At 53.6% G+C, this 115343-nt stretch carries 100 protein-coding genes and 2 riboswitches (1 of these 102 only partly in view); of the genes, 74 read left to right on the top strand and 26 right to left on the bottom strand.

The window, feature by feature from the left end:
* Nucleotides 1-585 carry the 5' portion of a haloalkane dehalogenase gene (locus tag C7820_RS11060; protein WP_116230983.1) on the bottom strand. 297 nt of this gene lie to the left of the window's left edge, so only the first 585 of its 882 coding nucleotides appear in the window; its start codon is at nucleotides 583-585; the stop codon falls past the left edge of the window.
* A gap of 243 nt (nucleotides 586-828) precedes the next feature.
* The gene (locus C7820_RS11055) at nucleotides 829-1878 is read right to left on the bottom strand and encodes a permease (RefSeq protein WP_116230982.1); all 1050 of its coding nucleotides are present in this window, start codon (nucleotides 1876-1878) and stop codon (nucleotides 829-831) included.
* A 169-nt stretch (nucleotides 1879-2047) separates the two neighbouring features.
* Here C7820_RS11055 and C7820_RS33425 point away from each other — a divergent pair, with 169 nt between their 5' ends.
* The 11 genes from C7820_RS33425 to C7820_RS11005 all read left to right on the top strand — a co-directional run bounded on the left by C7820_RS33425 (nucleotide 2048) and on the right by C7820_RS11005 (nucleotide 17240).
* Nucleotides 2048-2281 carry a hypothetical protein gene (locus C7820_RS33425; protein ID WP_179231835.1) on the top strand — a complete coding sequence of 78 codons (234 nt, stop codon included), beginning with the start codon at nucleotides 2048-2050 and terminating at the stop codon, nucleotides 2279-2281.
* Nucleotides 2172-3905 carry a histidine kinase gene (locus C7820_RS11050; RefSeq protein WP_116230981.1) on the top strand — a complete coding sequence of 578 codons (1734 nt, stop codon included), beginning with the start codon at nucleotides 2172-2174 and terminating at the stop codon, nucleotides 3903-3905. Before C7820_RS33425 ends, C7820_RS11050 begins: the two co-directional genes overlap by 110 nt.
* Nucleotides 3906-3919: 14 nt before the next feature.
* On the top strand, nucleotides 3920-5254 hold the full coding sequence (locus C7820_RS11045; RefSeq protein ID WP_116230980.1) for a response regulator transcription factor: 1335 nt from the start codon (nucleotides 3920-3922) through the stop codon (nucleotides 5252-5254).
* A 119-nt stretch (nucleotides 5255-5373) separates the two neighbouring features.
* Nucleotides 5374-7104 (top strand): extracellular solute-binding protein, encoded by a 1731-nt coding sequence (locus C7820_RS11040; RefSeq protein ID WP_116230979.1) that lies wholly within the window; start codon nucleotides 5374-5376, stop codon nucleotides 7102-7104.
* Nucleotides 7105-7214: 110 nt separating this feature from the next.
* Nucleotides 7215-8105, top strand: a complete 891-nt coding sequence (locus C7820_RS11035) for an ABC transporter permease (RefSeq protein WP_116230978.1) — start codon at nucleotides 7215-7217, stop codon at nucleotides 8103-8105.
* Between the two features lie 15 nt (nucleotides 8106-8120).
* Nucleotides 8121-9008: a carbohydrate ABC transporter permease gene (locus C7820_RS11030; RefSeq protein WP_076167318.1), complete on the top strand. Its 888-nt coding sequence runs from the start codon at nucleotides 8121-8123 to the stop codon at nucleotides 9006-9008.
* Between the two features lie 18 nt (nucleotides 9009-9026).
* Complete coding sequence (locus C7820_RS11025; protein WP_116230977.1) at nucleotides 9027-10304, top strand: Gfo/Idh/MocA family protein; 1278 nt, start codon at nucleotides 9027-9029, stop codon at nucleotides 10302-10304.
* Between the two features lie 35 nt (nucleotides 10305-10339).
* Complete coding sequence (locus tag C7820_RS11020) at nucleotides 10340-12088, top strand: glycoside hydrolase family 35 protein (RefSeq protein WP_116230976.1); 1749 nt, start codon at nucleotides 10340-10342, stop codon at nucleotides 12086-12088.
* A 281-nt stretch (nucleotides 12089-12369) separates the two neighbouring features.
* The gene (locus tag C7820_RS11015) at nucleotides 12370-13119 is read left to right on the top strand and encodes a SurA N-terminal domain-containing protein (protein WP_116231726.1); all 750 of its coding nucleotides are present in this window, start codon (nucleotides 12370-12372) and stop codon (nucleotides 13117-13119) included.
* 84 nt (nucleotides 13120-13203) lie between these two features.
* The gene (locus tag C7820_RS11010) at nucleotides 13204-16386 is read left to right on the top strand and encodes an Ig-like domain-containing protein (protein ID WP_116230975.1); all 3183 of its coding nucleotides are present in this window, start codon (nucleotides 13204-13206) and stop codon (nucleotides 16384-16386) included.
* Between the two features lie 35 nt (nucleotides 16387-16421).
* A complete protein-coding gene (locus C7820_RS11005) occupies nucleotides 16422-17240 on the top strand; it encodes an endonuclease/exonuclease/phosphatase family protein (protein WP_116230974.1) in 819 nt (272 codons plus the stop codon).
* A gap of 154 nt (nucleotides 17241-17394) precedes the next feature.
* Here C7820_RS11005 and C7820_RS11000 read toward each other — a convergent pair whose 3' ends face one another.
* The 3 genes from C7820_RS11000 to C7820_RS10990 are packed head-to-tail and all read right to left on the bottom strand — an operon-like array spanning nucleotide 17395 to nucleotide 20354.
* The gene (locus C7820_RS11000) at nucleotides 17395-18219 is read right to left on the bottom strand and encodes a carbohydrate ABC transporter permease (RefSeq protein WP_116230973.1); all 825 of its coding nucleotides are present in this window, start codon (nucleotides 18217-18219) and stop codon (nucleotides 17395-17397) included.
* 14 nt (nucleotides 18220-18233) lie between these two features.
* Nucleotides 18234-19196, bottom strand: coding sequence for a carbohydrate ABC transporter permease (locus tag C7820_RS10995; protein ID WP_397334124.1), 963 nt, complete (start codon nucleotides 19194-19196; stop codon nucleotides 18234-18236).
* 36 nt (nucleotides 19197-19232) lie between these two features.
* Nucleotides 19233-20354, bottom strand: a complete 1122-nt coding sequence (locus tag C7820_RS10990) for an ABC transporter substrate-binding protein (protein ID WP_251674973.1) — start codon at nucleotides 20352-20354, stop codon at nucleotides 19233-19235.
* Nucleotides 20355-20661: 307 nt separating this feature from the next.
* Here C7820_RS10990 and C7820_RS10985 point away from each other — a divergent pair, with 307 nt between their 5' ends.
* Nucleotides 20662-21594, top strand: coding sequence for a L,D-transpeptidase family protein (locus C7820_RS10985; RefSeq protein WP_397334158.1), 933 nt, complete (start codon nucleotides 20662-20664; stop codon nucleotides 21592-21594).
* Nucleotides 21595-21751: 157 nt separating this feature from the next.
* Nucleotides 21752-22291: a GrpB family protein gene (locus C7820_RS10980; RefSeq protein WP_116230970.1), complete on the top strand. Its 540-nt coding sequence runs from the start codon at nucleotides 21752-21754 to the stop codon at nucleotides 22289-22291.
* A 9-nt stretch (nucleotides 22292-22300) separates the two neighbouring features.
* Here the strand turns inward: C7820_RS10980 and C7820_RS10975 are convergent, their stop codons facing one another.
* From C7820_RS10975 to C7820_RS10965, 3 genes are all read right to left on the bottom strand, one after another.
* Nucleotides 22301-22921, bottom strand: a complete 621-nt coding sequence (locus tag C7820_RS10975) for a TetR/AcrR family transcriptional regulator (protein ID WP_116230969.1) — start codon at nucleotides 22919-22921, stop codon at nucleotides 22301-22303.
* A gap of 14 nt (nucleotides 22922-22935) precedes the next feature.
* A complete protein-coding gene (locus C7820_RS10970; RefSeq protein WP_116230968.1) occupies nucleotides 22936-23406 on the bottom strand; it encodes a hypothetical protein in 471 nt (156 codons plus the stop codon).
* Between the two features lie 158 nt (nucleotides 23407-23564).
* Nucleotides 23565-24977 carry an MFS transporter gene (locus C7820_RS10965; RefSeq protein ID WP_181908998.1) on the bottom strand — a complete coding sequence of 471 codons (1413 nt, stop codon included), beginning with the start codon at nucleotides 24975-24977 and terminating at the stop codon, nucleotides 23565-23567.
* Between the two features lie 158 nt (nucleotides 24978-25135).
* Here C7820_RS10965 and C7820_RS10960 point away from each other — a divergent pair, with 158 nt between their 5' ends.
* From C7820_RS10960 to C7820_RS10935, 6 genes are all read left to right on the top strand, one after another.
* Nucleotides 25136-25966 carry a helix-turn-helix transcriptional regulator gene (locus C7820_RS10960; protein ID WP_076167287.1) on the top strand — a complete coding sequence of 277 codons (831 nt, stop codon included), beginning with the start codon at nucleotides 25136-25138 and terminating at the stop codon, nucleotides 25964-25966.
* 269 nt (nucleotides 25967-26235) lie between these two features.
* A complete protein-coding gene (locus C7820_RS10955; RefSeq protein WP_258875205.1) occupies nucleotides 26236-27099 on the top strand; it encodes a glycosyltransferase family 4 protein in 864 nt (287 codons plus the stop codon).
* 15 nt (nucleotides 27100-27114) lie between these two features.
* Nucleotides 27115-27687, top strand: coding sequence for a class I SAM-dependent methyltransferase (locus C7820_RS10950; protein ID WP_116230965.1), 573 nt, complete (start codon nucleotides 27115-27117; stop codon nucleotides 27685-27687).
* A gap of 48 nt (nucleotides 27688-27735) precedes the next feature.
* Nucleotides 27736-28851: a methyltransferase domain-containing protein gene (locus tag C7820_RS10945; RefSeq protein WP_116230964.1), complete on the top strand. Its 1116-nt coding sequence runs from the start codon at nucleotides 27736-27738 to the stop codon at nucleotides 28849-28851.
* A gap of 43 nt (nucleotides 28852-28894) precedes the next feature.
* Nucleotides 28895-29593, top strand: a complete 699-nt coding sequence (locus tag C7820_RS10940) for a galactosyltransferase-related protein (RefSeq protein WP_116230963.1) — start codon at nucleotides 28895-28897, stop codon at nucleotides 29591-29593.
* 64 nt (nucleotides 29594-29657) lie between these two features.
* Nucleotides 29658-30407, top strand: a complete 750-nt coding sequence (locus C7820_RS10935; protein ID WP_116230962.1) for a glycosyltransferase — start codon at nucleotides 29658-29660, stop codon at nucleotides 30405-30407.
* A 149-nt stretch (nucleotides 30408-30556) separates the two neighbouring features.
* On the opposite strand, the gene C7820_RS10930 is transcribed toward C7820_RS10935, so the two are convergent.
* Nucleotides 30557-32959: a glycosyltransferase gene (locus C7820_RS10930; protein WP_116230961.1), complete on the bottom strand. Its 2403-nt coding sequence runs from the start codon at nucleotides 32957-32959 to the stop codon at nucleotides 30557-30559.
* 434 nt (nucleotides 32960-33393) lie between these two features.
* Between C7820_RS10930 and C7820_RS33420 the strand changes: the two genes are divergently transcribed.
* Both C7820_RS33420 and C7820_RS10920 read left to right on the top strand, forming a co-directional pair.
* Nucleotides 33394-33930, top strand: a complete 537-nt coding sequence (locus C7820_RS33420) for a hypothetical protein (RefSeq protein ID WP_181908997.1) — start codon at nucleotides 33394-33396, stop codon at nucleotides 33928-33930.
* Between the two features lie 27 nt (nucleotides 33931-33957).
* A complete protein-coding gene (locus C7820_RS10920) occupies nucleotides 33958-34161 on the top strand; it encodes a hypothetical protein (protein ID WP_116230959.1) in 204 nt (67 codons plus the stop codon).
* Here the strand turns inward: C7820_RS10920 and C7820_RS10915 are convergent, their stop codons facing one another.
* Nucleotides 34162-35469, bottom strand: a complete 1308-nt coding sequence (locus tag C7820_RS10915) for a glycosyltransferase family 2 protein (RefSeq protein WP_181908996.1) — start codon at nucleotides 35467-35469, stop codon at nucleotides 34162-34164.
* 134 nt (nucleotides 35470-35603) lie between these two features.
* Here C7820_RS10915 and C7820_RS10910 point away from each other — a divergent pair, with 134 nt between their 5' ends.
* Both C7820_RS10910 and C7820_RS10905 read left to right on the top strand, forming a co-directional pair.
* The gene (locus C7820_RS10910) at nucleotides 35604-36062 is read left to right on the top strand and encodes a MarR family winged helix-turn-helix transcriptional regulator (RefSeq protein ID WP_116230957.1); all 459 of its coding nucleotides are present in this window, start codon (nucleotides 35604-35606) and stop codon (nucleotides 36060-36062) included.
* 78 nt (nucleotides 36063-36140) lie between these two features.
* On the top strand, nucleotides 36141-36635 hold the full coding sequence (locus C7820_RS10905) for a VOC family protein (RefSeq protein WP_220376646.1): 495 nt from the start codon (nucleotides 36141-36143) through the stop codon (nucleotides 36633-36635).
* Nucleotides 36636-36706: 71 nt separating this feature from the next.
* On the opposite strand, the gene queF is transcribed toward C7820_RS10905, so the two are convergent.
* The 5 genes from queF to C7820_RS10880 form a co-directional block, all read right to left on the bottom strand.
* Nucleotides 36707-37204, bottom strand: a complete 498-nt coding sequence (gene queF, locus C7820_RS10900; protein ID WP_076167270.1) for a preQ(1) synthase — start codon at nucleotides 37202-37204, stop codon at nucleotides 36707-36709.
* Nucleotides 37205-37304: 100 nt separating this feature from the next.
* Nucleotides 37305-38030, bottom strand: a complete 726-nt coding sequence (queE, locus tag C7820_RS10895) for a 7-carboxy-7-deazaguanine synthase QueE (RefSeq protein WP_116230956.1) — start codon at nucleotides 38028-38030, stop codon at nucleotides 37305-37307.
* On the bottom strand, nucleotides 38027-38512 hold the full coding sequence (gene queD / locus C7820_RS10890; protein ID WP_116230955.1) for a 6-carboxytetrahydropterin synthase QueD: 486 nt from the start codon (nucleotides 38510-38512) through the stop codon (nucleotides 38027-38029). The genes queE and queD overlap by 4 nt, the downstream gene beginning before the upstream one ends.
* Nucleotides 38509-39177 (bottom strand): 7-cyano-7-deazaguanine synthase QueC, encoded by a 669-nt coding sequence (gene queC, locus C7820_RS10885; RefSeq protein ID WP_076167263.1) that lies wholly within the window; start codon nucleotides 39175-39177, stop codon nucleotides 38509-38511. Before queC ends, queD begins: the two co-directional genes overlap by 4 nt.
* A 128-nt stretch (nucleotides 39178-39305) precedes the next feature.
* A riboswitch (PreQ1 riboswitch) is annotated at nucleotides 39306-39349 on the bottom strand.
* 51 nt (nucleotides 39350-39400) lie between these two features.
* The gene (locus C7820_RS10880; RefSeq protein ID WP_116230954.1) at nucleotides 39401-40336 is read right to left on the bottom strand and encodes an AraC family transcriptional regulator; all 936 of its coding nucleotides are present in this window, start codon (nucleotides 40334-40336) and stop codon (nucleotides 39401-39403) included.
* 126 nt (nucleotides 40337-40462) lie between these two features.
* Here C7820_RS10880 and C7820_RS10875 point away from each other — a divergent pair, with 126 nt between their 5' ends.
* From C7820_RS10875 to C7820_RS10830, 10 genes are all read left to right on the top strand, one after another.
* On the top strand, nucleotides 40463-41200 hold the full coding sequence (locus C7820_RS10875; protein WP_181908995.1) for a sugar phosphate isomerase/epimerase family protein: 738 nt from the start codon (nucleotides 40463-40465) through the stop codon (nucleotides 41198-41200).
* Between the two features lie 43 nt (nucleotides 41201-41243).
* Nucleotides 41244-42365: a Gfo/Idh/MocA family protein gene (locus C7820_RS10870; protein WP_076167255.1), complete on the top strand. Its 1122-nt coding sequence runs from the start codon at nucleotides 41244-41246 to the stop codon at nucleotides 42363-42365.
* Nucleotides 42366-42825: 460 nt separating this feature from the next.
* Nucleotides 42826-43521: a 4'-phosphopantetheinyl transferase family protein gene (locus tag C7820_RS10865; RefSeq protein ID WP_181908994.1), complete on the top strand. Its 696-nt coding sequence runs from the start codon at nucleotides 42826-42828 to the stop codon at nucleotides 43519-43521.
* Nucleotides 43522-43629: 108 nt separating this feature from the next.
* Nucleotides 43630-43716: riboswitch (cyclic di-GMP riboswitch) on the top strand.
* Between the two features lie 176 nt (nucleotides 43717-43892).
* On the top strand, nucleotides 43893-45665 hold the full coding sequence (locus C7820_RS10860) for a methyl-accepting chemotaxis protein (RefSeq protein ID WP_116230951.1): 1773 nt from the start codon (nucleotides 43893-43895) through the stop codon (nucleotides 45663-45665).
* A gap of 20 nt (nucleotides 45666-45685) precedes the next feature.
* Entirely contained in the window at nucleotides 45686-49393 is a 3708-nt protein-coding gene (locus C7820_RS10855; RefSeq protein ID WP_116231723.1) for a non-ribosomal peptide synthetase family protein, read from the top strand.
* A gap of 837 nt (nucleotides 49394-50230) precedes the next feature.
* Nucleotides 50231-50743 (top strand): MerR family transcriptional regulator, encoded by a 513-nt coding sequence (locus C7820_RS10850; protein WP_116230950.1) that lies wholly within the window; start codon nucleotides 50231-50233, stop codon nucleotides 50741-50743.
* Between the two features lie 2 nt (nucleotides 50744-50745).
* A complete protein-coding gene (locus C7820_RS10845) occupies nucleotides 50746-51186 on the top strand; it encodes an SRPBCC family protein (RefSeq protein WP_116230949.1) in 441 nt (146 codons plus the stop codon).
* A gap of 211 nt (nucleotides 51187-51397) precedes the next feature.
* Nucleotides 51398-52120 carry a 5-oxoprolinase subunit PxpB gene (gene pxpB, locus C7820_RS10840; protein ID WP_116230948.1) on the top strand — a complete coding sequence of 241 codons (723 nt, stop codon included), beginning with the start codon at nucleotides 51398-51400 and terminating at the stop codon, nucleotides 52118-52120.
* Nucleotides 52117-53133: a 5-oxoprolinase subunit C family protein gene (locus C7820_RS10835; protein ID WP_116230947.1), complete on the top strand. Its 1017-nt coding sequence runs from the start codon at nucleotides 52117-52119 to the stop codon at nucleotides 53131-53133. Before pxpB ends, C7820_RS10835 begins: the two co-directional genes overlap by 4 nt.
* Nucleotides 53120-53881 carry a LamB/YcsF family protein gene (locus tag C7820_RS10830; RefSeq protein WP_116230946.1) on the top strand — a complete coding sequence of 254 codons (762 nt, stop codon included), beginning with the start codon at nucleotides 53120-53122 and terminating at the stop codon, nucleotides 53879-53881. The genes C7820_RS10835 and C7820_RS10830 overlap by 14 nt, the downstream gene beginning before the upstream one ends.
* A gap of 43 nt (nucleotides 53882-53924) precedes the next feature.
* Here C7820_RS10830 and C7820_RS10825 read toward each other — a convergent pair whose 3' ends face one another.
* Nucleotides 53925-54848, bottom strand: coding sequence for a TetR/AcrR family transcriptional regulator (locus tag C7820_RS10825; protein ID WP_181908993.1), 924 nt, complete (start codon nucleotides 54846-54848; stop codon nucleotides 53925-53927).
* A gap of 156 nt (nucleotides 54849-55004) precedes the next feature.
* Here C7820_RS10825 and C7820_RS10820 point away from each other — a divergent pair, with 156 nt between their 5' ends.
* The 5 genes from C7820_RS10820 to C7820_RS10800 all read left to right on the top strand — a co-directional run bounded on the left by C7820_RS10820 (nucleotide 55005) and on the right by C7820_RS10800 (nucleotide 58899).
* A complete protein-coding gene (locus tag C7820_RS10820; protein ID WP_116230944.1) occupies nucleotides 55005-55733 on the top strand; it encodes an MBL fold metallo-hydrolase in 729 nt (242 codons plus the stop codon).
* On the top strand, nucleotides 55733-56866 hold the full coding sequence (locus tag C7820_RS10815) for an AbrB family transcriptional regulator (RefSeq protein WP_116230943.1): 1134 nt from the start codon (nucleotides 55733-55735) through the stop codon (nucleotides 56864-56866). Before C7820_RS10820 ends, C7820_RS10815 begins: the two co-directional genes overlap by 1 nt.
* 202 nt (nucleotides 56867-57068) lie before the next feature.
* Nucleotides 57069-57773 (top strand): Crp/Fnr family transcriptional regulator, encoded by a 705-nt coding sequence (locus C7820_RS10810; protein ID WP_076167223.1) that lies wholly within the window; start codon nucleotides 57069-57071, stop codon nucleotides 57771-57773.
* Nucleotides 57774-57822: 49 nt separating this feature from the next.
* Nucleotides 57823-58416, top strand: a complete 594-nt coding sequence (locus C7820_RS10805) for a redoxin domain-containing protein (protein ID WP_116230942.1) — start codon at nucleotides 57823-57825, stop codon at nucleotides 58414-58416.
* 153 nt (nucleotides 58417-58569) lie between these two features.
* Nucleotides 58570-58899 (top strand): ArsR/SmtB family transcription factor, encoded by a 330-nt coding sequence (locus tag C7820_RS10800; RefSeq protein ID WP_076167219.1) that lies wholly within the window; start codon nucleotides 58570-58572, stop codon nucleotides 58897-58899.
* Between the two features lie 82 nt (nucleotides 58900-58981).
* On the opposite strand, the gene C7820_RS10795 is transcribed toward C7820_RS10800, so the two are convergent.
* Nucleotides 58982-59902, bottom strand: coding sequence for a LysR family transcriptional regulator (locus C7820_RS10795; protein ID WP_116230940.1), 921 nt, complete (start codon nucleotides 59900-59902; stop codon nucleotides 58982-58984).
* Between the two features lie 118 nt (nucleotides 59903-60020).
* On the opposite strand from C7820_RS10795, the gene C7820_RS10790 reads away from it, so the two are divergent.
* From C7820_RS10790 to C7820_RS10780, 3 genes are all read left to right on the top strand, one after another.
* Nucleotides 60021-60776, top strand: a complete 756-nt coding sequence (locus C7820_RS10790) for an SDR family NAD(P)-dependent oxidoreductase (RefSeq protein WP_181909069.1) — start codon at nucleotides 60021-60023, stop codon at nucleotides 60774-60776.
* A gap of 42 nt (nucleotides 60777-60818) precedes the next feature.
* Nucleotides 60819-61562: an SDR family NAD(P)-dependent oxidoreductase gene (locus tag C7820_RS10785; RefSeq protein WP_116230938.1), complete on the top strand. Its 744-nt coding sequence runs from the start codon at nucleotides 60819-60821 to the stop codon at nucleotides 61560-61562.
* Between the two features lie 374 nt (nucleotides 61563-61936).
* On the top strand, nucleotides 61937-62722 hold the full coding sequence (locus C7820_RS10780; protein WP_116230937.1) for an arylamine N-acetyltransferase family protein: 786 nt from the start codon (nucleotides 61937-61939) through the stop codon (nucleotides 62720-62722).
* 110 nt (nucleotides 62723-62832) lie between these two features.
* Here C7820_RS10780 and C7820_RS10775 read toward each other — a convergent pair whose 3' ends face one another.
* Nucleotides 62833-63627: an SDR family NAD(P)-dependent oxidoreductase gene (locus C7820_RS10775; protein WP_116230936.1), complete on the bottom strand. Its 795-nt coding sequence runs from the start codon at nucleotides 63625-63627 to the stop codon at nucleotides 62833-62835.
* A gap of 339 nt (nucleotides 63628-63966) precedes the next feature.
* On the opposite strand from C7820_RS10775, the gene C7820_RS10770 reads away from it, so the two are divergent.
* From C7820_RS10770 to C7820_RS10760, 3 genes are all read left to right on the top strand, one after another.
* A complete protein-coding gene (locus C7820_RS10770; protein ID WP_181908992.1) occupies nucleotides 63967-64881 on the top strand; it encodes a CPBP family intramembrane glutamic endopeptidase in 915 nt (304 codons plus the stop codon).
* A gap of 251 nt (nucleotides 64882-65132) precedes the next feature.
* Complete coding sequence (locus tag C7820_RS10765) at nucleotides 65133-66527, top strand: MATE family efflux transporter (RefSeq protein ID WP_116230935.1); 1395 nt, start codon at nucleotides 65133-65135, stop codon at nucleotides 66525-66527.
* 55 nt (nucleotides 66528-66582) lie between these two features.
* On the top strand, nucleotides 66583-67482 hold the full coding sequence (locus tag C7820_RS10760) for an NAD(P)/FAD-dependent oxidoreductase (protein WP_116230934.1): 900 nt from the start codon (nucleotides 66583-66585) through the stop codon (nucleotides 67480-67482).
* A 106-nt stretch (nucleotides 67483-67588) separates the two neighbouring features.
* Here C7820_RS10760 and C7820_RS10755 read toward each other — a convergent pair whose 3' ends face one another.
* Nucleotides 67589-68287, bottom strand: a complete 699-nt coding sequence (locus C7820_RS10755) for a hypothetical protein (RefSeq protein ID WP_116230933.1) — start codon at nucleotides 68285-68287, stop codon at nucleotides 67589-67591.
* A 247-nt stretch (nucleotides 68288-68534) separates the two neighbouring features.
* Here C7820_RS10755 and C7820_RS10750 point away from each other — a divergent pair, with 247 nt between their 5' ends.
* The 7 genes from C7820_RS10750 to cysI all read left to right on the top strand — a co-directional run bounded on the left by C7820_RS10750 (nucleotide 68535) and on the right by cysI (nucleotide 82597).
* Nucleotides 68535-71066 (top strand): GH39 family glycosyl hydrolase, encoded by a 2532-nt coding sequence (locus C7820_RS10750; RefSeq protein ID WP_116230932.1) that lies wholly within the window; start codon nucleotides 68535-68537, stop codon nucleotides 71064-71066.
* A 170-nt stretch (nucleotides 71067-71236) separates the two neighbouring features.
* Entirely contained in the window at nucleotides 71237-72532 is a 1296-nt protein-coding gene (locus tag C7820_RS10745; RefSeq protein ID WP_116230931.1) for an MFS transporter, read from the top strand.
* Entirely contained in the window at nucleotides 72529-74829 is a 2301-nt protein-coding gene (locus C7820_RS10740) for a beta-glucosidase family protein (RefSeq protein ID WP_116230930.1), read from the top strand. Before C7820_RS10745 ends, C7820_RS10740 begins: the two co-directional genes overlap by 4 nt.
* A gap of 26 nt (nucleotides 74830-74855) precedes the next feature.
* Complete coding sequence (locus C7820_RS10735; RefSeq protein ID WP_116230929.1) at nucleotides 74856-77126, top strand: glycoside hydrolase family 3 protein; 2271 nt, start codon at nucleotides 74856-74858, stop codon at nucleotides 77124-77126.
* Between the two features lie 456 nt (nucleotides 77127-77582).
* A complete protein-coding gene (locus C7820_RS10730; RefSeq protein ID WP_258875204.1) occupies nucleotides 77583-78737 on the top strand; it encodes a serine hydrolase domain-containing protein in 1155 nt (384 codons plus the stop codon).
* A 241-nt stretch (nucleotides 78738-78978) separates the two neighbouring features.
* Nucleotides 78979-80835: an assimilatory sulfite reductase (NADPH) flavoprotein subunit gene (locus C7820_RS10725; protein WP_116230928.1), complete on the top strand. Its 1857-nt coding sequence runs from the start codon at nucleotides 78979-78981 to the stop codon at nucleotides 80833-80835.
* 37 nt (nucleotides 80836-80872) lie between these two features.
* Nucleotides 80873-82597, top strand: a complete 1725-nt coding sequence (cysI, locus tag C7820_RS10720; RefSeq protein ID WP_116230927.1) for an assimilatory sulfite reductase (NADPH) hemoprotein subunit — start codon at nucleotides 80873-80875, stop codon at nucleotides 82595-82597.
* Between the two features lie 110 nt (nucleotides 82598-82707).
* On the opposite strand, the gene C7820_RS10715 is transcribed toward cysI, so the two are convergent.
* Both C7820_RS10715 and C7820_RS10710 read right to left on the bottom strand, forming a co-directional pair.
* Nucleotides 82708-83244 (bottom strand): phosphatase PAP2 family protein, encoded by a 537-nt coding sequence (locus tag C7820_RS10715; RefSeq protein WP_258875202.1) that lies wholly within the window; start codon nucleotides 83242-83244, stop codon nucleotides 82708-82710.
* Between the two features lie 72 nt (nucleotides 83245-83316).
* Nucleotides 83317-83934: a DedA family protein gene (locus C7820_RS10710; RefSeq protein WP_116230926.1), complete on the bottom strand. Its 618-nt coding sequence runs from the start codon at nucleotides 83932-83934 to the stop codon at nucleotides 83317-83319.
* 322 nt (nucleotides 83935-84256) lie between these two features.
* Here C7820_RS10710 and C7820_RS10705 point away from each other — a divergent pair, with 322 nt between their 5' ends.
* The 5 genes from C7820_RS10705 to C7820_RS10685 all read left to right on the top strand — a co-directional run bounded on the left by C7820_RS10705 (nucleotide 84257) and on the right by C7820_RS10685 (nucleotide 89612).
* On the top strand, nucleotides 84257-85258 hold the full coding sequence (locus C7820_RS10705) for a Gfo/Idh/MocA family protein (RefSeq protein ID WP_076167175.1): 1002 nt from the start codon (nucleotides 84257-84259) through the stop codon (nucleotides 85256-85258).
* Nucleotides 85259-85296: 38 nt separating this feature from the next.
* Nucleotides 85297-86244, top strand: coding sequence for a helix-turn-helix domain-containing protein (locus C7820_RS10700; RefSeq protein WP_116230925.1), 948 nt, complete (start codon nucleotides 85297-85299; stop codon nucleotides 86242-86244).
* A gap of 15 nt (nucleotides 86245-86259) precedes the next feature.
* Nucleotides 86260-87348, top strand: coding sequence for a Gfo/Idh/MocA family protein (locus tag C7820_RS10695; RefSeq protein ID WP_076167171.1), 1089 nt, complete (start codon nucleotides 86260-86262; stop codon nucleotides 87346-87348).
* 185 nt (nucleotides 87349-87533) lie between these two features.
* Nucleotides 87534-88073, top strand: a complete 540-nt coding sequence (locus C7820_RS10690) for a superoxide dismutase family protein (protein ID WP_116230924.1) — start codon at nucleotides 87534-87536, stop codon at nucleotides 88071-88073.
* 273 nt (nucleotides 88074-88346) lie between these two features.
* A complete protein-coding gene (locus C7820_RS10685) occupies nucleotides 88347-89612 on the top strand; it encodes an MDR family MFS transporter (protein WP_116230923.1) in 1266 nt (421 codons plus the stop codon).
* Nucleotides 89613-89676: 64 nt separating this feature from the next.
* On the opposite strand, the gene C7820_RS10680 is transcribed toward C7820_RS10685, so the two are convergent.
* On the bottom strand, nucleotides 89677-90654 hold the full coding sequence (locus C7820_RS10680; RefSeq protein ID WP_116230922.1) for a metallophosphoesterase family protein: 978 nt from the start codon (nucleotides 90652-90654) through the stop codon (nucleotides 89677-89679).
* Between the two features lie 15 nt (nucleotides 90655-90669).
* Nucleotides 90670-91521 (bottom strand): alkaline phosphatase family protein, encoded by an 852-nt coding sequence (locus tag C7820_RS10675; RefSeq protein ID WP_116230921.1) that lies wholly within the window; start codon nucleotides 91519-91521, stop codon nucleotides 90670-90672.
* 326 nt (nucleotides 91522-91847) lie between these two features.
* Here C7820_RS10675 and C7820_RS10670 point away from each other — a divergent pair, with 326 nt between their 5' ends.
* The 5 genes from C7820_RS10670 (at nucleotide 91848) to C7820_RS10650 (ending at nucleotide 98528) form a co-directional block, all read left to right on the top strand.
* A complete protein-coding gene (locus C7820_RS10670; protein WP_200631077.1) occupies nucleotides 91848-92717 on the top strand; it encodes an ABC transporter permease in 870 nt (289 codons plus the stop codon).
* A gap of 73 nt (nucleotides 92718-92790) precedes the next feature.
* Nucleotides 92791-93690 (top strand): carbohydrate ABC transporter permease, encoded by a 900-nt coding sequence (locus tag C7820_RS10665; protein WP_076167155.1) that lies wholly within the window; start codon nucleotides 92791-92793, stop codon nucleotides 93688-93690.
* Nucleotides 93691-93729: 39 nt separating this feature from the next.
* The gene (locus C7820_RS10660) at nucleotides 93730-95250 is read left to right on the top strand and encodes an ABC transporter substrate-binding protein (RefSeq protein ID WP_116230920.1); all 1521 of its coding nucleotides are present in this window, start codon (nucleotides 93730-93732) and stop codon (nucleotides 95248-95250) included.
* Nucleotides 95251-95361: 111 nt separating this feature from the next.
* Nucleotides 95362-97104 (top strand): sensor histidine kinase, encoded by a 1743-nt coding sequence (locus tag C7820_RS10655; RefSeq protein WP_116230919.1) that lies wholly within the window; start codon nucleotides 95362-95364, stop codon nucleotides 97102-97104.
* Nucleotides 97105-97106: 2 nt separating this feature from the next.
* Entirely contained in the window at nucleotides 97107-98528 is a 1422-nt protein-coding gene (locus C7820_RS10650) for a response regulator (RefSeq protein WP_258875201.1), read from the top strand.
* 30 nt (nucleotides 98529-98558) lie between these two features.
* On the opposite strand, the gene C7820_RS10645 is transcribed toward C7820_RS10650, so the two are convergent.
* Nucleotides 98559-99455 carry a LysR family transcriptional regulator gene (locus C7820_RS10645; RefSeq protein WP_116230917.1) on the bottom strand — a complete coding sequence of 299 codons (897 nt, stop codon included), beginning with the start codon at nucleotides 99453-99455 and terminating at the stop codon, nucleotides 98559-98561.
* Between the two features lie 104 nt (nucleotides 99456-99559).
* On the opposite strand from C7820_RS10645, the gene C7820_RS10640 reads away from it, so the two are divergent.
* The 5 genes from C7820_RS10640 (at nucleotide 99560) to C7820_RS10620 (ending at nucleotide 103985) form a co-directional block, all read left to right on the top strand.
* Nucleotides 99560-100480, top strand: coding sequence for a DMT family transporter (locus C7820_RS10640; RefSeq protein WP_116230916.1), 921 nt, complete (start codon nucleotides 99560-99562; stop codon nucleotides 100478-100480).
* A 259-nt stretch (nucleotides 100481-100739) separates the two neighbouring features.
* Nucleotides 100740-101156, top strand: a complete 417-nt coding sequence (locus C7820_RS10635; RefSeq protein ID WP_089546898.1) for a VOC family protein — start codon at nucleotides 100740-100742, stop codon at nucleotides 101154-101156.
* Nucleotides 101157-101389: 233 nt separating this feature from the next.
* Nucleotides 101390-102340 (top strand): glycoside hydrolase family 43 protein, encoded by a 951-nt coding sequence (locus tag C7820_RS10630; protein ID WP_116230915.1) that lies wholly within the window; start codon nucleotides 101390-101392, stop codon nucleotides 102338-102340.
* Nucleotides 102341-102438: 98 nt separating this feature from the next.
* A complete protein-coding gene (locus tag C7820_RS10625; RefSeq protein ID WP_076167139.1) occupies nucleotides 102439-103158 on the top strand; it encodes a YebC/PmpR family DNA-binding transcriptional regulator in 720 nt (239 codons plus the stop codon).
* A gap of 32 nt (nucleotides 103159-103190) precedes the next feature.
* The gene (locus C7820_RS10620; RefSeq protein ID WP_258875200.1) at nucleotides 103191-103985 is read left to right on the top strand and encodes a spermidine synthase; all 795 of its coding nucleotides are present in this window, start codon (nucleotides 103191-103193) and stop codon (nucleotides 103983-103985) included.
* Between the two features lie 107 nt (nucleotides 103986-104092).
* Here C7820_RS10620 and C7820_RS10615 read toward each other — a convergent pair whose 3' ends face one another.
* Together C7820_RS10615 and C7820_RS10610 are read right to left on the bottom strand one after the other, a co-directional pair.
* On the bottom strand, nucleotides 104093-104935 hold the full coding sequence (locus tag C7820_RS10615; RefSeq protein WP_116230914.1) for an aldo/keto reductase: 843 nt from the start codon (nucleotides 104933-104935) through the stop codon (nucleotides 104093-104095).
* A gap of 138 nt (nucleotides 104936-105073) precedes the next feature.
* A complete protein-coding gene (locus C7820_RS10610) occupies nucleotides 105074-106291 on the bottom strand; it encodes an MFS transporter (protein ID WP_116230913.1) in 1218 nt (405 codons plus the stop codon).
* Between the two features lie 178 nt (nucleotides 106292-106469).
* Here C7820_RS10610 and C7820_RS10605 point away from each other — a divergent pair, with 178 nt between their 5' ends.
* The 8 genes from C7820_RS10605 to yicI all read left to right on the top strand — a co-directional run bounded on the left by C7820_RS10605 (nucleotide 106470) and on the right by yicI (nucleotide 115313).
* Nucleotides 106470-106901 (top strand): winged helix-turn-helix transcriptional regulator, encoded by a 432-nt coding sequence (locus tag C7820_RS10605; protein WP_076167132.1) that lies wholly within the window; start codon nucleotides 106470-106472, stop codon nucleotides 106899-106901.
* 124 nt (nucleotides 106902-107025) lie between these two features.
* On the top strand, nucleotides 107026-107823 hold the full coding sequence (locus C7820_RS10600; RefSeq protein WP_116230912.1) for a helix-turn-helix transcriptional regulator: 798 nt from the start codon (nucleotides 107026-107028) through the stop codon (nucleotides 107821-107823).
* Between the two features lie 232 nt (nucleotides 107824-108055).
* The gene (locus tag C7820_RS10595; RefSeq protein ID WP_116231718.1) at nucleotides 108056-108451 is read left to right on the top strand and encodes a VOC family protein; all 396 of its coding nucleotides are present in this window, start codon (nucleotides 108056-108058) and stop codon (nucleotides 108449-108451) included.
* Nucleotides 108452-108772: 321 nt separating this feature from the next.
* Complete coding sequence (locus C7820_RS10590; RefSeq protein ID WP_116230911.1) at nucleotides 108773-109828, top strand: LacI family DNA-binding transcriptional regulator; 1056 nt, start codon at nucleotides 108773-108775, stop codon at nucleotides 109826-109828.
* Nucleotides 109829-109940: 112 nt separating this feature from the next.
* Nucleotides 109941-111164, top strand: a complete 1224-nt coding sequence (locus tag C7820_RS10585) for a sugar ABC transporter substrate-binding protein (protein ID WP_181908991.1) — start codon at nucleotides 109941-109943, stop codon at nucleotides 111162-111164.
* 24 nt (nucleotides 111165-111188) lie between these two features.
* A complete protein-coding gene (locus tag C7820_RS10580; RefSeq protein WP_116230909.1) occupies nucleotides 111189-112115 on the top strand; it encodes a carbohydrate ABC transporter permease in 927 nt (308 codons plus the stop codon).
* Nucleotides 112112-112951, top strand: a complete 840-nt coding sequence (locus tag C7820_RS10575) for a carbohydrate ABC transporter permease (protein WP_244169174.1) — start codon at nucleotides 112112-112114, stop codon at nucleotides 112949-112951. The genes C7820_RS10580 and C7820_RS10575 overlap by 4 nt, the downstream gene beginning before the upstream one ends.
* A 40-nt stretch (nucleotides 112952-112991) precedes the next feature.
* On the top strand, nucleotides 112992-115313 hold the full coding sequence (gene yicI, locus C7820_RS10570) for an alpha-xylosidase (protein ID WP_116230908.1): 2322 nt from the start codon (nucleotides 112992-112994) through the stop codon (nucleotides 115311-115313).
* Nucleotides 115314-115343: the final 30 nt, after the last annotated feature.

The raw sequence follows: 115343 nt of genomic DNA, 5'->3' as shown, positions 1-115343 counted from the left end.
TTCGACAAAGGGGCGGTGATACTGCTCCTGCTCATCCTTCGTTAACTGACGAATGACATTAACGGGAAGATTGACATTCAGGAATGAGTTTTGTTCCAGTATCATCTTTTCACCTTCTTCAGACCGCAGCGCTTGAAATATTTTACGCCCTTGTTCCGGCATTTCGCTCCAGCTGCTGGATTTGATAATCGCTTCCATATACACGATACCGTCCACAGCGCCAGGATGCCGCCGCGCCCAATCAAATCCCAAGGCAGAGCCCCAGTCGTGTACGACGAAGGTGATCTTCTCATGAATCCCAAGTTTGTTAAGAAGCTCGTCGAGGTATTCCCGGTGCTGAGCGAAGGTGTAGGCGTCCGGACCGCTAACCGGCAGTTTATCGGAATCTCCCATCCCGACTAAATCGGGGGCAATGCAGCGCCCGGTGTTTTGTGCGTAAGGAATAATGTTGCGCCATAGATAAGAGGAGGAAGGGTTACCATGCAGGAAAACGATCGGATCACCACTGCCGACCTCTACATAAGCCATCTCTAAATCATAAACCCGTTGACGCTTTTTTTCATAAGGAAATGCTCCGCTAACCATACGTATCTCACCCTTCTGCTCACACCGCTGCTGTTGGGCATCGAGTGTGTATTTTGAAGTTATTTAGTTGACTTGTAAACTTAGTCTACGAAAATGATAACGCAATTAAGTTGAGTAGTCAACTAAAAATCACCTACATTTTTCTTTGCCTCCCATTCATTGATCCAGCCCAAAGAAAAAAGCAATCCATCCACGAAATTCCTGTGGATGGATTGCTTTGATTACATATGCGTTTCACCGCAATTACAGCAGCCAAGCGCCTAGCAGGCCGCTGATCAGTCCGGTCACGATGACCGCGCCGAACACGAACAGCAGCACTTTCCGCGGGAACGACTTGGCCACGATCAGCATGGACGGCAGGCTGACTGCCGGGAGCGTCACGAGGAGCGCTGCGGCTGGGCCCGAACCGACGCCCAGGGACAGAAAGGACTGGATGATCGGAATTTCGGCAGCCGTCGGAATGACAAACAGCGTGCCGACGACGGCGAACAGGATAATAGCAGCGATCCCGCCACCTACCCATATCGGGAACAGGGTGGACTGGAAAGCACCCAGCAGCAGGACGGCAATCAGGTATGCCGGAACGACGCTCAGAATCATCAAGCCGAGGCTCTTGGCCCAGCGGACAAGGAAAGGTCCGCGGTCCGTTTCCTTGACGGCCGTTGCTTCCTCCAGCGGTTCCGGCACTTCGGAGGAACCGGCAAAGCGGTTCGCGAAGTAGCTCACGCCGAACGTCAGAGCCAGTCCCAGAACAATGCGCAGCAGTGTGAATTTCCAGGACAGCACGAAAGCCATAAAGATAAGCGTTGCCGGACTCAGCAGCGGGTTGCCAAGCCAGAAAGCGAGCGCAGCTCCGACGGACACGTTGCGCTTGCGCAGGCCGCTCGCAATCGGGGCGGCACAGCAGGTGCACATCATGCCGGGCAGGGAGGCGACCCCGCCGATCAGGGTGCTCTTAAACGTCGTTTTGCCAAGAAGCTTATACAGCCACTGGACGGGCAGCAGCACCTGGACCAGCGAACCAAGCAGAATGCCGAGAACGGCCGCTTTCCATACCGACTTGAAGTACGTCTCTGCATAGGAAACCGCCGAGTGCCAGGAAGGCGCCGATCCGCCCGCTCCTAGAATGGACGATCCGATGCTGTGCTCGGCTGCGGCTTTAAATGCTTTTTGATAGTACGGCCACCATTTGACATAAGACAAGCCGATGGCGGCGATAAGAATAAACAGAACCACGAGCCAAATCGTTTTTCTGTGATTCTGACGATGAATATTTGGACTAGCGGGTGACATGGCGATCTATCCTCCAAGCGTATTTAAAATGTGAGATGAAGCCATTCCTGCATATCAACCTAAGTTGCAAGCAATCCATTATATCATAAAACAGGACAAAACGGGGTAAAGGTCCGCAGGTTTGGCCGGACGGAGGACATTTATCATCCCGAAGGGGAACCGGAGAAGGATGTGGACTGTTTTTGCTGAATTATTGTTCAGGGGAAAAAGCGAGAATTTTATCGAAAAAAGTAAGTTTTTTGAGTATGCTGATGGCATGCTTATCGGCGACATTGGACTAACGGGGGTAGAGCATGAAGCTGCAATCTGCGGGAAAAGCATCACGGTGGTACGTGTATCAGAAAATCGTCATCGTTTTTATTTTATTTTTGCTTCCACTCATTTCGATGAATATCTGGCTTAACTATAAGGGGATGTCCATCACCAAGGATGCGATTTTGAACTCATCTTTGGCAGGTGCGTCCTTCTACAGCAAGCAGCTCGATAAAGAAATGTACTTTATCCGAAACCTGCAGCTTCAGCTGTTAAATGACAAAGATCTGCAGAAGCTCAGCTTCCGCGGCAGCATGCTGGAAAATTATGAAGAGGTGGAGCTGATCGATCAGGTCCGGGACCGGCTTGCGACACTGACCGTTTCCAGCGAATATGTAGTGAATGCGGGCGTGTACGTCGAAGCCATCGGCAAAACGATTTCCACGGATTCGGGTGTGACCAATACGCCCAATGAGGAGCTGAAGCTGATCTCGTCGCTCATGGCCGTTACGCCCAAACCATCGTTCTATAGGAGCGGAAGCCGGATTTTTTTCATCGAAACGGAAAATAACGGCGCGGTCTGGTCTTATATCGAGATTTCCAGACTCAAGCTGCTGGAGGCTTTGAGGGAGATCGCCAATTTGTATCCGCAATCCGAAGTGCTGCTCGGGGATAAAGAGGCGGGAACCGTTCTGACGACAGCGCAGGAGCAGGGGGAGTCCGCTGCGGTTTTGGGGCTTTTTGATGATGAAAGCCTGCATAATTCGAGTATGCCTGAGATGCGGAAGATGCACGGCGTGAACTATTTTATTACACCCAATGACGTCAGTTCACTGCATTTATCGCTCATCATGTATGTGAATCAAAATGAGATCACGCGCCCGTTGAGCCAATTTATTACGTGGTTCTACACCCTGTTTATCATCGCGATCATCGTGATGATCCTGTATTCTTTTTCCGTCAATCTCATGATCCACAGGCCCTTATCCAAACTGGTCAAGGCGTTTCATATGATTGAGACCGACAACTTGAACATTATGATTGAATCCAAAACGAAGGATGAGTTCCATTACGTCTTCAACAGCTTTAACAATATGGCACGCAAGCTCAAAAATTCGATCCAGGATAACTATGAGCAAAAGATAGCGCTGCAGCGCTCCCAGCTGAAGCAGCTTCAGTCCCAGATCAATCCGCATTTTCTGTACAACAGCTTTTTTAATATTTACATGATGTGCAAAGTAGGCGATTCGGACAGCGCTGCTGAGCTCTCCCAGCGTCTCGGCAGCTATTACCAGTACATTACGAGAAGCGGTGCGGACGAGGTGCCTTTCGATAAAGAGTACCGTCATGCGCTCGATTATTGCGATATTCAGTGCATCCGTTTTTCCAATCGGGTACATTTCGAATACGAGGAGCAGACGGAAGTCCCCGCTACAATCACAGTGCCGCGGCTGATCATTCAGCCGATCGTGGAAAATGTGTTTGAGCACGCCTTTGAAGACGGCATGATGGAGGGGAAGGTCTACATCCGGACGGAATACCGGGAAGGGAAACTGTGCGTGACGGTCGAAGATAACGGGAATTTGGCTACCGATGCCATGATCGAACAGTTGAACACCAAGCTCGCCAGGGATTCAAAATCGATCGAGAACACGGGTTTGATCAACGTCAATAATCGCCTCAAGCTCAAGTACGGGCCGGAGAGCGGCTTAACGGCGTCAAGAAGCATGCATGGCGGCTTAAAAATCAACCTGACCATTATACCAGAGACATAAAAGGAGGCAGCATCATGTACCGATTGTTGATCGTGGATGACGAGCCGGTTATCGTAAACGGGCTGATTCAGCTTTTTCAGGAAAATACGGAATTCGAACTCGATGTATGTAAAGCCTATTCAGCCGCGCAGGCGCTGAGCATCGCCAAGAAGATGAAGCTCGACATTTTGGTCAGCGATATCCGGATGCCCCAAAAAACCGGACTGCAGCTGGTCGACGAAATTGCCTATTATTGGCCGCACTGCAGAATCATTTTTCTGACCGGTTACAGCGAATTCGATTACGTGCAGGCTGCGCTGCGGAAGAGTGCGGACAATTACATATTAAAAACCGAGGGTATCGACCCGATTTTTCGGGCCGTTGGGGAAGCCTGCCATAAGCTTGACGAGGAGAACAGCCGCAGAATCCGGGAAGAAAAGGCCAGCATGCATTTTCAAATCGCCGCTCCCGTCTTGAAAAATGAACGCATCAGAAGGATGCTGAAGGGGGAGCCTGCTGCTTCGCTTCTAGCCGATCCCCGGTACGAGGAGCTGGATTTCCGGCTGAACGCGGAAGAACCGGCATTTGTAGTCATCGGCAGGATCGACAACCCGGAGGATTTGAAACCGCAGGAAGCGCTGGAATCCGTGCAAAGGGCGTTTCATAATAACCTGCCTGACTCGATCACCTGTGAGTCCTCCATATCGGATGAACATATCGTTGTGTGGCTGCTTCAGCCGCAGGCGGAACTGCTCGGCCGTTTCCTTCACCCTGATCCGGAGGCACCGGCTTGGAAAGGATTCATGGCGTATATGAAGGGGATCCTGGAACTGGTGCAAAATGAATGCGAAAGCCTGCTTGGCGCATCCGTGTCATTCGGCGTTTCCGGCGATTTGAGCAAGGGCTGGGAGACGATCCGCGACCAATACAGCGCGCTGCTCGGTGCACTGGAGTCCCGAGTCTCTTTTGGCCACAAGATGATCGTGATTGATATTGAGCAGGCCCATCAAGAATTTTCGCCGGAATCCGGGCAAATGAAGCAGGAAGACATGAAATCCTGGGTGATCAACCAGATTCAGAGCTTCATCCAGCACCATCTGTCCGGTGATGTGTCCCTGACCGCGATTGCGGAGCATGTCCATTTCAATCCGTCTTACTTGTCGCGTTACTACAAACAGATGACCGGACAAAATTTGCAGGATTACATCCAGTCGAAAAAACTGGAATGCGCGCTTCATCTGATGCAGCACACCAATCTGAAGTTAATCGAAATCGCCGCCCGGGTCGGCTTCGATTCGCATTCCTATTTTACGACCTTTTTCAAGAAAAAGATGGGGGTTTCTCCCCAGGAATACCGGAACTCCAAATAAGTAAAAAAAGTGAAAGCAAAGTAAAAAACTCAAAATTGATAGCGCTTTCCTTCGGAATCTATAATGATGACGTGAAGCGATAACAAGATGACAGCATACAAAGGGGGAAGGCCATCAATATGAAATTACACAAGCCATGGAAATTGCTTTTGCTCGCCACGATTTCTCTTTCGTTATTCACGGCATGCTCGAGCCAGGGGAAAGATTCGTCGGCAAATTCTGCCGCAGAAACGGCATCCAAGGAAGAAACCAAGAGCACAGACGCACCGCCCGAGCCGCTTGGCAAATACCCTGAAACGGTAACCGTAACGGAGGTGCTCGGTTATAACCCGCCAGAGGACCCGCGGACACCGAAAGGCATTACGCCTGACCAAAATGCTTACCTCAAAGATCTGAAAGACATGTTAAACATCGAGGTCAAGTACAAGTGGACCGTTCCATCCAGCCAATTCGAGCAAAAATTCTCGCTCGCGATGGCTTCGGCCGACCTGCCGGACATTATGGAGCTGGACCAGAAAAACTTCGAAAAGTTGAAGAAGCAGGGCATGCTTGCTGATTTGACCGCAGCTTACAACGATTACGCTTCGCCGGAATTGAAGAAATACATGGAGTCCGACGGCGGCTTTGCGATGAAGACGTTCTCCGAAGACGGCAAGCTGCTCGGTATCCCTGCATTCGAGGACCCGTTCCTGTCGACGCAGCTGCTATGGCTTCGTAAAGACTGGCTCGACAACCTGAAACTGCAGCCGCCTGCGACGATGGATGACCTGGATAAGGTTGCGAAGGCATTTGTTGAGAACGACCCGGACCAAAACGGGCAAAACGATACGTACGGCGTATCGCTGCAAAAAAATCTGTTCTTCTGGGCTTATGATTTGCGAGGCTTCTTTAACGGCTTCGGGGCGTATCCGTCGATTGGGGACAATCAATCCGCCTGGATCAAGGACAGCAGCGGCAAGCTGATTCCCGGCTTGATTCAACCGGAAGTGAAGAATGCGCTTGGCAAGCTGCAATCCTGGTACAAAGACGGCATTTTGGACAAAGAGTTCGCTTTGAAGGACGAAAACAAGGCTGTCGAAGACATTACGGCAGGCAAAGTCGGCATCGTCTACGGGGAATGGTGGTATCCGAACTATCCGCTGAACCTGAACGTGGACAAGGATCCGAAGGCAGAGTGGATCGCCATTCAAATTCCGGGTCTGGACGGTCCGGGCAAATCGCTGGTGCCTAAAATCCGGAGCGGAAAAGTGTATGCCGTCAACAAGAAAATGAAAAATCCGGAAGCTGCCATCAAAATGATCAACTTCTACATCGAAAAAGGCAAAAAGAAATACATGGAACAAAACAAAGCGGAAAACGGATACGTCTATAACTGGTTTAATCCGCGGATCTATAACCCGGCCCAGATCGATACGATCTACACGGAAGTCAACAAGGCACTCGATGCGAAGCAGACCGAAATTACGCTGGATGACGAGAACTACAAAAATGTGGCCGATGTGTTCAAAGCAGCTCAGGATTACCTTGCAGGCAACACGGCTAACGCTTCCAAAGGCGTGAACTGGGGCCAATACTTCAGCCGCGCGGCGAAAGACGGCGGTTGGGGGATGACACGGAAGATCAAGGAAAGCGGAGCTTTCGTGAACAACGAGTTCTTCGGATTGCCGACGGAAACGCAGGTCGAGAAGGGCGCCCAGCTCGATAAGCTGATGCAGGAAGCGTTTACGAAGATCATTTTGGGCGGATCCCTAGACGATTTCGACAAGTTCGTTCAGAGCTGGAAGTCCCTTGGCGGCGATCAAATTACCAAAGAGGTTAACGACTGGTACAGTCAGCAGGCTGCGAAATAATTCGATTCGCGATTGCCGCTAGCAATCCTGAAATGAAGTGAAACGGGAGGAGGAGCCTGCTTTAGTCCTGGCGATTCCTCCTGTTTACGATTGAACGGGGAGGTCCATCTGTGAGAACGCTGAAAAAGGAATATATCCTTCATCTCATGCTGCTGCCCGGCGTTATCGTGACGCTGATTTATGCCTACGGCCCCATGGCCGGTCTCGTCATGGCTTTCCAGCAGTTTGAGCCGCTGTCCGGCTTTTTTCATTCGAAGTTCGTTGGTTTTGACAATTTCAAATATGTATTTGCCATGCCTGATTTCAAGCAGGTGCTGTGGAATACGATCGTGATCGCAGTTATTAAAATGGTGTTGTTCCTGTTAGTTCCGCTAATTCTGGCATTGCTGCTGAATGAAGTCACCAAGCGGTGGTTTTCCCGCTTTATCCAATCGGCCGTATTTCTGCCCTTTTTTCTGTCCTGGACCGTACTTGGCGGCGTTATTATCGAGCTGTTTTCCCTGAGTGGACCCGTTAACGGACTGCTGACGGGAATGGGGCTGAAGCCAATTATGTTCATGCTGGATAACGAGTGGTTTCGCGGAATTATAATCGGCTCAGATGTCTGGAAAGGGATGGGCTATAACATGATCGTCATGCTCGCCGCCATCACCGGAATCAATGCCACGCTGTACGAAGCGGCCGAGGTTGACGGTGCGGGAAGATGGAAGCAGATGATTCACATTACGCTGCCGGGCATGGCACCGATATTGATATTACTCGGAGTCCTCAGCCTTGGCGGGATTTTGAACGCCGGATTTGAACAAATTCTGATCATGTATAACCCGACCGTGTATGAGGGAGCGGATATCATCGATACGTTCGTATACCGGCTTGGTATGTTCAGTCAGCAATTCGGACCTGCCGCCGCCGTCGGACTGTTTAAATCCGCGATATCTTTGGTTTTGGTGTCGCTAACCTATTACGCGGCTTACAAATACAACAATTATCGCATTTTTTAAGCTGGAGGCAGAGAGATGCACAAACCAACTTTGAGCAGAAAAATGTTCGTCATTTTCAATTCGGCGCTGCTGACGGCGATTACGCTTCTTGGCATTATTCCGTTTATCCACCTTCTGTCCGTGTCCCTCAGTTCGAATACGGCGGCGATGGCCGGCGAGGTCAAACTGTGGCCGGTCGGCTTCAACTTTGACGCATACCGGTACCTTGGGCAAAAGGTAGAGTTTTTCCGTTCGTTTGGGGTTTCGATTGAGCGGGTAGCGCTCGGCACGGCGGTCAACATGTTCCTGTGCTTTATTTCGGCTTATCCGCTATCCAAGTCGGTCGACCAGTTCAAGTATCGGACGGTCTATGTCTGGTTCTTTGCGATTACGATGTTTTTCGGCGGAGGTCTCATTCCTACGTATATCATCGTGAAAAATACAGGTTTGATCGATTCCATCTGGGCGTTGATTTTGCCGGGCGCGCTGAATGTATGGAACATGGTGCTGATGCTGAATTTCTTCCGCACCATTCCGCGGGAGCTGGACGAGGCGGCCACGATCGACGGCGCGGGACACTGGAGAATTTTATGGCGGATCTATTTGCCGGTCTCTTTACCTTCCATTGCGACCATCGGCCTGTTTACGATCGTCGGCCACTGGAACTCCTGGTTCGACGGCATCTTATACTTGAATTCGCCGGAGAAATACCCGCTGCAGACCTATTTGTCCACGCTGATTATGTCGATCAATTCCCAAATGACGTCCGTCTCCATTGAACAAATCAAAGCGATGGAAAATTTGAGCGAGAAAACGCTGCAGACGGCGCAGATATTTATGGGGGCGCTGCCGATCATGGTCGTATATCCGTTCCTGCAAAAATACTTCGTCAAAGGGATGACGGTCGGAAGCGTCAAGGAATAACGAAAGGGGAAAGAAGACGTGAAAAAAGTAAAAGTCGCCTTGATCGGAGCGGGACTGCGCGGCATCAATTACCTGGAATATGCGCTGTCGCATCCGCATGAGCTTGAGGTAGTCGCCGTGGCGGAGCCGGTCAAGGAACGGAGGGAAAGCTTTCAGGCGAGGCACGGGCTGGAGGATTCGATGTGCTTTGAGCATTGGGACGATCTGTTCCAAGCTCCGAAGATGGCCGACGCGGTGCTGATCTGTACCCAGGATCAACAGCATTTCGAGCCGACCATGCAGGCGCTGCAGGCGGGCTATCACGTGCTGCTGGAAAAACCGATGTCACCCGATCCCGGGGAGTGCATCCGGATGGGGGAGATGGCTTCGCAAGCCGGACTTGTGTTTTCCATCTGTCATGTCCTTCGGTATACTCCGTTTTTCCAGACGCTGAAAAGCTTGCTGGCAGATGGTGCGATCGGGCGGTTGATGTCGATCCAGCATAATGAGAATGTAGGGTACTGGCATCAAGCGCACAGCTTTGTCAGAGGGAATTGGCGCCGCAAGGAGGACTCCAGCCCGATGATTCTGGCCAAGTCCTGCCATGACCTGGATATTCTGCTGTGGCTTGCCGGTGCGGACTGCGTCAAAGTATCTTCCTTCGGCACGCTCAGCCATTTTACGGCAGCCGAAGCGCCTGAAGGAGCTCCGCTCCGCTGCCTGGACGGCTGTCCGGTCGCGGATGAATGCCTTTATTATGCGCCCGATCAATATTTAACCGAAGATACGAACTGGCCGACTTCGGCCATCAGTGACGACATGAGCTACGAAGCCCGTTACAAAGCGCTGCAGGAAGGGCCATACGGCAGATGCGTATATCACTGCGATAACGACGTCGTCGACCATCAGGTCGTGAATCTCGAGTTTGAGGGCGGTATCACGGCTGCGTTTACGATGAGCGCATTTACAAGAGACGTAAGCCGCACGATCAAGCTGATGGGCACGACAGGGGAAATCCGCGGAGCGATGGAGAAAAACGAAATCGAAATCATTCACTTCGGCAGCGGCAAAGTCGAACGGATTACGTTCGGGGACATGGGCGGCCATGTGGGCCATGGCGGCGGCGATATGAAGCTGATGAGCGATTTCCTCAAGCTGGTACGGGTGGACGCCAAGGCTCAAGGCCTTACATCTGCAGACCATTCCGTCCAGAGCCATCTGATGGCGTTCGCCGCTGAAGAGTCCAGAATTGCGGGCGAGATCATCCGTTTGAAGGAGTTCGAACAGCGTTACGCCGTCCGCGAGCCATCAGTTTAATACGATACCTTCAACCTAATCCACAGGAGGAACTTATGTCTACGTTTCGATATTCGGGATCTGCTTTTTATATGAATGATGAGCCGGTTCAAATTTTGTCGGGAGCGATTCACTACTTCCGTGTCGTACCGGAGTATTGGGAGGACCGGCTCATCAAACTGAAAGCCTGCGGTTTGAACACCGTGGAAACGTATGTGCCGTGGAATTTGCATGAACCGCAGAAAGGGGAATTCCAGTTTGAGGGCATCGCTGATTTGGTGAAGTTTATCGAACTGGCTGGCAGCCTCGGACTTTATGTTATCGTTCGGCCATCACCGTACATCTGCGCGGAATGGGAATTCGGGGGGCTGCCTTCCTGGCTGCTGGCGGATTCGGATATGCGCCTGCGCTGTTACCATCAGCCGTTCCTCGACCATGTCGATGATTACTATGATGTGCTCCTTCCTAAGCTGAAGCCTCTGCTCTGTACCCAGGGAGGCCCGGTGATCGCGCTGCAAATCGAAAACGAATACGGGAGTTACGGCAACGACAAGCAGTACCTGAACTATTTGAAAAATGCGATGATCAGCCGGGGGATGGACGTGACTCTGTTTACTTCGGATGGTCCGGAAGACGCCATGCTCCAGGGCGGGATGGTGGAAGACGTCCTGGCAACGGTCAATTTCGGCTCCCGCGCCCGGGAATCCTTCGAGAAGCTGCGGGAGTATCAGCCGGATGCGCCGGTCATGTGCATGGAATTCTGGGACGGCTGGTTTGACCACTGGCGTGAGGAGCATCATACCCGTCCGGCGGAGGATGCCGCTTTTGTTCTGGATGAAATGCTCAGCCTGGGAGCCTCCGTTAACTTTTATATGTTCCATGGGGGCACAAACTTCGGCTTCTGGAGCGGAGCCAACGGCCATACGGAAGACAGCTATGAGCCAACGGTCACCAGCTACGATTATGATGCGCTGTTAAACGAAAACGGTGAGCCGACGGACAAATATTTTGCCGTTCGTGACATCATCGCAAAGTATAAGCCGCTTGCAGCGGACGGGCTGCCGGCCCCCATCGCCAAGAAAGCATACGGTAAAGTGGCAATGACGGAGCTTGCTCCCTTGGCCGGCAATCTGGACCGGATTTCGGCGGCGGTACGCTCTCCCTATCCCGAACCGATGGAGAAGCTCGGCCAGAATTACGGTTTTATTCAGTACAGTACGTTGATCCCGGGCCCCCGACCTAAGGAGGAGCTGTTCGTTCAGGATCTGCGCGACCGCGCTCTGGTCTATCTGAACGGGGAACTTGCCGGGACATTGGACCGCAGCGAGCCCGATACGAAAATCGAGTTCGCGGTTCCGCCGGGCGGCGTCCAGCTTACGCTGCTCGTGGAGAATATGGGCCGGATCAATTATGGCCCGTACATGAAAGACAGGAAGGGAATCACCGAGGGCGTGCGGCACGGAAGGCAGTTTTTATCGGAATGGACGACGTACCCGCTGCCGTTAAACGACTTGTCCGGTCTCGATTTTCACGAGCTGCAGCCGCAGCAAGGCCCTGCCTTTTATCGTGGGCAGCTGCAGGTTCACGAACGGGCAGACACCTTTCTGAGCTTGAACGGCTGGACCAAGGGCGTCGTGTTTATCAATGGCTTCAACCTTGGCCGGTATTGGAACATCGGGCCGCAAAAAACGCTGTATGTGCCGGGGCCGCTGCTGCGGGAGGGTGCCAACGAAATCGTCGTTTTCGAATTGTTCGGTACGGAGCTGCCGGAAATTGAATTTGGTGAGCAGCCTGATTTAGGATAGCCGCTTTATGGATCTACCAGTTCCTTGCAACTCTAAGCTTGATCATTGATCAGGCTTAGAGTTTTTTTGCGTTGAGCCGGCCTTAGTGTTGAATCCAAAGTTTAAGAGATCCCCTGATGATGTATCCACTACCGGATTCATGAGGTAAAGAAAGTGAAAGGTTTGTAAAGATCGAGAAATGGATGCGCTTTCTTTCGGGCTTTATAATGATATAACACGTCAAAGATTAAAGGCGATGTTGATTACAGCATGATCAAAAAATAGGCTGGCGAGGGATGCATATGGTTAAAATCATTCATCATTTTGGCAGTCCTAAATGGCTGGTGATTGCCGGATTGTTGGTCTTAGGTTCTGTGATCGTTATATTCACTGCAGGGTCCGGGTTTTCAAAGACGAAGCATCACGCTGAGGTGATCGCGACGGTTAACGGTGTACCCGTTCATATCAACGAATTCCGCAGAGCCATCACTGCAAATAAAGCTGGAGTCATCAGCTATTTTTATGAGAAATATGGCGCAGAGCCGTCGCCGGCGTTTTGGACCACGTCTTACGGAGGGCAAATTCCGCTGGAGATGATCAAACAAAGAGCGCTGGAAACGAGTGTGAACATCAAAATTCAGCAAATCATTGCGCAGGAGCAGGGAGTGCTGCGGGATATCGATGAGGACAGTTTTGTACAGTCCCTCGAGCGTGAAAACAAGAGAAGGCAAAAAGCGATCCGCGATCATCAGGTTGTTTTCGGACCCGCCTCCTACAGTGAGGATGCTTATTTTGAATACGTCATAACAAACGCAATTGTATCCGTCAAAAACCATCTGATGGAACACGATTGGAAGCCCGATGAACAGCAGCTGAAGCTGTATTACCAGTCTCGAGAAAGCGCGGAAACGAAGGATCAGTCATTTGACGCTGTCAAAGACCAAGTAGTCAAAGACTACATCGACTATAAATACGCGGGCTATGTCCGCGAACGCATCTCCGAAGCAAAGGTCGTCGTGAACCAGGGACCATACGATTCGTTTCAAATGTAACGATGTAACGCCTATGGGCTTTACATACATGATAAAACGAAAGGATGATGCTTTTTGAGGAAATGGGGAGGTAAAGTGTTCTGCATGACTTTGATTGTCTCCATGGTTTGTTCTTTCTTCACCGCTTTGCCGCAGGCCGCGATGGCATCCGGCACGACTTATTACGTAGACAGTACAGGAGGGGACGACGGGAATAACGGAACAAGCGAAGGTTCTGCCTGGAAGACATTGGACAAAGTCAATGCGACTACCTTTTCCCCGGGGGACAAGATTTTGTTTAAAGCCGGGGAAAGCTGGAATGGCAGGCTGTGGCCCAAAGGCTCGGGCGAACAGGGAAATCCTATCATCATTGATAAGTATGGGGAAGGCAGCAAGCCGTTAATCGCCGGCGTGACGTCAGAACTGGAAGCTGTTTTTTTGAAAAATCAGCAGTATTGGGAGATCAGCAACCTGGAAGTGACGAACAGCTCCCCACTGCCATTTGACAGAGACTGGGAAAACCCGCGCGGACAACGGCGAGGCGTCTACATCTTAAACGAAGAAGCGGGACTGCTGCACCATATTCATATCAAAAATTTAAACATTCATGATGTAGACGGTTCTTATACGACTCGATCCGGCGGAATTATTGTCGACTCGGTCGGGTCAACGACGCCAAGCGCTTTTGACGACGTCCTGATTGACGGTAATATGCTGACGGATGTGGATGCCTATGGCATTTACATCGGTTCCAACTGCATCCTGCGATACGGAATGGGCGATTTATGGCCATGGGTGCCGAAGCCTTACGGGCCTTGGACGCCTTCGACTCGTGTGAAAATATCCAACAACACCGTCCTCAGAGCCGCAACGGGAGGAATTGCCTGGAACGTAACCGATGGAGCGGTTGTCGAGCGAAATACGGTAGGGCAGGCTACATATCTGGCGACCAATGCTTCTATTTGGTGGGCTTATTCGGACAACAATTTGGTCCAATTCAACGAATCTTTTGCCAGCGTCAACGGCGCTGAAGACGGTCACGGCTTTGACGTGGACGCAGGAAACATCGGTTCGCTCGTCCAGTACAACTACAGCCATGATAACGCAGGGGGATTTATGCTGTTTGTCAACGATACGTATGACACGATCAATACGGTCGTAAGGTATAACATCAGCCAGAATGACCGAAAAAGCATTTTCCGGTACAGCGGATCGATCGATAACGTGTATAACTACAATAATACGGTTTACGTCGGCAAATCATCCGGCAACCCGGTCATGAGCGATTATTTCACCAAGGCTTCCGGCGCTCCGCGCAACATCAAAAATTATAACAATGTCTATTACAGCTTAGGGGATAAAGGCTGGGATTTGAGGGGGCAAACGTTCGATTATAACGCATATTACGGCGGGAACACGCTCGTTCAGGCCGATGCCCATGGGGTAACCGGCGATCCGAAATTTGCGAACCCCGGCAGCGGAGCGGAAGGGATGAATACCGTCGACGGCTATAAGCTGCTGGCCGATTCTCCTTTGATCGGTACAGGCATTCGCATCAATGATAACGGAGGCAGGGACTACTTCGGCAATCCGTTATACAATGAGGCTCCGGATATCGGCGCACACGAATACGAAGGCAGCGTGCCTCCAGCCGGTTCTATGCCCGATCCCATCGACGTCGTTCAGATCCGGCCGGTCAGCACGCCTGTCGATGACTTGGCCCCACAGGCTGCCGCAAGCACGACATTTCGTTCGTCGTCTTCACAGCCGATTGAACACATCAACGATAAGTTTTATGACACCGCATGGTCTACCGAGGTTTCGCCTTCTTTTCCGGGATATATCACGCTTGACTTTGGCGGTCAAACCATTTCTGCCAATCAATTGAAGCTCAATACGAGATTTGGGCAGGAATCAGGGATAACGGATTTCGATCTCGAATACGACAACGGTTCAGGATGGGTGCCTGTTCGAAGGGATATTCATCTGTCCTGGGATTTGAATAACGGCTCGAATGATATCAAATCCGTAGAGTTTCCGCTCACCCGGTTTTCTAAGATCCGCTTGAAGGTGCATGGAGGAAATGCGCTGTCCGGCAGGATCACGCTGAACGAACTAGAACTATATAACAATCCGGATTTATCCAAAGACATGGTCACCACGTCCTTCCCGACTGGAGCGGGTACGATCACAAACATTATCGACAACAATTTGAACTCGGCATGGGGAAGCGACGTTAACGTATCTTTTCCGGGCTATATCACGCTCGATTACGGACATGATCCGGTACCTGTCAACAAGGTCACGTTGGTTACCTTTTTCGGCATAGGTCAAGGGATTACCAAGTTTGACGTGGAGTATTACGACGGCAGCGGCTGGCTAACTGCATTGCCTGGTGCCTCGGTCGAATGGAAGCTTAACGACAGCACCAAAGAAAGCCAAACCGTCACGTTTCCGACCGTTCATGCTTATAAACTGCGGCTGAAAGTGAATGATGCGAACCGGGTATGGGGCAATATCGCGCTGAATGAGCTTATCGTTGAGCATACCCCTGAACATGTACCCGTCACCGGTATTTCGATCGACCGGCAGGAGATCGTTTTTAATGCGTCTTCCGATCGCAGTTTGGCACTGCAGGCTGCCGTTAGTCCCAGCAACGCGACCAATAAAAAAGTCATCTGGAGTACCGATGATGATCAGGTGGTTGAGGTAGACGCTGAAGGACGGGTGAAGGCAGTAGGGGAGGGGAAAGCTGTTATTACGGCAACGACGGAAGATGGAAGATATCAGGCCGCGAGCCAAATAACCGTCGATTGGACAGCCCCCGAAATCAGGCTGGGCTCTGTGACTACATCTGAACTAACGTCTGGTACGTTCCAACCGCGATTTGAAATATCGGATGCCTGGACAGGTGTCGATCACGCGAAAACGGAAGTCCTGCTGGATGGAAAAATTCTAACGGATTTAAGCGACACGCCAATGTACGAGCTGGCGTTAGGAGCACACACGTTCACCGTGAAAGCCAGCGATTTGGCGGGGAATACCAGCGCAAAGTCCGTTGATTTTGAAGTGAAAACAAGCAGCGCAGCTCTTGAGGAATTGGTTCAGCGTTTCGCAGAAGCCGGATGGATTGACAACCAAGGGATTGCGAATAGCATGCTGAAAAAGCTGCAGAATCAACATGTAAGCAGCTTTATCCATGAAGTCAACGCTCAAAAGGGAAAACATGTATCCACCGCCGCTGCGGAGTACCTGCTTCGCGATGCGGAATCGCTTCTTCATGAATAGAAGTCGTCATCTAACCTTTGAAGGGAGAGTTAATCATGAAAAAACACTTCATCACATCGATCGTCAGTCTGCTGATCGTATCCTTGTTTTCAACGAGCGCCATGGCGGCTGGTCACGGGAATGGCAAGGAAATTCGCACAACCGTGATGTCGTACAACATACATCATGGCGTCGGTTTGGATGAACAGCTTAGCCTGAAACGAATTGCGGATGTGATCCGGGATTCCGGCGCGGAGATCGTTGGCCTTCAGGAAGTGGACCGGTTTTTCGGAGAACGGAGCGACTTTCAGGACCAAGCCAAGGAAATAGCAGGCTTGCTCGGCTATCACTACGCGTATGGTGCCAATCTGGATTGGGAACCGGCGGAAGGCCAGACGAACAACCGTCAATATGGAACGGCTATTCTGAGCAAGTATCCGATCCTCCGCTCTGACAATGTGCTGCTCAGCAGCTTCGGCGATGAGCAGCGCGGCGTTCTGCATGCGGTGGTCAATTTGCGGGGAGTTCATGTGGATGTGTATAATACGCATCTGGGACTGGATGCCGCAAGCCGGAAGGCGCAGGTGCAGGAAATCGTTAACCTGGCTTCCGCGGTGAAGGGACCAAAGCTTCTCACGGGCGATTTTAATGCAGAACCTGACAGTCCGGAGTTTCAGGCTCTGTTAGCCAGCAAATTATTCGTCAACAGCTTTCAAGGCGTTGAAAATGCCTATACGTTTCCGGCCGACCAACCGTCCGAAACGATCGATTACATCGTAACGTCCCCTGAAGTTCAGCATTCGAATCCAAGAGTGATCGCTACGGAAGCTTCAGATCACCGGCCGATCGCTGTCGATGTCGTGTTCAAGCGATAATGGCCCCGTGATATGCTTGCTTATAAAAAGCGTGAAAACCCGCCCGAATGGGCGGGTTTTCCATTTTCCATTTGCCTAGGGTTCTTTTGGCAAAGTTCCGTAGTCTATCGGGACCGGCGTCAGACTTCCTTTTCCATAAGTACAGGCAAGCCTGTCAGCTTTTGATCGCCCCGGCTGCGATGTCGGAAATAAACTGCTTGCTGACGAACAGGAACAATATGATGAGCGGAATGACCGCGAGCAGCGTCCCCGCGATGACCATCGCATAATCGGTCACATAAATTCCGTTCAGGGAGGAAAGCGCCACCTGCAGCGTAAATTTACGCTCGTCGTTTAGAATGATCAGCGGCCAGAGGTAATCGTTCCAGGAACCGATGAAGGTGAATGCTCCCAGGAAAGACAGCGCCGGGCGAAGGATTGGAATCGCGACGTTCCAATAGAGCCGGAAGAAGCCGCAGCCGTCGATCCGGCCGGCATCCAGCAGTTCGGATGGAACGGATTCCTCCGCGTACTGGCGGATCCAGAAAATGCCGAAAGCGTTGGCCATGCCGGGAATGATCAGCGCCTTGAAGGAGCCTACCCACCCGAACTTCGCCATGATGACGAAGGAAGGAACGAGCGAGAGTTGCGACGGCGCCATCATCGTGGCGAGCAGCAGGACGAACAGCCACTTTTTGCCGGGAAATTTGAATTTCGCAAACGTAAAGCCTGCAAGGGAATCAAAGAACAGGACCAGCAAAGTACTGCAGCAGGCCACAAACAGCGTGTTGAGAAACGCTCCGAAGAAATCGATGTTCTGAAAAACCCGCGTCACATTGCTGATAAACTGCGTCCCGAACCAGAACTTGGGCGGGAAGCTGTAGATTTCCGCAGTCGTACGCGTGGCCATAACGGCCAGCCAGTAAAAAGGAAAGATGGAAACGATGAGTCCGACGATCAATCCGAAATACAGCAGGATAGAAGACTTCCTTTTAACCATGCGTATCACCCCGTTTATTCATCTTTGGCACCGCCGCCCTGAACTACCCGCCAGTTGAAGATCGAGAAGAGGGCAATCAATATGAACATGCCCCAGCCGACGGCCGAGCCGTAGCCGAAGTAATTGTTCACGAATGCCTCGCGGTACAGGTAGAGAACGATCGTCAGACCTCCGCCGCTGACGCCGCCGTCGTTGCCGACGAGCACCTGCGATTCGGTGAAGATCTGCATGCCTCCGATGGTTGAAGTAATGACGGTAAAAAGAATGATAGGCCGTAAATTCGGGATCGTGATGCGGAAGAATGACTGGACGCCGGTGGCTCCGTCAATTTTGGCGGCCTCATAGAGGACGGTAGGTATGCTCTGGAGTCCCGCCAAATAAATGATCGCATTGTAACCGACCCAGCGCCAAATGACCATGATGGATACGGCCAGCTGGATGCCCCAGGTTTTGTTCAGCCATTCCACGGGGGAAATCCCGAACAGGGACAGGAAATAATTCAAAAGTCCGTAGTTGTTGGAGAATACGGTACTGAACACAATCGCCACCGCAACGAGTGAAGTGACGTTCGGCAGAAAGTAACCGATCCGGAAGAAGGTACGGAACCGCACGAACGACGCATTCAGCAAAAACGCAATGATGAGCGCGAAGAACAGCATCGGAATGGTCGAATAAATCCAGATCAAAAGCGTGTTGCCGACCGCCTTCCAAAATTCCGGATCGGTGACCATGAACTGATAATTGTTCAGACCGTTAAAGGTCATCACACCGATGCCGTCCCACTTTTGGAAAGAAAGATACATCGAGAACAGGATCGGGAACAAGCCGAAGACGGCAAACAAAATATAGAAAGGGGAGATGGCCAGGTATTCTTTCCGGTGCTTCCATATTTCAGACCCCAATCCCCGCTTCCGCTCCGGCACCTGCATGGAGCTGCCGGGATCGAATTGAGTTCGCTTCTGTAATGGTTGACCCATAAGACTCTACCTCCATTGTCGGGATGGTATGACCGTTTAACGCAGCAGCTCCTTTTTCACTCGGGATAGTGCATCTTCCCATGCTTTATCCGGGTTTTTGCCTTGAAGGGCGACCGATGACAGCTCGCGGCTCACGATCCCGTTCAGGTTGGCATATTTCGTGCCGAAATAGGAGGGCTTTACGTTGCGTGCGGACTCCGTAAAAATTTCACCGGTAGCCTGGCCGCCGAAAAAGTCCTCTTTCTGCTTCATGACGTCCGAATCGAGTGCCTTGGCGGCGGATGGGAACAGGTTGAGTTCCTTGAAGCTGGTCACCTGGTTTTCGGGATTCAGGAGCCATTTCATCACCTCGAAGGATTCTTTCGGGTATTTGCTCGTTTTCATAATGGCGAGGAAGGAGCCGCCGTTGTTGCCGTCTCCGCCCGGAGCTCTTGCGACGCGCCACTTGCCCTTCGTATCCGGTGCTGCGTCCATCAGGATTTGCTTCGCCCATACCGCGCTCACGAAGGAAGCGATCTTGCCGTTGTTCATCGCGGCGTTCCACTCGGAGGAAAACGTGCTGGCATTGGCGAGCAGGCCCATTTGGGAGGCTTTGACTGCCAGGTCCCATGCCTTCTTCATGGAAGAGGAAGGATCCTCGCCGATGAAATTTTCATTTTTATCAAAATAAATTTTATCCGACTGCGCGTTGACCTGGGTGTAGACTTGGCCGATGTTGTCGAGCAGCTTCACCTTGCCGCCGAGCGCTTTCTGCAGCTTCTCGCCTGCGGCGAAATAGTCCTCCCAAGTGCCCATCATCTGATGAACCTCTTCCGGATCGGTCGGGAGACCCGCTTGCTCGAACAGGTCCGCACGGTAAAATAATGCGGTTGGGCCCGTGTCGATCGGCATGGCGATCATTTGGCCCTTCGGCGTAACCCCGAGCTGCCATTTCCAATCGAGGTAGTCTCCTTCGATATCCTTCGCTCCGAGATCGTACAGGTTGTAGAAACGGTCGGCGCTTGGGAACAGCTCGGTAACCCAGTCGTTAAAGGCGACGATATCCGGACCGCCACTGCCGGCAGCCAGCGTCGTTTTCAGCTTGGATTTGAAGTCGCCCCCGATTTTTTGGGCGTTGATGCGAATTCCCGGAAACTGCTTCTGGACCGCGTTGATCAAATTATCGTCCAGACTCCGGTTCCAGTACCAAAGAGTAAGCGTTTTCACTTTGTCATTAGATGAAGACCCGCTAGAACATCCGCTAACCATGAAAGCAACAAGCAATAAACACGTTAATAAGATTCGGTATTTTGCCATCGTTTTCGGCCTCCCATCGCGGCTATATGGTACTGCAGCAGCATCATCACTCCTTTAAATCCCTAAAATGTGTCCGTTCTACGAACATTATAAACGCTTACAAAACATTTTGGAACCGCTTGCTTGAAATAAGACGGTCGTAGGACATCGCCCCCGCGCCATATATTGAATATGGGTTTACCATCTGAAGGGAGGGAGTCCGCCACTGTCAGTCTGCAGCCTATATCGCCGTTATGCCGCGGCAGCACTCGTTCTAATTCTGTCCTTTTGCTGGATGTTTCCGGCCGGGGCCGAGGCAAAAATTGCCTCGCAAGACCTCATTATCGTCAATAAAAAGACGAATAAACTGGCATATTTTAGCAGCGGAAAGTTGGTTAAGGAGTTCAGGGTAGCGACGGGAAAGTCGCCTGAACTGACGCCTGAAGGAACGTTCGAAATCGTCAACAAGATCAAAAACCGTCCCTATTACAAGGAAAAGATCCCGGGAGGCGATCCCCGCAATCCGCTCGGTGACCGTTGGATCGGCCTCAATGTCAATGGGACGATGGGGACGACGTACGCCATCCACGGCAACAGCAATAAAAACTCGATCGGAAAGTACGTCAGTGCGGGATGCATCCGTATGTACAATGACGAGATTCACTGGCTGTTCGAGCAGGTGCCCCTGCATACGATGGCTATTATAACAACCTCCAGCCAAAGTTTTGAAACGATCGCCCAAAATCACGGATATGCAGTGGGCGTGCAGTCGTTTGACGGCAAGCTGGTAGTGAATGGAAGGGAAGCTCAGCTGAAGCAGGATTTGATCATGGTCGATTCCCGCATCTACATTCCGCTCCGCGCCTGCTTCGAGCTGCTGGGCGGGACGGTTGAATGGAACGCCAGTACCCAAACGGTGACGGTCTACTCGGGAAATCGCAAAATTACCCATAAGGCGCTCTCCGGCAAGGCTGTCGTGAACGGCAAAACGGTAAACATCACCGCCTCCCGGTTCCAGGGGAATTCGCTGATGCTTCCGCTTCGCAACATGTCGGAAATATCCGGTTACTCGGTCGTGTGGGACGGAGCCTCCAATACGGTGAGCCTAACAACGGGCAAATAAGCCGAGCCGCGCGCATGCGCGGCTTTTTTTGCGAGGTTAGCCTGGGAAAAACAGGGTTGGAACTGCCAGCTGGGGTGTGTATGATGGAAAGGCACGGAAGCGGCCGCGGTTTAGGTCCGGCCGTTGGAGGGCAAAACATGCGAAAGAGGTGTGCGTGATGGATAGCGTAATCGAAATTGTGGATTATTCGCCGGAATGGGCGGAAGGGTTCGCCCTGGAGAAAGAACGGCTGTCCGGAATAGCGGGCTTGGATGCGGTCGTGTTCGAGCATGTCGGCAGCACGGCCATTCCCGGCCAGCAGGCCAAGCCAGTGGTCGATATGTTCGTCGGCGTGAATCCGTTCCGTCCGGCTGCTTATTACAAAGACCTGCTGGATCCGGCCAGCTATTCTTATGTTAAGACCGGGATGCGCGGAAGGCATTTATTTGCCAAATCGACAGAGGGAATCTGGACGCACAATGTTCATCTGATGCCTTATGATGAACAGTTCCATACCCGCAATGAAATTCTGCTCCGCGATTACTTGCGCCGCCATCCGGAGCTCGTTGAGGAGTACGGAGCTATTAAAAAGCAGGCAGCCCGAAGCGCTGAATCGATGAATGCTTACACCCGGGCCAAAACGGCATTTATTCAATCGGTCGTCGATGCGGCCAGAGAGGAGAAGGGGCTTCCACTGGAAGACGTTTGGGAGGAATAAGCAGCCTGCTTACGCCCGGACGGCCCGATGAATGATATGGACAAGTTCGCTGCTGTAGGTCTCCAGGTCGACCCTGCCGATGACCGCCGGGTTCAGCATATATTCCCCGATCGCGCCTTGAATCATGTTGGACATGACGGAAAGGTGAAAGTCCCCGAAAACGCCCTGCTCCTGACCCTCACGCAGGATAGTCCCTAATGTCTGCAGCAGAGGGTCTTCCTCCTCCTCATCAAGCTTGTAATACGGGACGTTATCAGGCGTCCTTGCATTAAACACGATTTCGACCAAAGCCGTGTTGTGGGCGGGATGCGTTCCCTGATACGCCAAACTGGCAGTGATGAACGCGCTGAGCTTCTCCTGCGGGGTGCCTGCCTGCTTGACCCGGTCCAAAATATAAGACGTTGACTGCTCCACCAGCTTCATCAGCAGATGATTCATCAAATCCTGTTTGTCGGAAAAATGATACGAGATCAAGGCCGTGCTGATGCCCGCGCGTTTGGCGATTTGGGACAAACTCGCGCTGACGTAGCCGATTTCGTCCAGGGTGCGGATGGCAGCTTCCATGATCTGCTCCCTTCTCGCTTCGGCGATAAACGATGATTTTCCTTGCGTTTTGGTTTCTTCCTTCATGTAATCTCCTTCAGTCATTCTTTGTTCTTGTTATCCATTTTACTGAGCGAACCGAGCAATCCGAGCGCAATGACGATGGCGGGAATCATCAGGTTCTTGGGATTGGTAAACAAATGCTCCAGCAAGGGCAGCGCTTTTCCCTGAAACAAACCGATGACCGCGCGGCCGGCCGCAATGACCAGATTAGACATCAGCATGAGCGGGACAAGAGATAACCCACCCTTAAGCCAGTGCCAAGCGGATTTCCGGCCAAGCAGAAATAACAGGGCAGAAATCAGACACATCAATCCGATCAACAGCGTAAATGCAGGCCGTATCCATTCATACCATGGAACGTCTGCAGTATTCAACATTTCGTGACCTCTAAACCAAGTATACCAAAGAGCTGCGGCGCCGAGAAACAGGCTGACGAGCGGCATGATTCTTGCCAGCCAGTCCGGAAATACCTCCGTTTCCTGAGGGATTGGATCTGTCTGATCTTTCATTGTAAGACTCCTCCATTTCTAAAAGTTGATCATTTAATCAAAAAACTGATTGAATGATCAAATCCTATCACATCAAAATGGAGGAAGTCAATCCGCGTCGGCCCGCATGCCAAAAAAGCATGCCAACGGAATAAAATTCCTGGCACGCTTTTTGACGATTAGCGGTTTCGAGACGTATTGGTGAATGTGCCCCCGATATAGCGGAAAACGAGCACGCTTCCAGCCAGGCACAAAATGCCTGTCAGCAGCAAGGAACTCATGACGCCATGGGACAAATCGGGGGCAGCGGCCATGAGGACGCCGGGCAGCGCCACTCCCAGCGTAGCGCCGAGCTGACGAAAGGCATTCAGCGCGCCGGAAGCCGTTCCCGTCTTGCCCTGCGGCGCTGCACTCATCACCACGGAGACGAGCGGCGGCAGGATGAATGAGATGCCGCAGCCGATCAGCAGCAGCGAAATTCCAGTGGGAATATACCCTGTATCTACAGGAAGAAAAGCCTGGATCAGCATTCCGGTGCATGCCAGGAGAAATCCTGTACCGATGGTGCGTGCTGCTCCATACCTGCTGATCAGCCTGCTCATCAGCATGGGATTCACCGCCATGGGGAGCGTCAGTGCAAGAAATGCCAGGCCTGTCCCTATAGCTGAATAACGATGGAGCTGCTGGAAATACAGCGTCATGACAAACAGTACGCCGGAAAGGCCGAAATTAATAAGCAATCCGGCCGCTAATCCGGTCACGAGCACCCTGCTTTTGAACAAGGACAGGGGCAGCATCGGCGAATGGCTTCGCTTTTCGATCCAGACGAACAAGCCGATCAGCAGGGCGGCGGCGGCAAACAGAACAAGAATGACGGGTGATCCCCACCCGAGGTCTTCGCTTTCCATAAAAGCGCTCGTCAGTGCCGCCACGCCCAGCAGGCCGGCAAGCTGACCGGCCGGATCCATGCCGGACGGTGCGGGTTTCCGGGCCGAAAAGTTAACGTTCGCCCGCGTCCACAGCCAGCTGAGGATGCCAACGGGGATATTCAGCAGAAAAATGCTCTGCCACCCCAGGGTGTCGACCAGAATGCCGCCGATGATCGGACCGGCGGCAAGCGCCAAGCCCGAAACCGCCGCCCAGATGCCAAGCGCCTTGGTCCGGCGGGCGGGGTCCGTAAAGGTCTCCGCAATGATCGTCAGGGAAGACGGCAGCAGTGCCGCTCCGCCGACGCCGAGCAGCGCCCGGAAGCCGATCAGCCAGCCGATGGCTGGCGAAACGGCGCAGAGGACCGAAGCCAGCATAAACAGGACAATCCCGCCCAAGAAAACACGGGCTGCCCCCAATCGATCGGCCAGCGCACCCATGCCCAGCAGCATGCTGGCAAATACCATCGTATACGCGCCCGTTACCCAGCTCATTCCGCTGAGTCCGCCGCCCAGCGTATCCCGGATGGCCGGAAGTGCGACCGTGACGACCGTCGTGTCCAGAAGCACGATGAAGTAGCCGAGGGACAGCCCTGCAAGCAGCCAGGATGACCGTTTTCTTTGGTTGGCCGGCTTGGTTCCGGCCGTGATGGATGTTCCATTCATTCCATAAACCCCTCCAATGATCTTTTTCAAACCCATCGATGTGTTGTATAGTGTATATTCAGAAGATACGGGGATGAAGAGAGCGGTTTATCCTAGGAGTGGTACTCCTAGGTATCGGTCATCTTGCCCAATTCGGATAGAAAATGGAGGGTCTTTACATGGAGACAACGCATCAGCGTACGAGCCAGCTTGCCGAATTTTTGCAGACCCGGCGGGCCCGTCTGACTCCGGAACAGGCGGGTCTCCCCGGCGGAGGGAGACGAAGAACGCCCGGACTTCGGCGGGCGGAGGTGGCGCTGCTTGCTGGCGTGAGTGTCGATTGGTACACCTGGCTTGAACAGGGAAGGGACATCTCTGTGTCCACTCAGGTGCTCGAGAGCATCGCCAGGGCGCTGCAGCTGGACGAGAATGAGACGAAGCATCTGTTCCTGCTGGCCTCGAGACTTCTGCCGTTTCATTATCAGCAGCCGGAGATGGCGATCAGTCCGCTCCTGCAGACGTTCCTGGACGAACAGGGGGAACACCCGGCGTTTGTGGCCAATTCCCGCTGGGATATCGTCGGCTGGAACAGGGCGGCACGGCTCGTGTTCGGCGATTATGAGCAGATGACGGTCAGGGAGCGGAACTCGGTTTGGAGAATGTTCGTTTCTCCCTATACAAAGGAGCTTCTGGGCGAGGGCTGGGAGAAGAACGCCCGGCTCCGGCTCGCCCAGTTTCGTGCAGGATACGGACTCAATGTCGAGGATCCATGGTGGAGCGGGATGATTGAAGATTTGAACAAGGAAAGCGAGGAATTCAGGGCATGGTGGCCCCAGCATGATGTGCTGAACGTCAAGGAAGGCCGGAAAAAAATCTACCATCCGCGCGTGGGGCTGCTTGAATTCAGCCATATTACGTTCCAGGTGGAGGATTCTTATGATCTTCGTGCCACGGTGAACCTGCCTTACAATGACGAGACCATACAGAGAATGAAACAGCTGCTTCAATAAAGAGCAAAAGGCAGAAACCCACGTGGTTTCTGCCTTTTTTTGCTGAGTCGGTCCAATATTTCGCCACCTCCCGTAACTAGCGGCTCTGCGCTGGAATATGATCGTATAGGACGTAATTCAATTGCGGCGGCTGGCGGGCTGGATTCCAGCCAGAAGCCTGACAGGAGGCGAGGACGGTCGAAAAGCATCTGCTTATTTACGACGTCGACTGGTGGATCCTGGGCAAGACGGCCAAGATCATTCAACAGCATCATCCCTGCCTGGATATCATGTCCGCCAAACAACTGGAGGAGAGCATCGGGAGCAAGGGCAGCGAGGCGCTGAACCGGGAATATTCCCGCATCTCCGCCATGTGCCTGGGCCTGGCGGCATTTGCCATCTTTAAGCATATCCGGATCGATTCATCCGCTGCGGTCTCCTATTATTATTTCAGCAAAAATTACGACACGTTCCGTGAATGGGCTGACAAGCCGGAGCCCGATCCGGATTTTTTACGCCTGGTGATTCCCCGCATCGGCTCGATCGGGGCGATGAATCGGAAGCTGACCGAATGCCTCGCAGCGATGGCACCGGCAGCTTCCGTCCGTCATATCGGACACTTTGTCGACCATGCACTGTTCCATCCCGTTCCTGCGGATGGGGAGCCCTTGGAGCAGGAAGGCCGGCCGCTCGTCATCGGGTGGGCGGGAGATCCGGGAAAGGCATCCAAACGTTATGCGGCTCTGTACGAGCCGATTAAACGCCATTTTGCCGGCCGACCGGAGGTGCGCTTCGTTGAAACGGCCGGAGCGTATGCGCACGAGGAAATGCCGCGCTTCTATCGGGATATTGACCTGCTTCTGATCACGTCGGCGAATGAAGGGGGCGGAGCGACGGCGCTTGAGGCTTTTGCCAGCGGCAAACCGGTGCTGTCCACCAACGTCGGATACGTAAAGGAAGCAGCCCATCCCAGCGGACATCATTTCATTTTGGACCGTGACGATCCCGGGGCATTTATCCAGGCCATTGACGGCTGCCTGCAGGAAAGATCACGTTTGAGGGAAATCGGGCGTCTGTGCAGAACGGAAATCGAAGCGCATTGGACCATCGAAGCGGGCGTGAAACGCTGGCTGGACGTCTTGTTCGGAATTTAGGAGGTGATGACTCATATGGGCACATCAAACTGGCAGAACTTGTCTTATTGCGTGGAACTCATCCGGCAGGCGGCTCCGTCCAGCGTTCTTGACATCGGGGTCGGGTTCGGCCGGTGGGGCATGCTCTGCAGGGAATTTCTCGATGTCTGGCAGGGGCACGTCTTTCGTGAGCAGTGGCAGACAAGGATCGAGGGGGTCGAAGTTTTTCCGAAAAATGTGGACGACTATCATCCATACTTTTACAACCATATATATATTGGGGATGCCTATGAACTGATGATGAATCAGCAGCTTGGAGCCTATGATTTGATCATTATGGGCGATGTCCTTGAGCATTTCGAGAGGGAGCGAGGGACCGCGCTGCTAGAAGCCTGTCTGAAGCAATGCCGCAGCCTGCTCTTGAACGTTCCGATTGGGCCTGATTGGCCGCAGGGCGCCGAATACGGCAACGAATACGAAACCCATCGCAGCATTTGGACGGAGGAGGAGCTGGACCGTTATCCAACCGCCTCCAAGCACATGTTCAAGGATTATATTCAGCGTGACTTTGCCACTTATTTGTTCCATGGAGCACAGCCGCACGGTTAAAGGTCAGAGGCTTGGGTCAATATCAACACCGAATGGGGGAAGCGCCATATGACAGGGCATGGTGCCAGCAGAGATTACGTAGTTACTGAAATCCCTGTTGAGCTGCTGTTCACCGAATTGGATGTCCGGTCGGCCCGTACCGACCATCTGATCCAATCGTTTACGGACCGTTGGTACGAACACCATCTTCAGTATGCCGACATTTCCATCATGCGGCTCGTTCCGCATCGGGAGCTGTACCGTTACTTTGGCGAGGAGCCGGGGGCTGCGCCGGATGCTTACCTGGATTGGTATGAGCAGATTCATGCGACACGGGGGATAACCCCGTTAATGTCCGGAACCGAGCTCCTGAATCAAAGACGGATGGAATATGACAATATGCGCTCAGAGCTCCTCAGCGGACCGGACTTTTTTTTCGATTATCCGGTCAAAGCGAGATGGAATCCGTCCGGTTACTTTAATATTGTGGATGGACATCACCGGGCTTGTTTTCTGTACTGCCTCGGCTTTCGGAGAATTCCCGTCCGGATCCCGCTGCAGGATTACCCGGTCTGGCTTCATTCCGCAGCAGCGGCTGATGTCGAGCAAACGATGAAGGACCAGCAGCGAACGCTGATTTACACGCCGATATTGAATCCGCGATTTTACGGGATGCACAGCGAGCGGGACGAGACGTATCCAACGAGGCTTGACCACATTGCCCGGTTTTTGGGGCCGGAGAAGCTGAAAGGGCGGAGCGTCCTGGACATTGGCTGCAACATTGGTTACTATGCCCGGCATTTTGTCAGAGAAGGGGCGGACGTCACCGGGGTGGAACCGGATCCGGATCACCATACCCTCCTCCACAAGCTGAACACGATGGAGCGGACGGCATTTTCAGTCATAACGGAGCGTTTTGAAGAGTCTGAAGCCGTGCAGCAATATGATATCGGACTGCTGCTGACCGTTTTTTATCACATCATGAAAGATCCGGAAGCTTGCAGGCGGTTTCTTGCCCAGCTGGACCGGAGCGTCTGCGGTCTGCTCTTCTGGGAATCCGGGGATGCCATTGAATCGGAGAAGAAGATGCTGTTGGAGAATACCGGTTTTAAGCATTATGAAAAGCTGGCGGATACGTTCGGCACGGGGAAATACCGGGAACTTGGTGTTTTTCGAAAAGCATAGACCGGCAGCCGGTTAATCTATCGGAAGCGGAGGTGAAATGTGGATGCATGACGAATTGTCCGTTCTGATTCCATACCAGCCGGACGGCGGGCCGAGGGATGAGGCGCTGTCCTTTGTCCTTCGGTTTTACAAGTATATTCTGCCCTCGGCGGATATTTGCATCGGGGAGATTGGCGCAGACGAACCTTTCAGCAGATCCAGGGCGATCAACCGGGCAGCATCCCGGGCAAGCGGCAGCATCTTCATCATTGCCGACGGTGATATCGTCTACGACCCGCAGCTGGTGGCCGATTCGGTCCGCTGTATTGAACAGGGGCGGTGGGTCATTCCGTTCAGCCGGATCAACCGGCTGACGCAGCGCGTCTCCCGGTTGGTCATAGAGGGAGAAGCCATCTGGCCCCTGGATACCGAACCGGATACCAGGGAAGAACATGCCGCCTTTTTCGTCGGGGGATTAAATATTGTCGGCCGGAGCGCATTTGAACAGATCGGCGGTTACGATGAGCGTTTCATCGGCTGGGGCGGCGAGGACGAGGCTTTTGCTTATACGATGGATACACTGGTGGGCGAGCATATCCGTCTCGACGGACTGATGTACCATTTTTGGCATCCTTTCGTAGGTCCGAAAGGCAACCCCCATTATGAGCATAATTACAGGCTTTTTGAACGATACAGAGCTGCCCGGGGAGACAGGGAGTCGATGAACGATCTGATCCGGGAAAAGCGGGCGGGTAAGCCCTGATTGTAAGACGTTCCGCCGCAATACGGCCAGCATGGGATGAACAGGAAAGGAAGGAGCAGAATCTATGACATTATCGGTCATTGTCCCGATCCTGAACGAAGAGACCTTTGTCCCTTTGTATTTGGAGAGCGTGGCAGCCTTTGCCGATGAAATCATTATCGTGGATGGGGGAAGCACGGACGGAAGCCTGGAGCATATCGCCCGGCTCGAAACGAAGTATCCGATCCGGCTGTTTACGATGCCTCAGACAGGTCTTCCCTATACCGAGGACTGGAACGAATCGGAAGTGCGGAACTTTTTGATCGGTCAGGCCACCGGGGATTGGATTATGAACCTCGATATCGATGAAATCATGGACGACAGGTTCCGGGACGTGCTGCCTGAGCTGATGGCGAACACCGCCGTTGATGTCTATCAATTTCCGTTTGTGAATTTTTGGAGGGATACGAACACGATTCGGGTCAACAGTCCGGGAGATGAGCGCTGGTCCAATGACATCACACGGATGTGGCGGGCCGGCAAAGGTATCCGTTACCGGGACGAGAAGCATCACTGCACTTTGGAAGCGGCCGGCGGAGCCAGCATTTGGAACGTTCCGCGCGCCCGGGCCGACGTTAACGTATACCATTACCACTATGCGATTGGCAAGCGGATCAAATATAACGACAACCGCAGAGGAGATGTCAATCTGCTGAACAATGAAGGGGAACCGGACTGGAATTACAGCCATAAGGAGTACCAAATTGCCACGGTCCCTTTTCAAGGAAAGCATCCGGCCGTCATTCAGCGCTATTTGGGACAGTTGAATGGCTAACGGTTAGAGCATCCCACACCTTTGAAGCATGAAAAGAACTAAGCCCTCACGTCGGAACCGGGAAATGATCCGGGGGTCCGGGTGAGGGCTTTATCGTGACATTCCATGTACCGCAAAACGAATGGTTCAGCCTTTGAAGGCTAGGCTTATCATGCAAGCGACTGCTGAACGATTCGGGACACTTCAGGCTCTTCGTACAGCTGAACTTCCGGCAATTTGGCGGCCAGCGGCCCGAACTGACCCGCATGGTAGCATTCTCCATCCGCCGCATAACGTTCAGCATGAATCTCTTCGAACACCTGCTGCGACCCGCAATAAACGGCTAAATCGAAGCTGAATTGGCTGAACAAATCGATACGGTTGGTCAAATACAGCCGGGGGCCGGCCTTGCGGATGCCGACGACGGGATGCTGAAGATATGTCAGCGTGTAGACAATCACGGTGCAGTCGTCCCTTTGGGCCAACTGCTTCACCAGCTGCTGCCATCTTGCAGGTTCGTCGCTCCATGACAGTTCTCCAAGCACCAGCACACGTTTTTTCCCAGAATGGAGAGCATCGGCCGCTTCCCGGACTTCTTCCGGGGTTACGGACAGGTTAAAGGGGTTCAACGGACCTTTGGGCAGCTGCCACGCCTTATTCCACTTGGATTCGTAATATTGCTTGTTTCGATCCCACAGCGATTGGTATTCCTGGCTTTTTAACTTCTTGATCGTTGCACTGCCGTGATGGTACACAAAGGCGTCTTCAACGATCACCATCCGGTAGCCCGCTTGCTTGACCCGTTCACAGTAATCGTCGTCTTCAAACATTCCGATGCCGTAATGGCGGTCCAGCGGCCCGATCTCTTCAAATGCGCTGCGCCGGATGGCCACACAGAAAAATCCGAGCAGTCCGGTTTCGCGCGTGCGTCCGCGGTAATTTTCATAAAACTCCTTCAGCCAGCCGCGATCCGCCCCTTGTACGGGGTCACCGATAAAAAAGTCAAGCGCCTGATCATTCCCTACGTGGTTGGACATCGGTCCGGTCATGGCGATATCGCTGTGTTCCTGCATCGGCCGGATCAGCTTGGGAACCCAGGTCGAGTCGGGGACAATCGTATCGTTATTAAGGAGAATCAGATATTCGCCGGTGGCACAGCTTGCTCCCAATGAGTTCCCCTCGGCAAACCCCAGATTGATGGGTGAAAATACGGTCTGCACCGGTTTCTGCGCCAACGCCGCAAGCTGCGCACGGGTCTGATCGGTGGAGCCGTTGTCGACTACAATGATCTCCATGTTCGGATAGGCGTCTTTCCGAAGCAGGCTGTTCAGACACTGCCTTGTGAACGACCAGTTGTTATGGGTCACGATGACGATGCTGACCTTCGGAAAAATATGTTGTACAATGGCCCGATGCAGCATTTCGTATCGATGCCCCCACGTATTGCTCATGGCAAATTTACGCCGAAATCTCGCGGCTTCCGGCAGCTCCGATATGGTGCTGAGCGTCCGCTCCACCGCCGCCTCGAACGCTCCGGGGGAATCCGCGATTTCCACCATGTCCGAGGCGATTTCGGTCAGCTCGGGCAAAGGGGTGGAAACGACCGGCTTGCCCGCCGCCAAATATTCATAGAGCTTGACGGGGTTTGTCGCCTGGGTCAAATTGTTCCGGACGAACGGAATGATCGCGCAGTCAAACCGGTGAAGATAGCCTGGAAGCTCCTCATAGGGCTTCTCCCCGAGCAGCAGGACGTTCGGCAGCTGTTCCACCCCGGAGGTATCGCAGCCGAACGTATGGCCGATTAAGGCAAAGGTCCATTCCGGCCTGTTCCGGGCCATCGCTTCAATCAAGCCGATATCAAACCAATCCGAGATTGCGCCGTAATAGCCGATCACCGGGCCGGTAATACTGCTGAGTTCTGCGGGGGCGCTGCCCGCCCAGCCGGCAAAATGGCTGACATCGGCAGCGTTGCGCACCAGAATCGATGAGGGATTCAGCTCACGGACGCGCTGATGGAGCACTTGCGAGGAAGTGAGCACCACATTTGCTTTTTGGATCAGCAGGTCTTCCTGATGAATAACGTCGGCATGATTGGTCGAAAACCCGGCATGATCGTCCATGCAGTCATAAATGATGTTGTGCAGGTTCATCGCCGTGACAAGCGGAGTCCAAAACGGAAGGTCGACGATGGATACATATGAGGTGACCGCAAATTTGGCAAGGACATGCTCCAGTGACCATTTTAAATATTGGATATCTAAATCGTCCATTTGGTCCTGGTACAAGTTTAATCGTCTATGGGCACAGAGGGTCACCAGCCATATATTCCGGTCCACCTTTTTGAATTTGACATAGCGGCAGACTTCATCCCTGGCGGCACGCTCCTTCGAAATGGAGACGACGTCCGTCGTTATATAAAAAACGCGGTGACCCCGTGCGGCAAACTGCCGGGACAACTGCTGCGGGCGCTGCCAGCGGAAATCCCAGTCAATAACGGGAAACCGGATGATGTCATAGGGTACCGCCAAATCCTGGCCAGGCTTTGCTGTACGAAGATCCTGTAAAGGCTCCATTGCAGTAGGCACTGTGATTGGCAAGCGAGGGGGCGAATACGCCCCGAGGTGCTGCCCTGGAAAAGGCTCCATCGGCAGAGAATCGCGCGGTGAAGCAAGCGCGGTTATACGCGGGTCGAGGGCACGTTTTGGCTTGGCTGAATGATTGCTTTTTGGTTTATCGGCCGCGGAGGCAGACAATGGGCGGGATGCCTTCCTGGATCGGTTCCTCGGTTTGTTCAAGCGTTATTCTCCTCCCTAACGATTGTCTATGTACAAAATATGTACCGGGTCAACTTTACGTTTGGGTATATCACCATATGAGGTGATCATTTTTAGGAGAATTGCCCGGGTAAAGGCTTATCGCTGGGCATTTTGATCAACTTCCGCTTGGTCTGGTCCCTATCATTGACTACCTACATATTGTACCAATGACTATAAAGGAGGTAGGTCAAGTGAAATTGGTACTCATGAAAAAGCACAAGAAGGATTGCGGTATTCCAGCACATCACAAAAAGAAGCGGCATTTCCATAAGAAAAAGCCGGGTTCGCTTCTGAAGCTGATCCATGATATCAAGCACGGGCTGTTAAGATTGAAGCAGCAATTCCAGAGCTTAACGGGTACCGTGGCGGAGCTATCGGCCCGGGTAAGCACGCTGGAGCAGCAGGTCGCCACCCTGAACAGCCGCTTGGGTATCGGTCCAGGACCGGCACCAGGTCCGGGACCAGGTCCAGGCCCAGCGCCAGGCCCGGCACCAGGCCCCGGACCGGCGCCAGGTCCAGCTCCAGCTCCAGGACCAGCACCGGGTACTGGACCTACAGGCATCGTTGCTCTGCTGACGCCACGGATTAATTCGCGCGTCACGCTGGAAACACCGGTAGGAACCATATTCGGCACTTTGATCCTGATTGGTGAAGACTATGTCCAGGTTCTTGAGCCGGATGGAAGCAACGTATTGATCCCGTTCCGCAGCTTGTTGGCCGTTTCATAACCTTAGTGACTTCAGGAGGGAAGGCGTATGAATTTTGAGGAAGCACTTGCCGTTTTTGTCGGCAGACATGTCGAAGTGCAGCAGACCAACCAGTTTATCCAGGGCACTCTGGCATCTTCTTCCGGGGGGATTCTGGCCGTGGATACAGTCAGTAATAATTACATCCCGACGGCGCAGCGCGTAAATATATCCACGAACAGCGTGGCGCTGGTCCGTATCCTGCCTCTGTAATCATTCATAATTCGGTGCCGCCCCATTGTCTCCGGCGTTCATCCAGTTCAGCCATTCCGAGTAATGATCTGAAAAGCGGTGCGTAATACTGTGCAGGCGGATACGCCGGTGGTACAGCGCCCTATCGACATACAAAAATTCGGCGGACCCCGACATTCTGGCGAGGATTTCGATGTCTTCGTACAGACGGCCGCCGAACGGGGAATCCGTGTTCCAGCCGGACAACGATCTAAGCTTGGCTGTATTGAACATCCGCGGGGCAATGGGAATGCCGGCTTCGATTACACGGGCAGTAGAGAAAGGTTGAACGGCGGTACGTACACCCTGATAAATCAGCTGCTTATTTTTTCGTTCCTCCCATTGTACGTGATCGGCATATATAACGCCTGCCTGCCTGTGCAGGCTAGCCTTGCTGTATAACTGTTCCAGGCAGTCGGGGGACAGCCAGTCGTCGGCATCGAGCTCGAGCAGCCAGCTTCCTTTCGCCATGTACAATCCCGAATTCAGCGCATGGGCCTTTCCCGAATTGCGCTCCAGCCGGCAGGTCCGGATGCGGTGGTCCGGATACAGCATATCCAAGATATATGGCGTACGATCGTTCGACCCGTCATCGATGATTAAGAGTTCCCAATCGGGCAGCGTTTGTGCCATAACCGAACGGACAGCCCAAGGAATATAATCGGCATCATTATAAGTACATAACAGAATGGTTACCAGCGGCACTTTATGTGACGCGTCCGTCCTCGGCTCAACCTGGATCGGTGCGGCGAGCAGCGGACGCAGCAGCTCCCATTCCTCACGCTTTTTTTGCCAGGGTAACGGGGAGGAGACAGCCGGAACCACCGGACAATTGCGGGTAGAAGTCCAGGTGAAAGCGGTGTTGAGCTGGTATTGTTTGTCTAACAGGATGTAGGATTCGAAAGGCAGCAGCACTGTTTCCGTGAAACCCGGCGAAGGCGGTGCCATGACAGCGTCCGTTCGCCAGATCAGCGGGCCTCTTGGCGGCTGGAATCGTCCGCGTCCGCCCTCATCTGGGGTTGTGGGGCTGAAGATGCAGCCGGCCGACGCTTCGGGAAGATGGCAAAGCTCTGTACGCAGGAAGGCATCCATGCCCGGAAGCAGCCGCTCCCCCGCGTGCAGCGTCAGAAAGTAGGGCTCCTGGTAAGAGGCAAGCTCCTGGTTCATCCGGGAACCGAGGCTGCCATGTTCCAGCACGACGACATTCGAATCAGGGAGCTCCTGCCGTACGGAACAGGCGGTTGATTGTGCGTGGCGCAGGTGGAGGGAAGGCAGAATGAAGACGAGCATGGCGTGCTCCTTTCCCAAATCCGTCGTTAACATAGCGTATGTAACAATGGCCCAAGTGACACTGCGAAATTGACAAATCCAAGCGCGTGATTTAGAGTTGTAGTTAGAATTCTAACTAAATGGAGGATTTGGTCATGGTTAGTGGCGAGCAAGGAAATGGGAACGTTTGGGAATGGGACGCAGGCCCGCTGGGACGCCTGGTCAAGACGGCTTATATCGCGATGAGAAGGGAACTCGAAGGGCTGTTGAAGCCATACGGCATCACACACACGCAGTGGAGTGCCCTCGGAATTATCGACAATTATCCCGGTATTACACCGTCCGAAATGGAGCCAATCCTGATGATCGAGCGTCCCAGCGTAACGAGTCTGATCAACGGGCTGGTAAAGCGGGGGCTGGTCTACCGCCGCGACCATCCGGAAGACGCGCGCTCCAAGCAAATTTACCTGACGGAGCCCGGCAAGGAGCTTGCCGCCCGGACCCGGCATTTGACGCAGCGGATCGATCATGTGGTCAGACAGGAATTCACCACGGAGGAGTATGAATCCCTTAGGAGTCTGCTGATCAGAGTGGTACAGCGCATGGACCGCTAATAGAAGAGAGGAAGCGAGTCCTCTTTTTTTGTTCATATAGTTAGAATTCTAATCAAATTGCAAAAGGAGATGAATCAGTTGGGTAACATTCAAACTCATTCGTCGGCGCCTGATGTTCGCTGGCAAGGATTTCACCATACGGCATTGGTGACACCCGATCTTGACGCAACGATCGCATTTTACGTCCACACGCTTGGCATGGAGGCTGGTCCTGTTTTCTCTGCTGCCGGGAAAAGAGGACGTCACTGCTTCATTAAACCGGGGGATACCCGGTCTTGGGGAATTCATTTCTTTGAATACGAGGAGGCTGTCATCAGCCAGAGCTCCGAAGAGATCAAGCAGCTCGCGGCCGACCGAAATTCGTCCAGCTTGAACCGGTTTCTTCCAGGAGCGCTGCAGCATGTAGCCTTTAGCCTGCGTTCGGAGACCGACGGGATGAAGCTGCGGAAAAGGCTGCAAGAGCTCGGGGTTGTCATGACGGACATTTATGATCAGGGCCTCATTCGCAATTTCATCTTTCTTGATAATAACGGGATCCAGCTGGAGGCTGCCTGGCCGAAGGAGAAGGCGTAAAGAAAAGGCTTAGGTGTACGCAAAGCAGCCGCGGGGGATCCCGCGGCTGCTGCGTATGTCGGCTTATCGCCTTAACGATTGTCGATTTTCTCCGGATACAGATCGTGGTTGATCATGCGCTGCTCCGCCCACTGCTCATACTTGGTGCCCGGGCGTCCGTAATTGCAGTACGGATCGATGGAAATGCCGCCCCGCGGCGTGAATTTCCCCCATACCTCAATATAGCGCGGATCCATCAGCTTGATCAGATCGTTCATAATAATATTCATGCAGTCTTCATGGAAGTCTCCATGATTCCTGAAGCTGAACAGGTACAGCTTCAGCGACTTGCTCTCGACCATTTTCTGGTCGGGAATGTAGCTGATATGAAGCGTGGCGAAATCGGGTTGTCCCGTGATCGGGCACAGGCTGGTAAACTCGGGAAAATTAAATTTAACGAAATAATCGCGGTAGGCATGCTTGTTATCAAAGCTCTCGAGCAGCTCAGGGTCATATTGGAACACATACTTGGTCCCTTGGTTGCCGAGAAGCGTCAAATCCTTCATTTCGTGCGGCTGTCTTCCAGACATATCGTCATTCCTCCAGGATCGTTTCTAATTTGTTCAATAGGAAAATGTTCACAGCTGGCATCCGCCCGAATCTGCGAGCTTAAGGCTGCTGCAGATTTGGTTAAACGCCGCGCTTATTTCCCCACACCAGCGCGTGAAGCTGAGGCAGCACGCGGACCGCGTTCAGCTCGGGGGAAGCGACAACGGCGTCGATGAGCCGCTCATAACGGGCGAGCAGGTCGGCGGCATGGCCCGCGATATCCATCCGCTTCAGGTCGGGGTTGCCGACCTGAAGATACATCGGCGCCTGCGGGTACCGGGCATGGACTTTGGCGGCATAGGCCAGATCGGCATCGTCAAAGACGACGACTTTCAAGCTGTACGCATAAGCGGCCGGTCTGGCCGCAAGCCGGGTCACGATGCTGTCCAGCATCTCCCAGTCGGTCTCCATGCCGGAGCTCGGCGGCTTCGGCGACAGTGTGACTTCGTGAATGTCGTCAAGCCAGTCCTGCCAGCGGGAGCCCTGGGTTTCGACGGCTACCCGGATCCCGTGGCTTTCCAGCAGGCTCACAAGCGAGCCGAGCTGGGGCAGCAGAGCGGGATTGCCGCCGGACAGGGTGACGTGGGAGAAGCGCTCGCCACCGATCCGCTGAAGCTCCTCCCAGATGTCGCCGGCGCTCATTTGGCGGATGTCCGCCTTGGCACTGCCGTCCCATGTAAATGCGGAGTCGCACCAGGAGCAGCGGTAATCGCAGCCCGCCGTGCGCACGAACATCGTCTTCTGGCCGATGACCATGCCTTCGCCCTGAACCGTTGGGCCGAAAATTTCAAGCACGGGAATATTCATTCGTACATCCACTCCCGTCTCGCCTCGGCATAACTCGTCGGCGTTTCGTACAGACGGACGAATTCGGTCCGGCCGCCTTCGATTCGGTAATCCCCGCAGTTAAGCGCCTCTTCCATCCGCTCAAACAGCCAAACGACTATATTCTCGGCAGTCGTATTCATCGGAGGCAGCGTTTCGTTCAAATAGCGGTGGTCCAAGGAAGGTTCGATCCGCTCCTTCCAGATTTGCTTGATCAGGCCGAAATCGGCGGTAATGCCGACCTCGTCCGGAAAGGCGCTGATCCCAAAAACGGCTTTATACGTATGGCCGTGCAAGTTTTTGCATTTGCCTTCATAGGCATGCAGGTGGTGCGCGGCGTCGAAGGTAAACTCTTTGCTGACAAGCACCCTCTTATGATGATAGCGCAGGTCGGATGCCTGAATGTCTTCCCCCAGCTTTTGCAGCCGGTCCACGATGCGGAATTCGCCGGGAGTCTTGGTCATGGCTGCAGCGCCTCCGCCTTGGATTGAAGGTATTTATCAAGACCAGCCTTGCGCAGCCGGCAGGCAGGGCATTCGCCGCACCCGTCGCCGATGATGCCGTTATAGCAGGTCAACGTGCGTTCGCGCACAAACGGGAAGGCGCCAAGATCGTCGGCAAGCTTCCAGGTTTCCGCTTTGTCGAGCCACATCAGCGGCGTATGGATGACAAAGTCATAGTCCATGGCGAGGTTCAGCGTCACGTTCAGGGACTTGACGAAAGCATCCCGGCAGTCGGGGTAACCGCTGAAGTCTGTTTCGCATACACCGGTGACCAAATGTCTGGCGCCGGACTGCTTGCCCAGCACGGCAGCGAAGCTCAGGAACAGATGGTTCCGGCCGTCCACGAACGTGCTGGGAAGTTCGCCTTCCTCCTGCGTAATTTCAATGTCGCTTCGCGTCAGCGCGTTCGGGGCGAGCTGATTGAGCAGGCTCATGTCCAGCACGGTGTTCTTCACGCCAAGCTCCGCGGCGATCGACTGCGCACATTCGATTTCAAGCCGGTGGCGCTGACCGTAGTCGAACGTAACTGTTTCGACTTCCTTGAACTGCCGGAGCGCCCAGAACAGGCACGTCGTACTGTCTTGGCCGCCGCTGAACACGACGACCGCTTTTTCGTTTTTGAGCATAAAAAAACCTCTCCTTCATGATTTGGTCCGGAAGGGCAGGGCTGGAAAGCACCTGATCTCCGGCAGAAGAGAGAGGATTCTTGAACTGATCCGTAAAAAAACAAGCCCGGTCTTTATGGCCAAAGAGGGCAGTCTTAGTTTTTTATAGAGGGAGTTCGCGAACCTCTCCCGCACGGGACGCGCGGATTGTCTTCAATTAAGCGCAGGGTGCTGCGCCGGACTATTATATCATATCTTTGCGGATGAGGGAGTTTTGGATTTCAACATTTTCGCTGCTGACCTTTTTGCGGAACTGGCTCGGCGAAATGTTCTTGTACTGCTTGAACTGCTGGATAAAGTAGCTCGAGCTCGAAAATCCCGTCTCCTGGGCGATTTCCGTCATGGTCATCTCGGTGGTCAGGAGCAGCTTCTCCGCCTCGGTAATCCGAATGTAGTTCAAATAATTGGTAAACGTTTTGCCCATGATCGCTTTGAAGCGGCGCGAAAAATAGCTGTAGCTCAGGTTGCAGATCCGCGCGGCGGCCTGGGCGTTGATGTCAAAGCGGTAGTTGTCGTCGATGTACTCGAACACTTTCTGCAGCATCTGGATGTCCATCTCCTTTAGGGAGTGGGCAACATCCCAATGGAGGCCGAGGTTTTTCGATTCGCGCAAAAACCATAGGAAGAGCCTGCAGATCAGCGTCCGGACCGCGAGCTCGAAGCCGTAAGACCGGTTCGTGAATTCGTCATAAATTTCGCGCACCAGATCCGGGACGACCGTATCCTTGATTTCGGACTCGGCGAACATCCGCTGATTGTTCGATTCCGCCATCGTAAACGGCAGCACGTACTTCGATTCGAATACGGTTCTGGATGTCGAGTACAAAATTTCAGGATCGAATTTAATGACTATATAAGAGACCTGCTCCCCATCCAGCGCATAGATGGAGTGGGTTTCATGCGAGTGGATCACGATCAGATCGCCTTTGCTCAGGGTATGGGACTCTCCTCCCAGGAACACCTTGGCTTTTCCCGTGAGAAAATAAAGAATCTCGATATACATGTGCCAGTGGGCGTGAACGATCCAGCGGCTGCCGGCGCTTTGATGGATCATGCATTCGTACGGATAGTGGATCGTCCCGATGGATGGGCGGTTCGACTCAAAATAAGGCTCGGTCATTTTCGCACGCTCCCGTTATACAATGACAAATATTTAATATATTAGAATAGGTTCATTGTATAACTTATCGAGGGATTTTGGTATCGTTACTTTGTATCAACGGAAGGGGTGCAAAGGATGGAAAAGGTGGCATTGCAGTTATATTCAATCAAGGAACTGACAGGAACTGATTTTCTCGGGACGCTCCGGAAGGTTGCGGAGATCGGCTACGATGGCGTCGAATTCGCCGGTTATTTCAATACTTCCGCCTCGGATCTGAAGAAAGCGCTGGACGAGTATGGCCTGCAGGCGGCCGGCAGCCATATCGGCGTATCCGAGCTGACGGATCACCTGGATCGGACGATCGAGTATTCGCAGGAAATTAATAGCGCTTACATCATCTGTCCCGGTCTTCCGGAGGAAATGAGAAACAGCGCTGACAGCTACAAGCGTACTGCGGAGCTGTTCAACCGCATCGGCGAACGCTGCAAGCAGAGCGGTATCCGCTTCGGTTACCACAATCATGGCATCGAATTTGAGAAATTCGATGGCGAATACGGGCTGGACCTGCTGGTGAACAATACGGACCCTGATCATCTGTTCATCGAGCTGGATACATATTGGGCGGAGCACGCCGGACTGCGCTCGGTGGACTTTATCAACAAATACAAAGAGCGCTGCGCCATTCTGCACATCAAGGATATGAAGAGCCTGGAGGACAAGCGGAATACGGAAATCGGTTCCGGCATTATGGATTTCCGTGCCATTACGGCGGCAGGCAAGCAGTACGGCGTCAACTGGTTTACGGTCGAGCAGGAGGAATATGAAATTCCGCAGCTGGACAGCATCGGCCAGAGCCTGAAATATTTACGGGAAATTTTGTAATTCTGGTACAATCCCATTTTATATATGAAAAGGAGAATGAGTCATGGCGCAAAATACCGATAGAGTATTGAAGGTAGCAATCGTTGGTTGTGGAGGCATCGCCAACGGCAAGCACATCCCGAACCTGGTTAACCAGAAAAACGTAGAGCTGGTGGCTTTTTGCGACATCATCGAAGAGCGTGCCATCGAGTCCGCCCGCAAAATCGGCAAAGAGGATACGATCAAAATCTACACCGACTACAAAGAACTGCTGAAGGACGAGAGCATTGACGTCGTGCATGTATGCACACCGAACAAATCGCACTCCTTTATTACGATCGACGCCCTCGAAGCAGGCAAACACGTGATGTGTGAAAAGCCGATGGCCAAGACAGCCAAAGAGGCAAGAGCGATGGTCGAAACCGCCAAGCGGACCGGCAAGAAGCTTACGATCGGCTATGACAACCGCTATCGTCCGGATTCCCTGACCCTCAAGCAAATTTGCGAAAGAGGCGACCTCGGCGACATTTACTTTGCGAAAGCGCATGCGATCCGCAGACGCGCCGTGCCGACATGGGGCGTGTTCCTGAACGAGGATGAGCAGGGAGGCGGACCGCTGATCGATATCGGTACGCACGCGCTGGACCTGACGCTCTGGCTGATGAACAATTACAAAGTAAAGAGCGTCAAAGGCAACGTGTACTACAAGCTTGGCGACAAGGAAAGCCCTGCCAACGCTTTTGGTCCATGGAACCCGGAAGAATTTAATGTGGAAGACTCCGCGTTTGGCTTTATTACGATGGAGAACGGCGCAACCGTCATTCTGGAAGCGAGCTGGGCGCTCAACACGCTTGACGTGGGCGAAGCTCAGGCTTCCCTGTCCGGTACGGAAGGCGGCGCGGACATGAAGGACGGCTTGCGCATCAACGGTGAGGACCTTGGCGTGCTGTATACGAAGAAGCCGGAGCTGAAGACAGGCGGGGTCGCCTACTTCGCAGGCAATTCCGAGAGCCAAGCCGGCAGAGAATGCCGTCTCTGGATCGAGAGCATTCTGAACGATACCGAGCCGATGGTCAAACCGGAACAGGCGCTGGTCGTAACGGAAGTTCTGGAGGCCATTTACGAGTCGGCCCGTACCGGCAAAACGGTATATTTCGACGACCAGCTTGTCACGGCCGAAGGATAAGTTCAGCCCTGCCAAAGACAATACGCTACAATCAAGTACAACCGTCCGGCTGCTGCCGGGCGGTTTTTTTCGTTGAAAGGCTCGTTCGCAGGAGAGCTATTCCCACGCAGCTGCCCCGGATCAGCGGTGATGTACGGGTAAAGGCTGGATTCTTGGTTTCCGAGGATCGGGCTTTTTTTTGCATGAAGGGGATGCGAGGCTTGTCCCCAGAGACGTCGTGTGTAGACGTTTGTACCTAATTTGTTGATCAATTTGTGTACAAATGCTAGAAGCTATTAAAAAATAGGAAAAATTGGCCGAATAGTAATAATGAACGTTAGTTTTTCGTAGGAGGTTCATCCTAAACAAATCGATGAATTGGGGAATATGCACTAGATTTCGCGCCTTTCATTTTAGTAGCAAAAACTGCCGTAAGCGGACCTGGTGATTACGAATGGAGCTGCGTGCTCAGGAGGGCTTGATGATCAGACTGTATATGCTTGGGATCAAGAACGTTTCTGCGGCGCATTTCGATCATTTTATGAAACGGGTCTCTCCCGAACGAACCAGACAAGTACGACGAATCAGAAACAGGAGGGATGCTGTAAGAAGCCTGTTCGGCGAGGTCATAGTGCGCTGGGCGGTGAGCCAAGTAAAGCCTGCTGCCGCCTTTTCCAAGCGATGGACACGCAGCGAATTTGGCAAACCGGCCTTTGCAGACGAACCGGATATTCACTTTAATCTTTCCCATTCCGGAGATTGGGTGGTAGCCGCCCTCGGCCCGTCTGAACTTGGAGTGGATGTCGAGCAGGTGCTCCCAGTGAACCCGGGAATGGCTGAATCATGTTTTTCACCCGCTGAACTCGGACTGCTTCAACACTTGAGCGAAGAAGAGCGGCTGAACCGGTTTTATGACCTCTGGACGCTCAAAGAAAGCTATATCAAATGCATCGGCAGAGGATTAAGCCAGCCGCTGGACTCATTTACGATCACACTTCGTCCGGACGGAAACATTGAGTACAGCGGTCCCGACATTGAAGCACGCAATTATCAGTTTATGCTGATCCCGATGGAAGGACCATATAAGCTCGCGGTCTGTACGAAAGCAAAGGGGCCGATCGAAATTTACACGCCGGAAATGGATCAACTGTTGAATATGAAAATGTTTGCAGATTAATTTCTGAAATGAATGGAAATATCCATGAAAATTATGGTAGACTAGGTTTGCGAAATGAACAATTTATAGTTACTAATTATTCATTAGTTTCTATAAAAATGTGCATGTTAAATCCATAGGCAAAACTGCTGAAAAGCAGTGACGCAAAGCTATAGGGACTACTTCCGAAACGGGATATGTCAGCCAGTTGCAGATGAATTGGTGAGCTGTGGTTTGCATTCCCATAGGTTGCTATTTTTTTGCCCAGAATAAGCTGTTTTCGCCACGGGGAGGTGTGATTCGTACAAAACCAAGATCGTTTCTAGTATGGCCAGATGGATCGTTGCCAGCAAGATTACATAATAGAGATAGACCAAAGGAGAGAAACGAGAATGAGCAAGTCTCAGCAATTTTTCAAGAAGTGGCGGTTTAAAAATTTAAGTATTGTAAGCAGAAGTATGCTGCTGACCAGTCTTTATATTTTCATCACCGGGGCTGTCGTCATTGGCGCAAGCTTTTATATTCAGGGCACCGTCCTGACCCAGCAGCTGCAGTCGGATTCCGGTAAAACGATGGATGCCCTGGTGAAGAGCGTATCGGTACAAGACGTCGAGCAGGCCAAGAATGTAAAGGATCCCAACGCCGCTGTCCAGCAAAAGCTAACGGGTATCTTTGACGAGCTGTCCCGTACGCATCCGAATATTGCCCAAGGGTATATTTTCGGGCCGGAGCTCGAAGGAGGCAATCAAACCTCGATTATTTCGATGCCGTCGGCTGTGCTGGAAATGTTCGCCAAAGATAATTTGCATCTGGGCGACCTGTACGAGCAGCCTAAAATTCATGCCGATGCCGTCCGCGAAATGCTGAAAACGAAAAAACTGGTGTTTACCAAAGCATATACAGATAACTATGGTACATGGATCACGGTCCTGTATCCGTTCCAGGATGCAGGCGGCAACATCTTCGCCTACATGGGCATCGACGTGGATGCCAGCCTGGTCGCTACCGGTCAGAATGATTTGCTGCGCAACACGCTGTTCGCCCTGCTGTTTACGCTGGTGATCGTACTGGCGCTGCAGTATTACACGAACAGACGGACGTTTGCCCCGATCAAATCGCTTATGACGGCGCTGGACAAGCTCAGCAAAGGCGATTTTACCGTACAGCTGAAGGCTGGCGACGATGAGCTTGGGCAGGTTAACGCCAAATTCAACACGATGGTGAACCAAATCAACGAGCTGGTAGGGACGATTAAAAAAGTATCGGAGCAGTCGGCAGAGCAATCGAAGTTCCTGTTCTCGGCTGTGGAGAACAATAACAAAAACTCGTTGGCCATTACGAAAAATATTGAACAAATGTCCGAGCGGGTTGCACTGCAGAGCACATCCATCACGGAGAGCGTTGTTTCGCTGGAGGAAATTTCGTCAGGCGTCAACACGATTGCCGGCAATACGTCCGAGCTGTCAGACATTTCGATGCAGATGAAGGATCAGTCGGAAAAAGGAAACGAGAACGTTGAGCAGGTTATCGAGCAGATGAATTCAATCAACCACTCGGTTAAAAATTCCGTGGACATTATTGAGAAGCTGCAGGTCCGTTCCCAGGAAATCGGCCAAATTGTCCAGGTCATTACGGAGATTGCTTCCCAGACCAATCTGCTGTCCCTGAACGCAAGCATCGAAGCGGCGCGGGCCGGCGAGGAAGGCCGGGGATTTGCCGTGGTAGCCGATGAGGTCAAAAAATTGTCCGAAGAGTCCAGAAGATCCGCCACGCAAATTATCGAGCTGATCCGCTTCATTCAGGATGAGACCGCACTGGCCGTCGAGGCCATCAGCGAAGGCGAGCAGAACGTCGCCAAAGGGATTGAGGTCGTTAAGGAAACCGGCTCCCTGTTTAAAGGCATGATGATCGCAACCGACTCGGTTACGAGCCAAATTCAGGAGGTTTCTGCAGCGACGCAGCAGATGGTTGCCGAAACCGAGCAAATAACGGCTTCCATCAAACAGCTTGCGGAGCTGGCGGAGAAAAACTCGGCCGTATCCAGCGAGATCAAGACGAGTGCCCAGGAGCAGCAGGCTTCCTTTGACAGGATTTATGATTCCGCCAATCAGATGAACCAGGTGGCTGACCAATTGGAAACCTTAGTCGACAAATTGCGGGTGTAATCATGAAGGAGCTGAACATTTTGAACACAACATCGATAAGCGAGCGCAGCAAGGCATACTGGTCCCAGGAACTCGAGCTTCCTCTGCCCGGACTCAATCTCTACACGGATGAGCCGGTGCGGGAAATTCAGCCCGATTTGCTGCGGATCTCGGAAACGCTGGACTTGGGACCGGAAGAGGCTGCTGAACTGAGCCGGCTGGGCAACCCTCGTGCCTGGTGGCTGGCTGGTTACGCGGTGTTCCTGTACAGGATGAGTGCCGATCAGGATTTGCTGCTTGGCGTGGTGAGCCGGCAAGGAGAACTGCTGCCGCTTCGCGCAGCGATCAGCGGACAAGATACGTTCCGGCAGGTCTATGCGCGGATCGAAGCCAAGCTGGGAGAGCTGGACGCCGCGGATTTGAGTCTGCAGGAGCTTGAAGAAATGATGGGCCAGCCACTCGGCTATCAAGCGGTGTACGGCGAGGTTCATGAGAGCCGTCCGGCTTGGCTGGGCTGGAACGTTCAGGCGAAATCCGGTCGGTGGACGATGAGCATCGCCTATGCGCGCCAGCTGTTCCGGGAACAGACTGTGCGCAAGTTCAGCAGGCATTACGCTCAAATCGTTCGAGGTGCGCTGCGGAATGTGGATCTGGAAATCAGCCGCCTGCCTTTTCTGCTGGAGGAGGATCGGGCCGCTTATACTGCTTTGAATGATACGCAGATGGACCTTCCGGAACAGCCGACGATCGTCCGGATGATGGCTTCCACTATAGCGAAGTATCCGGACCGGATCGCCGTCACTCAAGATGGGCAGCAGTTAACCTACAAGCAGCTTGACCGGCAGTCCAACCGGATTGCGAACATGCTGCTTTCCAAAGGGCTGCAGAAGGGGCAGTTCGTGCCGATTTTCATGAAACGGAGCCTCGAAACGATTGTTTGCATGCTTGGCGTTATTAAGGCAGGCGGGGCTTACATTCCGCTGGATCCTTCCCATCCGGATGAAAGAAACGCCTATATTATTGCTGACACGCAAACCGGGATGATCCTGACACATGCTGAATATGTGGACCGTCTGGAAACGCTGCTTGCCGGTTTTGACAGGAAGCCGGAAATTCTCCCATTGGGAGAACAGGCGGACTCCTATCCGGAAGAAGCATCCCCGGTTGCCATTGAGCCGGATGATCTGGCCTATATCATTTATACGTCCGGTTCCACAGGCAAGCCGAAGGGAGCCCTGATCGCTCATCAAGGCGTCGTCAACTTGGCGGAGTCCACGCGCAGAGAGATGGATCTGACTGAGGAGGACGTGATTCTTCAGTACTCCACCTTCAGCTTTGACGCGTCGGTCTATGACATTTTCGGATCGCTGGCCTGCGGCAGCCGGCTGCATCTGCTCACCGATGAGGAGCGTTTCTCCATCGACGCCTTCACCGCGGCGGTGGTGGAGCAGCAGGCGACGCGCGTCGCCATTCTGCCGACCGTTTTCTTTAACCAGCTTGCAGCCCATTTGCCAGAAGAGGATGCGCCCAAATACGGGAACATCAAGAGCATCATCGTCGGCGGCGAGGCGTTGTCGGGAGAGGCCGTACGCATGCTTCAGAAAAAGCTGCAGGTTCCGATCGTCAATCTTTACGGTCCCACCGAGATTACGGCGGTGGCAACCTCCCATATCGTCGACTATCCGGTTCCGGACGATCTGACGACAGTATGTATCGGAACGCCGCTGAACAATTATGAATTGTACATTGTCAGCGAGCACGACGAGCTGTGCCCGATCGGAGTTACCGGCGAGCTCCTGATCAGCTCCGTCGGCGTGGGCAAGGGGTATTTGAACCAGCCCGAAAAAACGAAGGAAGCCTTCATCACCGATCCGATTACGCCGGAGTCGGGCAAGAAATTTTACCGTTCGGGCGATATGGTCCGCCTTCTTCCGAGCGGACTGGTGGAGTATCGGGGGAGAAAGGATGCCCAGGTAAAAATCCGGGGCTTCCGGATCGAGATCGGAGAGATCGAGGACAATCTGGCAAAGCATGAGTCCGTCAAGGATATCGCTGTCATTCCAAGAACCGAAGCGGATGGAACCAAAGTGCTCGCTGCCTTTTATACGTCAAATGACGGGCAGCCGGTTGCTTCCAAGGAACTCGCCCAATTTTTAGGCCAAAAGGTGCCCGGCTACATGGTTCCCAAATATATGTGCTTCGTGGATCAAATGCCGCTGTCACCGACAGGGAAAATCGACCGCAAAAAGCTGGCGGCCTTCGAGATCGTGCCGGAAGAGGACGATTCGCCGTATGAAGCCCCTGTCACGGCCATTCAAAAGGAAGTGGCCGCTGCATGGGAGAAAGCGCTTGGCCAGACGAGAATCGGCATCCACGACGATTTCTTTGAAATCGGCGGCTACTCTTTGAAAATATTGGAGATCCTGGTGCTGCTCAAGCCGAATTATCCGCAGCTGAAGATCAACGATTTCTTCGTGTACCCGACGATTGCCGCATTGGCCGGCCGGATCGAAGTGCTGGCCCATGAAGCGTCCACAGCCGAGGAGGCGTTCGGTGAGGACGTTCCGCTGCAGGATTTGGCGGAGTTTCCGCTCAGCTTTTACCCTCAGGATCCTGCCGAAGGGCGGGTATACACGCAGGAGAACATTTTGCTGACCGGCGCGACCGGCTACCTTGGCTCTCACCTGCTGTACGAGCTGCTTCGCCAATCGAAAGCTTCGATTTATTGTCTCGTTCGTCCATCCGGCGTGCAGGAGCCTTACGCCCGGCTGGAACAGACAATGGTCGGATACTTCGGGAATGAAGTCAAACATCTGATGGACAATCGGGTCATCGCCGTGCAGGGCGATCTGGAACAGGAGCATTTAGGATTGAGCGAGGAAGTTCGGGACATGCTGGCAGATCGCCTGGACTCCATCCTCCATTGCGGTGCGGAAGTCAAGCATTTTGGGGAAGCGGACTATTTTGCCAGGGTCAACGTGGACAGTACGAACCGTCTGCTGGCATTGGCCAAATCCAAACCGGGCGTTCGGTTCCATTTCATCTCAACGCTCGGCATCCCGGAAGATTTGGCGCTAAACGGCCAATGGGCTTCGATCACGGCCGGTTCCGGTTATGATGAAGCCTACGTCGAGAACGTCTATACCAACAGCAAGCTTGCTGCCGAGAAACTCGTCGTTCAAGCCGGCCGGGAAGGCCTTGCTGCTTCCGTATATCGCGTAGGCAATTTGTCCTGCCGGTCGGATAACGGCTTATTCCAGAATAACATCGACAACAATGCGTTTTACCGCATGCTTAAGGCGATGCTGCTGCTTAAAAAAGCGCCGGATGTTCGCTGGGAAGTCGATATGACGCCGATCAATTACGCGGGAGAAGCCATTACCGCCTTGGCGCTTCAGGACGCGACCATCGGACGGATGTTTCATATCTGCAACCCGGTCACGGTATCTTATCGAGACATGGTGCGATTCTTCCAGGCATACGGTTATACGATCGACTTGACCGATTGGAAGGAATACGAGCAGTGGCTTCTCGATCCGAAGCAGGCCAAGGACCAGGCGGGTCTGGAGCTGGCCATGGCGCAGCTGGAGGGGGACGGTGCGAAAAACTCCAATTACCGCTACGCATGCCCGCAGACACTCGAGTACCTCGAGGGGACCGGGGTCCAGTGTGCTCAGCCGGATGAGGCTTATTTCCGCAAGCTGATCGCTCATGCCGTTAAGGTGGAGTATTTTGAGCAGCCCGAATAGTCGGGAGAATTGTTATCATTGCGATAAACCCTTGGGGCTGTAATGCGGCCAGCGGATCGTCATGAACCTGGCAAGGAAAGAAAAAGGTTAGAACGTGTTAGAAATAAAGACAGAAACGGACGAAAGCGAATAATATAGCCGGAGCCGTATGAGGAGCTCGAGTTTTGCAAGGCAGGGTGGGCATGGTATTGTGCAATCTGTGACCGCAGGACATAGCAGACAAAAGCGAGATCTCGTATCCTATAGCGCGACAATCAATTCACCAGCAATGTTAACAGCAATAAACCAGCAATACACCAGCAATTCTCGAGCAATTCACCGAGCAATTCACCGAGCAATACACGAGTAATTCACCAGTAATTCATCAGCAAGAGCAAGCTTTAGAAATGAGGAAAAAGGTTGGGGAAGAACCGGACCAGCAATCGCATGGATAAAAGCAAAAGCATGACCAGGAGCAAGACCAAAAGTACGACCCAGGTCCGCGGAATAATAATAAGTAACAATAATAGAAAGACAATAGCTATACGACTGTGAAATTGAAATGAATGAATGGTACAAGAGCAATACAGAAAGACAGATAAGGAACAACCATCTGCGGGACTTAAGCAATACTAAAGGGATTTGCGGAACTTTGCGGGCTCTTTCGGCAAATGATATTTCCAGCCATATTAGCATTCCTAATCATACCACTCATCCTTTTCCATGTTTGCTGAATATTGAAATCGAACGACATGATGCCGTTCGATTTTTTTTTTTTTGCAATCCCTTGAACCTTACGCTGCGTAATGTTTTATATTAGAGCTACCGGTACAGTCTTCGCGAAGCAAGGGGATGATTATGAACACGCAGTGGAAGGTCGGGGAGCTGGCGGCCATGACGGGACTGACGATCCGAACGTTAAGGTACTACGATCAAATCGGTTTGTTTTCTCCGTCCGGGCATACCGAATCCGGTCACCGGATCTATAACGGGCATGATTTGGCCAAATTGCAGCAAATATTGTCTCTGAAAGAGCTGGGTTTGTCGCTGGATGAGGTCAAGGAAATCGTGGACGGGAACGAATTCAGCCCGCTCGACATTGTCCGGATTCAGATGGACCGCCTGAGAAGTACCATCCGGTTGCAGCAGCGGCTCCTGCAGGAGCTGGAAAACGTATCGGCTCTTCTGCAGCATGACCAAACGTTGACGGTCAATGAGTTTACCGCATTGCTTGAAGTGATGAAGAAGAGCAAGGAAAAGTTCTTTTTGGAAAAACGGACAAGCATGGAGCGCAGCCTCGACCGGCTCGGGGAGGCGCTTGGGGAAAACCAGCCGGATCCTATGAATAGGAACAATCCAGGGAGGCCATGACCATGAATAACGAACGATCTGTCATTCACGAAACATTTGTTATTGAACGCAATTATCAAGCAGCGCCGGCGAAGGTGTTTTCGGCCTGGTCCGATCCCGAACTGAAGTCAGCCTGGTTTCCGAAAGCCGACAGCTTCGAGTTTAAGGTAGGGGGGCGTGAAGTCAATGCCGGGGGGCCACCGGATGGGCCGGTGTTTACCTTTGATGCCGTCTACCAGGAGATCGCAGAGAACGAGCGGATCGTCTATACGTATACGTTGGATCAAGGCGACAGCCGCATGTCCATATCGGTCGTGTCGGTGCAGTTCCAGGCGTCGGGGCAAGGAACAAGATTGATTTATACCGAGCATGGTGCATTTCTCGACGGACTGGATACAGTTTCTATGCGCGAGCACGGGACCAAGATTATGCTGGATAAGCTGGGCGAAGTCGTCGCTGAGTAGCCCGGTCAAGGTGGTCATTGCAAGATGCAGTACTGCATTCAGATACAACGAAGTCGCCTCAGGGATCCTGAGGCGACTTTTTTGCATTGAAGGGTCGGTCTTCAGTCTTCAGTTAGAAGTCCCACCGTGCAGAAAAAATCGAATGCATACCGCATGGACTCTGCTATCATATAGATGATGAGGATTTATACATACAGAAGGAGGGGATTCCATGAACCGAAACGAAGCGCGCAGGGTCGTACCCTTAGGGGAATCGGCGGTTGTGGTGCACCTTGGCGGCACGGTCAGCGAAGATTTGCACCGTGAGGTTCAGGTGCTGACCCGGCGCATTGAGGCAAATCCCTTTCCAGGGTTTGTCGAATGTGTTCCGGCATTTACGAGCGTGACCGTATTATATGATCCGTTTGAGCTTGATTTACCGCTGCACGAGACCGGCCGGATGGATTATGTGCAGTCCCTTCTGGAAACTTATATGGCGGACATCCAGGGAACGCCCGATGTGGAGCCGGTGGTGATCGACATCCCGGTATGCTATGGAGGCGGGTTTGGCCCGGACTTAGAAGAAGTAGCCTCCATCAACAACTTAACCACCCAGGATGTGGTCCAGATCCATACAGCTCAAACCTATTTGGTCTATGCGGTGGGGTTTGCTCCCGGGTTCCCTTATTTGGGCGGGCTCGACGAACGGATCGCCGCGCCGCGTAAACCGTCGCCGCGGCTTGCCATTCCGGCCGGGTCGGTCGGAATCGCGGGGACGCAGACGGGAATCTACCCGGTGGAAACACCGGGCGGCTGGCAGATCATCGGCCGGACGCCGTTTCCCCTGTTTAGGCCGGATCAGGACCCGCCCGCGCTGCTGCGGGGAGGGGAATATATCCGGTTCCGTCAGATAGGCGCGGCGGAATACGAGCGGATCAAGGGGGCGCAAGCATGAGCATAACGGTCATAAAACCCGGTCTGATGGCGACGATCCAGGACTTGGGAAGATCCGGCTACGGCAAGTACGGGATCATCGTCTCCGGCCCCATGGACCGCTTCGCGCACCGGACGGCCAATTGGCTGGTGGGCAACGATGAGGGCGACGCCCTCATCGAGGTGACCTGGTCGGGGATGTCCGTCCGCATGGAACGGGAGATGTGGGTAGCCCTGACCGGAGGGGATTTTTCACCGCAGATTGACGGTGTGCCGGTTCCGATGTGGAGGCCCGTTTTTGTCCGAAAGGGCAGTACACTCACGTTTACCGGACCGAAGTCAGGCTGCCGGACGTATCTGGCTGTTGCAGGAGGCATCGATGTGCCTGAGGTTCTTGGCAGCCGCAGCACGTATATTCGTGCCGGGATCGGCGGCATGAAGGGAAGGGCGCTAAAGGCAGGGGACATCATTCCAGTAGGGACCGGCAAAGGCCGGTTGCGCCATCCATCCACAAAGGGAACACAGCCTTTTGATGCGGTGAGGTGGGCGGTTCCGGCCTCGGAAAGGCCCGCTTACAGCGAGCACCCTTACGTCCGGATCGTCAGCGGGCCGCAATTCGGCGATTTCGACGATGTGAGCCGGCGCGCGCTGCTTGATCATGATTTCCGGGTTACGCCCCAATCGGACCGGATGGGGTACCGGCTGGAAGGTCCGCGGCTGCAGCTTCACCGACCGCAGGAATACATATCGGAAGGGGTGACGATGGGGACCGTGCAGGTACCGTCCGATGGGCAGCCGATCATTCTGATGGCCGATCGCCAGACGCTCGGCGGCTATCCGAAGATCGCCCAGGTTGCCGGCGTGGACCTGCCGGTGGTTGCGCAGACACCGCCCGGTTCAACTCTCCGCTTTAGGGAGATCAGTCAGACGGAAGCGGAACAATTATGGATGGATCAGGGCATACGGTTAAGGCGGCTTGCCCGGATGATTGCCCTTAAATTAAAGGAGGACGGATGGCTTGATGGGTTGGATTGACTTGAACTGCGATATGGGGGAAGGATTCGGCGTATATCGGATCGGGGCCGACGAAGAGCTGATGGGGGAAATTACGTCCGCCAACATCGCCTGCGGGTACCACGCCGGCGATCCCTCCGTCATGCGGAAGACGGTGAAGCTGGCTTTAAGCCGCGGGGTCGCCATCGGCGCGCATCCCGGTTTGCCGGATCTGGCCGGCTTCGGGAGAAGAAACATGGATATTTCGCCGGAGGAAGCCATGGATTTGGTGACGTACCAAATCGGCGCACTGCAGGCGATTGCCAAACAGGAAGGCGGGCGTCTTCATCATGTCAAACCGCACGGCGCCCTGTACAACATGGCTGCGGTCTCCGCTCCCCTGGCGGATGCAATCGCCGAAGCTGTCTGCCGCACGGACGAGTCCCTGATTCTCTACGGCCTGGCAGGCAGCGAGCTGCTGGCTGCGGGGGCAAGGTACGGGCTCACAACAGCCAGCGAAGTATTCGCCGACCGGACGTATCAGCCCGACGGCACGCTGACGCCCCGCAGGCTGCCTCACGCGCTCATCACGGACACCGATCAGGCGGTTCGGCAGGTGATCCGCATGGTGAAGGAAGGCAGGGTAACTTCCGCGGACGGAGCGGAGGTGACCATTCAGGCCGACACGGTCTGTCTTCATGGCGACGGCGAGCATGCCACAGCCTTTGCCAGGGAGCTTCGGGCGCGCCTGGAAGCGGAAGGCATTGGAGTCAGGCCTGCAGGAGTATGACCCTGTTATCAATAAAACAAAAAAAGACAGTCCGTCAGGCCCTTTATGCCTGATCCGGACTGTCTTTTTGCGGTTCTGCCGCATGATTCAGCATGAGGCCCAGCTGCCTCACGTAAGGTCTCAGCTCGTCGACGGAATCCAGAAAGTTGGTATACACCCGGATCAAAGTCGCGTTCGGTTGATCCTGTTCCAGCTCCCGCCGAAGCAGGTCGATCACTTCCAGCAGCTCTTTCTGAATCCGCTCCGGCTGCGGCAGCTCTTGGACCTTTTGGGCAAAATACTGCAGAAACTCACCCAGGTTCGCCCGCCGGGTCGGAAGGTCCACCGGATTGATGTCATTAAAATAGGCGCTCGACACCTTGAGAATCGGGACCGGCTCCTTTTCGATCATGTCGCAGATAACCGCGTCCATCCGGTCTACGCAAAACCGGGCCAGTTCCGCCATCGGGCAGGCGATAATCGATTGTACAGCATGGGACAAATATTCCCGCGACATGCCGCGGTAGATCGCCACAATATCCCCAAGATAAGGGGAGATGGAATCGCCGTAAGCTTCGTAGAAGCAGTCGCGGTGCCACGTCAGAAACGCGGCGCGCTTTTTTTTCCATTCCACCTGGAAGTTTTCGTTAGCGGTGATCGGCAGCTCTTTGAACTCGCTCGTAAAAAAGTGGTTTTCCAGCATGTATTGAAGCTGAAACTCGATCTTGCGCCGCAAAATTTCCTTCGGCGGGTCCCCCGCCAGCCGCAGCGAGCGATCCAGCTCCCGGGCTTGCTCGAACATCGTCCGGTGCACGAAGGTGAAAACGCCGGTAAACAGGTCCTCTTTTGAAGGAAACACTTTATAAATGCTGCCCTTGGCCATGCCGCATGCTTCCGCAATGTCCTGCATGGAGGCGGCGAAATATCCTTTTTCTTTAAAAATACGCATTGCCGTATTGATGATCTGCTGCTTTTTGATTTGCTCCATCCTTACCACCCCTACACATTTTGACATGATGTCCGCTAAGGGTCAACAAAGGAATTGACACAAAAAACTCAAGAGTCATATAATGAACTAGCGAGTTTTATGCGGATATTTAAGTTGACAGGAGGTGAGCCAAAGCGAAATGCTTTGGCATGAAGTATGAAAATTTCAGATCAGATCGAAATGCTGGAACTGTCCCTTTCCATGGGCGATCGGGAGATGGTGATTCATCCTGTAGTCATCCGGGATAAGGATTCCTATGTATTGGTAGACACGGGGATGCCGGGCTCCTACGAAAAAATCGTGGAGCTCATGTCTCAGGCGGGGATTGACCCTGCCGCCCCTCATTCCATTATTGTTACCCACCAGGATATCGACCATGTGGGCAGCCTGCCTCAATTTAAGGGCGAGGGCGTGGAGGTATACGCACATGCGGAAGACCAGCCTTACATCGACGGACTCAAACCAATGATTAAATTTAGCGGGGACCGTAAAAAGGGACTGCTGGAGTCGCTGCCGGCCCAATTAGCTGAAGCCTTTGAGACGACCTTTTCCGGAAAGGTGACCAATGTGACCCGCCTTCTTGCCGATGGCGAGAAGCTGCCTTTCGGCGGGGGACTGACCGTCATTTATACACCCGGCCACACTCCAGGGCATATCAGCTTGTATCACGAGCCGAGCAAAACATTGATTACCGGTGACGCCATGGTCGTTAACAACGGCGAGCTGCAGGGACCGAATCCGCCGGTGACGCCGAATATGGACGAAGCGATGCAGTCGATCACCAAATTCAAAGCCTATCCGATCGAAAACGTCATCTGCTATCATGGCGGTCTGTACCAAGGGGATGCCGGGGCGCGAATCGCTGAACTGACTGAGAGCCTGTAATGACAGACACCGCAAGCTTGAACAACAGCCGTTTGAGGAACAACAAATGGCTGCGGTTTTTGGTGACCTGCGTGTTTGCCGTCATCGGTGGATGCATCTTCCAATGGATCCATATGCCGATACCATGGCTGCTCGGCTCCATGGTTTTTGTCATGATCGGCTCCAAGCTGTTTAAAGGCGTTTCTTTCTTTTGGCCGGGGCAGGTGCGAAATACGGGGATGATCATCATCGGTTATACGATGGGATTATCCTTCACCATGTCCACGCTGAAGCAGATCGGGCATCAGCTGCCGACGATGATCCTGTTTACGGCGCTGCTGCTGGTCGTTGCTGCGGCGATCGCCTTTATGATCGCTTTTCTGTCGGGAATCCCGTTTCCTACGGTGCTGATGGGCAGCATTCCCGGGGGGCTGAGCCAAATGATCACGCTGGCGGAAGAAGTGGAGGGAATCGATTTGACGGTCGTGACCTTCCTTCAGGTGTCGCGGCTGATCATGATTATTTTCTGTGTGCCCCTATTGATCTTCAGCCCGCTGTTCCATCCCACGGGATCGCATGCATCAGAAGCCGCATCTCCGGCGGCATCGGCTGATTGGTCCGCCTTGTTTCCGCATATTTGGCTTTTCGCGGTGGTATGCGTCGTATTTGCCTTGGTGGGCAAACGGATCAAATTTCCGACAGCCTTTCTGCTGGGGCCGATGATCGGCACCATCCTGCTCAATTTATGGGGATATGAGGGACATTCGCTCCCGCCGGTGGCCCTGAGCCTGTCGCAGCTGATGATGGGCGGGTATATCGGATTGCTGCTTAAACCGGAAAATTTGAAGCACAAAGTGAAAATCATTTTGCTCGCCATATTGAGCGGTGTCGTGCTGATCGCATGCTCCCTCGGGCTCAGCGTGCTGCTGACCAAGTTTCACGCGATTACGGAAGTTACGTCATTTCTCAGCCTTTCGCCAGGCGGTATGGATCAGATGGCGCTGATCGCCAAGGAAGTGAACGGGGACCTGTCGGTCGTCACCTGCTACCAGCTGTTCCGAACCCTGTTTATCTTTTTCGCCGTACCGCCGCTGCTCAGGCTGATCTTCAGATCGATGCTTAAAGGAAAAAAATTGGCCAACAGGCCGATGTGATCTATAAACACGCAACCTACATGTTTTATCTATTCAACCAGCCATCGCATTTCAGCTTTGGCTGTTTTTTTATATTTAGACCACCAGCCGACGCTGAGCCACGCTAACCCTGCGAATGCTGCTGAGTTATGCTTTTGCTGCTGACGAATATCTTCTATACTATAGTCATCACGGGTTGACCTATTTGGGAGGAACAAAGCGCATGAGCATATCACATGAATCGAGTGACAAGCCCGTCCAGGTATTTCCGTGTCTGACGGCGGTTTCGTCTGAAGAGTGGCGGGAGTCCGGGCCGTTTATCCGTCGATTTAGCGCTAAATCGCGAATATTCCACCGGGATGATGCAGCGGCATACGGTATGTTCCTTCTCAGTGGAACCGCGAGGATCACGGTGATCGGCGAAAATGGCTCCGAATCCGTCATCAACCTGCTGACGGCGGGAGAAATTTGCTCACTTTTGGTGCTGAGCGGTCTAAGCGGGCGCGAGTATCCCGGTGAACTGACTGCCGAGACCGAAGTAGAAGTACTGTTTGTGCGGAAAAGCAGCTTTATGCGTTGGGTACAGGAGTACGAGTCTATTCGCGCCACGGTGTTCGGCGGGCTGCTTGACGGCATGCTTCGCATGGTGGAACGGACGCAGCAGCGCCAGACCCTCCCGCTTGACAACCGCCTTGCCGGAGCGCTGCTGCGAATGACGGCCGGGGAAGCGCCGACGGTGCGGATCACCCATCAGGAGCTGGCCGAAGAGGTCGGGTCGGTTCGCGAAGTCGTGACAAGGGCTCTTGCCCGGTTTCAGCGAAAAGGGTGGATCGAGACCAGCCGGGGAACGGTCCGCATTTTGCAGCGAAAGCTGCTGGAAGAGGAGTTTGGTGACCTGGTCACAGAGGAATCCGGAGCTTCCTGCTAAAGTGGGTTCATGCATCTCATGCATAGAAGATCCATGAGGAGGAATATCCATGACCAACCTGCTGATAACCGGGGACAAAGCTCCGCTCTTCCAATCGATCGACCAGCACGGCGATCCGGTTTCGCTGGACCAATTCCGCGGCGGCAAGGTGCTGCTGTCGTTCTTTCGTAATGCGGCATGCGCTATGTGCAATTTACGCGTTCATCAAATGATCCAGAGGTACCCCGACTGGCGTCGCCAGGGGCTTCAAGTCATCGCATTTTTTGAATCGCCGGATGCGAACCTGCACAAGTATGTAGGCGCGCAGCAGGCGCCTTTCTCGCTCATTGCCGATCCGAATGCCGATATCTATAGCCTGTACGGAGTCGAATCGTCGGAATCCAAGACGGAAGCTACATTAGCGCTGCCGAATGTTCATGAACTGGCAGATGAAGCGGCGGCGGCCGGTTTTCCGCTTACGCCTGAAGATGGGGCCAATTTCCACCGCATTCCAGCAGAGTTTCTGATCGATGAAGAGGGGATCGTAAGGACCGCATATTACGGAAAGCTGATTACCGATCACCTTCCTTTCGAATGGGTGGACCGGTTCGCAGCGTCCTCCCCGGAGGAAGCACTTATGAAGCCGGAGAATCGGTCTCGCTAAACGCCGCTGAAATAAGGTGAGACAATCCCTTACCATTGTATAGATTGTTTGGAATCCAAACAGTCATAGCAGGAATTTCTTTGCTGTGGCTGTTTTTATTTTCGTTTTCTCTAAATATTTCTTTGTGGTAGTATTTGGTCAGGAGGCATGAAGATGAACACGACAACTTTGACTGCGCTTGCCGAGCCTAACCGGCTGCATATTATCGAGCTCATTCGCGACCGTGGCCCCCTGACCATTGGAGATATCGCGAATCGGCTTGAACTCAACCAGCCCCAGACATCCAAGCACGTCCGCGTTCTTCACGAGGCCGGCCTCGTTGAAGTGCAGCCTGCAGCCAACCGGCGAATCATTAAGCTGCGTACCGAACCATTTCAAGAGCTGGACCACTGGCTTGAGTCTTTCCGATCGATGTGGGATGACCGTTTGGACCGCCTGGATGAATACCTGCGGGATATCCAGGGGCGAGATTCATCGGAATGAGCGATATGAATCCCTCATATGAACTGCAAAAAAACATCGCGATGCCGTGATGTTTTTTCTTTTGCTTCAAGTTGAACCCCTTTTAAGACTGCATGGATGCCCCTAATTCTTCCAAGTCATGTTTTAACCACTCCATAAAACGGCGGGAGACCTGCGAATGGGTCTTTTCCTTGCGCTGGATGACGCCGAGGTAGACAGGGCCGTGATCCGGCAGATCGAAGTCAAGGATCGCGATATTGTCCTTGCGGAAGGCCGGCTCGTTCATGAACGAGAAGTTGAGCCCGATGGTCACGGCGCCGTGATTCATGCACGCCCTGAAGATCAGATCCCGGTTATTGGTGGTGAAGAGCACGTCTACCGGGCCATAGAGTGACTGAAAGTCGTCCATATACCACTTCACATAATCGTCGTTATAGAGGACGACGGTCTGCTGCCTTAATTCTTCAGGACCGATCGCGGGCTTCAGGGCGAGCGGCGACGCGCTGCTGATGCCGGCGACCATGTGCACGGGGAGCAGCCGTTCGAAGGCCAGGCCGGTGCGTTCGATCAACCGGTTTTTGAACAATATAATGAGTCCGAGATCGCTTTTGTCCTGGTTCACATCGTCAATGATGTCCTGCGAGCCTTTTTCCACGATCTCCAGCTTCACGTCCGGAAACTTCTTTTTAAATTCGATCACGACACGCTCAAGAAGAGACATAGGGCTTGGTATGGTCGCCACCCGCAGCCGGCCCTTGACCGTACCCGATAATCCGCGGGCGGCCTCCAGCAGATCTTCATATTTCTCCAGCGTTTCATATGCTTTTTTGATAATGATTTTGCCTTCGGGAGTCAGGGTGACTCCGGATTTGGACCTGGTAAAAATGCTGATCCCCCACTCCGATTCCAGACTGGTGATGGCTTGGCTGACCGCTGAAATCGTCACATGAAGCTGCTCGGCCGCTTTGGAAATCGAACCGGCCCGGGCCACCTCCACCAAGTACTCCAGCTTTTCCGTATTCATGAAGCATCGTCCTTTGATCTTTAAGTTTTTCTTAAGCAAAATTCAATAGGTTTAAATTTTGCTGAATCTCAAGACATGTTAACATAATGATGTGAGATACGAAAGGAAGGGATTCATGATGAGACTCGAAGGAAAAGCTGCACTGATTACAGGCGCCGGCGCCGGGATCGGCAAGACGACGGCTCTCCGCTTTGCGGAAGAAGGCGCCAAAGTCGTCGTTACCGATATTGATCTCAACAGCGCCAAGCAGACGGCTGCGGAAATTACGCAGGCCGGCGGCGAAGCTGCAGCATTCCGTCATGATGTCAGCAATGAGGACGAATGGAAAGAAATTGCGAATGCCGCGGTTCAGCAGTTTGGCCGCATCGATATTTTGTTCAACAATGCCGGCATTTATTTCATTAAGCCGCTGGCCGACATCGAACTGGCGGAATGGAACCGGATGATGGCGATCAACGTGACCGGCGTTTTCCTTGGGATGAAGCATGTGATGCCGCTCATGGCCAAACAAAAGAGTGGTTCCGTTATTAATGCATCCTCCATTGCGGGACTGACGGGCGCATCCGGCCATATCGCTTACGGAGCTTCGAAAGGTGCGGTCCGGACAATGACCAAGGACGCCGCGATCGAATACGCAGCCGCAGGCGTTCGGGTGAACTCGATCCATCCGGCCTACATCAACACCGCCATGGGCGCTTACGCGTCGGAGGTGAGCCAAATGTCCGAAGCCGAACTGGGTAAAAAGGTAGCGCCGATGGGCCGTTTCGGCACGGTGGAGGAAGTAGCGAATCTGGTGGTATTCCTGGCATCGGACGAGTCGTCGTATTCCACGGGATCCGAATTTGTCATCGACGGCGGGGCAACGGCTATCTAAGAGTCTGTACATTTAAGTGAATTCATAGGAGCGTGTTTAATCATGAAATTTGATTCCAAAGTAGCGATTGTTACCGGCGGCGCCAGCGGCATCGGGGAAGCGACGGTACGGATGTTTGCCTCCGAAGGGGCGAAGGTCGTTATCGCCGATTTTTCGGACAGGGGCCAGACCCTCTCCGAGGAGCTGAACGCACAGGGATACGATACGCTGTTTGTCAAAACAGACGTGACGCAAGAAGCTGAGGTGCAGCGAATGGTTGAGCAGACGATCGCCAAGTTCGGCAAGCTGGACATCCTGTTCGCCAACGCGGGTATCGCCAAGGACGGACCGGCGGACCGGTTATCGTCGGACAGCTGGCAGCGGACGATCGACATTAACCTGACGGGTGTATTTTTAAGCGACAAATATGCGATCCAGCAGATGCTGGCCCAAGGAACGGGCGGGGCGATCGTGAACTGCGGATCCATTCACAGCCATGTGGGCAAGGCGGGTGTCACGGCTTATGCGTCCGCCAAGGGCGGGGTGAAGCTGTTGACCCAGTCAATGGCAGCCGATTATGCCGCCAAGGGCATCCGGATCAATGCGGTGTGCCCGGGATATATCGACACGCCGCTCATTCAGGGCAGGGACGAAGCCATTACCGCACATCTGACCGCCCTTCATCCGATGGGACGGCTCGGCAAGCCGGAGGAAGTCGCCAAAGCCGTGCTGTTCCTGGCGAGCGAGGATGCTTCCTTCATCACTGGTGCCAGCTTGCTGGTCGACGGGGGATACACGGCGGTATAAGAAGAGTACCTGCTGGGCATGATAGAGTACTAAACCGATACAGCGCAGAATATGGAGTAGGGTCAAACCCCTTATGCTCCTGTTCTGCGCTTTTTGTATTTAACGATACCACTATTGAATATGTAAAAAGAATTTGGATCATCAACTTGATCACAACGGGTAAGACCGGGCGGGAGTTTTCGATTTTGCTGGTCGGAAATGCCGTGTTCTTGGTGGACCCGGTTATTTTTAAGCAAAAATCAGAGTAAATATCGTAAGCAGCAGAAGGTGAACCAAGCTCTGCTATAGAAATTAGCTGTATGGCTGTTATTCCGATGCTTGCACGAAGCGGCATGGATATGCGCAGCACTATAACAGCAGGGAGGTAGCTCGTTGTGACTAACCATCCATCGCAGACGCCGGAAATTCAGGCTTATCTGGACCGGATCGGATTCCAAGGCAAGCTGGACAATGGGGCGGACACGCTGGCGGAACTGCAGCACTGCCATATTTACAGCGTTCCCTATGAAAATTTGGATATTTTAAAAGGTGTGCCCTTATCGCTTGACATTCCGGACCTATATGACAAAATCGTCGTGCGCCGGCGCGGCGGATACTGCTTTGAGCTCAATGCGTTGTTTGGCTGGCTGCTGGGCGAACTGGGATTTCCCGTGACCCACTATTTCGCCAGATTTTGGCGTGATGAGGATAACCTGCCCCCAAAGCGCAGGCATCATGTGCTTCAGGTTGAAGCAGAAGGAGCCCGGTATTTATGCGATGTCGGGGTAGGCGGAAATGTCCCCGGCAGGCCTGTGCTGATCAAGGAGCATCTGGAACAGCCGCAGGGAACCGAATGCTATCGCCTGGACCGGGATCCGTTCTTCGGCTGGCAGCTGATGGAGAGGAAAGGGGAGGATTGGCGACTCATTTATTCCTTTGCCGAAGAGCCCCAACTGCCGCGGGATTATGTGATGGCCTCCTTCTGGTGCGAGCATGCTCCTGAATCAATTTTCAGACAAGGCCCGATGGTGTTTATCCGCACGCCGGAAGGGCGAAACACGGTCGCTGGCGACGAGTTCCGGATCTTTGCCGGCAAGGAGGTGCGCATCCTCACCCCCCGGACACCGGAAGAGAAGCGGGATGCGTTCAGGCAGTATTTTGGCATTGTCCTCCCCGAATAAAATGCGTGCCGATCCCATCAAGATTGGGCGTGGGCAGCAGCATCATAATGAAAAGTGCCGTCTCCCTTTGGAAGGGATGACGGCACTTTTTTTGCGGTTGGCGGTACACACTAAAATACGCTCCGAACTAACCCGCCGTCGATCCGCAGCGCGGCCCCGTTGATTGCAGAGGAGAGCGGGCTGCTGATAAACGTAACGAGGTGAGCAATTTCCTCCGGCCGGATCAGCCGCTGAATGATCGAGGTCGGCCGGTTTTCCCGCATGAAGCGCTGCTCCGCCTCCCGGATCGTTAACGATTCCCCCGGATACAGGGTATCGAGCATTGTCTCAACCCCCTCGGTCAGGGTGGAGCCGGGCATCACGGTATTAACCGTCACGTCCGTGCCCTTGGTCAGCTCGGCCAGGCTGCGGGAGATCGACAGCTGCATCGTCTTGGTGGCGCTGTAATGCGCCATCTCCTGCGACGGCATGACGGCGGCTTCGCTGGCAATGAAAATAATTCTTCCGCGGTCCTGCTGCATCATGCGTTTCAGATAATGCCGGCTCAAGCGGACACCGCTCATAATGTTGACCTCAAAGAAGCGGAACCATTCCTCATCCGGGATATCGAAAAATTCGGCAGGTTCAAAAATGCCCAAATTGTTCACCACGATATCGACATCCGGATGCTGTTCCATCATGGTGAGACAGCCTTGTTCCGTTCCCAGATCGGCGACTGCGGGAACGAGTTCGGCTCCGGTATGCCGCCCCCGGATTTCATCGATCGTTTCGTGGACCTTGTCTTCACGGCGGCCGTTAATCAGAACCTTGGCCCCTTCTGCAGCCAGTGAAGACGCGATAGCCTTGCCGATGCCGGAAGTGGAACCGGTGACAAGCGCGGTTTGTCCAGATAGCTGAAGCTCCATAATGATAACCTCCTCCATAAGAATCCCCAAATAGGATCCCTACAATTTAATCTCTTATACCATTAGTTTCCAGTTCTTCATTCTAACTGTCAAGCCGGCCGCGCATCAAAAAGTTCAAAACTTCAGACATCCGTCACTTGCCGGCCGGAACCGAGGCGATGTTTGCCCTTGATCGGAGTAACGATTCTAGCAGAATGGCTTTGATCTATGAAAAAATGGGTCTCTTACCAGGAACACATTGATCGTGAGTTTACTATATATATCAATGTCAGATAGAAGCATTCTGACAGACAACGGTTTACTCAGAAAGGAGGATCCGCCATTTTCAGATCAACCGGCATGTCCCGCAAAGAAACCATTTTGCGGTTTTTCCGCGATCAGGAGGGCAGAATCCAGCTGTTCTGGCGCATTGTGCTCGGCTGGCTGGCGTTTGTGGCCGGACTGGGTCTGGCCGTGGCCGCTGCAACGGTTGCAGCCTCATATGGTTTTCCCACTTTGGCCCTGCAGGTGATTCTCGCCGTCGTAACCACAGGCATAAGTGTGCCCCTGATTTATTTGCTGAGGCGGTATGCCGACAGACGGCCATGGAGCGGCCTCGGGCTGAGTTCTCCGCCGTCCGGCCTGCCGTACTTTCTCCTTGGAGCAGCTTTCTTGGCGCTCCTTACCGCAGCCTCGCTGCTGATCGGCAGCGCCTTAGGCTGGCTCGAAGTCGTCGCTTTGCATCTTCCCGTGCCTACGCTGTTTGCGATTTTGATCAATACGGCCATCGCCTTTTTCTATGAGGCTTTTCCCGAAGAGATTTCCTTCCGCGGCTATTTGTTCCGCAATTTGAACACGCGGTTCCCGCGCTGGATCGCTCTGCTGATGCAGGTCGCCCTGTTTGTGCTCGCGCCGGTCGCACTCACCGCAATCATGGTAGCTGCCGGGATTGCCACATGGGATCAAATTACGGCAGACTATATCATCAACTTGATTGCCTTCGGCACGCTGCTGCAAATGTGCCGTATTCTATCAGGCAATCTGTGGATGAACATCGGCTTCCACGTGGCATGGCTCGAAATGGTAAGGTATGTCGTCGTTCCGTCTTCTTCGGCGCTCATCGAGGTTCAGTACAACTCTCCGCTCGGCGCATACCTGGTCAATATCGGATCGGTCGTTATCGGCGTTATCGTGCTTCTTACCTGGTCGCTCCGCAAGAAAAACAGGGTGGACTGGAACCGCATTGAGCCGGAAGACGCTAAGCAGGTAAGTTAAGAACAAGCATAATCCGGAAAGAAATCAGGAAAGAAAAACCGATGGAAGGCGGGCTCTGTGTGAGCCCGCTATTGTCATTCGTGCAGAACGGTGTAGACGTGCGGTATTGTGAGCAATCAGGGGGAATGGCGGGCTGGGAGGATTCCGGGCATGGTTTTCCCGTACATTTCCACCGTTTTCCTGCCTTGTGCGCTCCTTTTGGCTGAGAATATAATCAGCTTATTACACGACATATCGAAGAAGGAGAAGTCATGGGAATATGGGTGCGTGAACGGTCGTTTTACAGCATGTTTATCCGGTTAACCGTGCTGATCGGACTGCAAAATATCATTACGCTTGGCGTCAACTTATCGGATAATCTGCTGCTTGGAGGATACAGCGAATCCGCGCTGTCCGGGGTTGCGCTGGCCAACCAGATCCAGTTTATTTTGCATATGCTGGTCATGGGCGCGGCCGAAGGGCTGGTCATCCTGTCCTCCCGAAATTGGGGCGCCAAAAATATAGACGCCATCAAACGGGCCTCCAGCATTGGGATGCGGATCGCCCTGGCTGTAAGCGTGATCATGTGGGCGGTCGTTTTTTTCTTCCCGCACGGCTGCCTGTCGCTGTTTACGAACGAGCAGAACGTGATCGCGGAAGGGGCGAAGTATTTAAAGATTATTTGTTTTTCGTACATATTTTTTGCGGTGACCAACATTTTGCTGGCGGCGCTCCGCAGCGTCGAGGTCGTGCGGATCGGCTTTCTCGTTTCGCTGTCCACTTTGATCATTAATGTGTGCCTGAATTACCTGCTGATTTATGGCCACCTGGGCTTCCCGCGCCTTGGGGTGAGCGGTTCGGCCATCGCCACACTGACCGCAAGGGTGATCGAATGCGTGATCGTCCTCACCTTCGTGAAGAAGTTCGATCAGCGGATTCGCTTTAGGCTGAAAGATTTTTACAGTATCGACAAGTCTCTGTTCAAGCAGTATCTGCGAATCGGTTCGCCTGTGCTGATGGCCAACCTGCTGTGGGCCGTATCGATGGGAGCGCAGACCGCCATCCTGGGGCATATGGGCGAGGCGGCGATCGCCGCCAACAGCGTGGCAAACACGATTTTTCAGCTGGTCACGGTCATTACTTACGCATCGGCCAGCGCGACAGCGGTCATCATCGGCAAGACGATCGGGGAAGGGAATACCGGAAAGGTCGTATCCTACAGCAAAACGCTGCAGCTTCTGTACTTGATCATCGGCGTACTGACCGCGGTCCTGCTGTTTGCCGTGAAGGACGTCGTCCTCGATCTGTATGCAATATCGGAGAGCTCCAAAACGCTGGCCCTGCAGTTCATGACCATTCTGTCGGTGACGGTCGTCGGTACGGCATACCAGATGCCTGCATTGACCGGCATTGTCCGCAGCGGAGGAGACACCAAGTTCGTCCTGTACAACGACTTCATTTTCATGTGGCTGATCGTGCTGCCGGCTTCGGCGCTGTGTGCGTTTGTGTTTGATCTGTCGCCGGTTATTACGTTTATGTGCCTCAAATGCGATCAAATCCTGAAATGCTTTGTTGCAATCGTAAAAGTGAACAGGTACCGCTGGATCCGGGTGTTCGACGAGCGTGGCGGGAAGCCGAAGGACGCTGGCGGCAATGTCGCGACCTGATACAGGATGATCACCATCCGGCAGCGGTCTGAATGGAAGGAGCGATTCGCTTAAGATGATATGGGACTGCGCGATCATCGGCGGAGGCCCCGCCGGACTGAATGCCGCATTGGTGCTGGGGCGCTCCCGCAGGACGGCGGCGCTGATCGATAATGACCAGCCGCGAAACCGGGTCACACGGGTATCGCATGGCTATCTGACGCGGGACGGCGTCCGCCCCGAACAATTCCGAAGCTTGGCATATGAGGAGATCGGGAGGTATCCTACCGTTCGCCGGTTCATGGCAACGGCCCTGGAGTTGCATCCGGCCCGCGGTGCTTTCCGCGTTATCACTTCGATGCGGGAAGAAGTGTGGGCCAGAACGCTGATTCTGGCTACCGGGCTGCACGAAACGCTGCCCCGCATTCCCGGCCTGGAGCCGCTGTATGGAAAAAGCATCTTTAATTGCGTTTATTGCGACGGCTATGAGCTGCAGGACCGGCCATTGTTTGTGCTGTCGGAGCAGCCGGGACTGTATCACTTCGTCAAGACGGTTCACCATTGGAGCCGGGATTTAATCGTCCTGACGAACGGCAAGCCTGTTCTGACATCCGGGGAGAAGGAAAGGCTCCATGTCAAGGGGTTGCCTGTTGTGGAGGAGCCGATTCATTCGTTCAGGGGAGACGGAGGACAGTTAACGGAAGTTGTATTTCACAGCGGTGCTTTCATTCCGCGAGCCGGAGGCTTCATCGTACCCCATTGGTCACAGAAGGCCCCCTTCGCGGCGCAGCTGGGCTGCCGGCCCGATGGGGCGGGTGGCATTGCCGTGGATGAACTGGGCAGAACGAGCGTAAAGGGTGTGTACGCTGCTGGCGATACCGCCCGTTTCGGGCCTTCGCAGCTGATCATTGCTGCAGGTCAGGGGAGCAAAGCCGCCATGGCAGTGAATGCGGATCTGATCGATGAGGAGTTTTGATGGGAACGATGCCCGCTGCAGAACCAAGCTCAGCATGTATAAAATCGTACATCGTATCCGTTCCACGGGCCATATTCCCGGTTTCTACTTGGGAATACGGCCTTTTTTAGTATGGATGATCCAACCGATCAAGCAATTGATCCGCCACCTTTCGCTCGCCCTCGGACAGGCTGACGGTTTGCTTCAACTGCTCCAATTTCGCCTTAACCTGGGCGGTATCCTGATAACTTAGTCCATAAGCCAGATGGAATACTACGGACTCGACTTGAGATGGAGTTTCCAATCCTGCGAGCGCTTCGATGAACTTGGATGGTTCCCGCGTGTACAGCTCGGCCAGGATAGCGTCATAACTCTCGGTAAGCGCGCCATCCGTGCCGTTCTCCCCCCTGATGATGTCAGGATAATCTCCGACTGCGATCATATCTGCGTGATTATAGAGATACTCAATGGTTTCAAGCGACTGATGGCCGCTGATCCGGTTATACGTCGTCCAATTGATCCCCGCGATTTGCCGCATCATTTGAGCCACTTTCTCCTCATCGCCAATGTCTGTCCGGGAATAGATTTCGTACAGCGCTTTTTCCGCGGAGATCTTTCCGCCTCCTTTGGGAATGACGGCCGCTTGCGGGGAACCGTCCGTCCCGGATTGACCGGCCGAATCGGCGGAAGGCTGCTGCCCGGAAGTGCTGGAGCTGCTTGGCGCAGACCCTGTGACAACGTGATTTGAATCCGAAGAATCGGCACAGGCGCTGAGCGATCCGCACAGTATCGCACACACGGCAAACAACGCAAATTTGAAGTTCATCCGAAATCTCAACCCTTTCTTGTATATCTGGATACATATTCCAAACGTTTTAAAGGGATAAAAGTTGCTGTGGAGCGGTGGAATTAACAAATTTATACAGCAGAGGATGAGAAAATTATCGTACCGGCATCCGTCAGCAAGGCCTTTTGACAACCTGTCTGCCATAGTCAGAAACCAAGCGTTACTTACGAACTATCTTCATCTGCTATAATTAGGTCTAATGATGCGTTAAGGAGGCCGCCCAAGTATGGCGAATTCAGTTTTTGAGCTGCTCGAGATCGATGACAGCCTTCCGTTTGACGTATCCCTGCACAGCGTGAATTACGTGCCCAGCCACTGGCATAACAGCGTTGAGATCATTTTTGTGCTGCGGGGAACGCTTGAGGTTTCGATTGACACGGTCAGCCATACGCTCAAGGAAGGGGATGTGCTGCTGATTAACCAGCATCATGTCCATGAAGTCATTGGCCTGGACATGAACATTATTGCCACCTACCAAATTCCAACCGCTTATTTGAAAGAACATATCGCAGGTTTTGAGGGCTTTTCCTTTGCATTTCAGGCCAGCAAGGCCGGGCCGGAATCCCGCGATGCCGTTTCCCGGCTGCGCCGGCTGCTTGCCGAGATGGTCCAGCTCAAATACAAGCAGACAGAGACGTACGAACTGGAGATGCAGGCCGCGATGCTTGGCGTTCTTTCCATCCTGGTCAAGCAGTTCAAGGTTCCGCTGTCCGAAGGCGGCATCAGTGAGCGGTACATGGACCGGATGCTGCGGATTATTACGTATATCGATAACCATTACCGCGAGCCCATCACCCTTCAGTCCATAGCGGATCGTGAGTTTCTGTCCGTGCCATATTTATCGAAATTTTTCAGCGAAAATATCGGATTGAATTTTCAGGCTTATCTGACCAGCATTCGGTTAAAAAATGCCGTCGAGGATCTGCTGCGCCAAGAGGAAATCCCCATTGCCGACTTGGCCATGTTTCACGGTTTTCCGAACGCCAAGTCGTTCTATTCCGCGTTTAAGAACAGATACCATGTGACGCCGAACGAATATCGGAAACAGTACCGGCCGGAGCCGGGAAAGAAGAAGGAAAAATCGACTTCGAATTATATGGAGTTCAATCAATCCAGCGCACTAGGGATTATCAATCAATACCTGGAGCGGGGCGGATCGCCGGGCGACAGGGAGGTGCATTCGCTGGAAACGCTCACCCGCCAGGTGGATGCGGCCGTGAGGACGCAGGCGATATCGCATACGTGGAAAAACTTGATCACGATCGGCAAAGCCAAGGAAGGACTTCATGCCGACGTTCAGCGGCAGCTCCGTTACGTTCAGGAGCGGTGTCCGTTTCGCTTTTTGCGTTTTCACGGCATTTTTGATGACGGCATGATGGTTTACAACGAGAGGGAGGACGGGCAGCCCGTCTATAATTTCCGGCTCGTCGACCAATTATTTGATTTTCTGCTCTCCATTCATCTGAAGCCGTTTGTGGAGCTCGGGTTTATGCCGTCCGCGCTCGCGGCCGATCCGGAAAAAGGGCTCTATTTTCGCAGAAGCTATACAAGCCCGCCCAAGTCACTCGACACCTGGTGCGAGCTCATTGACCGCTTTATCCGGCACTGCATGAACCGGTACGGTCCGGCGGAGGTCGAGAGCTGGATGTTCGAATTTTGGAACGAGCCGGAGCTCGAGGTGTACTGGCCGGGAACGGATGAGGAGTACTTCGAGTTGTATTCCCGGACTTTCCATACGATGAAGAACATTTCGCGGAAATTGCGGATCGGGGCGCCAGGACGGATTATAACACTTCGCTCCAACTTGTTCAGCGAGCGTTTTTTTGCCTTTTGCCGGGAGCGGGAATGCCTGCCTGACTTTATCCCGTGCCATTTTTATCCGCATGAAAATCTCGAGGGCTTCTTCGAACCGGATGAGGAACAAAGCGAGCTGCGCAAACTGGAGCCGTACCGCATCCTGCTGGAGGAGTTTCGGGGCATTTCGCCGAACCCGGATTACTTACGGGACATGCTGACCCGGGAGAAGCAGCTTCTTGAAAAGGAAGGCCTGTCAGACCGCGAGATATACCTGACGGAATTCAATTCCACGGCATTTCACAGGGAGCTGACCAACGATACGCTGTACAAGGCGGCATACATCGCGAAAAATTTGATCGATAATCTCGACCGGATTCAGGGCTTCGGCTACTGGGTGCTCAGCGACAATATCGAAGAAACGTCAGCATCCCCTGCGTTGTTCCACGGCGGGCTGGGTCTGATCGCCCAATACGGGATTCCGAAGCCGGCTATGTATGCCTACGAGCTGCTGGCCAAGCTTGGGGATCAGCTTATTGAACGGGGCGAAGGGTATATTGTGACGAAGAGCGCGAATGCCTATCAGATTCTGTGCTACAATTACTGCCATTTTGATGACCTGTATGCCCTGGGGGATACTTCGTTCGTAACACCGACCAGCCGGTACAGCGGGTTCAAAAACGAGAGAACCGTCAAGCTGGAATTCCAGCTGGATGGAATAGACAGCGGCAGGTATAAAATCGTCCGCCGATCCTTGAACCGGTCGAGCGGGAGCAGCTTTGACGTGTGGGTGGAAATGGGTGCACCGTCTATCATGACCGGGGAGGATCTGCATTACATCAAGCAGAGATCAGAGCCCGGCCGCCATATCACCCACGTCGATGTGGAGAACCGCCATATGACCTGTACATTTACTCTGGAACCGCACGCAGTCGAGCTCGTCGAGCTGATTCCGGTCATTTGACGCGGGGTTGTGTCAATTTTTAACCTGAATTTTCGCGGTGTGAAGTGAAACGCTTACAAATGAATTAAAAATGGCCATAAAAGACTGCAAACCGCCGCCTCTCCTGAGCTGGGCGGTTTGTTTTATAATTGGTTTGCAAACGTTTTCAAACAATGAGGAGGTCACCCCATATGGCTAAAGCAAAAATTATCGGTCAAACGATCACGCCATTCAAACGGCTCACTTTCGGTATTATGTTCGGATATGCCTGCATGATGCTGGCTCTCATGACACCTGCAACGCTTCTATTAACTTTTAAAATGGTCGAAATCGATCCGAACGGCTATACCTCCTCCTACGGCTTGGTATCCGGGATTGGCGCCTTTTTTGCCCTGATCGGCAACCCGCTCGGCGGAGCGATCAGCGACCGGACCAACATCTCCTTCGGCCGCCGGCGCACATGGATTCTGCTCGGCCCGCTGTTTGGCTGTGCTGCACTGCTGTGGGTCGGAATGTCCACGCAGATCTGGCAGATCATCATCGGCTGGGCGATCGCCCAATTGTTCTTCAACTTCGGTATGGCTGCGTACACAGCGCTGATTCCCGATCAGGTGAAGGAAGAGAAGCAGGGAACGATCTCCGGGCTGCTGGGTACCGTGTTACCGGTAGCTATGGCGCTGGGCATGGTGCTGATGACGGCCATGACGGACGCCTCCTCGACGACGAAATGGAGCCTGCTTGCGGCGATCGGGATCGTGGGGCCTATCATCAGCCTGTTTATTATCCAGGACGGAAAAGTGCAGATCGAACACATGGCACAGGAAAAGATGACGCTTGGCGAAAAACTGAGCAGAGTCTATCCAAATCCGCGAAAATTTCCGGCGTTCAGCTGGGCGGTCGTATCCAAGTTTCTGTTAATGATGGGGTACTGCAGCAGCTTGTACCTGACCGTTATGCTGGTTAACCGCATGGGCTATAGTGAAAGCGCTGCAACCGCAGCCGTGGCTACCATCAACATCGTGTCCATGGTGGCGATGGCGGTCACGAGTATTTTTGGCGGCGTCTTATCCGATAAGTTCCGTAAGCAAAAGCCATTCCTCTATATCTCGGCTCTCATTATTATCGCAGCCATTCTCATCTATGCCTTTATCGCGCATAACACGGCATTTATCGTAGCATCCGCCGTGATGGGACTCGGGTTCGGCTGTTTCACGGCGGTCGATATGGCACTGGTTTCGCGAATCCTTCCGAACAAGGAAGACGCGGCCAAAGACTTCGGCATTATGAACGTAGCCAACGCGCTGCCGCAATCGATCGTGCCGGCCATCGCACCGCTGCTGAACATCGGCGGCTGGTCCTTCTTCTATATCGTGCTTGCGGTCTGCGTCGTGGCCGGGGTGGCCGCGCTCAAGCCGCTGCCTGAAGTCGGGGAGCACGCCGGTGAAAGTAATCCAACCAATCTGGAAATGGGGAGAAGCGTATCATGAAACGAAATCTGACAGACATCATCTCTCAAATGACCTTAGAAGAAAAAGCCGGCTTATGCTCGGGGCTGAATATGTGGCAGACCAAACCGGTAGAGCGTCTCGGCATTCCGTCCATTGTGATGACGGACGGTCCGCACGGCCTGCGCAAGCAGGCCAACCCCGGGGACATTTCGAGCAAGACGGTGCCGGCCACCTGCTTCCCGAGCGGAGCGGGTCTGGCCTCTTCCTGGGACCGCGAGCTGATCCGGGAGGTCGGCGCCGCGATCGGCGAGGAGTGCCAGCAGGAGGACGTTCAGATTATCCTCGGGCCTGCGGTCAATATTAAGCGGTCACCGCTGTGCGGCAGAAACTTCGAATATTTCTCGGAGGATCCGTACCTGTCCTCGGAAATGGGTGCGAGCCATGTGAAAGGCGTCCAAAGCCAAGGCGTCGGAACGTCGGTGAAGCATTTTGCGGCCAACAATCAGGAGACGCTGCGCAACTCGATTAACGCGGTGGTCGACGAGCGGACGCTGAACGAAATTTACCTGCGCAGCTTTGAGGGCCCGATTATCGAAGGTGATGCCTGGACCGTGATGTGCGCCTATAACCAGGTGAACGGCGATTACTGCTCGGAGAACGATTACCTTCTGAACCAGGTGCTGAAGCAACGATGGGGCCACGGCGGACTGGTCATGACCGATTGGGGCGCCATCAACGAACGGGTGAAGGGACTAAAGGCCGGACTGGAGCTGGAAATGCCTTATGTCGGTCCGGAGCATGACATGATGATCGTAGAGGCCGTTCAGTCCGGAGAACTGGACGAGGCGGTGCTGGATGAGGCGGTTCGCCGTCTGCTCACGGTCATTTTCAAAGGATACGACGGTAAAAAGGAAGGCTTCACCTACGATGCGGAAGCCCATCACCAACTGGCCCGGCGCGCGGCTGCGGACTGTATGGTTCTCTTAAAGAATGAGGGAGGCCTGCTCCCGCTGAAGCCGGAGCAATCGGTCGCCGTCATCGGCGCATTCGCCAAGCATCCGCGATACCAGGGCGGCGGCAGCTCGCACATTACTCCGACCCGGATGGACGCTCCGTTCGATGCGATTGCAGGAATGTCTGCTGACTGTGCGTTTACCCCGGGCTATCTGCTCAAAGGCGGCGAGGCCGACGACAGCTTGATCGAAGAAGCTGTGAAGCTGGCGCAAAGCAAAGACGTGGCCGTCATCTTCGCCGGCCTGCCGGATTCGTTCGAATCGGAAGGCGTCGACCGCACACGGCTGGATATGCCTTCCTCGCACATCCGCCTGATCGAGGCGGTCGCGGCGGCGCAGCCCAACACGGTCGTCGTGCTGTCCAACGGATCGCCGGTAACGATGCCTTGGCTTCCGCAAGTCCAAGCGGTGCTGGAAGGCTATCTGGGCGGGCAGGCGACGGGAAGCGCAGCGGCCGACGTGCTGTATGGGAAGGTGAATCCAAGCGGCAAGCTGGCGGAGACGTTTCCCGTTCGGCTGGAACAGACGCCGGCGTTCCTGAATTTCCCGGGGGGCAAGAGCGAAGTGACGTACGGGGAAGGCTTGTTCGTAGGCTACCGGTATTATGAAGCGAAAAAAGAGGAGCCGCTTTTCCCATTCGGTTACGGTCTTAGTTACACAACCTTTGCTTATGAAGATATCCGGGCTGACCGAACGTCTATGAAGGATACCGAAACCGTCAACGTGGCTGTTACCGTTCGCAACACCGGTACGGTGGCGGGCAAGGAAATCGTGCAGCTGTACGTCAAGCCGCTGGAGAGCCATGTCGTCAGACCGGTCAAGGAGCTGAAGGGGTTTGCCAAGGTTCATCTGCAGCCGGGTGAAGCCAAGACGGTCCATTTTGTGCTGGATCAACGGGCCTTTGCCTACTTCAATACCGACATTCATGACTGGTTCGCCGAAACCGGGGCTTACGAAATCGTTGCAGGTCCATCATCGGTGGATACGCCCCTGTCCGTCACCCTGACCCTGGAATCGACCGGAATTCCGTTCCGCAAAGTGGGGCGCAACACCAAGTTCTACGAGCTGATGGCCATTCCCGAAACGGCTGTGTTTGCCGAGGAAGCGATGGAGGGCAGCCTGGAGCGCCTGAAACAGATGGGAGCTATGTTTGAGGAGAGCATGGGCGACGATGGGATCGCCGAGCTGTTCGAGGCCATGGTGAAGTGGCGGAAGTATGACGCCCTGCGCTCGCTGTCCGGCATGATGGGCGGGGGAACGTCGGAAGCGGATTTATCGAAAATCATCGACGATCTGAACACCAAGCTGAAACTGAATTCGTAATTCCGATGGAGTGGAGGAAAGAGAACATGTCGAATATAAAAGCTGCACTAAATATAGAAGAAATTCGTTATGTGAACAATCCCGATGGGCCGACGCTGGGCTATTCGGCTGCCTCGGGCGTAAAGATCCTGGAACAGGACGGCCTTTATTTTAAGGACCTGAGCAGGGACGGCCAACTGGATCCTTATGAGGATTGGAGGCTGTCGCCTGTAGAGCGGGCCAAAGATCTGGCGTCCAAGATGACGACCGAGCAAATTGCCGGCCTGATGCTGTACAGCCGGCATCAGGCGGTGCCTGCGGCGAGCGGAGGCTGGTTCTCCGCAACCTACGGAGGCAAAACCTTTGAAGAGAGCGGCGTCAAGCCGTGGGAGCTGACCGATGAACAGCTTCATTTTCTGGCACAGGATCACGTGCGGCATATCCTGGTTACCACTGTGGAGAGTCCGGAGACCGCCGCCAAATGGAACAACCGGGTGCAGGCGTTTGCCGAAGGGCATGGCCTCGGTATCCCGGCCAACAACAGCTCCGATCCGCGGCACGGCTCCGACTCCAGTTCGGAGTTTAACGCAGGCTCCGGCGGCGCCATCTCCATGTGGCCGGAAACCTTGGGCCTGGCGGCGACCTTCGACCCGGAGGTAACGCGGAAATTCGGGGAGATCGCCTCGAAGGAATACCGCGCATTGGGATTGTCGACGGCGTTGTCCCCGCAGATCGATATCGCCACCGACCCGCGCTGGTTCCGCTTCAACGGAACGTTCGGGGAAGATTCGGCGCTGGCGGCCGATATGGCCCGGGCGTACGTCGACGGCTTCCAGACTTCGGAGGAAGAACGCGAAATTCAGGAAGGCTGGGGCTATGACAGCGTCAACGCCATGGTGAAGCATTGGCCGGGCGGCGGATCCGGTGAAGGCGGCAGAGACGCCCATTTCGGCTGCGGCAAGTATGCGGTCTATCCCGGGAATAATTTCGGCGAGCATCTGATCCCGTTTACAGAAGGCGCCTTCAAGCTGTCCGGAAAGACGGGCAAAGCCTCGGCCGTCATGCCGTATTACACCATTTCCACGAACCAGGATACCGTGAACGGCGAAAATGTAGGCAATTCCTATAACGCCTGGCTGATCGGAGATCTTCTGCGCGATCAGTACGGATACGATGGCGTTGTGTGCACCGATTGGATGATTACGGCCGACGAGTCCCCTGCCAAGGATTCTTTCCTCAGCGGCAAGCCGTGGGGTGTGGAGGAACTGACCGTCGGTGAACGGCATTACAAGCTGCTGATGGCCGGGGTGGACCAGTTCGGCGGCAACAACGAAATCGGACCGGTGCTGGAAGCCTATGAAATCGGGGTGCGCGAGCACGGAGAAGACTGGATGCGGCAGCGGTTCGAGCAGTCCGCCGTCCGGCTTCTAGTCAATATGTTCCGGCTCGGATTGTTCGAGAATCCGTATCTTGACCCGGATACGAGCGCCCGAGTTGTCGGAAACGCCGAATTTATGCGCGAGGGGTATGAGGCCCAGCTGAAGTCTGTGGTGCTGCTGAAAAATAAAAATGCGGTGCTGCCGCTGAAGGCAGGGAAAAAGGTATATATTCCGAAGCGATATACGCCGGCAGGAACCGACTGGTTTGGCAACCAAACCCCGGAGAAGCTGGAGTATCCGGTCAGTCTGGAGCTGGTATCCAAATATTTTACGGTGACGGATCAACCGGATGAGGCGGACTTTGGCCTGGTCTTCATTGCCTCCCCGAAATCAGGCTTCGGTTACAGCCAGGAGGACGCGGAGCAGGGAGGGAACGGGTATGTACCGATCAGCCTGCAGTACCGGACTTATACAGCCGAGCATGCACGGGAAGTGAGCCTGGCTGGCGATCCGCGTCCGGAAGACGTGCTGAACCGTTCTTATCAGGGAAAAAGCGTTACGCCTCAAAATACGACAGATCTGGACGCGGTGCTGGACACCCGGAAGGCGATGAAAGGCAAGCCGATCATCGTGTCGATGCTGCTCTCGAATCCAGCGGTGGTGAACGAATTCGAGTCCGAAGCGGATGCGATTGTAGCCGATTTTGGCGTTCAGGCGCAGGTGATCATGGAGATCCTGACTGGCAGTGCTGAGCCTTCGGGACTGCTGCCGATGCAGATGCCGGCCCATATGCGTACGGTTGAGGAACAGCTTGAGGATGTGGCTCATGATATGGAATGCCATGTGGACTCTGATGGCAACACGTACGATTTTGGCTTTGGCTTGAATTGGGGCGGCGTTATCGATGACGAGCGCACGCGGAAATACCGGAAGCGTTGAAGCATTGAGAGGGATCGTCAACAAATATAATAGTAGAATCCTTCTCGCAAAAAGAATAGATATCACGAAAAGCACACAATAGCTAAGGATCGCCCGCTGATAAAGCGGGCTTTTTTTCGGACCTTCAACGCCGATCATCCGTTGGCGCAGAGGCACCCCGCAATAGTTGCTTAATTAGACTCTGGTGTATGCTTTCCGTGTCTTTATAAAGTTTAGCTATATTTATTTTTGGCGTTGAGGCGGCCGGAGTTCTCTGCTACAATTCCAAGCAGAAAGGCGGTCGATCTCGATGGCAAATCAATTTGCCAGTATGCCAAGCGGCTCATGCAAAGCCTATTCATAGGGCGAACCTTTGCATGGGCGGACGATCAGTTTAACAGTTCGCCCTCAGGACGTTTTATTGGATGGGCTTTGCACCTTATTTTTTCATTCTAAATAATAAGGGAGTTGAATGCATTGACCAATCCATGGATAAACAAACGGCAGCATATCATCAATCTTCAAACACAGGTCCAGCGGCTGCTGGATGAACTTGCGAAAGACGATATCGGTGCAGGCTTCCAAGCCGCAGCCTACTGGCACGGTGAACTGGTGGTGAATGCTTTTTCAGGCAGCGCCGATGCCTTAGGACAAAACTCCGTCCATCCGGATACGCTCTTCGTGATGCAGTCCTGCTCCAAAGGAGTGATTTCCACGGCCATTCATATTCTCGTCGAGCAGGGCAAGCTGGCGTATGATGAGCGGATTTCTCATTACTGGCCCGAGTTCGGGGCGAATGGAAAGGAACAGATTACGCTCCGCCAGGTCCTGACTCATACGGCAGGAGTTCCTTTGATGCCTGCGCACGCGGATATGCAGCTGGTGACCAACTGGCACGCGATGGTACACGAGATGGAACAGTTACAACCTATCTGGGAGCCTGGCACCAAGGCAGGTTATCACGGCTTGACCTTTGGATGGATTCTAGGGGAAACAGCCGCTAGAGCGGATGGCCGGGCGATTGGCCGGATCATTCAGGACGAGATCTGCAAGCCATTAGGAATGGAGAGGTATCTGTATTTAGGGGCCCCGGCGGAAGCGGAAACCCGGATTGCCGAAATTAGCGGCGAAGCCGTACCTATCGCTTCCATGCCCGATGACATGCTGTTCAAGCGGGTGCTGCCTCCGGCCCTGGTTCCGGTTGCCAATCCGGAGTGGAACTCGGCTTGCTTCCATTCGGCAGCCGTACCAGCCGTCAATGCCGTCGCAAATGCTCAGGCGTTGGCGCGCATGTATGCTTCACTGATTGGCGAGGGCGTGGATGGCAGACGCCTGCTCAAGCCGGCCACCATAACCGAGGCAGCACAGCTGCAATTTGAAGGGATCGACGAAGTTGCGCTCGCTCCCGTTCGGTTGGGGCTGGGCTACTCGCTCAGCCAAGACGGCGATGCCATGGGCGGCAGCCGGGCGGCTTTCGGTTATGCCGGATTGGGCGGCATGATCGGATACGCCGATCCGTCGAACGGCCTTGCCGTGGCGGTGCTGTGCAACCGGATGAAGGTTGGGCGGGGAGACCGGTCTCCGGATCGGCTGGTAACGGATCTGATCCGCGATAAACTTTGTCATACGTAAATTGAATTTTATTCCTTCGGTTGGAGGGCCCGGCTTGTTTTACGGTCGGGCCTTTTTTTATCATCTAACAGCGGTTTCAAGAGGAATAATCGGCACGAAGCCACTTTATCAGCAAAGCTGATAAAACCTATAAGATCATTCTAATTGACCGTTCCCCCCTGCTGTGATAGGTTCAAGAGAGAAAATATGAGTAATCTACTAGGAATTATCACTAATGCATGCTACGCGAGGTGGATATTTGTTGGAACTTCAAGTAACGAACAGCCCTTTTAACCAAGAGCAGGTCGAGCTGCTCAACCGTCTGCTGCCCACATTAACCGATGCCCAGCGCATCTGGTTGAGCGGATATATCGCAGCGGTCGCCGTAACGGGTAGCGCTGTGCTGGGAACCGCCCCTATTGCGGCTGCCGCAAATGCGCCGGCTGCGTCTCCGGTAAGCACGGCACCGGCTGCACCGAAAGAGGTTACCGTCCTGTACGGGTCGCAGACCGGCAACTGCGGGTCGCTGGCCAAGAAGGTGACCAAGAGACTGCAGGATCAGGGCTTTGAGGTCAAGCTTTCTTCGATGAGCGATTTTAAACCGAACGGATTGAAAAAGGTGGAAAACCTGCTGATTCTGGTCAGCACGCATGGCGAAGGGGATCCGCCGGACAACGCCATTTCCTTTTATGAGTTTCTGCACAGCAAGCGGGCGCCGCAGCTTGAAGGCATGCCGTTCTCTGTACTGGCGCTGGGAGACACCTCCTATGAATTCTTCTGCCAGACAGGCAAGGATTTTGACAAGCGGCTGGAAGAACTGGGCGGCAAGCGGCTCGTTCCGCGCGTCGATTGCGACGTGGACTTCGACGAGCCGGCGGCGGAATGGATCAACAGCGTGGCCAGTGCGTTTGCCGAGCTTGCCGGAGCAGGAGCCGGAGCTGCACCGCAGGCTGTGCCTGTCACGGCAGATTCGCTGCTCGCATCCGCGGAATCCGAATATTCCAGAACCAATCCGTTCCAGGCCGAGGTTCTGGAGAATATTAACCTGAACGGCCGCGGTTCCGACCGCGAAACCCGGCACTTGGAAATTTCGCTGGAGGGATCGAATCTGGAATATGAACCCGGAGACAGCTTGGGCATCTACCCGGAAAACCATCCGCGGCTAGTCGACGAATTGATCGAGGCGATGGGCTGGTCCGGTGAAGAATCGGTACCGGTTAACAAAAACGGCGATGAGGCTACGCTGCGCGAAGCGCTGCTCCACCATTATGAAATCACGGTGCTCACCAAGCCTTTGCTGGAAAAGACAGCCGCACTCATCTCGAACGGTGCTTTGAACGAACTGCTCGCATCGGGTCATGATGAGCTGAGAGCCTACATCGAGGAACGCGATCTGCTTGATCTGGTGCAGGATTATTCCCTGAAGGGCATCCCGGCAAGAGAGTTCGTAGCCATTCTGCGCAAAATTCCGGCCCGTCTGTATTCGATCGCCAGCAGCCTGAAGGCATCGCCGGACGAGGTGCATGTAACGGTCCGGACCGTCCGCTACGAGAACCGCGGAAGAGAGCGGTACGGCGTCTGCTCCGTACAGTTGGCTGAACGAAGCGAACCCGGATCGGCTTTGCCGGTCTATATCCAGCACAATCCGAACTTTAAGCTTCCGCAAAATCCGGATACCCCGATCATCATGATCGGCCCGGGCACAGGCGTCGCTCCGTTCCGCGCATTTTTGAGCGAGCGGGAAGAGACCGGGGCCGAAGGCAAGAGCTGGCTGTTCTACGGCGACCAGCACTTCGCGACCGACTTCCTGTACCAGATCGAATGGCAGCGCTGGCTCAAGGACGGTGTCCTGACGCGCATGGACGTGGCATTCTCGCGGGATTCTGATCAGAAGGTTTACGTCCAGCACCGCATGCTGGAGAAGAGCCGGGAACTGTATCAGTGGCTGCTGGAAGGCGCTGTGGTATATGTATGCGGCGACGAGAAACGAATGGCCCATGACGTCCATTCCACGCTGATTACGATCCTTGAACAGGAAGGCGGTCTCAGTCCTGAGGAAGCTGCCGAATATATGATTCGCATGCAGCAGGAGAAACGTTACCAGCGGGATGTCTATTAAGCGCATCCGATAGGCAAGCGAGAAGGAGAGAGCAAACATGTCTGATAACAATTTGATGTCACCAAACAGCGCGCCCCACAGCGATGTGGAGGATATCAAACGCAGAAGCAACTATTTGCGGGGAAGCCTGGTGGATACGCTGAAGGATCCGATCACCGGGTCGATCCCCGAGGACGATAACCGGCTGATGAAGCATCACGGCAGCTACATGCAGGATGACCGGGACCTGCGCAACGAACGGCAGAAGCAGAAGCTTGAGCCGGCTTACCAGTTTATGCTCCGGGTGCGCGCGTCGGGCGGCGTGGTTACCCCGCAGCAGTGGCTGATGATGGACCGGATTTCACAGAAGTACGGGAACGGGACGATCCGCCTGACGACACGCCAGTCGTTTCAGCTGCACGGAGTGCTGAAGTGGAACCTCAAGAACACGATCCGCGAGGTGAACGAATCGCTGCTCAGCACCCTGGCCGCCTGCGGCGACGTGAACCGGAACGTCATGTGCAATCCGAATCCGTACGAGTCGGAGATTCATTCGGAGGTGTACGACTGGGCCCGCAAGCTGAGTGCCCATTTGGATCCGCGGAGCCGGGCCTATTACGAGATCTGGCTTGACGAAGAGAAGGTGGTGGACAGCCACGATCATGACGTGGAACAGGAACCGATCTACGGTCCGGTATACCTGCCGCGTAAGTTCAAGATCGGCATGGCGATTCCGCCTTCCAACGATGTCGACGTATTTTCGCAGGACCTCGGGTTGATCGCCATTGTGGAGGACGGACGTCTGGCCGGATTCAACGTTTCGGTCGGCGGGGGCATGGGGATGACCCACGGCGATCCGGCCACGTACCCGCAGGTAGGGCAGGTCATCGGGTTCTGCACGCCGGAGCAGGTGATCGATCTGGCGGAGAAAACCGTGACGATCCAACGCGACTACGGCGACCGTTCCGTGCGGAAACACGCGCGCTTCAAGTATACGATTGACGACCGCGGCATCGACTGGTTTATCCAGGAGCTGACCGCGCGTCTCGGGTGGGAGCTGGAGCCGGCAAGACCGTTCCATTTCGAAAGCAACGGCGACCGGTACGGCTGGGTCAAAGGCAGCAACGGCAAGTGGCATTTGACCCTCTTTATCCAGAACGGACGGATTAAGGATGAAGAAGGGTATGAGCTGATGACCGGCTTGCGCGAAATCGCCAAGGTTCATACGGGGGATTTCCGGCTGACACCGAACCAGAATCTGATCATCGGCAGTGTGAGCAGCCAGAAAAAGAAGAAGATCACCGAGTTGGTGCAGCAGTACGGTCTGACTGACGGCATCCATTATTCGGCGCTGCGCCGTAATTCGATGGCGTGCGTTGCCCTGCCGACCTGCGGTCTGGCAATGGCTGAATCCGAACGCTACCTGCCTACGCTGCTCGGCAAAATCGAGCCGATCCTGGAGGAAGCGGGGCTTCGTGAAGAAGAAATCGTCATCCGGATGACAGGCTGCCCGAACGGCTGCGCAAGACCGGCCTTGGCGGAAATCGCTTTTATCGGCAAGGCGCCGGGCAAATACAACATGTACCTCGGCGGCGGATTTGCCGGAGAACGGCTCAACAAGCTCTACAAGGAAAATATCGGCGAGGCCGAAATTTTGGATTCCCTGAAGCCGATTATTTTCCATTATGCCAAGGAACGCCGGGACGGCGAGCATTTCGGCGATTTTACCATCCGCGCCGGTTATGTGAAGGAAGTCCGCTCGGGACAATTCTTCCACGCCTGATGGCATAAGCAGCCAGATCGCCAGTGGCTCGGTACGCCGCGGACGGTCATAACGACAGCGCAAAAAAGTGCAGTCCCCAGCGGACTGCACTTTTTATACTTTATATAAACTCATAGATTGATCACGGCGACAGTGAGCACCGCCGTCATGCTGCCGACGAAGCTGCCAACCAGACAGTCCGAGGGGTAGTGCAGTCCGAGATAAATCCTTGAAATACAGACGATGAGTGCCATAACAAGCAGCAGGACGGCGACCCAAGAGCCCATAAACAGAAACGGCGTAATGATGGAAAAGATGGCCGTCGAATGCCCGGATGGGAACGAGGGGTCCTTCAGCGGGTTTTTGCCAACCCGAACGCCTTCGAGGGCGAGGTAAGGGCGAATCCGCTGGACCTTGCGTTTAATCAGGGTCGTAATTAAAAAGCTGATAGCCAGCGCGGCAAAGCTCTGCAGACTCGTCGTCCGCCACGGCTCGGGAGCAAACAGCGCCACGGACAGCGTCAGGGTGATTGTAAACAGCGCGCCGCCCAGGTGAGTCAGCATGCGCAGCGCAGCATGGAGCATGGTCGGATTCTGAGTGCGGTTAATCCAGTGGAATATGCGCCGGTCCCAGCCGTGCGCCTGCTCCATATAACGGGTGATGATCATGCATCGGTCCTCCTCAAAAATATGTTTTTTGCATCGAATGGTCGTCAGTGTCCGAAGTTTAACCCTATTGCCTTATTGCCTCGAATGAACCTTGGTACGCTTGCGCCATTTCAGGTAAACGTAAACGGCCAGAATGGCGAACACGGCGGCCACGACGTATTTCAAAAAATGCTCCGTCCAGGTCAAGACCAGCTGCCATTGATTGCCGAAAATGTAGCCGATCCCGATAAAGACGGTAACCCAGAGCGCTGATCCCGTGTAGGCGTACACGGCGAAGGTGCGGTAAGGGACGCGGATGATCCCGGTAAAGTAGCCGATAAACTGCCTGACTCCCGGAATGAAATAACTGAACAGCAGCAGCTTGTTGCCGTATTTGTGGTATACCCTTGCGGTCTTTTCCACATGTTCCGGTTTGAGAAAAAGCCATTTCCCGTAGCGCTCAATCAGCGGCTGACCCAGCTTGTACCCTAGCACGTAAGTAACCGTCAGCCCGACGATGGAGCCGAGGTAGGCGGCACCTAGAGCCGGAAGCAGGTCCAGTACGCCTTTATAGGACAAATACCCGGTGTAGGTAAGCGTCGTATTGCCTGGCGGGATCGGCAAGGCGATGGCATCAAGCGGAAGTCCGAGAAGCAGGACCCAATATCCGTACTGTCCGAACAACCGCTCGATATATCCCAGCACATCCATAAGAATCTCCTTATCGTGATTGTAGTAGTGCTTTCCATTTTAATTAGCAAAGATTAAGAACGGATGAACAGAAAGCTTAAGAAAGTATTAAGCCGTCTGCCCGATTTCTTAACAGTCCGGAAGAACTTGTATTCCCATGATACGCAAATTTTTGCCGGAACAAAACCGTCTCCGGTTGGGGCGGAAACCCGTCTTAAGACCAGGTTTTTCTTGCGGCGCGATTTTATATAAAATTGTCGTAATATTATACTGTATTAACGGTTTTTCATGTGTTAGATTAAGGGCATGATGTCTTAATATTAAATACTGAGGAGCGCTGGATATGATCAGAATCGGTAAAATAAGCTATTGGCATGTGCATGCATGGGACTATACGAAACAGGCTGAGGCTCATCCGGGTGCGGAAATCGTGGCTGTGTGGGACGAAAATCCGGAGCGTGGGCAAGAAGCCGCTGATAAGCAGGGCGTTACTTTTTACGCATCATTGGATGAAATGCTTAGCCGCGACGATATCGATGGGGTCATCGTGGATGCGCCAACGAACATGCACCGCGAAGTCATGATCAAAGCCGCAGAAGCCGGCAAGCATATCTTTACGGAAAAGGTTATTGCCGCAACGCTGAGCGAGGTAAACGACATTATTGCGGCTGTGGAGAAAAATAACGTGAAGCTGACCGTATCCCTTCCGAGACTGAACGACGGCTATACGCTGGCGATTCGGGAACTTCTGGACCAGGAGCTCCTGGGCAAGGTAACTTATGTACGTGTGCGGCTGTCCCACAACGGGGCGACGGCCAATTGGCTGCCAGCGCATTTTTATAAGAAGGAAGAGACGCTCGGCGGCGCCTTGATCGATCTCGGCTGCCATCCAATGTATTTGACGCGACTTTTCTTGAGAGAAGAGCCTGTGGACGTGAGCGCGCAATTTGGATACATAACCGGAAAAGAAGTGGAAGACAACGCGGTTGCGACTTTGTCTACGAAATCAGGCGCAGTAGGCGTCGTTGAAGCCGGGTTCGTGAACAACTTTTCGCCGTTTACCGTGGAGGTGCACGGCACCGAAGGAACGATCCTTTTCGGAACGCCGGACAGCAAGCTGCTGCTTCGTACGACCCGCAATGAGGAATACAAGGATGCCTGGGTCGAGATTCCGGTTCCGGCCAACCGCGAAAGCGCGTTTGAGCAGTGGATCAGCCATATCGAACAAGGCACAACTGCCGATGAAAACATCGCGATGGCGATCGAATTGACGAAGCTCATGGAAGCGGCCAATCTGTCGAACGCGGAGCGCCGCGCCGTTAAACTGAACGAACTGCAAGGCTAACCATCACAGAACTTATCAGACATAAGGATGTTGCTGCAATGATGAATAATTTTCCATACGAAACTATGCAGGGACGCCAGGATGCTTTGGAGCGTCTGGATTTACGCATCTATTGGGGAAATTATGAGATTCGGGTGATACGTTTTCATTTGACTTCTTTTCCTCCGGGGAAAATCGTATCCTTTCACAAGCATGCCGAGTTTGAGTTTCACTTTATACCGCGCGGCAAGGGAACGGTGATCCTGGTGGATGAACCCTATGCTCTTCAGGAGGGCATGTTCTACCTGACAGGTCCGGAGGTGCTCCATTACCAGGAAGCGGATCCCGAGGAATCGATGGATGAGCTGTGTCTGCATGTGGATATCCGGGACCTGTCGCAGGTGCCGGATGCCGGCCAGTCGCCGCGTCCATACGCCGATCCGTGGGAGGCGGCCGAGGCGCATGACTGCATTGAGAAGCTGCGGACGCTGCCGCTGAAGCCCGTGATGGATACGTACAGGGCGATGCCGTTCTTCCTGGAGGCCTTCAACGCCTCACAGCAAAAATATTTAGGACTGTATACAACGATCAAAAACTGCATCATTCAAATTCTGCTCCGTGCCGTGCGCGCTTACGAGCCGGAACCACGGGAGGCGGAGCTTCCGTCCAGGGACATGAAGGCCTACCGGTACCAGCTGGCTCTGGAGTACATCCATGCCAACTCTTCCGGCGAAGTGGTGCTGGAGGATGTGGCCGACAAGCTGCATATCAGCTCAAGGCAGCTGCAGCGGATCATTAAGGATCAGGGGGGCGGGCGGTCCTTCAGCGAAATTTTGGAAGATTTCCGCCTGCAGGAAGTGTGCCGCCAGCTGGTGGAGACGCGCTGGTCCATCGAGAAAATCGCCGTTCAGGGCGGATTTTCCAGCGGAAGCTATCTGCATACCGTTTTTCGGAAGAGGTACGGCTACACGCCGTCGGAATACCGGAGAAAGAACGCGAAAGTATAGGAGGATTACGATCTCGTGGGAAAAACAATTCGGATTGGCATTATCGGAAGCGGGGGCATTGCCGGAGCGCATGCCCGGGCTTACAAAGGAATCGAGGATGTTCAAATCGTCGGGGTGGCGGATATTCTGCCAGACAAAGCGCAGCAATTCATTGAGCGTTGGGACCTGCCGGATGCGACCGGCTTTGACGACCACCGCAAGCTGCTCGAGCTGGATCTGGATGGCGTAAGCATCTGTACGCCGAACGTAGCGCATTACCGCACAACGGTGGACGCGCTGTCGGCCGGCAAAAACGTCATGCTGGAGAAGCCGATGTCGGTCACGCTGGACGAAGCGGTCGAAATGGTGCAGGTTTCCAAGAAAACCGGAAAGATGCTGAATGTCGGTTTCCAGCCTCGCTACGACCCGAACATGGCCATCATTAAAAACATGGTCCAGAACGGGCAGTTGGGTAAAGTGTATTACGTGGAAACCGGGGGCGGACGCCGCCGCGGCATGCCGGGCGGAACGTTTATCCGCCAAGATATCGCCGGCGCAGGCGCAATGGCCGATATCGGCTGCTATTCGCTGGATCTGGCGCTCAACACGCTTGGCTATCCGAAGCCGCTGACCGTCTCCGCTTATACCTCGAACTATTTTGGCACCAATCCGAAATACCACGCGGAAGCCGGACAATTTGACGTTGAGGATTTCGGTGTGGCCATGGTCCGGTTCGAAGGAGACCTGGTCCTGAACTTCAAGACGTCCTGGGCGATGCATATGGATACGCTTGGTGCGACGATGTTCCTCGGCACGGATGCGGGCATGAAGGTGCTTCCGGCAGGCAGCGGCCCTTGGAGCGGGGTATGGGATGGGCATGTCGGCTCCATCTCGCTGTTCCATGACATTCAGGGACATCATACCGAGAGCAATATTCCGCTCATCAAGCATGAAATCAACGTGTTTGAGGAGAAAATCAAGGATTTTGTCCGCGCGCTGCGTGAAGGCACGCCGGCTCCGATTCCGGGCGAGGAAATTTTGCGGAATCAGGCCATTATCGACGGCATTATCCGCTCCGCGCAGACGAAGAAGGAAGTTGAGATTCATATTCCTGATCTCGTGTAACCGCGCTAACGAAGTCCATTGCTTTAACCCGCTTGGTTACAGCAGTCCGAATTTCCCGATCCGGGATCTTCGGGCTGCTTTTATTTTTCGGATTTCCGTCCGGCACAGATGTTATCTTTTTCGGGAAATAGGCAAACCTGATTTTGGGAGACCTAAAACCAGAATACAGGAGGACGAGTGCAAGTATGAAAAAAATGGTGATGTCCGTCTGCCTCAGCGCCGGATTTCTGCTCGGATCTGCCGCTGCAACACCGGCTGCTTATGCCAATTCGGAAGAGCCGCAGCTGAAGGTGAAAATCGTGGATTCCAAAGGCGGAGAAGTCGGGACGGCGCTTCTGACTCAAAAAGGAGCCGCCGTTCAGATCCATATCGAAGCCGCGAATTTGCCGCCTGGTGAGCACGGCATTCATTTCCACGAAAACGGCAAGTGTGATCCGCCTGACTTTAAAACAGCCGGAGCCCATTTCAACCCGACCGGCAAGCAGCACGGCTTCCATAATCCGAAGGGCTATCATGCCGGAGACCTGCTGAACATTCAGGTGAAGCAGGACGGGACGGTTACTGCCGATTTGGAAACCCAGTCCGTAACGCTTAAAAAGGGAGCCGACAATTCGCTCCTGAAGCCGGGTGGAACCGCGATCATCATCCATGAGAAAGCGGACGATTACGTGACCGACCCGTCAGGGAACTCCGGCAACCGGATCGCCTGTGCGCGGATTGAATAGCTGCGGCCTGCCGTCAGCATTCCTGGCTGCCGATAGCGATGATATACACTCCTGAAGGAAAGATGCCTTCAGGAGTTTTTTTTGTGTTCCCGCCGTGTCACAAGCACATATCGTAACGGGATTGTTATCGCTTGCAAAAAAACGTTGCCCGGCTCCATATTCCTGTGATATATTAAAACTCCTTCCATTTTTTCCACATGATCGGCTTTTTCACCGCCAATGATTCTTCAGGAAGCGAAACGACCCCATCATAAAACAGGAGGAACCTCTGTTGTGAACTGGCTTAAATGGGATTTGAACTTGCAAATCCGGCTGATCGGCGACACACTTTTCAATTTGCTGTTTTGGATGTACTTTCCTTACATGACCTTGTTTTTCAGCGACGCGTTCGGTAAGACCGCGGCCAGTATGCTGATGGCTGTTCCCCCCTTGGTCAGCCTGCTCGGGAGCTTGTTCGGCGGGTATCTGGCGGACCGCTTCGGCCGGAGGCCCGCCATGCTGCTCGGGGCCTGCATGCAGTCCTGCATGTTTGCCGCCTTTGCGTTATCCCCGTCCCATTGGCTCGATTATGCCGCATATATCGGACTCGGGCTGGGAGGGGCGATCTATTCGCCGGGAAGCTCGGCCATGGTGGCCGACGTCACTCCGGAAAAGGACCGGCGGATGGTGTTCGCAACCTTCGTGACGGGCAGAAATATCGGGGCGGTCTTTGGCCCGGCGCTGGGTTCGGTATTCTTCTTCCAGTACCGGCACGAGCTGTTGTGGACCTGCACTTCGGTAACGCTTTTGTACTTTTTGACCATTTTATTGTTCAGCAGGGAGACGCTCCCGGCATCGGCAAGGATGAATCGTACCCGCAGCAAGCTGACCGCTATCTTGAAGGAGCAGGTGGTAAGTTACGGCGTCATTTTTAAGGACAAGGTATTTGCGCTCTATATTGCCGCGGGCATCCTGGTGACGGTTGCTTTTATGCAGCTGGATATGTATTTGGCGATGTATGTCAAAGAATACGTGCCGGGACAGGCGCTGCTGTCTTTCAGCGGCTGGACGCTCAACCTGAGCAGTGCGCAGGTATTCGGGTTGATGCTGGGGCTAAACGGCCTGCTGTTCGTGCTGTGCGTTCTTCCTGTTACCAAGCTGTTCGAGGGCTGGTCCGAACGGAACATCCTGATCATGTCGGCCTTGCTGTTTGGCGGAGGGATGTTCTTGATCGGTTTGACGACGCAGGTGTGGCTGCTGCTGGTGTTTACGTTTGTGTTTACGATCGGCGAGCTGTCGCGGAGCCCCGTCACCGACAGCTTCATCAGCAAATATGCGCCTGAACACGCGAGAGGGCAATACATGGGGGCGGCGAATCTGCAGTTCTCGGTCGGCCGGTTTATCGCTCCGGTTACGATTATGCTGTCGTCGTGGTTTCCTCCGGTGGTCGTCTTCGGCTTCATCCTCCTGGCAACAATCCTCAGCTCGCTTTTGTATGTTCAGGTTTTTAAAATCATTCCGGCAAGCTACTACGAGAAGCAAGCCGAAATCACAGGTTGAACCCAAACAAGGCCGTTCAAGAGCGGAGGCAATCCGCATCGCTTGAACGGCTTTTTTTAGGCTGTTATTCGGCTGCTGCCGGCATTCCCGCCTGAACGGGTCTGCCTGTCGGTGCATGGACTGGCTGGTCGCGTATGACGGACCCGTCCTGCAGATGCAGCCAGGTGTCAAAACTTCGCTGTCCTTGCGTGAGCCGAATGACCCGGGCGCCGGGCATAAATGGCTGATCCAGATAGGCATTGCGGGTGGTCCGACCGTAACACAGGCGGATACCGTGCAGTGTTCCCCAAAAATCGTTGCCGTGATCATGGCCGACAAAAGTACCGAGAATATCGCCCATCTCAACCATGCTCGCAAAAAAACCGGTGTTGATCCAGGGCGCACAGCAGTGACGGTCAAGCTTGTTCCCATAACAGACCGAGAAATCCCAAATATCGTTATATTCGGGCAGCGGGATATGGAAGAAGGCTAGCGATGGCAGCGGGACCCCGCCGTTGCCTGCCGTAAGACGATAGGACTGCTGAGTATACCATTCAATCTGGCTGCGGCGGATCCAGTCGTAAAATCCGACGCGTAAGTGCTCCAGCGGCGAGTAGCTGCCCGAATCCAAAAAGTAAAGGGCGGCCTCCACGTTGTCCCGATGTGAATCCCTGATTTCCAAACAATAGTTGCCGGTGCCCTTGACGTGGGGCGGATCGGGAATCGCATAACAGTATCGGTGGGACAGCTGCAGGGCATGAAGCTGTTCCCGCGTCATATCGGGAGCCTCGGAGTCGTGGTTTCCAAAGACGGCTGCCCAGGGGATGCCCATCTGCTCCGGAACCGACACTGCATCCCGGAACGCTGCGGCCGGATTCGGACTTTTATTGCTGGCGATCACGTCACCGGTGTAGACGACCAGATCGGGCTGTTCCGCCTCTATAATCCTTCGCATCATATCCTTCATTTGAAGCTCTTCATCATCAGGCTCGTAAAACTCCGTATCCGTAAATTGGACAATGGTAAACGTACCGTCCTCGCGAAACCGCAATGTTTTCCTCATCTGCCTATCCTCCCGCTATGCGTTTTCTGGCATGGACCGTGTCTGGAGCAAGCCGGCAGGGACAGCGGCATCCCAGGCATCCGGAATGTCCAGTCCGAGGGCAGCTGCGGCGACAGCCGCAGTGTCCACAATCGAGATTTCCCCGATGGTTGTTCCCGGCGCGATTCCCGGTCCTACGCAGCCCCAGAACACTTTTTTGTCCATCGGATGATCGCTGCCGTGGCTGAATTTGTCGTCGCCCCCGCCGCCGTGGTCGGTCAATAAAACCACCAGGCTGTCTTCAAGAAGTCCCAGCCGCTCGAGGGTACCGAGCACCTGACCGAACAGGGCGTCATTTTGTTTAATCGCATTCAAATATTCCGGAGAGTCCGGTCCATAGCCATGCTTATGTCCGGCCGCATCAGGTTCATCCAGCTGCATGAACAGCAGTTTGACGTCCGGATTCTGTTCCAGATAGTTCTGGATGGCCTGAACCAGATCGGCATCCGGCAGAGATTCCTTATGTATTCCGATGCCATCCTCAACGATCCCGTCATTGATCGGGCTCCAGCTGGTGAAGGAGGCGAGCTTGGCCTCGGGCCATGCCTTCCTTGCAAGCCGGAATACGGAAGGGTAAGGCGATTCGGTAGGATAAGGCTCGCTCGCAGCGACCTCATTCGTTAGCCCGTGCTTCTCCGGCACAACGCCGTGGAGCACGGAGCCCCAGCATTCCGCGCTGATTGTCGGCGACTGCGCCTGGGCGTCATAGGTGACGGCCCCTTTTGCCAGAAAAGCGTCGATGACCGGTGTAGCCGTGTGCTGAATAAAGCTGCCGGCGCCGTCCATTCCCAGAATGAATACGCGCGAAACGGCATTTGCATTGCTCATGGGTCAACCTCCCCAAAAATGATTTCGCTTTCATAGGATCGATCAGCCCCTAGCATAAAGATTCCCGTACGGGGTGTCAACCACCGATTGGGAATTAGGCAAACAAGTCATCAGAGCGTTAGCAGGAAGTCATCATCGTGGTAGCCGGACTTTGCTTGCACCATATAGAATCGGATTTGTAAGGGGTTACAGGTCACGATACGACAAAAAGGAGTGAGATCATGCAAGAGGCGGTGCAGCTGGACCGGAATGCGGTGAGCCCGGCAAAGATCCGGCGGGTTTCCACGTTCCGGAGACAACTGAAGAAATACAAATGGCTGCTGCTGATGACACTGCCGGGAGTCATTTATTTATTCATCAACAACTATATCCCTATGTACGGCGTCATCCTGGCTTTCAAAAATTATAATTATGTCGACGGCATTTGGGGAAGCGAATGGGCGGGACTGGACAACTTTAAATTTTTGTTCAACTCCCAGGACGCCTATGTCATTACGAGAAACACCTTTCTATACAACTTCGTGTTTATCGTCCTGAATCTGGTGCTGGCCGTCCTCGCAGCGCTGCTGATTAACGAAATCAGGGACAAGGTCATCACCCGGTTCTACCAAAGCACCTTTCTGCTGCCGCACATCATTTCCATGGTCGTTGTGGCGTACCTGGTCTACAGCTTTCTGAATGTTGAGAGCGGACTGGTAAACCGGCTTATCGCCAAATGGTTCGGCGCTGAAGCCGTTTCCTGGTACGGCGAGCCCCGCTACTGGCCGTATATTCTCGTGATCGTTAATGCGTGGAAGAACGTCGGGTACTTGTCGGTCATCTATTTCGCCGCAATTATCGGGATAGACAAAGAGTATTACGAGGCGGCAACCATCGACGGCGCCAGCAAGTGGAAGCAGATGACGCGGATTACGATCCCGCTGATCACGCCCGTCCTTACTACGATGACACTGCTTGCGGTCAGCGGAATCCTCCGAAGCGACTTCGGCTTGTTCTACCAAGTGCCGATGAACACGGGCGCGCTGATCCCGACCACGAATACGATCGATACGTTTGTGTACCGGGCGATGACGCAGTCTGGCGACATCGGGATGTCCTCGGCGGCGGGCTTCTATCAATCGGTCGTCTGCTTTGTCCTGATTCTGGCAGCCAACGCAGCTGTCCGGCGGATCAACAAGCGCGACGCTTTGTTTTAAGGAGCAGCGTCTTTCGTCGCAAGGGATGTGTGCAAGCGTACATTGATTTTTCCAAGAAAGGTAGAGGAACGTCATGAGGACAGCAAGCGTGAAAAAAATCATCGGCCCTTCCTTGATCCACCTGTTTTTCTGGGCTTTTACACTGGCATCATTGATTCCCTTTATACTGATTTTTATGGTGTCGATCTCGAGCGAGGATTCGATTCTGCAGAAGGGGTATTCCTTGTTCCCCAAGGAAATCAGCTTTGCCGCGTACCAGTTTTTGTTTAACGATTTCTCGGAAATTGCCAAGGCTTACGGTGTCACCATCCTGACGACGCTGATCGGAACGGTGGTTAGTTTGCTCATGACCGCGTTGTTCGCCTATCCGTTGTCCCGCCCGGATTTGCCCTTGCGGCGTACGTTATCCTTTTATATTTTCTTTACGATGCTGTTCGGCGGGGGGATGGTGCCCTGGTATATGACGTACGTCAACATGTTTGACCTGAAAAATACGATTTTCGCCATGATCATTCCCAATCTGCTGCTGAGCGCGTTCAACGTGCTCTTGATGCGAAGCTTCTTCTCATCGACTATTCCGGAGTCGGTCGTGGAGTCGGCTACCATTGACGGAGCCAGCGAAATCCGGATATTTTTCAGCATCGTCCTGCCCCTGTCGCTGCCGATCATGGCGACCATCGGGCTGTTCAACACGCTGTCTTATTGGAATGACTGGTATAACTGCATGCTGTTTATTGATAAGCCTGAGCTGTACAACATTCAGTACTTGATGACCAAAACGTTAACCAATATCCAATACCTGCTGATGAAATCGGGAAGCTCCGCCCAGGTGGGCGAGCTGCTGGCCAAGATGCCCCGGGAAACGGTCCGGATGGCGCTGGCCATCGTCGGGATTGCCCCGCTGCTGTTCGCTTACCCGTTCTTCCAGAAATATTACATCAGCGGGATCACGAGCGGCGCCGTCAAGGGCTGACTCTACATCATTTAATCGTTGAGAGGAGAAGCGTCGACAATGAAAAAAGCCTACCATTTGGTGCTGATCATGATGCTGTGCGGAATGCTTGCCCTGACGGGCTGCGGCAAAGGAGGTGCAGGTGACTCCGGCGAAGCTGCGGGCACGGCCGCCGGCGGCTCCGGTTCGGACAGCGGCACCGGTCTGAAGCCTTATAAAATTACGCTGGTGTATCCGGCGTCCGCACCCAAGGATCTGCAGCTGGTACAGGATGAGATGAGCAAATACCTGACGGAAAAAATCAACGCGACGATCGAGCTTAGGCCGATTGAATGGGCGTCATGGGATGACAAGACCAACCTGATGAAGATTTCCAACGAGCCGTTCGACCTGCTGTTTACGGCAAGCTGGTTTTCGTATGCCAAGGATGTGGCCAAAGGCCAGTTCGTGGAACTGGATGAGCTGATGGCGCAGTACGGCAAGGACATTCCGGGAATTCTCGGAGATGACTTCATTAAGGGCTCGAAGATCGGCGGCAAATTGTACGCGCTGCCGACGAAGAAGGAATTCGGACAGGGCTTCGGTTTCCTGCTCGACAAGAAGCTGGTGGACAAATACAAATTCGATATCAATGGCGTCAAGTCGCTGGAAGATATGGAAGCGATGTTCAAAACGATTAAAGACAACGAGCCTGGCGTGACCCCGATCGTCTCCAGCAAGTTCACGAATACTTGGAGTGCGGCCAATTACGACGGGATCGTGGCGAACCTGGCCGTTCCGCGGGGAAGCAAGGAACCTAAAGCGATCGATACGCTGGAGGATCCCAAGTTCATCGACTTCTTCAAACGGATGCATCAGTGGTATCAGAACGGCTGGTTCGACAAGGACATTCTAACTTCTGACGCCGACCAGGGAATGAATATGATTAAAGCCGGCAAGGCGTTCGCCGTGGCCCAATCCCTGAAACCGGGCAAAGACAAGGAGATGAGCGTCACGACGGGCGTGGACCTGGTCCAGGTCGAGACGGCGGAGCCGTTCACGACGACGGGAGATGCGCAGGGGGCGATGCTCGGCATTTCCCGGACATCCAAGGATCCGGCGCGGGCCATGATGTTCCTCGATCTGCTGTACAACGATCCGAAACTGCTCAACATGCTGGACTGGGGCATTGAGGGCAAGCATTACGTGAAAAAATCCGACCAGGTCATCGATTATCCGGAAGGCGTCAATGCGGACACGCAAACCTACCCGAATCCGGGAGGCTGGATGTTCGGCAACCAGTTCAATTCGTATCTGTGGGCGAACGAGGATCCAAACAAGTGGAAGGAATTCGAGAAGTTCAACGAGCGGGCGGAACGGTCGATCGCCCTCGGATTTGCTTTTGACCAGGAGCCGGTCAAATCGGAGCTGGCCTCCATCGCCAATGTGGAAAAAGAGTTTGACGCCACACTCCGCTCCGGTGCCGCGGATCCGGAGAAAATCATTGCCAAGTGGAAGGAAAAACGCAAGGCGGCCGGCTTTGACAGAGTCAAGGCGGAAGTAGACAAACAGCTCGCCGAATGGGCGAAAGCGAATCCATAACATCTGCAGTTACAAGGGAATCTCCAACCGGTATGGCTTTAAACCGGGGATGGGGATTCCCTGTTCCCCTTCCTGAAACACTTTATTTTGACAAAAAGGACCGACAGAGCTATGAATATCAAACGTTCGCTGCGCAGCAAATTAGTGATCGGCTTCATTGCCATTACGCTTCCGCTCTTCTTGCTTTTGCTCTATAACAATTACTACGCGATGAACACGGTCCGGGAACAAGTGGCCGATTCGAACAAAAACTCGATCATCCTGTATTCAAGCCAGATCGAGGCGGCGCTCAACAAGGAGATCAAATTTTTGTACAACTTCGCCGTCGAGGATCCCAACATTGCCGCGCTATCCCAGCTGCTGAACGATGGAGACGAATATGTTCTGGCCAAGGCACGGATCCTGAACAGCCTTACGCGCTATCACCGGTTCGATAACAGCGTGGACCTTCAGTTCATCTATTCGGTGCAAAATCATGATTTGTTCAATACGCCGATCAGGACGCAGTCTTATGACGAACTGCAGTCGATTCAAATGGCTATTCAGCAAGTGGTGAAAAATGCCCGTCCGGACAGCCCTGTGTTCATGCAGTGGAAGGCGATTCCATACAGCAAGGGCAAATACGCCCTGATCCGGCTTGTGGATGCGGGTGACGGTTTCTATTTAGGGGCGTTCGTTCAGTTGAAAAATTTGATGGTCCCGCTCGATCTGGTTCATCTCGGGGAGGACGGCTACGCCGGCTTTCTGAACGAAACGGGCGAATTGATCACCAGTTCGGCGTCCCCCGATTCGCCCAAGCTGGACATCCCGCCGGTCGGAGATACAACCGATACCTATCAGGCCGTAATGGCGGAAGGAAGACGGTATATCGTGGTCCAGCACCCGATCCAGAGTACGGAACTCAGCCTGGGCGCCTTTATTCCGGAAGCCCGGATGCTTCAGAATCTGTACCACTTCAGACGGGGGATCCTGATGATTTCCGTCTTGGCGGTCATCGTCCTGATCATTTATTTAATCTACTTGAACGATATCATCTTGAAGCCGATGAACAGCTTGATCCGTGGTATGCGGAGCATCAAGAACGGCAATCTGGCTTACCGGCTGAAGCCTTCCAAATCGAAGGAGTTTATGATCATCAATGAAACCTTTAACAATATGGCTTCCGAAATCCAAGAGCTGAAAATCAGCGTGTACGAGGAGCAGATCAAGGCGCACAAAGCGGAACTGAAGCATCTGCAGCTTCAGATCAATCCCCATTTTCTGCTGAACTCCATCAATATCGTATACAATTTGGCCCAAATACAAAATTACGGCGTCATTCAGCTGATGTGCCTGAATCTCGTTCAATATTTCCGCTTTGCGACCCGGACGAACCAGGTGGCCGTGACGATAGCGGAGGAGATGGAACATTTGGAGAGCTATATCCGGATTCAGCAGGTCCGCTTTCCGGACCAGGTGACATACGCCTGCCATTTGCCGGAGGAGCTTGCCCAGGCGGCGGTTCCGCCGCTGCTCATTCAACCGTTTGTCGAAAATGCGATGAAACACGGCTTTGATTTTATGGACCATCCGTTTCATATCGATATCCGTATCGGTCACGCAGGAACGGGAGAGCTGACGATCGTCATTGCTGACAACGGCGCCGGGTTTGACGAAGAGACGCTGCAGCTGCTGCGGACAGGGGTATATATGGAGAGTCGAAGCGGCGAGCATCTGGGCATGACGAACGTCCTGTACCGCTTGAAGCATTTTTTTGGCAGCGACGCGGGACTGTCATTTGGGAATGCTCCTGAGGGCGGCGCTGTCGTCACGCTGACGATTCCCCACCGGAGAGTGGAGGAGTTCGCTTCCTAATCATGAACAGAACTGGAGGGAACCTGATGTATAAAGTGCTGATCGTGGATGATGAGGTGTATGCCGTTATGGGAATCAAGAGCGGTGTCGATTGGGAGGCGCTGCAGGTTTCAGAGATTTACGAGGCTTATAATCTCAGGGACGCGCTGAAAGTATTCGAGCGTGCGGCGATCGACGTGATGATCTGTGATATCGAAATGCCGAAAGGAACCGGAATTGAGCTGCTGGAGCACGTTAATGACATTTCGCCGGAAACCGAAACGATATTTTTGACGGCTCACGCCCATTTTGATTTTATGCAGCGGGCGATTCAGCTCGACGGATTTGACTATCTGCTGAAGCCGATCGAGTACGACGTGCTGAAGTCGTCGATCGCCAGGGCGCTGGAGTCTGTCAGGCAGGAACGGGAGATGACGGAGCTGAGGGCACGGTACAATGAGACCTGGCAGAAGAGAAAAGGACTGATCACCGAGAAATTCTGGAACGACGTCCTTACCCGGCGCATCCATTGCACACCGGATAACGCGCTTAAAATTTTGCAGGAGCATGAGCTGCTTGCTTTATCGGGGACGACCTTCATGCCTGTTCTGGTCAGCGTGGAATCGTGGATGCGGGAGTACAGCACCCGTGATGAGGAAATGATGGAATACAACATCCGCAAAGCGGCGGAGGAAATGTTGCTCGATCCCGGCCGCGGTGAGGTGATCCAAACCAAGCAGGGGGTCAACGTTGTTATTTTGTACGGTCCGGAAGATGGGGAAATACCCGAAAATACATTGTATGACCGCTGCATGGCCTACCTGGAGTCCTGCCGGCGTTATTTTCACTGCACCTTATCCTGTTACATCGGGGAGCCGTCGACATTATTCGAAATTGGCGAAACCTATCAAAAGCTGCTTGAGATGGAGTACGGCAATCTGAACAAATCGAATGAGGTGTACCGGCTGGCCGGGTTCGTACCGGAGAACGGCCAGGTGCCTGCTGCCAAGCTCCGGAATTGGATACAGCTGCTGGAGCTGGGAAAGCTTGAGGATGTAGAGCGGGATCTGAAGACCTGCCTCGCCGCCCAGCGTCTTATCCCCGTAATGTCCGAGAAAGAAAGCCATCCTTCGGTCATTCAACGCGTCCAAGGCTACATTGCCGAGCATCTGCATGAACCGATCACAAGGGAGCAGCTCGCCTGTTGTGTGCATTTGAACCCGGCATACTTGTCCCGTCTGTTCAAGCGGGAAACAGGAGAGTCCATTACGGATTACATCCTTCGTGAGCGGATGGAGGCCGCCAAAGAGATGATCAGGGAATCCAGCATGCCGATTTCTGATGTGGCCAAGTCTCTCGGATACTACAATTTTTCGCATTTTTCCAAAATGTTCAAAAAGGTGCATCACGCCTCACCCCAGCAGGTCAGACGAAAGTCGGTTTGAAGGCGTGGATGCCGTACAGCATCCCGCCGCCTAAGTTTGCTCGTCGGGATGCGCTGCTGCAGGCGGGAACAGCCGGAATGCCGTATCCACAAACAATCTGACGGCAATGGATGCCTGTTTGAAGGACGGAACGGCAAGATGCAGCTTGCGGTACGCTTTGGGAGTCAACTCCCGGCTCATGACATGTTCAGGCACGCTCTGCAGCGACAGCTCCGACATGATACAGATGCCCAGTCCTTCGTTGATCATATTCAGGGCGGTCGGATAGTTGGTCGTAATATGCTTCACGTTCAGATTCGCTCCCCCGGCGCGGAACAGCTCCATAACCGGCAGCTCATAGCCGCCCTTGCAGACCAGCATCGGCTCATCCGAGAGATCCTGAATCCGGATTTCCTTGTAATTGCGGAAGGGGTGATCGTCGCGGAAAACGACGTGAAGCGCTTCGTTCCGCAGCAGCCTTGTGTCCAGATCGTTCAGCGGCGGAATGAGGAAGCCGACATCCACGACCAGCTCATCGAGCCAATGCCGGACTTCCTCCACGGTGCCTTCATACATCTGAATATTAATGTTCGGATACTTGTCGTTGATGGCCCGGACGATTTTCGGATAATAAAAGGAAGCGGCGGCCGGAAAGGCTCCGACACGGATGCTGCCGGTCTCCAGCCCTTTCTCGGCGGCAACCTCCTGCGAAATTTTTTCGTATTGCAGCAAAATTTCCCTGCCAGTGACCACGATCCGTTTGCCGATATCGGTCAGGACGACACCGTTTCGCGGATGGCGGTTCAGGAGGGTAACTCCGAGCTCGGACTCCAGGCTGGATATGGCGCGGCTGACCGCCGGCTGGGTCATATTCATCATCTGGCCCGCTTTCGTAAAGCTTCCCGTTTCCGCGACAGCCACGAATAGTCTGATCTGCGTCTCATTCATAACGGATATGTTATACCTCCTATGAGGAATATGCATTTTATTTATAGTTCAACGTATTGTATCATGGTTATTGACCATGATTCAAGGAGTGACCTTCCGTGCGAATGCAGAAGAATACATTGTTACTATTAATCTTTTTAATATTGGTATGGGGAATCAACTGGCCATTATCCAAAATAGCTCTGGACTATGCGCCGCCAATCTTGTTCGCCGGCTTGCGGGCATTGATCGGCGGCGTGCTGCTCGTGCTGGTGGCTCTGCCTAAAGCGAAGCAATTGCGGCTGCGTCAGACCTGGCCGATCTATTTGACCTCCGCGCTTCTCAGCATCGTTATATACTATGGTGTCCAAACTATCGGACTGGAGTATACGCCGGCCGGATTGTTCTCGGCGATCGTGTTTCTCCAGCCTGTGCTGCTTGGGCTGTTCTCGTGGTTATGGCTGGGAGAGGCCATGACGAAGCAGAAGATGCTTGGCCTGATCGTCGGCTTTGCCGGCGTCGCCACCATGAGCGCCGGCGGGTTCACAGGGGGTGTTTCCGCCGTCGGTATTATTTTGGCGCTGGTCACAGCCCTCTCCTGGGCGCTTGGCACGGCCTATGTCAAGAAGATCGGACCCAAGGTCGACTCGACCTGGCTGACAGCGATGCAAATTACGATCGGCGGTGTCATTCTGCTGCTGGCCGGTTCGGGAATGGAAGACTGGTCGCAGATCCAGTGGAACGTGACGTTCATTTGGGATACGCTGTTTATCGCCGTTTTCGTCATCGCGGCAGGATGGTTCGTCTATTTTAAACTGATCAGCGAAGGGGAAGCGAGCAAAATCGGTTCGTTTACGTTTCTGATTCCGATCGTTTCGATCTTTTCGAGCGTGCTTTTTCTGAACGAGAAAGTGACGATAAATCTTGTAGCCGGCCTTATTCTGGTTCTTGCCAGCATTGTGCTCGTCAACGTACGGTTCCAGCGCAGAAGAGCGACGGCGCTGCCTGCGGTGCCTGAGGGACACGGAGGGCCGGGATCCCGATGAAGAGGGAGCACGAGGCTAAAAGTTAAAGCAAAATCCGCGTTTATCGCGGATTTTTTTTATTTTTTTGCGAGAAAACAGCGATGATAGCAATTTATAAGAAATGCAGGCGTCCTTTCCATGATAGAATGCAATTAAGTCAAACGGTATCACGATCTGTGAAGGCAGACTAGACTCAGAAATCTCCGCTTGGCGGAGCGAATGTTGAGCCTGATCATGCTCAGGTTACCGTGAATATTCCGAGAAAAGGTGGTAATTTTAAATGGCGCTGCAATTGGACAAAATTTTCGTGAATCTCCCGGTTAAAAACCTGAAAAACTCGATCGAATTCTTCTCCAAAATCGGATTTGCCTTTAATCCTCAATTTACGGATGACAATGCAACCTGCATGGTCATCAGTGATCATATCTATGTCATGCTTCTGGTTGAGCCGTATTATCAAACGTTCACCAATAAAGAAATCGCCGACGCCTCCAAGACGAACGAGGTCATCGTGTGCGTGTCCGCCGACAGCCGCGAGCAGGTGGACGAAATCGTCAACAAGGCGCTGGAAGCGGGCGGCAAGCCGTCCAATGACAAGCAGGATCACGGATTTATGTACGGCTGGAGCTTCCAGGATCTTGACAACCATTTGTGGGAAGTCATGTATATGGATCCAAGTGCCGTGCAGCAGCAGTAAGCCAGATATCATAGAAAAGAAGGTGCAGGCTGCCGAGCCTGTGCCTTTTTTTTGAAGAGATCAGAAAGTATAAGTTTTGGAGCCTCTGCTTCCTGATCTCGCAAGAGAAACTTCTTTTAGACGCAGTCTGCCTTCTTTGAAGGTACGTCGATATACTTTTTTCATAGGAAAACAGTTCCATAGTTTGGTAAAATGAAATACAGGACAAGTCACTTGTGGAGAGGAGCAGCATTGTGAATCTTAAAGATAACGACCGCCGTTCAGGCAACCCGATTTTTCCCGGATGGTATGCCGATCCCGAACCCCGAATTTTTGAGGGCCGATACTGGGTATATCCTACATACTCGGCAGCTTACGATGACCAGACATTTTTTGATGCGTTCTATTCCGATGAGCTGGTTCACTGGACCAAGGTTGAACGGATTCTGGAGATGAAGGACATTTCATGGGCAAGACGGGCGATGTGGGCCCCTTCCCCGATCGAGCGAAATGGACGCTACTTTTATTATTTTGCGGCGAACGACATCCAGAGCAATGAGGAGCTGGGCGGCATCGGTGTTGCCGTGGCTGACCGGCCCGAAGGGCCTTTCCGGGATGCTCTGGGGAAGCCGCTGATCGACCAGTTTTACCATGGAGCCCAGCCGATCGACCCTCATGTTTTTATCGATGACGACGGTCAGGCTTATTTGTATTACGGGGGATGGAAGCACTGCAACGTCGTGAAGCTGAACGAAGACATGGTCAGCATCGCTCCCTTTTCAGACGGAGAGGTATATAAGGAGATTACACCGGAGAATTTCGTGGAAGGACCGTGCATGATCAAGCGCGAAGGCAAGTATTACTTTATGTGGGCCGAAGGCGGTTGGGGAGGTCCGGATTATTCGGTGGGGTACGCTGTCTCGGATTCGCCGCTGGGACCGTTTGTGCGGGAGGCCAAAATACTGCAGCAGGATCCCGAGGTAGCTACGGGAGCGGGACATCACGGCGTCATTCAGATTCCGGGTGAAGACGAGTGGTACATCGTTTACCACCGCCGTCCGCTGAGCGAAACCGCAGCGAATCACCGTGAAGTCTGCATCGACCGGATGGAGTTTGACCACGAAGGCCGGATTAGGCCGGTGAAGCTGACCTTTGAAGGGGTGCCGCCAAGAACATTGCCGACACATGAGAAGAGCGATTCGTAAGGCAGAAGCTTGTTCAATAGACCGTTTTTGCGATATAATAGAACACGTCTTCTACAAGGAACGATAGAATCTGATATTAGTGAAAGAGAGCGGATCGTATGGGTCGTAAGTGGAATAACATTAAAGAGAAGAAAGCATCGAAGGACGCAAACACTAGTCGTATATATGCCCGTTTCGGGCGGGAAATTTATGTCGTCGCCAAGCAGGGCGAGCCGGATCCGGAATCCAACCGGGCGCTGAAGGTCGTTCTTGAACGCGCCAAGACGTACAATGTGCCGAAGGCCATCATTGACCGCGCGCTGGAGAAGGCGAGAGGGAACTCTGATGAGACCTATGACGAGCTGCGGTACGAAGGCTTCGGGCCGAACGGATCCATGGTGATCGTGGATGCCTTGACGAATAACGTCAACCGCACCGCTTCAGAGGTCCGGGCTGCATTCAGCAAGAACGGAGGCAACCTTGGCGTCAGCGGATCGGTCGCCTACATGTTCGATTCCACCGCAGTCATCGGCGTCGAAGATAAGACGGAAGAAGAAGTTCTGGAGCTGCTGATGGAAGCGGATGTCGACGTTCGCGACATCATCCAGGAAGACGATTCCGTCATCGTATATGCCGATCCGGAGCAGTTTCATGCTGTGCAGGAAGCCTTCCAGAACGCTGGCGTAACCGAATTTTCGGTTGCCGAGGTTTCCATGATCGCGCAGAACTATGTGGAGCTTCCGGCCGAGTCCCAGCCGGCATTCGAGAAAATGATCGATGCGCTCGAAAATCTGGAGGACGTCCAGAATGTGTACCACAACGTGGAGCTTGAAGATTAATCAGCGAGATGCGATTTGCCGGAAGAAGGCCATTGTCTGAGAAGACGATGGCCTTCTTTTCGGTAGGAAAGGAGAAGACGGAATTGTACGAATTGGCGAGAAAATCGAACGGAAGTCAGGAAATCGTCGTCTACGAAGCGCATGAGCTGTTTGGTCAAACAGGCCGCTTCCGTGTACTTCAATTTGGAGACAACGCGGTTCAAGGTGCCATCGACCTCCGGGATCCGGACCGCATCGTGCTGGAGTATCCGCGCGAAATTGTCCGGCTAATTCGTGAGCGGACGCCCGAAACCGGCAGGATTTTTATGATCGGACACGGAATTGGAACGATTGCCGGCCAATTTCGCGAAGATCAATGCCTCGTGGCCGAGGTCAACGCGGAGATCGTGGAGCTGAGCAGGAGCTATTTTCAATACGGCTGGAATAATGTCGAGATCGGAGACGGAAGGGCCCTGTTGGAGCAGCAGGCCGACGGCTCCTTCGATTATGTGATCTTAGACGCGTTTACACGCGAAGGGACGCCTCATCATCTGACGACCGAGGAATTTTTTGCGCTGGCCCGGCAAAAGCTGAAGGCAGGCGGGATGCTGATCATGAACGCAGCAGGCAAGCTGCAGCGTGACCCCGTGCTAAGTGCCATTCATACCACAATGGAGCAGGTGTTTACTTCAGTTCGAGCTTTCGCCCTGACAGAAGGGGAACGGGATGCAGAACGGAACGTGTTGTTCCTGGGCTCGGAAAATCCGGCCGCAGCGGATGTCAATGGTTTGGAAGGTTTTATGCAGGTGAAGCTGGAGCAAGGATACGTTCTTAGAGACCGCGTGTAATGCCAGAGCATGGTTTGAACAGTATGCAAAAACGATGGAATTTAAAAAACGCCATCCTTCCGAATCCGGAGGGATGGCGTTTTCGTATGGTGAATGATAAAACAAAATTAGAAATCGAAGTTGTCCGGGTCGGGACCTACACGGCGGTTCTCGTTGAGCCCGTCGATCCGGTCCATATCTTCCTGGGACAGCTCAAAATCAAACAGCGATGCATTTTCAACGATACGGTGTTCTTTCGTCGATTTAGGGATAGTCACGACGCCATGCTGCAGATCCCAACGGAGGATCACCTGGGCAATGGACTTGCCGTATTTCTCAGCGATTTCTTTCAGCAGCGGATGGTTCAGCAGCTCGCCCTGCATCAGCGGAGACCACGCCTCCAGCTGAATGTTGTGCTGCTTCGTGAAGTCGCGAAGCTCTTTCTGGGTCAGCATCGGATGGAATTCCACCTGGTTGATGACCGGTACGATTTCCGCATCCTTCATTAAATCTTCCAGGTGGTGTACCTGGAAGTTGCTGACGCCGATCGATTTGACGCGGCCGTCTTTATACAGCCGCTCCATCGCTCTCCACGCTTCTTTATATTTGCCGGCAACCGGCCAGTGGATCAAGTACAAATCCAGATAGTCGAGACCCAGCTTCTTCAGGCTTGTCTCGTAGGCGGCGATGGTCGATTCGTAACCTAGGTCTGCGTTCCACACTTTCGAAGTAACAAAAAGGTCTTCCCGCTTCAGTCCGTTGTCGGCCAGCGCCTCGCGGATTCCCTGACCGACGCTCGTTTCGTTGGCATAAACCGCAGCGGTGTCGATACTCCGGTAACCGTGCTTCACAGCAGCTTTCACGGCTTCGACGAGCTCGCTGCCTTCCTCCACTTTAAAGACGCCCAGGCCCAGCCAAGGCATCTCGATGCCGTTATTCAATCGCGTTTTGCTTTGTACATGTTGAGTCATTATAAATTGCCTCCTAGATGTTGTTTATCATGATATAAATTTGTGTTACCTCCGCAATTCGAAACCCATTCGCTTATCATTACCGGAACTGTATAGAACTTATCCGCATTAGATACGATAGCTAAAAAAGCATCAGGATTACGCACTGAGCATGTTGTTGTCACTAACGGATGACGCCGTATCCTTGCGTTCGAGCGCCCGGCTCCACCAGGTGAGCAGAACGGCTGCGGCAACCATGATCGAGCCGATCCATGCGGTATGAATCAAGCCGAGATGATCGGTCACGATTCCGCCCAAATACGCGCCGAGCGCTATGCCGGCGTTAAATGCAGCAATGTTCACAGACGAAGCGACGTCGACGGCCTTCGGCGCAAACCGTTCCGCAAGCATTACGACGTACACCTGAAGTCCAGGCACGTTCATGAATGCAAGGAGCCCCATGCCGAAGATCGTAATCAGCCCGGCGACCTTAAACGGAGCCGTGAATGTGAGAAGAAGCAAAATGACCGCCTGGATCAGGAACATATACAATAAGGCGGATAAAGGCCTGCGGTTGGCCGCTTTGCCTCCGATCACATTACCAATGGCAATGGCGATGCCGTAGAGCAGCAGGATCAGGGCGACGGTTGATTCTTTAAAGCCGGTAACATCATGCAGCAGCGGCGACAGGTAGGTAAATACCACAAAGGTTCCTCCATAGCCAAGCGCAGTAATCAGAAAAGCAAGCAGCAGGCGGCCGTTCGCCACAATTTTGACCTGATCGCGGACGGGCGTCCGGACGCCTTTGCGCAGGCTGCCCGGTACAAGGATCAGGTTGGCAATCAGCGCGATAACGCCGACGATCACGATCGCCACAAACGCGGCTCTCCAGCCGAGCTGCTGACCAATGAATGTTCCCAGCGGCACCCCGGTGACGGTCGCCACCGTCAATCCGGAGAACATGATGGAAATGGCGCTGGCCCTGCGGTTTTCCGCGACGAGATCGGCGGCAATCGTTGACCCGATCGACATAAACACGCCGTGGGACAAGGCCGAAATGATGCGCGCCGTAAGCAGCAGACCAATCCCGGTGGATGCGGCCGCCAGACTGTTGCCGACAATGAATACAAGCATGATGCCGATAAGCAGTATTTTGCGCGGCACACCAGACGTTAAAGAGGTTAGAATCGGCGCTCCAAAGGTGACACCGAGCGCATATAACGTAACGGTCAACCCGGCAAGGGTTACCGAAATGTGCAGGTCATTGGCGATCAGGGGAAGCAGCCCCACACTGATAAATTCAGTGGTACCAATCGCGAACGCGCTGATGGCTAAAGCTAATAAGGCAAAGGTTGCGCGTTTTTTATCCAAAGACATGGTATGATCTCACTCCTATATATGTTGTTCTATCTATTTGATGCTGCGATCAAGCTACAGGGTAGTCATTACCGGCCGGTGAATGTTATTATGTACCCGTGAAGTAAATTTGAACAGTACGTACTTTTTAGTACGATAGGCACCAAAAAGTGCCCATAGATGTTGAGGAGGGTCTTGGATGGAAAAAAAGAAATATAACATTTCGGTTGAAGCAACGCTGGAAGTGATCGGCGGCAAATGGAAGTGTGTGATTTTGTGCCACTTGACGCATGGAAAGAAGCGGACAAGCGATCTGCGGCGGCTGATGCCGTCCATCACACAGAAAATGCTGACCCAGCAGCTTCGTGAGCTGGAGGACGACGGAATCGTAAACCGCATCATCTATCATCAGGTTCCGCCGAAAGTGGAGTATGAGCTGAGCGAATATGGCTGGAGCCTGAAGCCGATTCTGGATTCCCTTTGCGCGTGGGGGGAGCATCATATTATTAAAGAGTATGGTGACAAATTTGCCGTGCTTGAGGATAACATTCTGAACAACAAGGACATCGGCCTTGCGACAGAAATGGATCAAACTGCGAAAGAAGAGGAAACTTCGTTGTCCAAAAACTGAAATTTGTCTTTTATTTGAAGGGTGGAATATGGTAATATAAACGGGAACAGTTGTTCCTGGTTTGGCGAGGGTTGGCCCATGCTCATCGCGCCCGCATCCATCCGGGACTCAAGGGAGGTAAGGTATGACCAACAAGTTTCCTGAACTGGATGGAGTCATTGCCTATATTCAGAACCGGCTGGATGAACCGCTGGAGCTGAACATGCTGGCGAAGTATGCAGGGTACAGCCCGTACCATTTTGCCCGGATTTTCAAAGCGCGGATGGGGCTTCCGCCGCTCTATTACGTATCATCACTAAGGCTGCATCGAGCCAAAGAGCTGCTGCTGAGCACCAATCTAAGCATTCGTGACATCAGCCTGGAAATCGGCCAGCAGAGCCTCGGCACGTTTACTTCCCGGTTTACGGAGAAGGTTGGGGTTACACCTTCCCTATTCCGCAATTCCAGGGACATCGCGGACAACCATTTAAACTCGCTCAAAGCGCTCGAAAGCTGGTATGATCTGCCGGTTTTGACGTCACCTGTGGGAACCGTGGAAGGGTCCATATCCTTCGAGGTACCGTTCGAAGGGGTCATCCTCATTGGATTGTTCGCCAAACCGATCCCTGAAGGGCTGCCGCCTTACGGTACGCTTATCTCTTCGGCGGCACGTCGATTCCGGTTTACCGGCGTGAAGCCTGGAACCTACTATTTGTTAGCGACTTCTGTCTCATGGGGAATGAGGGCGGCCGATTTTCTGGTGCCCCAAACGACGCTTCGCGCCAAGCATAAGGTCCCAATCGTCGTCGGTCCCGATAAATCGGTTCCGTTTCAACGGGTAAACATGCGGGTTCCGCATCCGGACGATCCGCCCATCCTAATATCGCTGCCGCTGTTGATGAACAATTTTCTTCATATCAACAGTCAACTCAGCAATCGGTAAGAAATCCGTTCCTGATCGCGGTGTTATAGTAGAGACAGCGGGGCAGGAAGTTATCCATGTACATAACGATTCATACAATGTTGCGCCTTTTCGGACTCCGTAATCCCGAGATTTTTCGGCTGCGGCTTGTTTTCTTGTAAGGGACAAGCATATATTCATCCGCGGCCATGTCACGTGTCAAGGGTACCATTCCTGCTTCTAAATGAACCATTACAGGAAAGGATGAATGACGATGGCCAAGCACATGACTTACATTTTTTCTGAGGATGCCAGAGCGCAGGCAGAGTTTTATGTTCAGGCGCTCGGAGGAGAAATTGTATCGGTACAGACCCATGGGGAATTGCCTCACGCTACGGAAGAATACAAAGATAAGGTGTTGCACTTGAGCCTGGTTGCCGCCGGCGTGAATATTCTAATGTCAGACGCGGTATTCGAACCGGTGCAGCAAGGAACAGCGATCAACCTGGTACTGGAATTTGAACAGGAGCCGGAAGCGTATGCTGCATTTAAGAAACTGTCTGAAGGCGGAACGGTTCGCGACCCGATCAAACCGGCTTTTTGGGGTTCTTTATTCGGCCAATTGGAAGATAAGTTTGGCATCCGCTGGATGATTACGACCGGATCTTAACGTCGTTCTCCATAGCAGAGCCCGGCTAACTAACGATATCAGTTGAATTTGTAAGCCAACAGGGGGACTTCCGGGATTCATGCGGAGATCCCTTTTTGCATTGGAACAACGGGAGGTTGTAAGTTAAATAATCATAATCCCGGCTGGGGCAAAGAGGAAGGCGAATAAAAGGACCAGAAGAGATAGAATGATTATCGAACATCATTTTTTGTTCTAAACCATCATGAAAGCGTTGACACACGGGAAGCCGCGGAGTTACAATAAACCTGCCTGAAAGATCAAACGTCTTTCATTCTGCAGAATAAGACAAGAGGTATACTTATGAAGGATCATAAAAGACTGACGTTAAAAGGAATCGCCCAGCAATTGGGCATCTCGGTCGCCACGCTGGACCGGGTCCTCAACAACCGCGGCAATGTGAAGCCGGAGACGTACCGGAAGGTTATGGAGAAGCTGGAGGAACTGGAATACACGCCGAACAAATCGGCGAGATTTCTGTCACGGGGGACTGAAATTTCCTTTGCGATTGTGTTTCCGGAGCATCCGGATTATTTCTGGACACAGATTGAGCGCGGCATCCGCCTTGCGTACGAGGAGCTGCGGGATTACGGCCTGCGGATTGAAATTTTCAAATCGGAGAGCTACGACACGGAGAAGCAGAGACAGATTGTGCAGGAGATCGTTGACAGCGGCGCCTACGATGCGCTGGCCTTGTCTCCCAACGACTCCCAGCAGATGGAGGATCCCATAGACCAGGCGATCGATAAAGGAATGGCGGTATGCACATTCAATAACGACGCGCCGCTCAGCAAGCGTCTGTTTTACGTGGGATGCGACTATCGGATCGCGGGCCGACTCGCTGCCGACATGCTGTGCAAGCTGATCGGAAAGGGCGGCAGAGCCGGACTCATCACATCGGATGCCAGCAGCCTGCCCTCGGCGACTACGTTTCAGATGCAGCAGAAAATTACCGGCTTCCGCGAAGTCATTGCCGAGCAGGGGAACATCGAAATGGCACCGCCGCTGAAGCTGAAGCATGAGGAATACGATCATCCGGACCGCTTTGGCGAATACTTCCGCCAGGTCGACGGCATTTATGTCACGAGCGCCAAGCTGCATGTTATTGCGCGCCATCTCGAAGAAGCGGGTCTTGGCGGCACCGTGGCTTTGATTGGCCATGACATGACGGAGGATATTTATCAGGATCTGGACCGCGGCACGGTCACGGCGACGATCTGCCAGGACCCGGTAAACCAGGGCTATTTGGCGGTCAAGACGCTGTTTAACCATACGGCCAGCGGCGAGAAGGTGAATTTGCGGGAGAACATTTCCAAGTTGGAACTGGTTACGAGGGAGAATGCACGGTACTATATCTAAGGGTATAGGATGCCGGGCTTCTCACGAATAAAATGATGTACGTACATCATTTTATGATTTTTATAATCAAGAAAGCCTAAATACTAGATCATTTCGTAAGGAGGACATGCTTATGCGCGGCAAAATGAAAGCGCTCTTTCTCGCCTTTTCGCTGTTTGCCTTGACGCTGACCGCCTGCTCTGCAGGTTCCGGTACCGATTCGGGAAAAGTCACCCTGACCTGGTGGGATACGATGACGACGGATGGCAGCGTAACCGCGATCAACAACATCATCAGCGAATATGAGAAGGCCCATCCGAATGTGAAAATCAAACGCACATACGTATCTTCTTCCGATATCAAAAACAAGCTTTTGCTTGGTTCGATCGGCAATCAGGGGCCGGATATCGTATGGATCGACAGCGCAGACCATCAGACGTTTGCCGCTGCCGGCATTTTGGCCGACATTACCGCGGAGGTCAAAGCGTGGGGACAGGCGGATCAATATTATGACGGACCATGGTCCTCCACGGTGTACGACGGCAAAAATTACGGTGTTCCGGTCGGAAGCAACAACCTGGCGCTGTTCTATAACAAAGAGTTGTTTGATGAAGCGGGCATCAAGCCGCCCGCCAACTGGGATGAGCTGAAGGAAGACGCCAAGCTGCTCACCAAGAAAAATGTATACGGTTTCGCGGTCAGTGCGGTGAAGACGGAAGAAGGGACGTTTCAGTTTTTGCCGTTCCTGCTGCAGGCCGGCTCGGACATTCCCGACTTTGATAGTCAGGGCACGCTCGATGCAGTAAACCTGTATGACTACATGGCCAAAAACAACTACATGTCCAGGGAAGTGATCACGCAGAAGCAATCCGATACCGCCACGCAGTTCGCCGCAGGCAAAGTGGCGATGATGGTGAACGGAACGTGGCAGATCCCATTCCTGCAGAAGGAGGGCAAAGTCAATTGGGGCGTCGTGCCGCTGCCGAAGGGCAAAACGGGAGCGACTGTACTCGGAGGTGAAAACTGGGCGATCTCTGCAGCCTCCAAGCATAAGGATGCTGCCTTTGACGTCATTCGTTTCGCCAACGAGCCGGACCGGCTGAAGAAGCTTCTTCAGACCAACGGCCGTCTGCCGAGCCGCAAAGATTTGCTGCAGGACCCGTTCTGGCAGAAGGATCCGCAGATGAAGGTGTTTGCGGATGCGATGGAGGTGGCCAAGGCACGTGCCTATGGCCCGGATTATGCGGGAATTTCCGAAGCGATCCAGACGATGCTGCAGCAGGTGCTGACCGGGCAGGCTTCTCCCGAACAGGCCGTTCAAACGGCCGCCGGCAAGATCAAACCGCTTGCACCCTAAATATTAAGAAGGAGGAGGAACCCAATGTCAGACCAATCCTATTCCGCGGCAGCGCCGAGAACGTCCAAGCGTTTAAGAAGTACAGCATGGACCCGGTATCTGTTCGTTCTGCCCGTCATCCTGTTCCTGCTGGTGTTCATTATTTTCCCGATCGTGTACAACCTCATTCTCAGCTTTCAAAATGTGACGGTATACAACTTTAAGGGGCATCATGCTTTTGCGGGTCTGGCGAGCTATATCAAGACATTCAAAGATCCGGTCTTTTACACCGCGCTCGGAAACTCGGTATTGTTCACCGTTCTCAGCCTCGTGTTTCAGTTTTCGATCGGCTTTGCGCTGGCCCTGTTCTTCAACCGCAGTTTTCCGGGCCGGGGCCTGATGCGCTCGCTCATGCTGCTCGCTTGGATGCTTCCGGTCGTCATCACGGCTTCGGTATTCCAATGGATGCTGAACGGCGACTACGGGGTCGTTAACTACATCCTGCAAAGCTTTGGGATCATTCACGAGCCGCACAGCTGGCTCAGCGAAAACGGTACGGCGCTGCTTTCCACGATCGTCGCCAACATCTGGGTCGGCATTCCGTTCAACATGATCATCCTGCTGTCCGGACTTCAAGGTCTGCCGGAGCAGCTGTATGAGGCGGCCAAGCTGGACGGCGCGGGGAAAATGCTGCAGTTCCGCCACATTACGCTGCCGCTCATGCGACCGACCATTCTGATTCTGCTTATGCTGGGGATCATCAACACGTTCAAGGTGTTTGACATGATCTTCATCATGACGGCGGGCGGACCGGTAAACTCGTCGAACGTCCTGCCGATTTACGCCTACCAGATGTCCTTCACCAAATTCCAGTTCAGCCAGGGCGCATCGGTATCCATGATCATGTTCGCGATTCTTACCGTGCTGGCCGTGATCTATCTCCGGATGTCCAGTAAGGAGGAGGCTGCATGATGAACCAGCGAGCTCAATGGAAGGGCGCCGGCATGACTGTGATCGGTGCCGTCATCACCCTGTTGTTTTTATTTCCCGTCTATTGGATGGTCAAAACGTCGATAACCCCAATTACGGACCTGTTCTCGTCACCGCCCCATTTTGGAGTGCTGAACGCGACCTTTACGGCTTACTATGACAACTTCATTCACAACACGGATATGCTCCGGTATATCGGCAACAGCTTTATTATCGCCATCGGGACGATGATCATGTCGCTGCTGTTCGCCACGCCCGCGGCGTATGCACTGGCGAGACTGGATCTGAAAGGCAAATCGCTGATCATGATTCTGCTGCTCGCGATCCAGATGCTGCCCGGTATTATGATGGCGATGCCGCTGTTCATCATGTTCTCGAAGGTTCATCTCGTGAACAGCTACTTCGGGCTCATCCTGGCGGACATGATCCATGCGCTGCCGTTTGCGGTCCTCGTCCTCCGGCCGTCGTTCATGGCACTGCCCAAAGGGCTGGAGGAAGCGGCGAAGATTGACGGCTGCAACCAGTTTACGGCGTTCACCCGAATCATTCTGCCGCTCGTCGTGCCTGGCATGATGACGGTCGCGGTGTTCTGCTTCCTTTTCGGCTGGGGCGACTTCATCTTTGGCCTGACCTTGACGACCGAGGACAGCGTACGCCCGCTGACGCTTGGACTGTACCGCTTTATCGGGCAGTACGGCACGGAGTGGAACAACCTGATGGCGGTCGCCACGCTGGCTGCGCTTCCGATCATTATCATTTTTATCGGCCTGCAGCGCTATGTCGTAGGCGGCATTACCGCCGGTTCCATGAAAGACTGACAATTTTAAATAGAAGATGTAGATAGGAGAGAGACCCACTATGAAATTTACAGACGGCTATTGGCATATGCGGCAGGGGCTGCAGGTATTGTATCCGGTTGAGGTAAGGGATATTGAGACCGGGCAAGACGAAATGACGGTGTATGCGTCCACCAAAAAAATCGTCCACAAAGGCGATACGCTGAATACGACGCTGCTCACGGTCCGTTATTCTTCCCCGATGGAGAACGTCATTTGCGTGGAATACATCCATCATGACGGCATGGACGAGAAAGGCCCAGCCTTCCAAATCTACAAGCAGCCGGACCTGAAAGTCCAAGTCGAGAAGCGCGGCGGCGCCGTGACCCTCACCAGCGGCAAGTTGACCGCCACCGTTCGCCCGGACGAGGGGTGGAACGTCGCGTATGCTTATGACGGACGCCGCCTCACCGGCACCGGCTATAAAGGACCGGCTTACATCAAATCCTCCGAATCGGCGGATGTATATATGAGGGAGCAGCTGGACCTGGGGGTCGGCGAATACGTGTACGGGCTTGGGGAACGGTTTACGCCTTTTGTGAAAAACGGTCAGGTCGTGGATCTATGGAACGAAGACGGGGGGACCAGCAGCGAGCAAGCCTATAAAAACATCCCGTTCTATGTGTCCAGCGAAGGATACGGCGTGTTTGTCGATCATCCGGAGCGCGTTTCTTATGAAGTCGGCTCCGAGAACGTCTCGAAGGTGCAGTTCAGCGTTCCCGGCGAAATGCTGAAGTATTATATCATCGGCGGATCCAATCTGAAAGAGGTTCTGCAAAACTATACGGCCTTGACCGGGAAACCGGCGCTTCCGCCTGCCTGGTCTTTCGGCCTTTGGCTGACGACCTCGTTTACGACCAGTTATGACGAGGACACGGTCAACAGTTTTGTGGACGGCATGCTCGAGCGGGATATTCCGCTGCATGTGTTCCATTTTGACTGCTTCTGGATGAAGGAGTTCCAGTGGTGCGATTTCAAATGGGATCCCGACGTGTTCCCGGACCCGCAGGGGATGCTGCGGCGGCTGAAAGACAAAGGCCTTCATATCTGCGTCTGGATCAACCCGTACATCGGGCAGAAGTCGTACCTGTTCAAGGAAGGCAAGGAGAACGGCTATCTGGTGAAGAATCCGGACGGCAGCGTCTGGCAGTGGGACCGGTGGCAGTCCGGCATGGGGCTCGTGGACTTTACTAATCCGGAAGCGGTCCGGTGGTACCAGGGCAAGCTGAAGGAACTGCTCGACATGGGCGTTGACAGCTTCAAAACCGACTTCGGCGAACGGATTCCGACGAACGTCGTTTATTACGACGGCTCCGATCCGGTGAAAATGCACAACTACTACACGTTACTGTACAACCAAACGGTGTTTGAGGTGCTGGAGGAGACGCTCGGTAAAAATGAAGCGGCGGTGTTCGCCCGTTCCGCCACGGCCGGCGGCCAGCAGTTCCCGGTGCATTGGGGCGGCGATTGCTCTGCCTCATACGCATCGATGGCCGAATCGCTTCGCGGCGGCTTGTCTTTGTCGCTCAGCGGCTTCGGGTTCTGGAGCCACGATATCAGCGGTTTTGAAAATACGGCCACACCGGACCTCTATAAGCGCTGGACCGCTTTCGGGATGCTGTCCACGCACAGCCGGCTGCACGGGAACCAGTCGTACCGGGTGCCATGGCTCTTCGACGAGGAAGCTGTTGACGTATTGCGCTATTTTACCAAGCTGAAATGCACGCTGATGCCATACCTATTCCGTTCCGCCGTGCAGACTGCGGCAACAGGGGTGCCCGTCATGCGGGCCATGGTGCTGGAATTCCCCGAAGATCCGAACTGCCATGTGCTGGACCGCCAGTATATGCTCGGGGATTCGCTTCTCGTCGCACCGGTCATGAACGACCAGGGACTGGCACGGTACTATGTACCGGAGGGACGCTGGACCGATTTCGTAACCGGAGAAAGTGTAGAGGGAGGCCGGTGGATCAGCCGGCAGGTCGACTACTTTACGGTTCCGCTACTGGCGCGGGCCGGAAGCATCATTCCGGTCGGAGACAATGACCAGCGTCCGGATTACGACTACGCGGACGGTGTGACCCTTCACGCTTTTGAACTTGCGGATGGGACGGAAACGACAAGCGTCGTGAACGGGACGAACGGCAAGGAAGAATTAAAGGTCGTGGTAACCCGGAACGGGGAGCGCATCGATGTCCAGGCGGAAGGAACGAAGCCGTGGAAGCTGCTTCTGCGCGGCATAAGCCAGATCGCTCAAATCGAAGGCGCTGAATACGCCGTGACCGAGCAGGGGGTACTGTTGACGCCACAAGCGGGCGTTAAGCAGATATCGATTCAATTGTAATGGGCATTGTCTTAAGCAAACATGAACTAT

This window comes from Paenibacillus sp. VMFN-D1, from assembly GCF_003386155.1.
In the GTDB taxonomy this organism is placed as follows: domain Bacteria; phylum Bacillota; class Bacilli; order Paenibacillales; family Paenibacillaceae; genus Paenibacillus_AQ; species Paenibacillus_AQ favisporus.
This window is presented reverse-complemented; position numbering and strand designations above follow the sequence as displayed.

What these genes read in the sequence shown, in the direction of transcription:
- C7820_RS11055 (WP_116230982.1), bottom strand. Translation starts at nt 1,878, where the DNA reads ATGTCACCCGCTAGTCCAAATATTCATCGTCAGAATCACAGAAAAACG.
- C7820_RS33425 (WP_179231835.1), top strand. Translation starts at nt 2,048, where the DNA reads ATGTGGACTGTTTTTGCTGAATTATTGTTCAGGGGAAAAAGCGAGAAT.
- C7820_RS11050 (WP_116230981.1), top strand. Translation starts at nt 2,172, where the DNA reads ATGAAGCTGCAATCTGCGGGAAAAGCATCACGGTGGTACGTGTATCAG.
- C7820_RS11045 (WP_116230980.1), top strand. Translation starts at nt 3,920, where the DNA reads ATGTACCGATTGTTGATCGTGGATGACGAGCCGGTTATCGTAAACGGG.
- C7820_RS11040 (WP_116230979.1), top strand. Translation starts at nt 5,374, where the DNA reads ATGAAATTACACAAGCCATGGAAATTGCTTTTGCTCGCCACGATTTCT.
- C7820_RS11030 (WP_076167318.1), top strand. Translation starts at nt 8,121, where the DNA reads ATGCACAAACCAACTTTGAGCAGAAAAATGTTCGTCATTTTCAATTCG.
- C7820_RS11020 (WP_116230976.1), top strand. Translation starts at nt 10,340, where the DNA reads ATGTCTACGTTTCGATATTCGGGATCTGCTTTTTATATGAATGATGAG.
- C7820_RS11015 (WP_116231726.1), top strand. Translation starts at nt 12,370, where the DNA reads ATGGTTAAAATCATTCATCATTTTGGCAGTCCTAAATGGCTGGTGATT.
- C7820_RS11010 (WP_116230975.1), top strand. Translation starts at nt 13,204, where the DNA reads ATGACTTTGATTGTCTCCATGGTTTGTTCTTTCTTCACCGCTTTGCCG.
- C7820_RS11005 (WP_116230974.1), top strand. Translation starts at nt 16,422, where the DNA reads ATGAAAAAACACTTCATCACATCGATCGTCAGTCTGCTGATCGTATCC.
- C7820_RS11000 (WP_116230973.1), bottom strand. Translation starts at nt 18,219, where the DNA reads ATGGTTAAAAGGAAGTCTTCTATCCTGCTGTATTTCGGATTGATCGTC.
- C7820_RS10995 (WP_397334124.1), bottom strand. Translation starts at nt 19,196, where the DNA reads ATGGGTCAACCATTACAGAAGCGAACTCAATTCGATCCCGGCAGCTCC.
- C7820_RS10980 (WP_116230970.1), top strand. Translation starts at nt 21,752, where the DNA reads ATGGATAGCGTAATCGAAATTGTGGATTATTCGCCGGAATGGGCGGAA.
- C7820_RS10975 (WP_116230969.1), bottom strand. Translation starts at nt 22,921, where the DNA reads ATGAAGGAAGAAACCAAAACGCAAGGAAAATCATCGTTTATCGCCGAA.
- C7820_RS10970 (WP_116230968.1), bottom strand. Translation starts at nt 23,406, where the DNA reads ATGAAAGATCAGACAGATCCAATCCCTCAGGAAACGGAGGTATTTCCG.
- C7820_RS10965 (WP_181908998.1), bottom strand. Translation starts at nt 24,977, where the DNA reads ATGAATGGAACATCCATCACGGCCGGAACCAAGCCGGCCAACCAAAGA.
- C7820_RS10960 (WP_076167287.1), top strand. Translation starts at nt 25,136, where the DNA reads ATGGAGACAACGCATCAGCGTACGAGCCAGCTTGCCGAATTTTTGCAG.
- C7820_RS10955 (WP_258875205.1), top strand. Translation starts at nt 26,236, where the DNA reads ATGTCCGCCAAACAACTGGAGGAGAGCATCGGGAGCAAGGGCAGCGAG.
- C7820_RS10950 (WP_116230965.1), top strand. Translation starts at nt 27,115, where the DNA reads ATGGGCACATCAAACTGGCAGAACTTGTCTTATTGCGTGGAACTCATC.
- C7820_RS10945 (WP_116230964.1), top strand. Translation starts at nt 27,736, where the DNA reads ATGACAGGGCATGGTGCCAGCAGAGATTACGTAGTTACTGAAATCCCT.
- C7820_RS10940 (WP_116230963.1), top strand. Translation starts at nt 28,895, where the DNA reads ATGCATGACGAATTGTCCGTTCTGATTCCATACCAGCCGGACGGCGGG.
- C7820_RS10935 (WP_116230962.1), top strand. Translation starts at nt 29,658, where the DNA reads ATGACATTATCGGTCATTGTCCCGATCCTGAACGAAGAGACCTTTGTC.
- C7820_RS10930 (WP_116230961.1), bottom strand. Translation starts at nt 32,959, where the DNA reads ATGGAGCCTTTACAGGATCTTCGTACAGCAAAGCCTGGCCAGGATTTG.
- C7820_RS10920 (WP_116230959.1), top strand. Translation starts at nt 33,958, where the DNA reads ATGAATTTTGAGGAAGCACTTGCCGTTTTTGTCGGCAGACATGTCGAA.
- C7820_RS10915 (WP_181908996.1), bottom strand. Translation starts at nt 35,469, where the DNA reads ATGCTCGTCTTCATTCTGCCTTCCCTCCACCTGCGCCACGCACAATCA.
- C7820_RS10910 (WP_116230957.1), top strand. Translation starts at nt 35,604, where the DNA reads ATGGTTAGTGGCGAGCAAGGAAATGGGAACGTTTGGGAATGGGACGCA.
- queF (WP_076167270.1), bottom strand. Translation starts at nt 37,204, where the DNA reads ATGTCTGGAAGACAGCCGCACGAAATGAAGGATTTGACGCTTCTCGGC.
- queE (WP_116230956.1), bottom strand. Translation starts at nt 38,030, where the DNA reads ATGAATATTCCCGTGCTTGAAATTTTCGGCCCAACGGTTCAGGGCGAA.
- queD (WP_116230955.1), bottom strand. Translation starts at nt 38,512, where the DNA reads ATGACCAAGACTCCCGGCGAATTCCGCATCGTGGACCGGCTGCAAAAG.
- queC (WP_076167263.1), bottom strand. Translation starts at nt 39,177, where the DNA reads ATGCTCAAAAACGAAAAAGCGGTCGTCGTGTTCAGCGGCGGCCAAGAC.
- C7820_RS10880 (WP_116230954.1), bottom strand. Translation starts at nt 40,336, where the DNA reads ATGACCGAGCCTTATTTTGAGTCGAACCGCCCATCCATCGGGACGATC.
- C7820_RS10870 (WP_076167255.1), top strand. Translation starts at nt 41,244, where the DNA reads ATGGCGCAAAATACCGATAGAGTATTGAAGGTAGCAATCGTTGGTTGT.
- C7820_RS10865 (WP_181908994.1), top strand. Translation starts at nt 42,826, where the DNA reads ATGATCAGACTGTATATGCTTGGGATCAAGAACGTTTCTGCGGCGCAT.
- C7820_RS10860 (WP_116230951.1), top strand. Translation starts at nt 43,893, where the DNA reads ATGAGCAAGTCTCAGCAATTTTTCAAGAAGTGGCGGTTTAAAAATTTA.
- C7820_RS10850 (WP_116230950.1), top strand. Translation starts at nt 50,231, where the DNA reads ATGAACACGCAGTGGAAGGTCGGGGAGCTGGCGGCCATGACGGGACTG.
- C7820_RS10845 (WP_116230949.1), top strand. Translation starts at nt 50,746, where the DNA reads ATGAATAACGAACGATCTGTCATTCACGAAACATTTGTTATTGAACGC.
- pxpB (WP_116230948.1), top strand. Translation starts at nt 51,398, where the DNA reads ATGAACCGAAACGAAGCGCGCAGGGTCGTACCCTTAGGGGAATCGGCG.
- C7820_RS10835 (WP_116230947.1), top strand. Translation starts at nt 52,117, where the DNA reads ATGAGCATAACGGTCATAAAACCCGGTCTGATGGCGACGATCCAGGAC.
- C7820_RS10830 (WP_116230946.1), top strand. Translation starts at nt 53,120, where the DNA reads ATGGGTTGGATTGACTTGAACTGCGATATGGGGGAAGGATTCGGCGTA.
- C7820_RS10825 (WP_181908993.1), bottom strand. Translation starts at nt 54,848, where the DNA reads ATGGAGCAAATCAAAAAGCAGCAGATCATCAATACGGCAATGCGTATT.
- C7820_RS10820 (WP_116230944.1), top strand. Translation starts at nt 55,005, where the DNA reads ATGAAAATTTCAGATCAGATCGAAATGCTGGAACTGTCCCTTTCCATG.
- C7820_RS10815 (WP_116230943.1), top strand. Translation starts at nt 55,733, where the DNA reads ATGACAGACACCGCAAGCTTGAACAACAGCCGTTTGAGGAACAACAAA.
- C7820_RS10810 (WP_076167223.1), top strand. Translation starts at nt 57,069, where the DNA reads ATGAGCATATCACATGAATCGAGTGACAAGCCCGTCCAGGTATTTCCG.
- C7820_RS10805 (WP_116230942.1), top strand. Translation starts at nt 57,823, where the DNA reads ATGACCAACCTGCTGATAACCGGGGACAAAGCTCCGCTCTTCCAATCG.
- C7820_RS10800 (WP_076167219.1), top strand. Translation starts at nt 58,570, where the DNA reads ATGAACACGACAACTTTGACTGCGCTTGCCGAGCCTAACCGGCTGCAT.
- C7820_RS10795 (WP_116230940.1), bottom strand. Translation starts at nt 59,902, where the DNA reads ATGAATACGGAAAAGCTGGAGTACTTGGTGGAGGTGGCCCGGGCCGGT.
- C7820_RS10790 (WP_181909069.1), top strand. Translation starts at nt 60,021, where the DNA reads ATGAGACTCGAAGGAAAAGCTGCACTGATTACAGGCGCCGGCGCCGGG.
- C7820_RS10785 (WP_116230938.1), top strand. Translation starts at nt 60,819, where the DNA reads ATGAAATTTGATTCCAAAGTAGCGATTGTTACCGGCGGCGCCAGCGGC.
- C7820_RS10775 (WP_116230936.1), bottom strand. Translation starts at nt 63,627, where the DNA reads ATGGAGCTTCAGCTATCTGGACAAACCGCGCTTGTCACCGGTTCCACT.
- C7820_RS10770 (WP_181908992.1), top strand. Translation starts at nt 63,967, where the DNA reads ATGTCCCGCAAAGAAACCATTTTGCGGTTTTTCCGCGATCAGGAGGGC.
- C7820_RS10765 (WP_116230935.1), top strand. Translation starts at nt 65,133, where the DNA reads ATGGGAATATGGGTGCGTGAACGGTCGTTTTACAGCATGTTTATCCGG.
- C7820_RS10760 (WP_116230934.1), top strand. Translation starts at nt 66,583, where the DNA reads ATGATATGGGACTGCGCGATCATCGGCGGAGGCCCCGCCGGACTGAAT.
- C7820_RS10755 (WP_116230933.1), bottom strand. Translation starts at nt 68,287, where the DNA reads ATGAACTTCAAATTTGCGTTGTTTGCCGTGTGTGCGATACTGTGCGGA.
- C7820_RS10750 (WP_116230932.1), top strand. Translation starts at nt 68,535, where the DNA reads ATGGCGAATTCAGTTTTTGAGCTGCTCGAGATCGATGACAGCCTTCCG.
- C7820_RS10745 (WP_116230931.1), top strand. Translation starts at nt 71,237, where the DNA reads ATGGCTAAAGCAAAAATTATCGGTCAAACGATCACGCCATTCAAACGG.
- C7820_RS10740 (WP_116230930.1), top strand. Translation starts at nt 72,529, where the DNA reads ATGAAACGAAATCTGACAGACATCATCTCTCAAATGACCTTAGAAGAA.
- C7820_RS10735 (WP_116230929.1), top strand. Translation starts at nt 74,856, where the DNA reads ATGTCGAATATAAAAGCTGCACTAAATATAGAAGAAATTCGTTATGTG.
- cysI (WP_116230927.1), top strand. Translation starts at nt 80,873, where the DNA reads ATGTCTGATAACAATTTGATGTCACCAAACAGCGCGCCCCACAGCGAT.
- C7820_RS10715 (WP_258875202.1), bottom strand. Translation starts at nt 83,244, where the DNA reads ATGATCATCACCCGTTATATGGAGCAGGCGCACGGCTGGGACCGGCGC.
- C7820_RS10710 (WP_116230926.1), bottom strand. Translation starts at nt 83,934, where the DNA reads ATGGATGTGCTGGGATATATCGAGCGGTTGTTCGGACAGTACGGATAT.
- C7820_RS10705 (WP_076167175.1), top strand. Translation starts at nt 84,257, where the DNA reads ATGATCAGAATCGGTAAAATAAGCTATTGGCATGTGCATGCATGGGAC.
- C7820_RS10700 (WP_116230925.1), top strand. Translation starts at nt 85,297, where the DNA reads ATGATGAATAATTTTCCATACGAAACTATGCAGGGACGCCAGGATGCT.
- C7820_RS10690 (WP_116230924.1), top strand. Translation starts at nt 87,534, where the DNA reads ATGAAAAAAATGGTGATGTCCGTCTGCCTCAGCGCCGGATTTCTGCTC.
- C7820_RS10680 (WP_116230922.1), bottom strand. Translation starts at nt 90,654, where the DNA reads ATGAGGAAAACATTGCGGTTTCGCGAGGACGGTACGTTTACCATTGTC.
- C7820_RS10675 (WP_116230921.1), bottom strand. Translation starts at nt 91,521, where the DNA reads ATGAGCAATGCAAATGCCGTTTCGCGCGTATTCATTCTGGGAATGGAC.
- C7820_RS10670 (WP_200631077.1), top strand. Translation starts at nt 91,848, where the DNA reads ATGACACTGCCGGGAGTCATTTATTTATTCATCAACAACTATATCCCT.
- C7820_RS10665 (WP_076167155.1), top strand. Translation starts at nt 92,791, where the DNA reads ATGAGGACAGCAAGCGTGAAAAAAATCATCGGCCCTTCCTTGATCCAC.
- C7820_RS10660 (WP_116230920.1), top strand. Translation starts at nt 93,730, where the DNA reads ATGAAAAAAGCCTACCATTTGGTGCTGATCATGATGCTGTGCGGAATG.
- C7820_RS10655 (WP_116230919.1), top strand. Translation starts at nt 95,362, where the DNA reads ATGAATATCAAACGTTCGCTGCGCAGCAAATTAGTGATCGGCTTCATT.
- C7820_RS10650 (WP_258875201.1), top strand. Translation starts at nt 97,107, where the DNA reads ATGAACAGAACTGGAGGGAACCTGATGTATAAAGTGCTGATCGTGGAT.
- C7820_RS10645 (WP_116230917.1), bottom strand. Translation starts at nt 99,455, where the DNA reads ATGAATGAGACGCAGATCAGACTATTCGTGGCTGTCGCGGAAACGGGA.
- C7820_RS10640 (WP_116230916.1), top strand. Translation starts at nt 99,560, where the DNA reads ATGCAGAAGAATACATTGTTACTATTAATCTTTTTAATATTGGTATGG.
- C7820_RS10635 (WP_089546898.1), top strand. Translation starts at nt 100,740, where the DNA reads ATGGCGCTGCAATTGGACAAAATTTTCGTGAATCTCCCGGTTAAAAAC.
- C7820_RS10625 (WP_076167139.1), top strand. Translation starts at nt 102,439, where the DNA reads ATGGGTCGTAAGTGGAATAACATTAAAGAGAAGAAAGCATCGAAGGAC.
- C7820_RS10615 (WP_116230914.1), bottom strand. Translation starts at nt 104,935, where the DNA reads ATGACTCAACATGTACAAAGCAAAACGCGATTGAATAACGGCATCGAG.
- C7820_RS10610 (WP_116230913.1), bottom strand. Translation starts at nt 106,291, where the DNA reads ATGTCTTTGGATAAAAAACGCGCAACCTTTGCCTTATTAGCTTTAGCC.
- C7820_RS10605 (WP_076167132.1), top strand. Translation starts at nt 106,470, where the DNA reads ATGGAAAAAAAGAAATATAACATTTCGGTTGAAGCAACGCTGGAAGTG.
- C7820_RS10600 (WP_116230912.1), top strand. Translation starts at nt 107,026, where the DNA reads ATGACCAACAAGTTTCCTGAACTGGATGGAGTCATTGCCTATATTCAG.
- C7820_RS10595 (WP_116231718.1), top strand. Translation starts at nt 108,056, where the DNA reads ATGGCCAAGCACATGACTTACATTTTTTCTGAGGATGCCAGAGCGCAG.
- C7820_RS10590 (WP_116230911.1), top strand. Translation starts at nt 108,773, where the DNA reads ATGAAGGATCATAAAAGACTGACGTTAAAAGGAATCGCCCAGCAATTG.
- C7820_RS10585 (WP_181908991.1), top strand. Translation starts at nt 109,941, where the DNA reads ATGCGCGGCAAAATGAAAGCGCTCTTTCTCGCCTTTTCGCTGTTTGCC.
- C7820_RS10580 (WP_116230909.1), top strand. Translation starts at nt 111,189, where the DNA reads ATGTCAGACCAATCCTATTCCGCGGCAGCGCCGAGAACGTCCAAGCGT.
- C7820_RS10575 (WP_244169174.1), top strand. Translation starts at nt 112,112, where the DNA reads ATGATGAACCAGCGAGCTCAATGGAAGGGCGCCGGCATGACTGTGATC.
- yicI (WP_116230908.1), top strand. Translation starts at nt 112,992, where the DNA reads ATGAAATTTACAGACGGCTATTGGCATATGCGGCAGGGGCTGCAGGTA.